At 53.3% G+C, this 114,253-nt stretch carries 113 protein-coding genes (1 of these 113 cut by a window edge); 59 read left to right on the top strand and 54 right to left on the bottom strand.

Going from position 1 to position 114,253, the window contains the following annotated elements; translation table 11 throughout:
• From AAC599_RS12790 to coxB, 8 genes are all read right to left on the bottom strand, one after another.
• On the bottom strand, positions 1 to 1,087 hold the 5' portion of the coding sequence (locus AAC599_RS12790; protein ID WP_340150795.1) for a carboxypeptidase M32. The gene continues 416 nt to the left of window position 1, outside the view; the window shows 1,087 of its 1,503 coding nt (coding positions 1–1,087); the start codon lies at positions 1,085 to 1,087; the stop codon falls past the left edge of the window.
• A complete protein-coding gene (locus AAC599_RS12785) occupies positions 1,080 to 1,805 on the bottom strand; it encodes an SURF1 family protein (RefSeq protein ID WP_340150794.1) in 726 nt (241 codons plus the stop codon). The genes AAC599_RS12790 and AAC599_RS12785 overlap by 8 nt, the downstream gene beginning before the upstream one ends.
• Positions 1,806 to 2,192: 387 nt before the next feature.
• Positions 2,193 to 3,002: a cytochrome c oxidase subunit 3 gene (locus AAC599_RS12780; protein ID WP_340150793.1), complete on the bottom strand. Its 810-nt coding sequence runs from the start codon at positions 3,000 to 3,002 to the stop codon at positions 2,193 to 2,195.
• Positions 3,003 to 3,067: 65 nt separating this feature from the next.
• A complete protein-coding gene (locus AAC599_RS12775) occupies positions 3,068 to 3,655 on the bottom strand; it encodes a cytochrome c oxidase assembly protein (RefSeq protein WP_340150792.1) in 588 nt (195 codons plus the stop codon).
• On the bottom strand, positions 3,655 to 3,786 hold the full coding sequence (locus AAC599_RS12770; RefSeq protein WP_340150791.1) for a hypothetical protein: 132 nt from the start codon (positions 3,784 to 3,786) through the stop codon (positions 3,655 to 3,657). The genes AAC599_RS12775 and AAC599_RS12770 overlap by 1 nt, the downstream gene beginning before the upstream one ends.
• A gap of 1 nt (position 3,787) precedes the next feature.
• Positions 3,788 to 4,708 carry a heme o synthase gene (cyoE, locus tag AAC599_RS12765; protein WP_340150790.1) on the bottom strand — a complete coding sequence of 307 codons (921 nt, stop codon included), beginning with the start codon at positions 4,706 to 4,708 and terminating at the stop codon, positions 3,788 to 3,790.
• An 18-nt stretch (positions 4,709 to 4,726) separates the two neighbouring features.
• Entirely contained in the window at positions 4,727 to 6,331 is a 1,605-nt protein-coding gene (gene ctaD / locus AAC599_RS12760; protein WP_340150789.1) for a cytochrome c oxidase subunit I, read from the bottom strand.
• 24 nt (positions 6,332 to 6,355) lie between these two features.
• On the bottom strand, positions 6,356 to 7,207 hold the full coding sequence (coxB, locus tag AAC599_RS12755) for a cytochrome c oxidase subunit II (RefSeq protein WP_340150788.1): 852 nt from the start codon (positions 7,205 to 7,207) through the stop codon (positions 6,356 to 6,358).
• Between the two features lie 478 nt (positions 7,208 to 7,685).
• Between coxB and tldD the strand changes: the two genes are divergently transcribed.
• Entirely contained in the window at positions 7,686 to 9,116 is a 1,431-nt protein-coding gene (tldD, locus tag AAC599_RS12750) for a metalloprotease TldD (protein ID WP_340150787.1), read from the top strand.
• Positions 9,100 to 9,960, top strand: coding sequence for a hypothetical protein (locus AAC599_RS12745; protein WP_340150786.1), 861 nt, complete (start codon positions 9,100 to 9,102; stop codon positions 9,958 to 9,960). Before tldD ends, AAC599_RS12745 begins: the two co-directional genes overlap by 17 nt.
• On the opposite strand, the gene AAC599_RS12740 is transcribed toward AAC599_RS12745, so the two are convergent.
• Positions 9,954 to 11,321, bottom strand: a complete 1,368-nt coding sequence (locus AAC599_RS12740) for a glutamate--cysteine ligase (RefSeq protein WP_340150785.1) — start codon at positions 11,319 to 11,321, stop codon at positions 9,954 to 9,956. The two genes, AAC599_RS12745 and AAC599_RS12740, sit on opposite strands and share 7 nt — an antisense overlap.
• A 143-nt stretch (positions 11,322 to 11,464) precedes the next feature.
• Positions 11,465 to 12,205, bottom strand: a complete 741-nt coding sequence (locus AAC599_RS12735; protein WP_340150784.1) for a 16S rRNA (uracil(1498)-N(3))-methyltransferase — start codon at positions 12,203 to 12,205, stop codon at positions 11,465 to 11,467.
• 100 nt (positions 12,206 to 12,305) lie between these two features.
• Between AAC599_RS12735 and ubiA the strand changes: the two genes are divergently transcribed.
• From ubiA to AAC599_RS12705, 6 genes are all read left to right on the top strand, one after another.
• The gene (gene ubiA, locus AAC599_RS12730; protein WP_340150783.1) at positions 12,306 to 13,235 is read left to right on the top strand and encodes a 4-hydroxybenzoate octaprenyltransferase; all 930 of its coding nucleotides are present in this window, start codon (positions 12,306 to 12,308) and stop codon (positions 13,233 to 13,235) included.
• Between the two features lie 76 nt (positions 13,236 to 13,311).
• Positions 13,312 to 14,820: a UbiD family decarboxylase gene (locus AAC599_RS12725; RefSeq protein ID WP_340150782.1), complete on the top strand. Its 1,509-nt coding sequence runs from the start codon at positions 13,312 to 13,314 to the stop codon at positions 14,818 to 14,820.
• 44 nt (positions 14,821 to 14,864) lie between these two features.
• Complete coding sequence (locus AAC599_RS12720; RefSeq protein WP_340150781.1) at positions 14,865 to 15,635, top strand: sulfite exporter TauE/SafE family protein; 771 nt, start codon at positions 14,865 to 14,867, stop codon at positions 15,633 to 15,635.
• Between the two features lie 61 nt (positions 15,636 to 15,696).
• On the top strand, positions 15,697 to 17,052 hold the full coding sequence (locus AAC599_RS12715) for a TldD/PmbA family protein (RefSeq protein ID WP_340150780.1): 1,356 nt from the start codon (positions 15,697 to 15,699) through the stop codon (positions 17,050 to 17,052).
• Positions 17,049 to 17,852 carry a 3'(2'),5'-bisphosphate nucleotidase CysQ gene (locus AAC599_RS12710; RefSeq protein WP_340150779.1) on the top strand — a complete coding sequence of 268 codons (804 nt, stop codon included), beginning with the start codon at positions 17,049 to 17,051 and terminating at the stop codon, positions 17,850 to 17,852. The genes AAC599_RS12715 and AAC599_RS12710 overlap by 4 nt, the downstream gene beginning before the upstream one ends.
• A gap of 102 nt (positions 17,853 to 17,954) precedes the next feature.
• Positions 17,955 to 18,122, top strand: a complete 168-nt coding sequence (locus AAC599_RS12705; RefSeq protein WP_340150778.1) for a hypothetical protein — start codon at positions 17,955 to 17,957, stop codon at positions 18,120 to 18,122.
• An 844-nt stretch (positions 18,123 to 18,966) separates the two neighbouring features.
• On the opposite strand, the gene AAC599_RS12700 is transcribed toward AAC599_RS12705, so the two are convergent.
• Complete coding sequence (locus tag AAC599_RS12700) at positions 18,967 to 19,779, bottom strand: M23 family metallopeptidase (protein ID WP_340150777.1); 813 nt, start codon at positions 19,777 to 19,779, stop codon at positions 18,967 to 18,969.
• Complete coding sequence (xseA, locus tag AAC599_RS12695; RefSeq protein ID WP_340150776.1) at positions 19,776 to 21,212, bottom strand: exodeoxyribonuclease VII large subunit; 1,437 nt, start codon at positions 21,210 to 21,212, stop codon at positions 19,776 to 19,778. The genes AAC599_RS12700 and xseA overlap by 4 nt, the downstream gene beginning before the upstream one ends.
• A gap of 85 nt (positions 21,213 to 21,297) precedes the next feature.
• On the opposite strand from xseA, the gene purD reads away from it, so the two are divergent.
• Genes purD through AAC599_RS12680 form a run of 3 tightly spaced genes read left to right on the top strand, consistent with a single transcriptional unit; the run spans position 21,298 to position 24,758 of the window.
• The gene (gene purD / locus AAC599_RS12690; protein WP_340150775.1) at positions 21,298 to 22,578 is read left to right on the top strand and encodes a phosphoribosylamine--glycine ligase; all 1,281 of its coding nucleotides are present in this window, start codon (positions 21,298 to 21,300) and stop codon (positions 22,576 to 22,578) included.
• A 22-nt stretch (positions 22,579 to 22,600) separates the two neighbouring features.
• On the top strand, positions 22,601 to 23,671 hold the full coding sequence (locus tag AAC599_RS12685; protein WP_340150774.1) for a phosphotransferase family protein: 1,071 nt from the start codon (positions 22,601 to 22,603) through the stop codon (positions 23,669 to 23,671).
• A 40-nt stretch (positions 23,672 to 23,711) separates the two neighbouring features.
• Positions 23,712 to 24,758 (top strand): phosphotransferase, encoded by a 1,047-nt coding sequence (locus tag AAC599_RS12680; protein ID WP_340150773.1) that lies wholly within the window; start codon positions 23,712 to 23,714, stop codon positions 24,756 to 24,758.
• Between the two features lie 18 nt (positions 24,759 to 24,776).
• On the opposite strand, the gene AAC599_RS12675 is transcribed toward AAC599_RS12680, so the two are convergent.
• The 3 genes from AAC599_RS12675 to AAC599_RS12665 all read right to left on the bottom strand — a co-directional run bounded on the left by AAC599_RS12675 (position 24,777) and on the right by AAC599_RS12665 (position 26,885).
• A complete protein-coding gene (locus AAC599_RS12675) occupies positions 24,777 to 25,007 on the bottom strand; it encodes a hypothetical protein (RefSeq protein ID WP_340150772.1) in 231 nt (76 codons plus the stop codon).
• A gap of 152 nt (positions 25,008 to 25,159) precedes the next feature.
• Positions 25,160 to 26,362, bottom strand: a complete 1,203-nt coding sequence (locus AAC599_RS12670) for an acyl-CoA dehydrogenase family protein (protein WP_340150771.1) — start codon at positions 26,360 to 26,362, stop codon at positions 25,160 to 25,162.
• A gap of 64 nt (positions 26,363 to 26,426) precedes the next feature.
• The gene (locus tag AAC599_RS12665; RefSeq protein ID WP_340150770.1) at positions 26,427 to 26,885 is read right to left on the bottom strand and encodes a nucleoside deaminase; all 459 of its coding nucleotides are present in this window, start codon (positions 26,883 to 26,885) and stop codon (positions 26,427 to 26,429) included.
• Positions 26,886 to 27,001: 116 nt separating this feature from the next.
• Between AAC599_RS12665 and AAC599_RS12660 the strand changes: the two genes are divergently transcribed.
• Genes AAC599_RS12660 through rsmD form a run of 3 tightly spaced genes read left to right on the top strand, consistent with a single transcriptional unit; the run spans position 27,002 to position 29,199 of the window.
• On the top strand, positions 27,002 to 27,715 hold the full coding sequence (locus tag AAC599_RS12660; RefSeq protein WP_340150769.1) for a gamma-glutamyl-gamma-aminobutyrate hydrolase family protein: 714 nt from the start codon (positions 27,002 to 27,004) through the stop codon (positions 27,713 to 27,715).
• Between the two features lie 3 nt (positions 27,716 to 27,718).
• Positions 27,719 to 28,609, top strand: coding sequence for a pseudouridine synthase (locus AAC599_RS12655; RefSeq protein WP_340150768.1), 891 nt, complete (start codon positions 27,719 to 27,721; stop codon positions 28,607 to 28,609).
• Positions 28,609 to 29,199 carry a 16S rRNA (guanine(966)-N(2))-methyltransferase RsmD gene (gene rsmD / locus AAC599_RS12650; RefSeq protein WP_340150767.1) on the top strand — a complete coding sequence of 197 codons (591 nt, stop codon included), beginning with the start codon at positions 28,609 to 28,611 and terminating at the stop codon, positions 29,197 to 29,199. The genes AAC599_RS12655 and rsmD overlap by 1 nt, the downstream gene beginning before the upstream one ends.
• On the opposite strand, the gene AAC599_RS12645 is transcribed toward rsmD, so the two are convergent.
• From AAC599_RS12645 to AAC599_RS12595, 11 genes are all read right to left on the bottom strand, one after another.
• A complete protein-coding gene (locus AAC599_RS12645; protein WP_340150766.1) occupies positions 29,153 to 29,971 on the bottom strand; it encodes a phytanoyl-CoA dioxygenase family protein in 819 nt (272 codons plus the stop codon). The genes rsmD and AAC599_RS12645 overlap by 47 nt on opposite strands.
• Positions 29,964 to 31,157: an NAD(P)/FAD-dependent oxidoreductase gene (locus AAC599_RS12640; protein WP_340150765.1), complete on the bottom strand. Its 1,194-nt coding sequence runs from the start codon at positions 31,155 to 31,157 to the stop codon at positions 29,964 to 29,966. The genes AAC599_RS12645 and AAC599_RS12640 overlap by 8 nt, the downstream gene beginning before the upstream one ends.
• Before the next feature lie 35 nt (positions 31,158 to 31,192).
• Positions 31,193 to 33,028 (bottom strand): DNA mismatch repair endonuclease MutL, encoded by a 1,836-nt coding sequence (gene mutL / locus AAC599_RS12635; protein ID WP_340150764.1) that lies wholly within the window; start codon positions 33,026 to 33,028, stop codon positions 31,193 to 31,195.
• A gap of 70 nt (positions 33,029 to 33,098) precedes the next feature.
• A complete protein-coding gene (locus tag AAC599_RS12630; RefSeq protein ID WP_340150763.1) occupies positions 33,099 to 34,448 on the bottom strand; it encodes a pitrilysin family protein in 1,350 nt (449 codons plus the stop codon).
• A 10-nt stretch (positions 34,449 to 34,458) separates the two neighbouring features.
• A complete protein-coding gene (locus AAC599_RS12625) occupies positions 34,459 to 35,826 on the bottom strand; it encodes a pitrilysin family protein (RefSeq protein WP_340150762.1) in 1,368 nt (455 codons plus the stop codon).
• A 140-nt stretch (positions 35,827 to 35,966) separates the two neighbouring features.
• Complete coding sequence (locus AAC599_RS12620; RefSeq protein WP_340150761.1) at positions 35,967 to 36,551, bottom strand: DUF3035 domain-containing protein; 585 nt, start codon at positions 36,549 to 36,551, stop codon at positions 35,967 to 35,969.
• A 17-nt stretch (positions 36,552 to 36,568) separates the two neighbouring features.
• Positions 36,569 to 37,042: a signal peptidase II gene (gene lspA / locus AAC599_RS12615; RefSeq protein ID WP_340151007.1), complete on the bottom strand. Its 474-nt coding sequence runs from the start codon at positions 37,040 to 37,042 to the stop codon at positions 36,569 to 36,571.
• 5 nt (positions 37,043 to 37,047) lie between these two features.
• The gene (ileS, locus tag AAC599_RS12610) at positions 37,048 to 39,867 is read right to left on the bottom strand and encodes an isoleucine--tRNA ligase (RefSeq protein WP_340150760.1); all 2,820 of its coding nucleotides are present in this window, start codon (positions 39,865 to 39,867) and stop codon (positions 37,048 to 37,050) included.
• Positions 39,868 to 40,158: 291 nt separating this feature from the next.
• Positions 40,159 to 41,070 (bottom strand): dienelactone hydrolase family protein, encoded by a 912-nt coding sequence (locus AAC599_RS12605; RefSeq protein WP_340150759.1) that lies wholly within the window; start codon positions 41,068 to 41,070, stop codon positions 40,159 to 40,161.
• The gene (locus AAC599_RS12600; protein ID WP_340150758.1) at positions 41,045 to 42,025 is read right to left on the bottom strand and encodes a bifunctional riboflavin kinase/FAD synthetase; all 981 of its coding nucleotides are present in this window, start codon (positions 42,023 to 42,025) and stop codon (positions 41,045 to 41,047) included. Before AAC599_RS12600 ends, AAC599_RS12605 begins: the two co-directional genes overlap by 26 nt.
• Positions 42,026 to 42,052: 27 nt before the next feature.
• Positions 42,053 to 42,484, bottom strand: coding sequence for a MaoC family dehydratase (locus AAC599_RS12595; protein WP_340150757.1), 432 nt, complete (start codon positions 42,482 to 42,484; stop codon positions 42,053 to 42,055).
• A 246-nt stretch (positions 42,485 to 42,730) separates the two neighbouring features.
• Between AAC599_RS12595 and AAC599_RS12590 the strand changes: the two genes are divergently transcribed.
• On the top strand, positions 42,731 to 43,117 hold the full coding sequence (locus tag AAC599_RS12590; protein ID WP_340150756.1) for a response regulator: 387 nt from the start codon (positions 42,731 to 42,733) through the stop codon (positions 43,115 to 43,117).
• Positions 43,117 to 43,734: a protein phosphatase CheZ gene (locus AAC599_RS12585; protein WP_340150755.1), complete on the top strand. Its 618-nt coding sequence runs from the start codon at positions 43,117 to 43,119 to the stop codon at positions 43,732 to 43,734. Before AAC599_RS12590 ends, AAC599_RS12585 begins: the two co-directional genes overlap by 1 nt.
• A 21-nt stretch (positions 43,735 to 43,755) precedes the next feature.
• Here AAC599_RS12585 and AAC599_RS12580 read toward each other — a convergent pair whose 3' ends face one another.
• Positions 43,756 to 44,628 (bottom strand): TIGR01459 family HAD-type hydrolase, encoded by an 873-nt coding sequence (locus AAC599_RS12580; protein WP_340150754.1) that lies wholly within the window; start codon positions 44,626 to 44,628, stop codon positions 43,756 to 43,758.
• Positions 44,629 to 44,642: 14 nt separating this feature from the next.
• Positions 44,643 to 45,854, bottom strand: a complete 1,212-nt coding sequence (locus AAC599_RS12575; protein ID WP_340150753.1) for an EAL domain-containing protein — start codon at positions 45,852 to 45,854, stop codon at positions 44,643 to 44,645.
• Positions 45,855 to 46,017: 163 nt separating this feature from the next.
• On the opposite strand from AAC599_RS12575, the gene AAC599_RS12570 reads away from it, so the two are divergent.
• On the top strand, positions 46,018 to 46,854 hold the full coding sequence (locus tag AAC599_RS12570) for an SDR family oxidoreductase (RefSeq protein WP_340150752.1): 837 nt from the start codon (positions 46,018 to 46,020) through the stop codon (positions 46,852 to 46,854).
• 7 nt (positions 46,855 to 46,861) lie between these two features.
• On the opposite strand, the gene AAC599_RS12565 is transcribed toward AAC599_RS12570, so the two are convergent.
• The 4 genes from AAC599_RS12565 to AAC599_RS12550 form a co-directional block, all read right to left on the bottom strand.
• On the bottom strand, positions 46,862 to 47,818 hold the full coding sequence (locus AAC599_RS12565; RefSeq protein ID WP_340150751.1) for an acetyl-CoA carboxylase carboxyltransferase subunit alpha: 957 nt from the start codon (positions 47,816 to 47,818) through the stop codon (positions 46,862 to 46,864).
• Between the two features lie 111 nt (positions 47,819 to 47,929).
• Positions 47,930 to 48,916 carry a CoA ester lyase gene (locus AAC599_RS12560; protein WP_340150750.1) on the bottom strand — a complete coding sequence of 329 codons (987 nt, stop codon included), beginning with the start codon at positions 48,914 to 48,916 and terminating at the stop codon, positions 47,930 to 47,932.
• A 97-nt stretch (positions 48,917 to 49,013) separates the two neighbouring features.
• A complete protein-coding gene (gene xerD, locus AAC599_RS12555) occupies positions 49,014 to 49,907 on the bottom strand; it encodes a site-specific tyrosine recombinase XerD (protein ID WP_340150749.1) in 894 nt (297 codons plus the stop codon).
• Position 49,908: 1 nt separating this feature from the next.
• Positions 49,909 to 51,708 carry a hypothetical protein gene (locus tag AAC599_RS12550; protein ID WP_340150748.1) on the bottom strand — a complete coding sequence of 600 codons (1,800 nt, stop codon included), beginning with the start codon at positions 51,706 to 51,708 and terminating at the stop codon, positions 49,909 to 49,911.
• A gap of 329 nt (positions 51,709 to 52,037) precedes the next feature.
• Between AAC599_RS12550 and AAC599_RS12545 the strand changes: the two genes are divergently transcribed.
• From AAC599_RS12545 to AAC599_RS12525, 5 genes are all read left to right on the top strand, one after another.
• Positions 52,038 to 52,640 (top strand): shikimate kinase, encoded by a 603-nt coding sequence (locus AAC599_RS12545; protein WP_340150747.1) that lies wholly within the window; start codon positions 52,038 to 52,040, stop codon positions 52,638 to 52,640.
• The gene (gene aroB, locus AAC599_RS12540) at positions 52,637 to 53,776 is read left to right on the top strand and encodes a 3-dehydroquinate synthase (RefSeq protein WP_340150746.1); all 1,140 of its coding nucleotides are present in this window, start codon (positions 52,637 to 52,639) and stop codon (positions 53,774 to 53,776) included. Before AAC599_RS12545 ends, aroB begins: the two co-directional genes overlap by 4 nt.
• Before the next feature lie 9 nt (positions 53,777 to 53,785).
• Positions 53,786 to 55,078, top strand: coding sequence for an HlyC/CorC family transporter (locus AAC599_RS12535; protein ID WP_340150744.1), 1,293 nt, complete (start codon positions 53,786 to 53,788; stop codon positions 55,076 to 55,078).
• Positions 55,079 to 55,116: 38 nt separating this feature from the next.
• The gene (locus AAC599_RS12530) at positions 55,117 to 55,992 is read left to right on the top strand and encodes an AEC family transporter (RefSeq protein ID WP_340150743.1); all 876 of its coding nucleotides are present in this window, start codon (positions 55,117 to 55,119) and stop codon (positions 55,990 to 55,992) included.
• An 83-nt stretch (positions 55,993 to 56,075) separates the two neighbouring features.
• Positions 56,076 to 56,261 (top strand): hypothetical protein, encoded by a 186-nt coding sequence (locus AAC599_RS12525; protein WP_340150742.1) that lies wholly within the window; start codon positions 56,076 to 56,078, stop codon positions 56,259 to 56,261.
• Positions 56,262 to 56,402: 141 nt separating this feature from the next.
• Here the strand turns inward: AAC599_RS12525 and AAC599_RS12520 are convergent, their stop codons facing one another.
• On the bottom strand, positions 56,403 to 56,660 hold the full coding sequence (locus tag AAC599_RS12520) for a BolA family protein (protein ID WP_340150741.1): 258 nt from the start codon (positions 56,658 to 56,660) through the stop codon (positions 56,403 to 56,405).
• A 260-nt stretch (positions 56,661 to 56,920) separates the two neighbouring features.
• Here AAC599_RS12520 and AAC599_RS12515 point away from each other — a divergent pair, with 260 nt between their 5' ends.
• Genes AAC599_RS12515 through cobT form a run of 3 tightly spaced genes read left to right on the top strand, consistent with a single transcriptional unit; the run spans position 56,921 to position 60,394 of the window.
• On the top strand, positions 56,921 to 57,466 hold the full coding sequence (locus AAC599_RS12515; RefSeq protein ID WP_340150740.1) for a J domain-containing protein: 546 nt from the start codon (positions 56,921 to 56,923) through the stop codon (positions 57,464 to 57,466).
• Positions 57,467 to 57,515: 49 nt separating this feature from the next.
• Positions 57,516 to 58,517, top strand: coding sequence for a cobaltochelatase subunit CobS (gene cobS, locus AAC599_RS12510; protein WP_340150739.1), 1,002 nt, complete (start codon positions 57,516 to 57,518; stop codon positions 58,515 to 58,517).
• 8 nt (positions 58,518 to 58,525) lie between these two features.
• Positions 58,526 to 60,394 carry a cobaltochelatase subunit CobT gene (cobT, locus tag AAC599_RS12505; protein ID WP_340150738.1) on the top strand — a complete coding sequence of 623 codons (1,869 nt, stop codon included), beginning with the start codon at positions 58,526 to 58,528 and terminating at the stop codon, positions 60,392 to 60,394.
• A 6-nt stretch (positions 60,395 to 60,400) separates the two neighbouring features.
• On the opposite strand, the gene AAC599_RS12500 is transcribed toward cobT, so the two are convergent.
• The 3 genes from AAC599_RS12500 to meaB form a co-directional block, all read right to left on the bottom strand.
• Entirely contained in the window at positions 60,401 to 61,168 is a 768-nt protein-coding gene (locus AAC599_RS12500) for a dienelactone hydrolase family protein (RefSeq protein WP_340150737.1), read from the bottom strand.
• 140 nt (positions 61,169 to 61,308) lie between these two features.
• Entirely contained in the window at positions 61,309 to 61,596 is a 288-nt protein-coding gene (gene rpmB / locus AAC599_RS12495) for a 50S ribosomal protein L28 (RefSeq protein ID WP_293962581.1), read from the bottom strand.
• A gap of 110 nt (positions 61,597 to 61,706) precedes the next feature.
• Complete coding sequence (gene meaB / locus AAC599_RS12490; RefSeq protein ID WP_340150736.1) at positions 61,707 to 62,708, bottom strand: methylmalonyl Co-A mutase-associated GTPase MeaB; 1,002 nt, start codon at positions 62,706 to 62,708, stop codon at positions 61,707 to 61,709.
• Between the two features lie 102 nt (positions 62,709 to 62,810).
• Between meaB and AAC599_RS12485 the strand changes: the two genes are divergently transcribed.
• Entirely contained in the window at positions 62,811 to 63,815 is a 1,005-nt protein-coding gene (locus AAC599_RS12485; RefSeq protein WP_340150735.1) for a proline racemase family protein, read from the top strand.
• Between the two features lie 22 nt (positions 63,816 to 63,837).
• The gene (locus AAC599_RS12480; RefSeq protein ID WP_340150734.1) at positions 63,838 to 64,236 is read left to right on the top strand and encodes a cytidine deaminase; all 399 of its coding nucleotides are present in this window, start codon (positions 63,838 to 63,840) and stop codon (positions 64,234 to 64,236) included.
• A gap of 2 nt (positions 64,237 to 64,238) precedes the next feature.
• Here the strand turns inward: AAC599_RS12480 and queF are convergent, their stop codons facing one another.
• The gene (gene queF / locus AAC599_RS12475) at positions 64,239 to 64,703 is read right to left on the bottom strand and encodes a preQ(1) synthase (protein WP_340150733.1); all 465 of its coding nucleotides are present in this window, start codon (positions 64,701 to 64,703) and stop codon (positions 64,239 to 64,241) included.
• On the bottom strand, positions 64,704 to 65,738 hold the full coding sequence (locus AAC599_RS12470) for a histone deacetylase family protein (RefSeq protein ID WP_340150732.1): 1,035 nt from the start codon (positions 65,736 to 65,738) through the stop codon (positions 64,704 to 64,706).
• 104 nt (positions 65,739 to 65,842) lie between these two features.
• Here AAC599_RS12470 and AAC599_RS12465 point away from each other — a divergent pair, with 104 nt between their 5' ends.
• Positions 65,843 to 66,997: a hypothetical protein gene (locus AAC599_RS12465; protein WP_340150731.1), complete on the top strand. Its 1,155-nt coding sequence runs from the start codon at positions 65,843 to 65,845 to the stop codon at positions 66,995 to 66,997.
• 26 nt (positions 66,998 to 67,023) lie between these two features.
• Here AAC599_RS12465 and scpA read toward each other — a convergent pair whose 3' ends face one another.
• Positions 67,024 to 69,174: a methylmalonyl-CoA mutase gene (gene scpA / locus AAC599_RS12460; protein WP_340150730.1), complete on the bottom strand. Its 2,151-nt coding sequence runs from the start codon at positions 69,172 to 69,174 to the stop codon at positions 67,024 to 67,026.
• A gap of 331 nt (positions 69,175 to 69,505) precedes the next feature.
• Here scpA and AAC599_RS12455 point away from each other — a divergent pair, with 331 nt between their 5' ends.
• The 9 genes from AAC599_RS12455 to AAC599_RS12415 all read left to right on the top strand — a co-directional run bounded on the left by AAC599_RS12455 (position 69,506) and on the right by AAC599_RS12415 (position 77,435).
• Complete coding sequence (locus AAC599_RS12455) at positions 69,506 to 72,418, top strand: helicase-related protein (RefSeq protein WP_340150729.1); 2,913 nt, start codon at positions 69,506 to 69,508, stop codon at positions 72,416 to 72,418.
• A 3-nt stretch (positions 72,419 to 72,421) separates the two neighbouring features.
• The gene (locus AAC599_RS12450) at positions 72,422 to 72,832 is read left to right on the top strand and encodes an RNA-binding S4 domain-containing protein (RefSeq protein WP_340150728.1); all 411 of its coding nucleotides are present in this window, start codon (positions 72,422 to 72,424) and stop codon (positions 72,830 to 72,832) included.
• Between the two features lie 28 nt (positions 72,833 to 72,860).
• On the top strand, positions 72,861 to 73,352 hold the full coding sequence (locus AAC599_RS12445; protein WP_340150727.1) for a hypothetical protein: 492 nt from the start codon (positions 72,861 to 72,863) through the stop codon (positions 73,350 to 73,352).
• Positions 73,353 to 73,370: 18 nt separating this feature from the next.
• Positions 73,371 to 74,060, top strand: a complete 690-nt coding sequence (locus AAC599_RS12440; protein ID WP_340150726.1) for a fumarylacetoacetate hydrolase family protein — start codon at positions 73,371 to 73,373, stop codon at positions 74,058 to 74,060.
• A 120-nt stretch (positions 74,061 to 74,180) separates the two neighbouring features.
• Complete coding sequence (locus tag AAC599_RS12435; protein WP_340150725.1) at positions 74,181 to 74,540, top strand: hypothetical protein; 360 nt, start codon at positions 74,181 to 74,183, stop codon at positions 74,538 to 74,540.
• A gap of 323 nt (positions 74,541 to 74,863) precedes the next feature.
• Complete coding sequence (locus tag AAC599_RS12430) at positions 74,864 to 75,592, top strand: hypothetical protein (protein ID WP_340150724.1); 729 nt, start codon at positions 74,864 to 74,866, stop codon at positions 75,590 to 75,592.
• 74 nt (positions 75,593 to 75,666) lie between these two features.
• Positions 75,667 to 76,356 (top strand): glutathione S-transferase, encoded by a 690-nt coding sequence (locus AAC599_RS12425; RefSeq protein ID WP_340150723.1) that lies wholly within the window; start codon positions 75,667 to 75,669, stop codon positions 76,354 to 76,356.
• Positions 76,346 to 76,843 carry a DUF1643 domain-containing protein gene (locus AAC599_RS12420; protein WP_340150722.1) on the top strand — a complete coding sequence of 166 codons (498 nt, stop codon included), beginning with the start codon at positions 76,346 to 76,348 and terminating at the stop codon, positions 76,841 to 76,843. The genes AAC599_RS12425 and AAC599_RS12420 overlap by 11 nt, the downstream gene beginning before the upstream one ends.
• 13 nt (positions 76,844 to 76,856) lie before the next feature.
• A complete protein-coding gene (locus AAC599_RS12415) occupies positions 76,857 to 77,435 on the top strand; it encodes a thymidine kinase (RefSeq protein WP_340150721.1) in 579 nt (192 codons plus the stop codon).
• Positions 77,436 to 77,497: 62 nt separating this feature from the next.
• On the opposite strand, the gene AAC599_RS12410 is transcribed toward AAC599_RS12415, so the two are convergent.
• The 4 genes from AAC599_RS12410 to AAC599_RS12395 all read right to left on the bottom strand — a co-directional run bounded on the left by AAC599_RS12410 (position 77,498) and on the right by AAC599_RS12395 (position 82,193).
• Positions 77,498 to 78,634 carry an acyl-CoA dehydrogenase family protein gene (locus AAC599_RS12410; RefSeq protein WP_340150720.1) on the bottom strand — a complete coding sequence of 379 codons (1,137 nt, stop codon included), beginning with the start codon at positions 78,632 to 78,634 and terminating at the stop codon, positions 77,498 to 77,500.
• 13 nt (positions 78,635 to 78,647) lie between these two features.
• Complete coding sequence (locus AAC599_RS12405; RefSeq protein WP_340150719.1) at positions 78,648 to 79,844, bottom strand: acyl-CoA dehydrogenase family protein; 1,197 nt, start codon at positions 79,842 to 79,844, stop codon at positions 78,648 to 78,650.
• A 172-nt stretch (positions 79,845 to 80,016) separates the two neighbouring features.
• Positions 80,017 to 81,615: a rhodanese-like domain-containing protein gene (locus AAC599_RS12400; RefSeq protein WP_340150718.1), complete on the bottom strand. Its 1,599-nt coding sequence runs from the start codon at positions 81,613 to 81,615 to the stop codon at positions 80,017 to 80,019.
• The gene (locus tag AAC599_RS12395) at positions 81,612 to 82,193 is read right to left on the bottom strand and encodes a hypothetical protein (RefSeq protein WP_340150717.1); all 582 of its coding nucleotides are present in this window, start codon (positions 82,191 to 82,193) and stop codon (positions 81,612 to 81,614) included. The genes AAC599_RS12400 and AAC599_RS12395 overlap by 4 nt, the downstream gene beginning before the upstream one ends.
• On the opposite strand from AAC599_RS12395, the gene AAC599_RS12390 reads away from it, so the two are divergent.
• Complete coding sequence (locus tag AAC599_RS12390; RefSeq protein ID WP_340150716.1) at positions 82,163 to 83,749, top strand: M20 family peptidase; 1,587 nt, start codon at positions 82,163 to 82,165, stop codon at positions 83,747 to 83,749. The genes AAC599_RS12395 and AAC599_RS12390 overlap by 31 nt on opposite strands.
• Positions 83,750 to 83,755: 6 nt before the next feature.
• Here the strand turns inward: AAC599_RS12390 and AAC599_RS12385 are convergent, their stop codons facing one another.
• Positions 83,756 to 84,001, bottom strand: a complete 246-nt coding sequence (locus AAC599_RS12385) for a ParB N-terminal domain-containing protein (protein ID WP_340150715.1) — start codon at positions 83,999 to 84,001, stop codon at positions 83,756 to 83,758.
• Positions 84,002 to 84,107: 106 nt separating this feature from the next.
• Between AAC599_RS12385 and AAC599_RS12380 the strand changes: the two genes are divergently transcribed.
• Complete coding sequence (locus AAC599_RS12380) at positions 84,108 to 84,296, top strand: DUF1508 domain-containing protein (protein ID WP_340150714.1); 189 nt, start codon at positions 84,108 to 84,110, stop codon at positions 84,294 to 84,296.
• Positions 84,297 to 84,305: 9 nt separating this feature from the next.
• On the opposite strand, the gene AAC599_RS12375 is transcribed toward AAC599_RS12380, so the two are convergent.
• Complete coding sequence (locus AAC599_RS12375; RefSeq protein ID WP_340150713.1) at positions 84,306 to 85,016, bottom strand: cation transporter; 711 nt, start codon at positions 85,014 to 85,016, stop codon at positions 84,306 to 84,308.
• A gap of 114 nt (positions 85,017 to 85,130) precedes the next feature.
• On the opposite strand from AAC599_RS12375, the gene AAC599_RS12370 reads away from it, so the two are divergent.
• From AAC599_RS12370 to AAC599_RS12355, 4 genes are all read left to right on the top strand, one after another.
• A complete protein-coding gene (locus AAC599_RS12370; RefSeq protein ID WP_340150712.1) occupies positions 85,131 to 85,541 on the top strand; it encodes a PaaI family thioesterase in 411 nt (136 codons plus the stop codon).
• Positions 85,542 to 85,547: 6 nt separating this feature from the next.
• Positions 85,548 to 86,486 carry a threonine/serine dehydratase gene (locus AAC599_RS12365; RefSeq protein WP_340150711.1) on the top strand — a complete coding sequence of 313 codons (939 nt, stop codon included), beginning with the start codon at positions 85,548 to 85,550 and terminating at the stop codon, positions 86,484 to 86,486.
• Between the two features lie 98 nt (positions 86,487 to 86,584).
• On the top strand, positions 86,585 to 88,297 hold the full coding sequence (locus AAC599_RS12360; RefSeq protein WP_340150710.1) for a long-chain fatty acid--CoA ligase: 1,713 nt from the start codon (positions 86,585 to 86,587) through the stop codon (positions 88,295 to 88,297).
• Between the two features lie 36 nt (positions 88,298 to 88,333).
• The gene (locus AAC599_RS12355) at positions 88,334 to 88,885 is read left to right on the top strand and encodes a 3'-5' exonuclease (RefSeq protein ID WP_340150709.1); all 552 of its coding nucleotides are present in this window, start codon (positions 88,334 to 88,336) and stop codon (positions 88,883 to 88,885) included.
• Positions 88,886 to 89,196: 311 nt separating this feature from the next.
• On the opposite strand, the gene AAC599_RS12350 is transcribed toward AAC599_RS12355, so the two are convergent.
• Together AAC599_RS12350 and AAC599_RS12345 are read right to left on the bottom strand one after the other, a co-directional pair.
• On the bottom strand, positions 89,197 to 89,403 hold the full coding sequence (locus tag AAC599_RS12350; RefSeq protein WP_340150708.1) for a hypothetical protein: 207 nt from the start codon (positions 89,401 to 89,403) through the stop codon (positions 89,197 to 89,199).
• Positions 89,404 to 89,512: 109 nt separating this feature from the next.
• Positions 89,513 to 89,815, bottom strand: coding sequence for an SCP2 sterol-binding domain-containing protein (locus tag AAC599_RS12345; protein ID WP_340150707.1), 303 nt, complete (start codon positions 89,813 to 89,815; stop codon positions 89,513 to 89,515).
• 194 nt (positions 89,816 to 90,009) lie between these two features.
• On the opposite strand from AAC599_RS12345, the gene AAC599_RS12340 reads away from it, so the two are divergent.
• Positions 90,010 to 90,882: an SDR family oxidoreductase gene (locus tag AAC599_RS12340; protein WP_340150706.1), complete on the top strand. Its 873-nt coding sequence runs from the start codon at positions 90,010 to 90,012 to the stop codon at positions 90,880 to 90,882.
• Entirely contained in the window at positions 90,879 to 92,039 is a 1,161-nt protein-coding gene (locus tag AAC599_RS12335) for an acyl-CoA dehydrogenase family protein (RefSeq protein WP_340150705.1), read from the top strand. The genes AAC599_RS12340 and AAC599_RS12335 overlap by 4 nt, the downstream gene beginning before the upstream one ends.
• Positions 92,040 to 92,139: 100 nt before the next feature.
• On the opposite strand, the gene AAC599_RS12330 is transcribed toward AAC599_RS12335, so the two are convergent.
• On the bottom strand, positions 92,140 to 92,664 hold the full coding sequence (locus tag AAC599_RS12330; protein ID WP_340150704.1) for an EF-hand domain-containing protein: 525 nt from the start codon (positions 92,662 to 92,664) through the stop codon (positions 92,140 to 92,142).
• 155 nt (positions 92,665 to 92,819) lie between these two features.
• Here AAC599_RS12330 and AAC599_RS12325 point away from each other — a divergent pair, with 155 nt between their 5' ends.
• From AAC599_RS12325 to AAC599_RS12315, 3 genes are read left to right on the top strand one after another with little or no spacing between them, the layout of a single operon-like run.
• Positions 92,820 to 93,455: a helix-turn-helix domain-containing protein gene (locus tag AAC599_RS12325; RefSeq protein ID WP_340150703.1), complete on the top strand. Its 636-nt coding sequence runs from the start codon at positions 92,820 to 92,822 to the stop codon at positions 93,453 to 93,455.
• Positions 93,456 to 93,489: 34 nt separating this feature from the next.
• Positions 93,490 to 93,924 (top strand): thioesterase family protein, encoded by a 435-nt coding sequence (locus AAC599_RS12320; protein WP_340150702.1) that lies wholly within the window; start codon positions 93,490 to 93,492, stop codon positions 93,922 to 93,924.
• Entirely contained in the window at positions 93,921 to 94,823 is a 903-nt protein-coding gene (locus AAC599_RS12315; protein ID WP_340150701.1) for a thioesterase family protein, read from the top strand. The genes AAC599_RS12320 and AAC599_RS12315 overlap by 4 nt, the downstream gene beginning before the upstream one ends.
• Before the next feature lie 9 nt (positions 94,824 to 94,832).
• On the opposite strand, the gene AAC599_RS12310 is transcribed toward AAC599_RS12315, so the two are convergent.
• A complete protein-coding gene (locus AAC599_RS12310) occupies positions 94,833 to 95,450 on the bottom strand; it encodes a TetR/AcrR family transcriptional regulator (RefSeq protein ID WP_340150700.1) in 618 nt (205 codons plus the stop codon).
• A 217-nt stretch (positions 95,451 to 95,667) separates the two neighbouring features.
• Between AAC599_RS12310 and AAC599_RS12305 the strand changes: the two genes are divergently transcribed.
• Positions 95,668 to 96,612 carry a homocysteine S-methyltransferase family protein gene (locus tag AAC599_RS12305; protein ID WP_340150699.1) on the top strand — a complete coding sequence of 315 codons (945 nt, stop codon included), beginning with the start codon at positions 95,668 to 95,670 and terminating at the stop codon, positions 96,610 to 96,612.
• Between the two features lie 206 nt (positions 96,613 to 96,818).
• On the opposite strand, the gene AAC599_RS12300 is transcribed toward AAC599_RS12305, so the two are convergent.
• From AAC599_RS12300 to AAC599_RS12280, 5 genes are all read right to left on the bottom strand, one after another.
• A complete protein-coding gene (locus AAC599_RS12300; protein ID WP_340150698.1) occupies positions 96,819 to 97,955 on the bottom strand; it encodes an acyl-CoA dehydrogenase family protein in 1,137 nt (378 codons plus the stop codon).
• A gap of 146 nt (positions 97,956 to 98,101) precedes the next feature.
• Positions 98,102 to 99,892: an acyl-CoA dehydrogenase C-terminal domain-containing protein gene (locus AAC599_RS12295; RefSeq protein ID WP_340150697.1), complete on the bottom strand. Its 1,791-nt coding sequence runs from the start codon at positions 99,890 to 99,892 to the stop codon at positions 98,102 to 98,104.
• A 14-nt stretch (positions 99,893 to 99,906) separates the two neighbouring features.
• Positions 99,907 to 102,240: a 3-hydroxyacyl-CoA dehydrogenase/enoyl-CoA hydratase family protein gene (locus AAC599_RS12290; RefSeq protein ID WP_340150696.1), complete on the bottom strand. Its 2,334-nt coding sequence runs from the start codon at positions 102,238 to 102,240 to the stop codon at positions 99,907 to 99,909.
• Between the two features lie 2 nt (positions 102,241 to 102,242).
• Positions 102,243 to 103,379 (bottom strand): thiolase family protein, encoded by a 1,137-nt coding sequence (locus AAC599_RS12285; protein WP_340150695.1) that lies wholly within the window; start codon positions 103,377 to 103,379, stop codon positions 102,243 to 102,245.
• Positions 103,380 to 103,502: 123 nt separating this feature from the next.
• Positions 103,503 to 103,958 (bottom strand): MerR family DNA-binding transcriptional regulator, encoded by a 456-nt coding sequence (locus AAC599_RS12280; protein WP_340150694.1) that lies wholly within the window; start codon positions 103,956 to 103,958, stop codon positions 103,503 to 103,505.
• Between the two features lie 128 nt (positions 103,959 to 104,086).
• Between AAC599_RS12280 and AAC599_RS12275 the strand changes: the two genes are divergently transcribed.
• The 10 genes from AAC599_RS12275 to AAC599_RS12230 all read left to right on the top strand — a co-directional run bounded on the left by AAC599_RS12275 (position 104,087) and on the right by AAC599_RS12230 (position 114,061).
• Positions 104,087 to 104,413, top strand: a complete 327-nt coding sequence (locus tag AAC599_RS12275) for a DUF962 domain-containing protein (protein ID WP_340150693.1) — start codon at positions 104,087 to 104,089, stop codon at positions 104,411 to 104,413.
• Between the two features lie 275 nt (positions 104,414 to 104,688).
• Complete coding sequence (locus AAC599_RS12270; protein ID WP_340150692.1) at positions 104,689 to 105,606, top strand: sulfite exporter TauE/SafE family protein; 918 nt, start codon at positions 104,689 to 104,691, stop codon at positions 105,604 to 105,606.
• A 6-nt stretch (positions 105,607 to 105,612) separates the two neighbouring features.
• Positions 105,613 to 106,392 (top strand): TIGR02186 family protein, encoded by a 780-nt coding sequence (locus AAC599_RS12265; protein WP_340150691.1) that lies wholly within the window; start codon positions 105,613 to 105,615, stop codon positions 106,390 to 106,392.
• 109 nt (positions 106,393 to 106,501) lie between these two features.
• Positions 106,502 to 107,740, top strand: coding sequence for an MFS transporter (locus tag AAC599_RS12260; protein ID WP_340150690.1), 1,239 nt, complete (start codon positions 106,502 to 106,504; stop codon positions 107,738 to 107,740).
• A gap of 27 nt (positions 107,741 to 107,767) precedes the next feature.
• The gene (locus tag AAC599_RS12255; protein ID WP_340150689.1) at positions 107,768 to 108,598 is read left to right on the top strand and encodes a CoA transferase; all 831 of its coding nucleotides are present in this window, start codon (positions 107,768 to 107,770) and stop codon (positions 108,596 to 108,598) included.
• On the top strand, positions 108,595 to 109,347 hold the full coding sequence (locus AAC599_RS12250) for a CoA-transferase (protein ID WP_340150688.1): 753 nt from the start codon (positions 108,595 to 108,597) through the stop codon (positions 109,345 to 109,347). Before AAC599_RS12255 ends, AAC599_RS12250 begins: the two co-directional genes overlap by 4 nt.
• A 38-nt stretch (positions 109,348 to 109,385) precedes the next feature.
• On the top strand, positions 109,386 to 110,582 hold the full coding sequence (locus tag AAC599_RS12245) for a CaiB/BaiF CoA-transferase family protein (protein ID WP_340150686.1): 1,197 nt from the start codon (positions 109,386 to 109,388) through the stop codon (positions 110,580 to 110,582).
• Positions 110,583 to 110,701: 119 nt separating this feature from the next.
• Positions 110,702 to 113,032 carry a xanthine dehydrogenase family protein molybdopterin-binding subunit gene (locus AAC599_RS12240; RefSeq protein WP_340150685.1) on the top strand — a complete coding sequence of 777 codons (2,331 nt, stop codon included), beginning with the start codon at positions 110,702 to 110,704 and terminating at the stop codon, positions 113,030 to 113,032.
• Between the two features lie 12 nt (positions 113,033 to 113,044).
• Positions 113,045 to 113,491, top strand: coding sequence for a YaiI/YqxD family protein (locus AAC599_RS12235; RefSeq protein WP_340150684.1), 447 nt, complete (start codon positions 113,045 to 113,047; stop codon positions 113,489 to 113,491).
• 135 nt (positions 113,492 to 113,626) lie between these two features.
• On the top strand, positions 113,627 to 114,061 hold the full coding sequence (locus AAC599_RS12230; protein ID WP_340150683.1) for an SET domain-containing protein-lysine N-methyltransferase: 435 nt from the start codon (positions 113,627 to 113,629) through the stop codon (positions 114,059 to 114,061).
• The last annotated feature ends 192 nt before the right edge of the window (positions 114,062 to 114,253 follow it).

Here is a 114,253-nt window from a genome sequence, read left to right as displayed (position 1 = left end):
CATGCAGTGGATAAGTCACCTCATCGGCATCCACCCGGATAAATCCCGGTTCGACCGCCAGATATAACCGCTCCAGATTTTCCTGCTCCCAGGCGACACCGCTACCATTAAATGCGACCTTGACCCGCGGCAAGGCAAACGCGAGGAAATCAGGACCCCGGGAAAGCTGCATTTCAACGAGGAGCGACTGGCTTTCATGCAATGCCATTCCGCGCGCAGCGCCGACTGGCTGCGACCGCCATTTCTCAGGCAACCCCTGCTCATAGAGGGCGTGTCCTGTTTCATGGAGTGTCCCCATCAGGCTTTGGGTGAAATCATCTTCCTCGTAACGGGTTGTCAGCCGAACGTCATCCGGGATACCGCCGGTAAACGGATGGTGACTGATATCAAGCCGACCATGATTGAAATCAAAGCCGAGCGCTCTCATGAATTCCTGCCCTAGCTGCTTCTGAATGTCCTCGTCAAACGGACCTTTCGGTTTGACGACGGCAGGCGCACTTTTCTGCCGTTCCAGTACCGCCCCCAGGAAATCGGGCAAAAATCCCTCCAGATCCGCAAACAACGGATCGATCACGGAAGCTGAGCATCCGGGCTCATACTCATCCAGAAGGGCATCATAGGGCAAAAGAGAGAAAGCGGCTGATTTTGCTTCCGCGATGTGTTGCGTCAAACGAACCACTTCTGTCAACGAGGGAACCAGGCTGGCAAAGTCATTGTTCAGGCGCGCATCACGCCAAAGCATCTCACAGTGCGATGTTGCATGGGAATGTGCCTCAACCAGATCTGGCTCGACCGCCGTCGCATGCCGCCAGCGATTCCGCATTTCTGCCAAATTAGCTTTCTGCCAGACATCGAGCGCATGACTCCCGGCTTCGGCCTCGTCAAGCAGCTCTCCGATATTTTTCTGAGCGAGCATGTCATGGGATATCAGGCTTAAGGCCGCCAGCTGCTCTGCGCGGGCCTTACTCCCGCCCGCAGGCATTATCGTTGCGCTATCCCAATGCAGCATTGCCGTCGCACCGGAGATGGCGGAGAGGCGCGTAAAGACTTTCTCCAACCGGGAGTAAGCGGCTGACGTCTCAGACATCGGGATTTTGCGTCGCCTTGCCCCGTTTGAGGCCATACACAACGTAAATAACAATCATCGCCGCAGCCAGCCCGAGCCAGGTAAATGCATACTGAATATGATTATTCGGAAGGGAAATGCGGGTTTGTCCCCCAATCGGCAATCCGCCGGGAATGTCATTTACATCCAGTTCGACAAATACCGGGGCAGTTTCTATCCCGAGATGGTCTGCCATTGCGGTTAGCTCACCATAGAGCCAGACATTATCCTCCGCGTTGCTTTTCGGCAAGAACGACCATGATTTCCCCCAAGGCTTCCGGGCAACACCTGTAACCGTAGTCTCTCCCTCAATTAATCCTTCGGCACGTGTTTCCGGGGCTTTCTTGGATTCCGGCACCCAACCCCTGTTTACAAGGATGATATCCCCTTCCGCGCTTCGTTTAAATGGCGTGATGATATGGAACCCCGCGCGACCGGCTTCCGCATGCGCAAACAGATGAATTTCATGACTATGATCAAATTCCCCGGTCAGGCTGACCCTGCGGTAGTGCCATAGTTCAGGATCGATGTCGCCAGAGGGCAGAGCTTCCGGTGCGGCCGAAAGCTGAGTTTCGATCGTATCAAGGAGATCAACTTTCCAGCTGTAACGGTTGATCTGCCATACTGTCAGCGCGAGCAGGATCAGCACACAGGGAATGGTGATTAATGTCGGTAAAAGTCCGGGCGAAAAATTTTTCATCAGTTAATAACGCTCAATCTCGGAGCTGGCCTTATGCTTGAATTGCAAGGCAATCAAATACGCCTTGAAGGGCCGTAGAAGCCCAAGACTTAATATCAGAATTACCGGCAACCAGATTGTCAGTTGGACCCAATAGGGCGGATGATAAACCAGCTCTGTAGCGACCGCGAGGCCAGCAACAATAAATCCAACTATAAAGATGATAAATACCGCCGGTCCGTCACCGCTGTTTACGGCACTGAAATCCTGCCCGCAGTTATCGCAACTTTCTGCTACATCCAGAAAGCCAGAAAAGAGTTTCCCCTTTCCACATGCCGGGCATTTGCAGGTAAGCCCGGCGCGAAAAGGGGAAACTGACATGCCATAGGAATAGGGCATTTAGTTAGATCAGGTCCACTCCGGTCCTGCACCCCACCAGTAAACGGCGAAGAAAAGGAAGAGCCATACGACGTCAACGAAGTGCCAGTACCATGCAGCAGCCTCCAGACCAAAATGATGGGACGGCGTAAAATGACCTTTTGTCGCCCGAATCAGACAGACCAGCAGGAAAACCGTTCCGATAAAGACATGGGCACCATGGAACCCTGTCGCCATATAGAAGGTCGACGGATAAATCCCGTCCGAAAAGCCAAACGCGGCGTGAGAATATTCATATATCTGAACCGCGGTAAAGCAGGCGCCAAGGATAACGGTCAACAACAAACCCTGAACCAGTCCCTTGCGATCGTCATGCTGCAGTGCGTGATGGGCCCATGTCACAGTTGTCCCGGACAACAGCAGGATAACGGTATTCAACAGCGGAATATGCCACGGATTGAAGGTCATAATGCCTTCTGGCGGCCAAATTCCGCCGCCCACTTCACTCGGAAACAGGCCGGCATCAAAATAAGCCCAGAACCAGGCAACAAAAAACATCACTTCGGACGCAATGAACATGATCATGCCATATCGCAGGCCCAGCTGCACAACGGGCGTATGATGCCCCTCATGCTCGCCTTCCTTGACAACATCGCGCCACCAGACGAATGCCGAATAACAAAGAGCAATAAACCCGATTACGAAGACAGCGTAGCCTTTGTCATGCATCCACATGACAGCGCCAATAGCCGTGACAAATGCCGCAATTGATGAAAGTGCTGGCCAGGGCGACGGGTCGACCAAATGATAGTCATGTTGTTTGGCGTGAGAATCTGCCATTTCTAAACTCCTGCAAATCACCCGGAAAGACTCCGGACCTGAAAGTTACAAATTCACTCTATTGGTCAATTGACATCAACCGATTTCTTCTCGGCTTTTGCCGAAACTTCCGTTCCGTCATCATCTTCGCTGACGAAGAAGGTATAGGAAAGCGTTATAACCTTAACTTCTCTCGCGTTCGGATCGTTATCAATCTCGGGATCGACAAAGAAAGTAACCGGCATATCAACGCGCTCACCCGGCTGCAAAACCTGTTCCGTAAAGCAGAAGCAATCAATCTTGGTGAAATATTGACCTACCTTTTGCGGCGTCACATTAAAAGTAGCTGTTCCCTTAATCTTGCGGTCCGTCGGATTATAGGCTTCATAAAAAGCAAGACCGGTCTCTCCGACCTTCATGGTCATTTTATGTTCAACCGGTTTGAAGTCCCAAGGCATTTCCCGGCTAGTATTCGCATCAAACTCAATCGTCATTTCACGATCAAGGATCACATCCGGCGCAATCTCCGCCTGCTGCGTGGTGCCACCATAGCCCGTCACACGGCAGAAAAGGTCATACAGCGGCACTGAAGCGTATGACAGACCTACCATCCCGACCACCACGGATACCAAGATAGCCGCAAGACGCACCGATTTGTTACTCTGCTTTTTCATCAGGCTCCCGTTCCGCCGGACATTTTCACGACAGTGATCAGGTAAAATAAAACCACAAGCGCGACGAGCACTCCGCCGACCACCAGATTGCGGGTTCGCTGACGTTTCTGATGTTCATCATTACGCGTCATATCACATCACCGTCAGAACAAGATTTTCGCCAAGCAATGTGGCAAAAATCAAGAAAAGATAAAGCAAGGAAAAAGCAAACATCTGCTTCGCACTTTCCTCATCCTTCTTCCGCCACACCTTAAGCGACATCACCAGGAACAATCCGCTCAGAACCGCTGCAGCGGCACCATAGAAAACGCCGGCATATCCAAGGACATAGGGCATCACGGCGATAGGAAAAAGAAGAGCGCTATATAACACGATCTGCCGCCGCGTAACGTCGCGACCGGCAACGACCGGCAGCATCGGCACACCTGCTTTCGCATAGTCAATGTCACGCCAGAGGGACAGCGCCCAGAAATGCGGGGGCGTCCACATAAAAATGATCGCAAACAGAATGAGCGATTCCGCGCTTACATCACCGGTAACAGCCGCCCAGCCAATCATCGGTGGAAAAGCGCCTGCCGCACCGCCGATAACAATATTCTGCGGCGTCCGCCGCTTCAGCCACATGGTATATACGAAAACATAAAAGGCGATTGTAAGCGCCAGCAAAGCCGCCGCCACGTAATTTACAGCAAGCCCCATCAGCACGACAGAGGCGACGGAAAGAACGGTACCGAAGGCAAGAGCCTCATTCGCACTGACCCGTCCAGCCGGGATCGGCCGTTCCTGCGTCCGCTCCATGACAGCATCAATATCAGCATCAAACCACATGTTGATCGCCCCTGACGCACCGGCGCCAATGGCGATACACAGAAGGGCCGTAATGGCGAGGACAGGATGCAGAGTTCCAGGTGCGACAACAAGCCCGACCACACCCGTAAACACAACGAGCGACATCACGCGCGGTTTCAACAGCGCGAAATAATCACTGACCCGCGTCAGATCTGTATTGACGCGGGTCTCGATTGCTTCTTTTCCAAGGCTTGTGTCGGACAAGGATGTCTCCTCTGGCCTTTACTTGATAACCGGCAGTTCGTTGAACTGATGGAAAGGCGGCGGTGACGGCAATGTCCATTCCAGTGTCGTTGCACCTTCACCCCATGGGTTACCGGCAGCCTGCTCCTTGCGGACGAAGGCATGAATAACCGTGATCAGGAAGATCAGAACACCCACGGCCGATACATAGGATCCGTAGGAGGAAATGGCGTTGTAACCAGCGAACGCATCGGGATAGTCCGGAATACGACGCGGCATGCCCGCCAACCCGAGAAAATGCATCGGGAAAAAGATCATGTTCACGCCGATGAAGGTTACCCAGAAGTGCAGATGAGCTAGCTTCTCCGAATAGTTATAGCCCGTAATCTTGCCGAACCAGTAGTAGAAGCCCGCAAAAATCGCAAACACCGCACCCAGGCTTAGAACGTAATGAAAATGAGCCACCACATAGTAAGTGTCATGAAGCGCCACATCGAGGCCGGCATTGGCCAGCACGACGCCCGTAACACCGCCAACTGTGAAAAGGAAGATAAAGCCCAACGCCCAGACCATCGGCGCCTTGAACTCGATCGAACCGCCCCACATCGTGGCAATCCAGGAGAAAATCTTTACACCCGTCGGAACCGCGATCACCAATGTTGCCACGAGGAAATAAGCCCGCGTATCAACATTCATGCCGACCGTGTACATATGATGCGCCCAAACGACGAACCCGATACCACCGATCGCAACCATCGCATAGGCCATGCCCAGATAGCCGAAAACCGGCTTACGGCTGAAAGTTGCAACGATCTGGCTGATGATGCCAAAGCCCGGCAAAATCAGGATGTAAACTTCCGGATGGCCGAAAAACCAGAACAGATGCTGGAACAGGATGGGGTCGCCGCCGCCCTGCGGTGCAAAGAAGGTGGAACCAAAGTTCCGGTCCGTCAACAGCATTGTAATGCCCCCGGCCAGAACCGGCAGAGACAGCAGCAACAGGAACGCCGTCACCAGAACCGACCATACAAAGAGCGGCATCTTGTGCATGGTCATACCAGGCGCCCGCATGTTGAAGATGGTGGTGATAAAGTTGATGGCGCCGAGAATAGACGAGGCACCTGCGATATGGAGACTAAGGATCGCGAAATCGACAGCCATGCCAGGATGACCGATCGACGACGAGAGCGGCGGATACATGGTCCAGCCACCGCCAACACCATTCGCCCCGGCCGGGCCTTCAACGAAAATCGAGATCAGCAGTAGACCGAACGCAGGCGGCAACAACCAGAATGACACGTTGTTCATACGCGGAAACGCCATGTCCGGCGCCCCGATCATGAGCGGCACGATCCAGTTACCGAAGCCACCGATCATCGCGGGCATCACCATGAAGAAGATCATGATCAAGCCATGGCCTGTCACCAGAACATTGAAGAAATGAAAATTGCCGTTCAAAAGCTGATCACCGGGCATCTGAAGCTCAGCACGAATGAAAACAGACATTGAACCGCCGACAATACCGGCGATAATCGCAAAGATAAGATACATCGTTCCGATATCTTTGTGGTTGGTCGAATAGACCCACCGCTTCCAACCGGACGGGGTATGTTCGTCGTGAGCGGCTGCTGAACCGTAAGCCATAATCTCTTGCCTCTCTCTAGCCTGTTACTCTGCGTTTGCAGGGGTGACCTGCGCAAATTTTATTGCCGGCGTTTCGCCACTTGCGAATTCTTGTTTGGCCTCAACAAGCCACTTGTCGTAGTCTTCCTTGCTGACAGCCCGGATCATGATCGGCATAAAACCGTGGCGGGCTCCGCAAAGCTCGGAACACTGACCGTAATACATACCTTCTTTCTCGATCCGCATCCAAGTCTCATTCAGACGGCCCGGCACGGCATCCATTTTTACACCGAAAGCTGGCATAGCCCATGAATGAAGCACGTCTTCAGCCGTCACCAAAACACGGATATTTGTATCAATTGGCAGGACGATAGCATTATCTGTCGTCAGTAACCGCGGCTGTCCGGGCTTCAACTCATCCTCTTCAAGCATAATTGCTTCAAAGGCCAGGCCTTCTTCGTCCATATATTCATAGCCCCAGTACCACTGATACCCGATCGCTTTTAGCGTCATATCCGGTGTTTCAATCCTATCACCGTAATACAGCAGTTTCAGAGAAGGGATCATGATAACGATCAGGATCATGACCGGGACAACAGTCCAGATAATTTCGATAAACGTATTATGCGATGTTTTGGACGGAGTTGGATTGGCCCGCTTGTTGAAGCGGATAATCACGAAGATCAACAAGGCCAGAACGAAAAGCGAGATGGCGCTGATAATCCAGAGCAACAAGTCATGGAAGGAGTGCTGTTCAATCGCAACCGGCGAGAATGCCTCCTGAAATGTCGTCTGCCATGGCGCGGGTTGTCCCGGCTCTGCCGCTGCAACTCCCATCGTCAAAAAGCTGCCCGCAGTTGCGGCCATAAATGCGACAAGATTCTTAAACCTACCCATCATCAATTCCCGTCTGTGATCACGTGACTATTTAACTCGACCAGCTGTATGAGCCAGTATACGCTTACCCGGTCAAATTTTGGACAGTTTTTTGACTTATACTCACCTGATTGTAGCAAATCAAAATGCTTTCCGCCCAGTTGCGCCGGAAACTACACCACGGATAAGGCAGATAACAAGCCTAAGACTGCACATAATCGTCATTTTGAGCGAAATATTTTTATGTAGTTATACTCTTGCATCAAAATAAATACTTTTACTTCAATATGTTATAATCATAAATCCAAAATCAGGCGCAATTTGGGACAACAAACTTTTTGAGGGGAAATTGTGACAATTTGTCACACCAATTTGCGGCTTGAAGATTAAAGCTGATTAGAATCTTTCAAATCACTTTTTGCCCCCCCTCGACATTCGCGATCAAAAGACACATATTCATGCAAATAAAACCAGTAAAAGAGCGGACCGGAGCGCCTTTATGACCGACATATCAACAGCCGATGAGCTTTTCTTCCTGCCCACAGGTATGGATCGCGATGTGGTGGAGAAACAGGTTTCCGAGGCGTTAGTGGATGCCGATGATGGCGAGTTGTTCATGGAGTACCGACAGTCGGAAGGCTTCTCTTTCGATGATGGTCGGCTGAAAAGCGCCAGCTTTGATACGACTCAAGGGTTCGGTCTTCGCGCCGTCGTTGGCGAAGCGACGGGGTTTGCCCATGCATCGGACCTCAGCGAGCAGGCAATCCGCAATGCATCCAAGACCGTCCAGGCGGTACAGACCGGAAAAAGTGGTTCCATGGCGCTTCCGCCCGCGGGTTCAAATCAGTCGCTTTACCTGGATGACAATCCTTTGAGCGAAATTCCTTTCGATGCCAAGGTGAAGACATTGTCGGAAATTGACGCCTATGCCCGCGCAAAGGACAGCAAGGTTGTTCAGGTTTCCGTCTCTCTTGCCGGATCATGGCAGGGGATCGAGATCATCCGCGCTGGCGGTGAGCGGGCGGGAGATATTCGGCCACTCGTCCGGCTTAATGTCTCTGTTGTTGTCGAGAAGGATGGCAGACGGGAATCAGGTTCTCACGGCACAGGCGGCCGTACCGGATATGATTTTTATCTTCAGGAATCGACCTGGCAGGGCGCCGTCGATGAAGCCTATCGTCAGGCTATGGTCAATCTTGACTCAGTTGCCGCCCCGGCCGGAGAGATGGATGTGGTCCTTGGGCCAGGCTGGCCCGGCATCATTCTGCATGAAGCTGTCGGTCATGGTCTCGAAGGCGATTTCAACCGCAAAAAAACATCGGTTTTCTCCAACCTGATGGGTCAGCGGGTTGCCGCGCCTGGTGTAACCGTCGTGGATGATGGGACAATCGCCGATCGCCGTGGTTCTCTCAGTATCGATGATGAAGGTACCGCAAGCAGCTCAACGACACTGATTGAGGATGGCATTCTGGTCGGCTATATGCAGGACAGGCAGAATGCTCGTCTGATGGGAGTGGAGCCGACGGGAAATGGCCGACGCGAGAGTTATGCGCATATGCCGATGCCACGAATGACCAATACCTATATGCTGGGCGGTGACAAGGATCCGTCCGAAATCGTGAAATCGGTCAAAAAAGGGATATTCACAGCCAACTTCGGCGGCGGTCAGGTCGACATTACTTCTGGGAAATTTGTCTTCTCCTGCACGGAGGCCTACCTGATAGAAGACGGCAAGATTACAGCTCCTGTCAAAGGGGCGACACTGATCGGTACCGGAAGCGAAGCGCTCAAAAAAGTAACGGCGATCGGCAATGATATGGCACTCGATAGCGGGATCGGTACCTGCGGGAAAGCTGGACAAAGCGTTCCTGTCGGTGTCGGGCAACCAACGATGCTGATTGAAGGACTGACCGTTGGCGGCACGGCATAAAAAAGCCCTGCACCTGAGGCTTCCGGTCTTCGGCCTCTATATCGCCCTGTTCTCATTGGCACTGAATATATTTACGCCCCCTGCTCTGGCGGAGGCTGAAAACTGGCTGCCTCCAGGCAGTGCAACCGAAATGCTGGATAGCCCACCGCCGGAACTGATCAAGCCGGGCGCAGAAAAAGACCGGGAATGGCTTTACGGTCGTTTGTTGTTCCGCAGCCCCTCCCTGCTGGGTGAGAAAGCGGTCCGCATCGGATTGTCCTGCAACAGCTGCCATACCAATGGACATGTCAATACAAACTTCTACATCAATGGTCTCTCCGACCGGCCAGGGCGGATAGATGTGACAAATCGTTTCTGGCAGGCCGGTTTCGAAGACGGCATTGCCAACCCGCTTGATATTCCATCACTGCGCGGTTCAGCAGACAACACTTCTTTTGGGACAGTCAATATCTTCCCTGATCTACATGCCTTTACAAGTCATGTCATCACGACTGAATTTGCCGGTCCGGAGCCGGATGAGGAAACTATAAAGTCGTTGATATCATATATAAATTCTTTGGATATCAATGAGTTGGAAGAATCAGCAGCGATTGTAGAGACAAGTTCGGACATGTCCTACATTTCACTCCTGCAACGTCCATTGGAAAACAGAGACATGCCAGAGCTGAATATACTGATCGACCTGATCAGAAGTGACTATGGCAGACGTGCGAAACTGCCCGCGGCCCAAGCAGACACTCTTCACCTCATCGTATTAAATCTGCGGGAGTTGCGAGAAAAAGCCGCCAAAGATGACTACGAGGCGGCTTTCGCAATTTATCGGAAATTGAGCGGCGCTCAGTAAGCGTATTCGGTGAAGACTGGCTCGATATCCTCTTTCCATGCGCCGTGATATCGCGCCAGCATTTCCTCGGCCGGCGTCTGGCCGGATTTAACAATGGTTTTAAGCGCGTTCAGAAAATGACTTTCGTCTTCCCCGAAACTGTCGAGACTTTTACGTGCCTTCAAACCGTATGTCGCAATTTCCAGCACTTCCGAGGCCAGCACTTGCATGTCGCGACCATCCGGCATTTTCGTTTTGAGCGCCTGCGTGATGACGTCATTGCGAACTCGCTGGCGATCCTCCGCTGTCCAGCTCTTGACCAGATCCCAGGCATTATCCAGCGCCGTGTCATCGTATAACAGACCAACCCACAACGCCGGTAGCGCACACAGCCGTCGCCACGGCCCGCCATCTGCGCCGCGCATCTCGAGAAACCGCTTCATGCGGACTTCCGGAAACAGAGTTGTCAGGTGATTGTCCCAATCCGCGAGGTTCGGCTTTTCACCCGGAAGGCCTGGTAATTTTCCGTCGAGAAAATCCCGGAAAGACTGCCCGCTCACATCAAGATAAGTACCATCTCGATAGACGAAGTACATCGGCACATCCAAGGCATAGTCGACATATCTCTCGAAGGAAAAGCCGTCTTCGAACACAAACGGGATCATGCCCGTCCGATCCGGGTCCGTATCCGTCCAGATAAAGCTCCGGTGGCTGAGATGCCCATTCGGACGGCCTTCCGTAAAGGGGGAATTCGCGAAAAGCGCCGTAGCCAGCGGCTGCAATGCCAGACTGGTCCGGAACTTCTTGATCATGTCCGCTTCTGAGGCGTAATCGAGATTAACCTGAACGGTGCAGGAGCGGAACATCATATCCAGACCATGCTGCCCCCGCTTGGGCATGTAGCTTTTCATAATCTGATAGCGCCCCTTGGGCATGATCGGTGTTTCCTTGCGGGTCCATTTGGGACTGAACCCAAGCCCGAGGAAACCAACCCCCATTTCATCGCCCACCTCGCGCACCTGCGCCAGATGCGTATGCACCTCGCTGCATGTTTCGTGGAGATTTTCAACAGCGGCGCCGGACAGTTCCAGCTGGCCGCCGGGCTCAAGACTTATGGAACAGCCCTCTTTCGAAAGCGCAATGACATTATCGCCCTCAAAGTCCGGGTGCCAGCCAAAGCGCTGAAGCCCTTCCAGCATGGCCTTAATGCCCTTGGGACCCTCATATGTGAGCGGTTCATGCGTATCAAGCGTGAACCCGAATTTTTCATGCTCAGTGCCAATACGCCATTTATCGCGTGGTTTGCAGCCACTCGCCGCAAAGTCGACAAGTTGTGCCTTGTCGGCAATTTCGACGGCTTCGCCCTTGGAAGGTCCGGACATGTATTCCCCTAACATTTTATTTCGGCCGGGCAAAGCGCCCCAGGTCCGGCCTTTTGATTTGAATTAAAGAATTGCGAAGGCGGCTTCAAGCCTAAAGTTTCATTTTTGTCCAACGGTCACATTTTCGCTGCGGACACATATGCTCAGCCCCAATCTCCATGAAAGGCCTGAAGCAGGCTGAGGCTGGCGATAACCGCTGTTTCAGCGCGCAGTATCCGCGGTCCTAATGATATCGGGTATGTATTTGGCCGCGAGCTGATAAGGTCGATTTCTTCGTCGGAAAACCCCCCTTCCGGCCCCGTTATAATCCCCCATTTTTCAGTCTTTTCCAGACCCGAAAGCGTTTTAACCGCATTTTCTCCCGTCAATCTTTCGTTGCAGAAAATCAGGGTTCGTTCAGGATATACGGTACTCAATGCCTGTTCGAGCTTGATCAGGCCATGGACGATTGGAACGTTCAATCGCTCGCATTGTTCCGCTGCTTCCAACGCCTGTAACGCCAACTTGTCGGCGCGCAATCGCTCTGAATTGGTCCGGCTCGTCTGAATGGGTTGAAGGCTGGCAACGCCAAGTTCTGTTGCCTTCTGAATAATCATAGCCGTTTGAGCTTTCTTGACCGGAGCGAACAGAAGCTCGATATCTGGTTCGTCGATTTGTGGCCTAAGTTGTTCAGTGACATGGACAAGGCAGTGATTCTTGTGCACCTCCTGCAAATGCCCGAGCCACTCTCCGTCCCGTCCGTTGAACAGACCGATTTTATCCCCCTCCTCTCGTCGCATGACGGTCGCCACGTAATGCGACTGGTTTTTGTCGAGCACGACACCCAGGTCCTTGCCAAGATCACTGGGAACATACAGGCGGAGCGAATATTGCTTTGGTAACATTTGTCGGTAAACTCGTTGATCGGTGATATATAAATTATTGCGATTCATAGCAATTAATGCCATCCACGTCACCTTTGGAGCGACAGGAGCGATTTTAAAGATGTTACGACTAGATCGGATCATAGCCGATGCCAGTCAAAGAAACTGGGTTGACCGACACGCGCCGGAGGGGTGGCAGCCCTATATGAAACTGTCCCGGCTTGACAGGCCGATTGGAACCTGGCTCCTGCTGCTTCCCTGCCTTTGGTCAATTGCCCTTGCCGCCCCAAAGGGTGAAGGACCAGACTTCACATTATTCATACTTTTTGCGATTGGCGCCCTGGTGATGCGCGGCGCGGGCTGCACTCTCAATGATATTGCCGACAGGAATTTCGATGGAAGAGTGGAGCGCACAAAAAAGCGACCTATCCCCAGTGGTCAGGTTACGCTGTTTCAGGCCATCTTTTGGTTGGGCGTCCAATGCCTCATCGGCCTTCTGATACTGATTCAGTTTAACGTCTTCGCCATCCTGCTGGGAATTGCAAGTCTTGCGCTCGTCGCCATTTATCCATTCGCCAAGCGGTTCACATACTGGCCACAGTTTTTCCTTGGCCTCGCCTTCAACTACGGCGCTTTGCTGGGCTGGGCCGCCGTTCAGGGCAATCTCGGTGTTGCGCCGGTCATAATGTATTTTGGCGGCATCGCCTGGACCATCGGCTATGACACGATCTATGCCCATCAGGATAAAGAGGACGATGCACTGATCGGCGTAAAATCAACAGCACTGAAATTCGGCGAGACGACAAGATACTGGCTGATGGGGTTTTACACGGTAACGATTATATCGTTGCTGTTTGCAGGCGCTGTTGTCGGATTGAGTGTCCTGTTTTACCTCCTCATGTTCGGCGCAGCATTGCATTTGGTCTGGCAGATCAGGACACTCGACATAGATAATGGCAATCGGTGTCTGATGCTTTTCAAATCCAACAGGAACTTCGGCCTGATCGTTCTTATCGCAATTATACTTGGAAAACTCCCCCTTCCTTTATAGGAAACGCTTTTTCTTTACGCCGACGCGCAAACTCGGGCATAGTCGCGGCACCAACGCGTAATATCGGGACAGGAAAATGGCGTACGGATCACTTCGGGATTTCATCGGACAACTCGAAAAGAATAAAAAACTCGTCCGGGTGAGCGAGCCGGTTTCAACCTATCTGGAGATGACGGAAATCCAGACCCGGCTTCTCGCAGAAGGCGGCCCCGCCGTTCTGTTTGAAAATCCGGTCAACGAAGCGGGAGAACGAAGCAATACCCCGGTTCTGGTCAATCTGTTCGGCACGGTCGACCGGGTTGCCATGGGCATGAACCGCACACCGGATAAACTGCGCGAAGTAGGGGAAACGCTTGCTTTCTTGCGCCAGCCCGAGCCCCCGGAAGGCATTCGCGAGGCCATGGGGATGCTGCCGGTCCTCAAAACCGTTATGACCATGCGACCGAAAACCGTCAAAAAAGCCCCCTGTCAGGAAGTTGTCCTGACTGGCGATGAAATCGATCTTGACGCCTTACCCATTCAGACCTGCTGGCCGGGTGAGCCTGCCCCCTTGATCACCTGGCCCCTGGTCGTGACGAAGGGCCCAGGCAGCGGCAAGACGGATGACTTTAATCTTGGCATTTACCGCATGCAGAAGCTGTCCCGGAACAGGACCCTGATGCGCTGGCTGAAACATCGTGGCGGCGCGCAACATCATGCACGCTGGGGCAAGGAAAAAAGCGAACCGCTTCCCGTGGCCGTCGTGATTGGTGCCGACCCGGGAACAATTCTGGCCGCGGTTACACCGATCCCGGACACTCTTTCAGAATATCAGTTTGCCGGATTGCTGAAGGGTGAGAAGGTGGAGCTGGTCGATTGCAAGACGGTGCCCCTTAAAGTGCCCGCGACCGCCGAAATTATCCTGGAGGGGCATGTTTCTCTTGATGAATACGGGGATGAAGGGCCGTATGGGGATCATACCGGATACTATAATTCCGTTGAAAGCTTTCCTGTCTTCACATTGTCCGCAATTACCATGCGGAAAGATCCCATCTATCTATCCACTTTCACCGGTCGGCCACCGGATGAGCCCAGCGTCCTTGGCGAAGCCCTGAACGAACTTTTCATCCCTTTGATCCAGCAACAATTTCCGGAAATCACGGATTTCTGGCTCCCGCCGGAAGGATGCAGTTACCGGATAGCCGTCATCTCCATGAAAAAAGCCTATGCGGGTCACGCCAAGCGGGTCATGATGGGAGCCTGGTCATACCTTCGACAGTTCATGTATACGAAGTTCCTGATCATTGTTGATGATGATATTGATGCGCGCGACTGGAAAGACGTGATGTGGGCGGTTTCAACCCGCATGGATCCCGTGCGCGACATTACCACGATTGAAAATACACCCATTGACTATCTGGACTTTGCCTCGCCGCAATCGGGCCTTGGCGGTAAGATCGGGCTCGACGCGACGAACAAAGTGCCACCGGAAACAAACCGCGAATGGGGTCAGGAAATTCGTATGGATGACGCGGTCATTGAAAAAGTCAACGATCTCTGGGAATCTCTCGGCCTGCCCGGCACCGGCAAGCCGATCTGGAAATAACCTGTTATAAGAACCGTTTGAAAGACGGCTTCGGAAAGTCCTCAATGACACTGATCAGTGACCCGTATTTTTATCTGCTCGCCATTCCTGTCTGCCTGCTGATCGGTATCTCGAAAGGTGGCTTTGCGGGCTCACTTGGTATTTTGAGTGTCCCGCTCCTCTCTCTCCTGATTTCGCCGGTACAGGCCGCCGCGATAGTATTACCAATTCTCTGCGTCATGGATATCTTTGGTTTGATTGCCTATCGGCGCACCGCTGACTGGCGAAACCTTGGATACCTATTGCCAGGCGCCCTGTTGGGAATACTGATAGGCTATCTTCTCTTCAATTACCTGAGCGCGGAATTCATCAAAGTTCTTCTGGGTGTAATCTGCGTTATTTTTACGCTCAATCATTATATTCGAAAAAGTCCCGCAGATCATGCGGCGAAGGCGAACCTCACGCGTGGATCCTTCTGGGGCACGATCGCAGGCTTTACAAGCTTCGTCGCGCACGCTGGCGGACCCCCGGTTCAATTTTACATGTTGCCTCAGAAAATCAACAAGACCCTGTATGTTGGGACCTCTGTCTGGTTTTTCTTCGTCATTAATTATGTAAAGCTCATTCCCTATGGCATGCTCGGCCAGTTCTCGATACAAAATATCGGAACTTCCCTCGTCCTGTTACCGCTTGCGCCAATCGGTATCTGGCTTGGCGTCAAAGCGCACAAGCTGATCTCGGAAGGCGTATTCTATCGCATAGCCTACATCCTCCTCCTTACTGTTGGCGGGAAACTGCTTTGGGATGGTTTGTCGGGAATGAATCTGCTTTTCTGATTCCCTTTTCGCTCTTCCATCCCTATGTATGGAGAGTTGTTAAATTTCAGTCTGGGTTTTCATGTCAGAACAAACTATCGATGCACAAAATTCCCTGAATATCCTCGATGACCTGATTGCCATCGCCCTTCGCAAAGGCGCGGAGGCGGCTGATGCGGTCCGCATCCAGGGAACCTCAATCAGTGTGTCCGTCCGGCAAGGGGAAACGGAGGAGATAGAACGATCCGAGGCTCATGATCTCGGCCTTCGTGTCCTGATCGGCAAACAGCAGGCCTTTGTTTCCTCCAACGATGCCAAACCGGAAGTTCTGGAAGAACTAGTGGATCGGGCTCTGGCAATGGCGCAAAACATGCCGGAAGAAAAATTCTGCGGCCTTGCGGACCCGGTCGATCTCGCAACTGAATTTGCGAACCTTGATCTTTATGACAAGACCACCCTGTCGCCAGAAGATCTTACTCGGATTGCCAAGACGACGGAACAGGCGGCCTTGGAAGTTGACGGCGTTACTAATTCGGAAGGAGGTGGGGCCTCCTCAGGCCGCGCATCTATTGCCCTCGTCACCTCCGATGGCTTCAAGGGCGCTTACAGCTCCAGCAGTTTCTCCATCAGCGCCTCCGTCATTGCGGGAGAAGGCCAACGGATGGAACGAGATTATGACTATGACAGCCACCATCACTTCTCTGACCTTCGCTCACCAGAAGAGATAGGCCGAAAGGCGGGTGAGCGGGCCGTAAAACTCCTCAATCCTCGCAAAATGCCGAGCGGGCAGGTTCCGGTCGTCTTCAGCAACCGTGTGTCGGCCAGCATTCTCGGGCATTTTTCCGGGGCAATCTCCGGCGCGGCGATCGCGCGGGGAACCAGCTTTCTGAAAGATCGGATGGGAGAACAGGTATTTCCGAATAACATCCGGATCATCGATGATCCGCACAGGCCCCGCGGGGCCGCCTCCAAACCGTTCGATGGCGAAGGGGTGGTAAATAATCAGCTTGATCTGGTTGAGGACGGCAAATTGCAATCATGGATTCTCAATACATCCTCTGCGAAGCAGCTTGGCCTTAGAACGAACGGTCGGGCAACCCGTGGTACTGCGTCACCACCGGGTTCAGGAACGACAAATCTTTATATGGAAGCAGGCAATCTCCCTCTTGAAGGATTGATCAGTGATATCAGGTCAGGCCTTTATATCACCAGCCTGATCGGCTTTGGTGTCAATGCCATCACAGGTGATTACAGTCGCGGAGCTTCCGGATTCTGGATTGAAAATGGCGAGATAGCCTTCCCGGTATCCGAACTGACAATCGCCGGAAATCTGAACGACATGTTCCTGAAGCTGACACCAGCAAATGATCTGGAATTCCGTCAGGGAACGAACGCGCCCAGCCTGCGGATTGATGGGATGATGGTCGCCGGCACATGACACAACGCTTTGTCAAAGATCATGCGTTACTCACCAACGCGATGAAAGAGGCCGGTGATATCGCCCGGCGATATTTCAAAAGCACGCTGAAAAGCTGGGAAAAGAAACCCGGCGATCCGGTCAGTGAAGCAGATCTCGCTCTGGATACACATTTCAAGAACAGACTCCTAACGGCGCGGCCCGATTATGGCTGGCTGTCCGAAGAAACAGCCGACAATGCCGCCCGGCTTCATAAATCGCGAGTATGGATCATTGATCCGATCGACGGCACCCGTTCTTTCATTGCCGGGAAGCCCGAATTCACCATTTGTGCGGCCCTTGTGGAGGATGGGAAACCAGTACTCGGCATTGTCTATAATCCGATACTTGAAGAATATTATGAAGCCGTCGTTGGTGGCGGCGCAAAACTCAACGGAGAAGCGATCACCTGCTCCCGAAAGGCGGATCTTTCCGATGCAAAACTTATCGCCAGCCGGAAATCATTCGAATGGCATGGCTGGCTGGATGATGTGAAGAATGCAACTTTCAGCCATGTTAACTCAATTGCCTACCGCATTGTAAAAGTCGCATCCCGCCACGCGGATGCTTCCCTATCGCTTACCCAAAAGAGTGATTGGGATATAGCCGCCGCAGATATTATTCTGTCAGAAGCTGGTGGCGTCACGACCACCACCCTAGGCGAGCGATTGGTCTACAACAGAAAATCCGTCAATCAACGGAATGTCATCTCTTGTGGAAAGTCTATCCACCCGGAGCTGATGAAAATGCTGGAAACATTCGGCACCGCCAAATCCAAATAAAAATCGGCATTCCGTTTCAATTTGGTATTACGGAAACAGTTGCAAAAACGTGCAACGCTCACTAATTTCAGGATAACTCATGTCAGACTGGAGATTTACGTGATGAAAAGAATTTCACGCACAGTTGTAACGGCAACCATTTTGTCCGTCGCCCTTCTCGCAAGCGGATGCAGTGATACCTGGCAAGGTGTCAAAGAAGATACGAGCAAAAATCTGGATAAAGCGGGCGATGTCGTTATCAAGGCTGGTGAAAAGCTGAAATCTGAATAACATCTGTCGAAATACCAAACCGGAACTCCCCTTGTTTAGTTGATATTTCGGACCAGGCATATCCCGTGATCCGTTTCTCCCAGCGAAAAGCGGCCATGACTTACTTTCTGAAATATTCGCGATTCGGCATATTCAGGTCTTTTTGTCCGCACAACACAATATTTGAGCGTTTTATTATAATATTAACCATATTTATTAACCATACCCCTTTAAAAATTGTGAAATTTACTTCCGGTTTTTTTAAGAGATTGAACATTGTGCAATTGTTAAAATTCTCGCAACTTTCTGTTTTTAAAATATATTTCTCAATTTCCCCCATATAGCCACTTCATTTGACGTAATAACAATAGTTCCGGTAAAATATCGCCGTCGCTGAAATGAGGGGCGATATCTTTCTCAAACAGTATTGATTTCAAAATCCCCGAGAGGAAATGAACTCGGATTGAAGACAATATGAAATCATTTTGGATCACTGCTTCCTGTGCGCTGTTACTCGGCATCTCCACATCAATGGCGAAGGCCGCATCACTGCATGGACCGTATGAATCGGAAAATCAGATTAGCCGCATTGAGTGGGTTGTTGATCTTTACTATCAGCGGAATAGCAGAACAGCCTCTTTGTTTACCGTAGAGAAATTCAGCAGCATATCCCAAGACAGAACAAGCTCTCTGTCATTCGACCATGAAAAGAGTGATCCCTTAAATCTGTTTTTTGCTCCGGCCGAGCATAATTCTGAAGCCTTCCATGAGAAATGGATAAGTCTTCTCCTAGGTGTCCGGACATGGGATATCGAGACGGAGAATAGTTTTTATTCACCATCAGATTATTAGATTTCGATGGTTTTTATTCCGGCATCGGGCCTAACAACAGTTCCGGATCAAGCCGTTCCTCAAGCCAGTTGAGACGCCAGTCAAGATGTGGTCCCGTTGCCCGCCCTGTCGCACCGATTTCACCGATCTTTTCGCCCTGTCGGACCATTTGACCGACCCTCACCTCAATTTGACTAAGATGGGAATAAACGGAAACAAGGCCATAGCCATGATCAATCATCACCGTGCCGCCCGTGTAGAAAAGATCTGCCTCCGCCATTCTCACTTTTCCGTCTGTCGAGGCAACAACCGGGGTTCCAACGGGAGCCGCAATATCCAGCCCGAAATGTGGTCGCTTGGGATTGCCATTTAACACCCGCTGACTACCATACACGCCGCTTAGCCGACCCTTTGCCGGCCATTGCCAGCCGGAAAGGAACCAATTCTCGGGCGTTTCAATCGCGCGAATGCGAGCGATCTCGGCATTTTCCTTACGTATCCGCGCGAGGAATTCAGGGCTTGGCGTCACCTTGGAAGGAGGCAATCCGTCAACATGTTCGATTTGGTAGTCCCGCTTGGTGATAGCCAGTGTTTGCGTCTCACTTTGACCATCCGGATAGGTGATATCAAGCACTGCATAATCCTTGAAATCCCGGCCAAATCCGAGAAGAAACCGACCTTCCGGCGAAACCGTCACAGGCTTGCCCTCAAGAAGGACTTTGGTGCCAGGCTCCGTCTGTCCAATAACGAGGCCGCCTTGCGTGAAATTTCCGGTCAATGTGACACTATCGGCGAGCGCATTCAGGGAAAAGAGGAAAGCGACAAGAAACAAACCCAACCGGATCATAAGAGGCTTCCCTGCTTTGGAGGCGACTTTGGTTTTGGCGCCTTTTTTGGGGCAGATGCAGTTTTGCCGCCTGCGCCACTCTGGAATATCGCAGCCGCCTTACCGTCAGAAAATTCGACCTCAACCATGCGTCCTGCTGTGGCGTCCCCAACCGAGGAAATAGGCTTGCCCGCTTCATCCCAAACGATACTATACCCCCGTTTCAGCACCCGCCGGAAGGAGAGGCTTTCCAGCAATCTCACTGTCGCCTCCAACCGATCTCCAGCACGATCCTTTTTTACCGTCAGGTTCCGGGTCATTTGCCGATCAAGCTGATTCAACCGGTCTTCATACTGTGCCAATGGTCGTGTCAGCAATTGTGGGCGCAACTTGGCAACGGCGCCAGAAAATTGCTGTTTCTTGAAATTGAGATTGCCGGAAACTGACTGGCGCAATCGGCTCTCCAGATGGTCCAGATGCTGGATTTTTTCCGCAATCAAAGACGCCGGATCACGAAGGCCGCGGGAGAGACCAGCCAGCCTCTCCCGCTTGTCTGATAAGGACCGGTTCAGGCTGCGTTTGATGCGCCGTTCCTGATCATCAATATAGGCGATCAGTTCCGAGCGGACAGGTACCGCAATTTCCGCCGCGGCTGTAGGCGTCGGCGCGCGCTGGTCCGACGCAAAATCGATCAGCGTTGTATCGGTTTCATGACCAACCGCTGAAATCAGCGGGATGACGCTTTCCGCTGCGGCGCGAACCACTTCTTCCTCATTGAACGCCCAGAGATCTTCAAGACTGCCGCCGCCCCGCGCCACGATAAGGAGATCCGGGCGTGGAATATCTCCTTCCTCCGGCAGGGCATTAAAGCCACGTATCGCGCCCGCGATCTGACCCGCCGCGCTCTCTCCCTGCACCAGCACGGGCCAGAGCAGGACATGGGTCGGGAGCCGATCCCGCAGGCGATGCAATATATCCCGGATTACGGCGCCCGTCGGCGACGTAACGACGCCAATAACTCCCGGAAGATAGGGAAGAGCCTTTTTCCGCTCAGACGCGAAAAGTCCCTCTGCGGCAAGCTTCTTCTTTCGCTCTTCCAGCAGCGCCATAAGGGCGCCGACGCCGGCTGGCTCCATCACATCTATGACAATCTGGTATTTGGAACGCCCGGGATAAGTGGTCAGCTTTCCCGTACAGACGACCTCCAGCCCGTCTTCCGGCCGGAACCTGAGCCTGTCGGCCATTCCGCGCCACATGATCGCGTCCAGTACCGCCTTGTCATCCTTGAGCGTCAGATACACATGACCCGATGTGGCTCGCTTCAAACCCGAAATCTCCGCCCTCACCCGGACATGGCCGAAAGCATCTTCAACTGTCCGCTTGAGCGCCCCACTAAGTTCTGAAACCGTATATTCATGGATGTTGGAGGAACCGGAATTCTGATTTTCTGACACAATTTGCCTTCAAGATTGTTTAGCCTGCCGCCACAGTATGCTACAAACTCTCGTCTGTCCTTCATAGGAATTGTTACGAAAAAATATGAAAATTCTTGTTATTGGCTCTGGCGGCCGCGAGCACGCGCTTTGCTGGGCCCTCAAAAAATCCCCCCTGATAAGCAAGCTATACTGTGCGCCCGGAAATGGCGGTATCGAGGATGTGGCGGACTGTATCCCGATAAAGGCCGAGGACATTCCGGCGATTATTGATTTTTGCAAGCAGGAATCTATCGATTTCGTTGTCGTCGGCCCCGAAGGTCCGCTGGTGATGGGGCTGGTGGATGAGCTCGATGATGCGGGTATCAAGAGTTTCGGCCCGCGGGCCGCCGCCGCTCAGCTCGAAGGCTCCAAAGGTTTCATGAAAGACCTCTGCCGAACCTATAATATTCCGACAGCGGCATATCAGCGTTTCGATAACGCGGAAGCCGCAAAGAACTATGTAGAAAGCCAGAGCCTGCCGATTGTCATAAAAGCAGACGGGCTCGCGGCGGGAAAGGGCGTCATTATCGCCATGACGCAAGCCGAGGCGAAAGAGACAATTGACGAGATTTTCGGTGGTCTTTTTGGTGGCGCAGGTGCCGAGATCGTAATTGAGGAATTCATGGAAGGCGAGGAGGCAAGCTTCTTCGCACTGACGGACGGAGAGAATATTCTCCCTCTCGCGACAGCCCAGGATCATAAAGCCGTTGGTGACGGCGATACGGGTCTGAATACCGGCGGCATGGGCGCTTACTCTCCGGCACCGGTCATGACAGATGAAATGATCACCCTCACCATGAGTCGGATCATAGAACCCACCGTCGCCGCAATGAAAGCCCAAGGAACACCTTACACCGGCGTGCTCTATGCCGGACTGATGATCACAAAAGAGGGCCCCAGGCTTATTGAGTATAATGTCCGTTTTGGCGATCCTGAATGCCAGGTACTCTGCGCCCGGATGAAAAGCGACCTTCTACCGGCCCTTATCGCCACTGCGGATAAGTCTCTTGAATCAATTTCCCTGGAATGGGAAACGGATACGGCCTTGCTTGTGGTCATGGCCGCAAATGGATATCCGGGGGCTTATGAGAAGAATACCAAGATTAAGGGCCTTGATAAAGCTGCGACAATTGATGATGTTCTGATCTTTCATGCCGGGACAAAACGGCAGGATGGGAAGATGCTCGCCGTTGGCGGACGTGTGCTCGGAATCACGGGAATGGGAAAAACCGTTAAACAAGCACAGAAAAAAGCGTATAGTGGCGTGAACGCGATCAGCTGGCCGGACGGTTTCTGCCGATCCGATATAGGATGGCGGGCAGTTGATCGCAATGTAGCAGGGTAAATAACAACAAGAAGGGGCAAAAATGTCCGACGATTCAGCCCAGTTTTCGGGAACTATGGAAGTCCGCGAGCGTCTAAAGTTCGACGTTGCATCACTGGAGGCCTACCTTAAGCAGAATGTTGACGGGTTCAAAGGCCCGCTGGAAGTTGCACAATTCAAGGGCGGACAATCCAACCCGAGTTATATGCTGACCACACCAAACCGGAAATATGTTCTGCGGCGCAAACCTCCGGGGAAACTGCTTCCATCGGCTCACGCGGTAGATCGGGAATATCGTGTAATGACCGCGCTTGCAAATACCGAAGTCCCGGTTCCAGAAACTTTCTGCCTTTGCGAAGACGAAGACATCATCGGCACCATGTTCTATGTCATGGAATTTTTGGACGGTGATATCGAGTGGGATCCATCTCTTCCGAATTATTCCAAGGCCAATCGCGTCGCCGTATTCGACAGTATGAATGCCGCCATGGCATCGCTTCATATGGTTGACTATAAAGCAGTAGGACTGGAGAGCTTCGGCAAGCCGACGGAGTATCTTGCCCGCCAGATCAGCCGCTGGACCAAGCAGTATAAAGCATCGGAAACCGAAACGATCGAGGCCATGGATAATCTGATGGCATGGCTGCCCGACAACATTCCCCCGGGCGATGAGACGGCCATTGTCCATGGTGACTACCGGTTGGACAACACCGTCCTTAACAAGGATACGCATCGTGTCATGGGTATCCTTGATTGGGAGCTGGCTACTCTCGGGCATCCGCTTGCCGATTTTTCTTATCATTGTATGACATGGCGGCTGGAACCGGAGCTGTTCCGTGGCCTGAACGGACTTGACCTTCCGGCGCTCGGCATCCCGACAGAAGAACAATATGTTGCCTCCTATTGCGAACGCACAGGACGTGACGGTATCGAGAACTGGGATTTCTATGCCGCCTATAACATGTTCCGCCTTGCCGCCATTTTGCAGGGCATTGTCGGCCGGGTAAAGGATGGCACAGCATCCAACAAGAACGCCGCCGACGTTGCCGTCCGTGTGAAACCGCTCGCAATACGTGGCTGGGAACAGGCGGAAAAAATCATCAAGGGCGCTTAAACGCCATCATCCTGAAGGCACAAAACAAGCAGGGATTATCATGACGGACGGAGTAGAGCTCATCCCGGTCCGGGAAATGCACCAGTTTAACGAAGGGGCCCTTTTTGATTATCTGACTGAAAATATTGACAGTTTCAAGGGACCACTTCAGATCAGCCAGTTTCAGGGCGGTCAGTCCAATCCGACCTTTCTGCTCAAGACGCCGGAGCGCGAGTATGTGATGCGCAAAAAGCCGCCGGGAAATCTTCTTCCGTCTGCGCATGCGGTCGATCGCGAGTATAAAGTCATCTCCGCCCTTAAAGACACGGATGTGCCCGTTCCGCAGACCTTTTGCCTGTGCGAAGATGACAGCATTATTGGCACAGCCTTTTATATCATGGAAAAGGTGGAAGGACGGGTTCTCACAGCGCCGGCGCTTCCGGGTATAGACCCTGAGATGCGCACCGCCATCTATGATTCAATGAATGATGCGCTCGCTAAACTTCACAATGTAGACATTGACTCAGTCGGGCTTTCCGATTTTGGCAGAAAAGGGGGCTATCTTGCCCGACAGGTTGATCGTTGGAGCAAGCAATATCGCGCATCCCAGACCCATAATCTGGAAAGCATGGACAATCTCATCAAATGGCTGCCCGAAAATATCCCTGACAATGATGAAAGCGGAATTGTCCATGGCGACTATCGCCTTGGAAATCTGATTCTACATCCAACCGAACCCAGAGTGCTCGCCGTTCTTGACTGGGAGCTCGCGACCATTGGGCACCCCCTTTCTGATCTCGCCTACAACTGTATGGCCTACCATTTCATTCATCCAATCAATGGTGGGCTCGTCGGGGTTGACCTTGAGAAATCCGGCATTCCGACTGAGGAGGCTTATATCGACGCTTACTGCAAGCGGACAGGGCGCGATGGCATCGATAACTGGGAGTTTTATGTCGCCTTCTCCCTGTTCCGTATTACCGCGATCGTTCAGGGTGTCTACAAACGCGGCCTGGATGGGAATTCAAGCTCTGTGGTGGGTGAGGAATATGCGCAATATGCAAAAATGGTCGCTGATCTGGCCTGGAGCCAATGCGAGAAACAATAGGCGTGCAGACGAGCCAGGCTAGTTTTTCTCTGCATCCTCGATGCGAAGATTGGCCCACCGTCGGACACATTCCGTCGGCTCCATAACCAGTCCTGCCGCATCACCAAGTCCCGAGACAGGCTGCAATCCCGTATGCGCGATCAAATCCTGGGTCAACCACTCACAGGGATCAAGGCTTTCATACCGATATAGAAAGCCGGCGACAATCACAATCACGCCCAGCATTACCCAACCCAGAAATTTAATCATTCTTCATAAAACCCGAACACGCGCCACTATAAACAAGGACAAGCCTGTATATAGGTAAACCCCTGCCGCATCCTAACGAAAAAATTCGAAGGGAAAAAGAAAAGCTCCCCTGACGGAGAGCTTTTCTGGAAATCTACGTCTGTGGTTTCAGATCAATCGTATTTTTTAAGTTCCAGTCGACCAATCTGGTTGCGATGCACCTCATCTGGCCCGTCAGCGAGGCGCAGGGTCCGTGAATGTGCATAGGCAAAAGCAAGACCAAAATCATCACTGACACCGCCTGCACCATGTGCCTGAATTGCCCAGTCAATGATCTTGCCGGTAATATTCGGCGCGATCACCTTAATCATGGCAATTTCCGCCTTGGCTTCCTTGTTGCCGACTGTGTCCATCATATAAGCGGCCTTAAGGGTGAGTAGCCGGGCCTGTTCGATCATGCCGCGAGATTCAGCGATGCGCTCCAGAGTGACCGTCTGTTCCGCAATCGGCTTGCCAAAAGCGACGCGGGATTTTACCCGCTTGCACATTTTCTCAAGTGCCCGCTCGGCCACACCAATCTGCCGCATGCAATGATGGATACGGCCCGGGCCAAGACGCCCTTGCGCAATCTCAAATCCGCGCCCTTCGCCCAGCAACATGTGATCCGCAGGGACCCTCACGTCCTTGAACTCCACTTCCGCATGACCGTGCGGCGCATCGTCATAGCCGAATACCGGGAGAAAGCGCTTCACATTGATACCAGGCGTATCCATGGGGACAATAATCATCGACTGCTGCTTGTAGCGCGATGCTGACTTGTCAGTTTTTCCCATAAATATCAGAACCTTGCAACGTGGGTCATAGGCGCCCGAAGTCCACCATTTAGTGCCATTGATGACATATTCGTCACCGTCCCGATTGATTTCGGATTCAATGTTTGTCGCGTCAGACGAGGCCACTGCCGGTTCCGTCATGGCAAAGGCCGAGCGAATTTCACCTTCAAGCAAAGGCTTCAACCAACGTTCCTTCAACTCTTCACTGGCATACCGTTCGAACACTTCCATGTTCCCGGTATCCGGAGCAGAACAGTTAAAAACCTCCGGCGCGAAACTGACGCGCCCCATGATTTCGCACAGTGGCGCATATTCGAGATTTGTAAGGCCGGCACCCCGGTCGCTTTCTGGTAGAAACAGATTCCACAAACCCGCTGCCTTCGCCTTGGCCTTCAGTTCTTCAACGATTGCCGTTGGCTGCCATCGATCTCCCTCGTCAACCTGATCGTAAAACACTTGCTCATTAGGATAGACGTGTTCGTCCATGAATGCCTGCAACCGCCCTTGCAGTTCCTTCACCTTATCTGAATATTCGAAGTTCATCCGCTGTTCCTTTTTGTTATTTTGGCTTTTTGTTATTATTTTTGTCGTTTCTATCTTTAATTATTTAGCGGCGCGTTTCAAAGAAATTCTTTAAAAGGGCCGCAGATTCACTCTCCCGTAAACCGCCATAGATTTCCGGGCGGTGGTGGCAACCCGCCTGATCGAAAATTCGCGCACCATGCTCCACTCCGCCACCCTTCGGATCATACGCGCCAAAATAGAGCCGCCTGATCCGGGCCAGTGAAATTGCCGCTGCACACATCGGGCAGGGCTCAAGCGTAACATATAGGTCGCAGTCTACAAGCCTCTGGCTTCCGACCATATTCCCGGCCGCCCGGATAGCCAGCATTTCGGCATGCGCTGTCGGATCATGACGACCAACCATCTGGTTTCCAACATTCGCGATGACGCGCCCGGATATCGTATCAACAATCACCGCACCGACCGGCACCTCTCCCCGCTTGCCGGCAATCTCCGCCGTGCGATAAGCCAGATCCATATAATCGGCAAGTTCGTTATCCATGATTGAAACCTCGCAATTTGACCGCTATCCGTCAAGCAATAGTAATTTAGGGAATTTATTGAAATATTCCTGAAGAGGCCAGTTGAGTTGTGGACAAGAGAGGACTAAAAGAAAGCATGAATGTTCCTGTTATCGGCATAACCCTCGATTCTGAGGATCCCGGCGGCTATTCCAACATGCCTTGGTACGCGCTTCGGCAGAACTATGCAGATGTCGTTGTCGAAAGCGGTGGCCTGCCCCTCGCCCTCCCTCATGAGCCTGACCAGGTTGCTGCCTATGTCGAAAAGCTTGATGGTCTGGTAGTTACAGGCGGGGCGTTCGATGTCGACCCTGCCATGTTCGGCGCCACAACTCGCCATGATACCGTCGTGACAAAAGACAGGCGTACCCTGTTTGAGAAGAATATTACGGAAGCCATGCTCGCCGCAGACAAACCGGTTCTTGGCATTTGTGGCGGACAGCAACTTCTGCATGTCATCCTTGGCGGCACCCTTATCCAGCATATTCCGGACGAGGTGGAAAATGCGCTCGCGCATGAACAGCCCAATCCCCGAACAGAGGCCGGACATAGCGTCAACGTCATAAACGGCACTTTTCTGCATCGCATTGTCGGAACCGACACCCTTGCCGTCAACAGCGCCCATCATCAGGCGGCGAAAGAGGTCAGTTCGAATATTACGGTCAACGCGGTCGCCGAGGATGGAGTCATCGAAGGAATTGAGGATAACCGCTATCGGTTCTGCCTAGGCGTTCAATGGCACCCTGAATATCTCATTTCGGAGGGAGACCGGCGGATAATTGATGCGTTCATCAAAGCCTCGGCCCAGTAAAAAATGGTATCAGACAGTTCACAGAAAGAACGGATTGCCAAACGCATGGCCCGCGCCGGGCTATGTTCACGGCGGGAAGCTGAGCGCTGGATTGAGGCTGGCCGCGTCTCTGTCAACGGCAGAAAGCTCGAAACGGCTGCTTTTACCGTTGATCAGAACGATAAAATCACTGTCGATGGAAACGATATCCCCACGCTTGAACGGCCGCGTCTCTGGCGTTACCACAAACCGCCGGGACTTGTTACCAGCCACAAGGACGAAAAAGGACGCGATACCGTTTTCGATAAACTGCCGGAAGAATTGCCGCGCGTCATCTCGGTCGGTCGGCTTGACCTGAATTCTGAAGGGTTGCTCCTGCTCACCAATGATGGCGAACTCGCCCGGAGACTTGAACTGCCCGCAACCGGCTGGAAGCGGAAATATAGGGTAAGGGTACATGGTCATCCGAAAGAGGTGGACATGCAACAGCTGGCCAAAGGCCTGACCATTGACGGGGTGCGCTATGGGTCGATTGAAGGCACGATCGATAGCAGTAAAGGCGCGAACAGCTGGCTGACCATTTCTCTCCGTGAAGGAAAGAATCGCGAAATCCGTAAAGTGATGGAACATCTCGGCTACACGGTCTCCCGACTGATCCGCATATCCTATGGCCCGATGTCGCTGGGCGATTTGCGCGCTGGTGCGGTCGAGGAGGTAAAGTCGAAGATCCTGCGCGATCAAATGGGGGTCGAGAAATTCGAGGATGATAAGGAAACACCCAAGAAGGGACAACGCCCGCCACGCGGCAAACGGACGGTAAATTTTAAAAAGCCGCAGTCTTCCCCAAAGCCATCTTCAAGTGGCCAAAACCGGCCAACTTTAAAGGCCCGGTCCGCGGCCAAACGCACTGACTAATGCGCATTGTCGGCGGCAATCTCCGGGGCAAGAAACTGCTTCTCCCAGAAGACAAACGTATCCGTCCAACATCCGACCGCACGAGAGAAGCCCTTTTCAACATACTCGGCCATGACCGGGATATGCGAGGCGAGAGCGGCCCTCTTCCCGCGAGGGCCCGCGCTCTCGATCTATTTGCGGGAACAGGTGCGCTTGGACTGGAAGCGCTCTCCCGTGGCGCGGCGCATGTCACATTTATGGACAATCATCCGGACAGCCTGAAACTCATTGGCGCGAATATCAGACACATGAACCTCTCCCGCCAGGCGGATATATTAAGGCGGGATGTGGCGTCACCCGGAATTGCCAGCGAGCCGTATGACCTCGTATTGATGGACCCGCCTTACGGAGCTGACCTCGCACTGCCGTCCATTCAGGCGCTTAAAATGGGGGGCTGGCTCAGGCCCGGCTCCATCATCGTCATTGAGCTTGGCGCGAAAGAAGAGTTTGCTCTTCCAAATGGCTTCGACTTGCTGAAAGACCGCACCTATGGCGCCGCGCGGCTTATTTTCCTTCGCACAACAGCGGATCAATGTGGCGGTACTTCCTGAACTGTGATCCGATAAGGGCAAGGCGATCTTCAAAGGGAGGAAGCCTTGCGGCATTGATCAAAGGTTCTGCCAACGGATCGAAGCCGCAATTCTGAAATTCAAGGGATAGGCTCAGGCGGGGGTTCCGCGCTCCCGCTGAATAACGACCACCCCAATGATACAGGTCCTGCGGCCAGCCAAGCACGGATCCGGCGCGAGCAGGTAATGCCCGCGCCGAGAGGAGGTCAAGTTTATCCGGTGATGAAGCTTGCTCCTCATTTCTATTGTCGGATCGCGGCAGGACATAAATGCAGCCGTTCGCCTCATCCGTATCGGTGAGGGGCAGCCAAAGAGACAGGCTCATCAATAGGGCATCGGGGCCCGAACCGAAAACCGTGTCCGCATCACAATCCCGGTGCGGCGGCCAGCCGCGCGCGCCCTCTTGTCTGAGATGCCAGGCCCACAGGTTTGGCAGAACGGCAAATTTCTCTCCGAGAAAATGACGTATCACCCGATTCAAGCGCACGAACAGCCACCATGGCTGATCATAGAGAAAGATATAAACCGGCGGGATACCCTCCGAATCCAGCGCATACATGGCATCGCGAACAGGGGCTATTTCTGCTTCATCTAACACCGCCGGAATATTGAAATACCCCTCTTTCCAAAAATGATCTGAAATTTCACTCAGCCTCTCATCGGAAAAAGACAACTCCGTTATCTCACATACCGCCCCGATCGTCAGGTCCGGAGCAAGGGCCTGCCATTCTTCCTGATCCATTCGTTCACGCATATCGACCCGCCACATAACCGGAGGACCAGGCCCATTGGAAATTATATCCGCCGAGGAAGCCCGTAACGTCGACTGCTTCTCCGATAAAGAACAACCCCGCCACCTCCTTTGCTTCCATGGTTTTGGAATTAAGGGCCGCCGTACTGACGCCGCCAATCGTTACTTCTGCCTTGGCATAGCCTTCTGTTCCTATTGGAACAATATTAACCAGTTTAAATACTTTTACCAGATCGTCGATTTGCTTATCCGAACAATTACCGACCTCCGGCAATTCACTGACTTCGTTCATTAATTTTGAAGCCAGCCGCGCCGGAAGAAACTCCTTCATTAAGCTGCTTACCTGAATTTTCGGCTGCGACCGACGCTTTTCTTTGAGCAGTCTCCCCAGATCGACATCCGGTAAAAAGTCAATCATCACAGAATCACCGGGTTCCCAGAATGAGGAAATCTGCAATATGGCCGGACCACTGAGACCGCGATGAGTAAATAACAGATTTTCCCGAAAACTGGTTTTGCGAAGGCGGATTTCCACATCAGCAGACACACCGGTCAAATTCGCAAAGCGCTTCTTGTCCTTCGGTGAAAAAGTAAAGGGCACTAGTCCCGCCCGTCGGTTCGTGAGCGGCAAGCCAAAGCCCTTGGCGATGCGATAGGCAATGTCATTTGCCCCCAGCTTCGGAATAGAGAGCCCTCCTGTTGCAACAACAAGGCTTTGCAGCTGAATGGTTTGACGGCCAGCGAAGACAAGAAATCCATTCTCTTGCTTCTTCGCAACTTCTGCGCCACATTCCCGCCAAATCGTAACACCTGCCTCTTTGCATTCCGTCTCCAGCATATCCACGATCCGGGCAGAGCTGTCATCGCAGAAGAGCTGACCCAGCTTTTTCTCATGATAGGCAATACCGTGCTTTTCGACGACGGTGATAAAATCCGTTTGAGTATACTGACGCAACGCGGATTTGCAGAAATGCGGATTTTCCGAGATAAATTTTTCCGGCCCGGCAAACAGATTGGTGAAATTGCAGCGCCCGCCGCCGGAGATCAGGATTTTCTGGCCGCATTTTCGCGCCTTTTCAAGCAACAGAACCCGACGTCCCCGCTTTCCGGCCTCGATGGCGCACATCATGCCTGCGGCGCCCGCGCCAATGACCGCTACGTCAAAATCATGCGCGTCCGCTTGCGTCATTCTACTACCTTGTTGATGGGTTACCGGGAACGGTTCTAGCGCCGTCCAAACAGTTTTTCAATATCGCCGAGTTGGAGTTCTACGTAAGTCGGGCGACCATGATTGCACTGGCCGCTGTGCGGGGTGACCTCCATTTCGCGTAAAAGTGCATTCATCTCTTCAATACTTAACCGCCGACCGGCGCGTACTGACCCATGACAAGCCATGGTCGCGCAGACATCGTCCAGCCGGTCCTTCAGGGAAAGGGCTGTATCCAGCTCCCCCAGATCATCCGCGAGATCCTGAACCAGACCCTTGATATTGCACTCACCCAGCATGGCGGGGGTTTCCCGCACCACGATTGCCCCAACCCCAAACGGTTCCAGCAGCAACCCCATTTCCGCAAGTTCCTCTGCACGTTCCGCCAGTCGATTGGCCGAAATTTCATCGAGTTCCACCACTTCGGGGAGGAGGAGCATCTGCCGCGCAACCGCCTTTTGCGATAACTGCTTCTTCATACGCTCCATGACCAGCCGTTCATGCGCGGCATGTTGATCCACCAGCACAAGGCCGTTGGCCGTCTGAGCCACGATATATGTCTCATGTAGCTGGCTTCGGGCGGCCCCGAGCGGATAATCCTCGAGAGCACGAGCCGCTTCCTGCTGCATTGGCGTTTCTTCGGCGCGCCTTGCCATTGGCGGACTGGATGTGTCCAGAGGCGCCTGAAATTCGGCGCTGGCTTCGGCGAGACCCGGCGAGGAATGTTGCGGCATAGCCTCGTTCCAGCGCCCCCAATTGCTGGCGGGCCGGCTTGGCGACTGAAGCGGCAAGGGAGTGTTCTGTTGGCGAAACGCCCCCAGCGCCTGTCCGGAAATCGTCGAAGAGGCGCGATGGCCGTTTTCGGCAAGCGCATGCCGGAGCGCGCCGACGATCAGGCCGCGCACACCGCCGGAATCGCGAAACCGCACTTCCGCTTTCGCAGGGTGAACATTCACGTCCACCTGATCCGGCGGCAGCTCCAAAAAAAGAGCCAGAAGCGGATGGCGGTTCCGGGCAAGCAGATCCATATAGGCCCCGCGAACGGCCCCGGTAAATAATTTGTCCCGGACCGGGCGTCCATTCACGAACATGAATTGCATCATCGCATTTCCCCGGTTAAAGGTTGGCACCCCGGCATAGCCCGCGAGCTTGATTCCATCCCGCTCCGCCTCAATCCGGATGGCATTCTCAGCAAAATCCCGCCCCATGATCGCGCCCAGCCGACCGAGCCAGCTATCGAACAGGTCGCCTTCTGCACCGGTTACCCGAAGGGCCGTGCGATTCTCATCAGCCAGTGTGAAGGAAATCGATGGAAAGGCCATGGCCAGTCTTCGCATTACATCCAGTGCCGCGCCAAACTCGGCGCGTTCCGTTTTCAGAAACTTGAGCCGTGCAGGGGTCGCAAAGAATATATCGCGCACTTCAACCCGCGTTCCTTCCGGCCCTCCGTCCGGCGCAATGGGCCCTTTGCGCCCACCTTCAACGCTTAATTTCCATGCGTTCTCGCCCCCCTTTTGACGAGACGTAATCGTCATACGGCTGACAGAGGCAATCGACGGCACCGCCTCCCCCCGAAATCCGAGATTCTGGATAAACAGAAGATCATCATCTGGCAGCTTGGACGTCGCGTGGCGCTCAAAACACAGCTCCAGCTCTTCAGCGCTCATGCCAAAACCGTTATCCGTAACGGTAATCAAGGATCGTCCGCCATCGCGCATCACGACGTCGATTTTCGTCGCACCGGCATCGATCGCATTTTCCACCAGTTCCTTGACAGCGGACGCAGGGCGTTCCACCACCTCGCCAGCGGCGATTTGATTGACAATATTTTCAGGAAGGCGTCTTAGGGGCATTTTGATCCAGCAAGCTAGTTCCAAGCAACGACTTTAACAAAATTGCTGTCCTGGGCCTAGGGCTCTCCTCCTAATTCTTTTGCACTCCCACTCCTGAGGCTTCAAGGTTTTCCGGCTGGCCCGCAACGACAACAATCAGCTTGTCCGGATCGAGCAGTTTCTGCGCCACCCGTATGATATCCTCTTGTGTGACGGCATTAATCAGCTTGGGCCGGTCATTCAGATAATCTGCCGGCAAATTGCTGAACTGCATCGCAACAAGTATGTCGGCAATGCGATCGTTGGAAGAGAGGCTCAACGGGAAGGAGCCGTTCAAATAGGTCTTTGCCGCGGCCAGTTCCTCCGCTGTTACCCCTTCCGCGCGAATGCGTTCCAGCTCCGCTTCCACAAGCTCAAGCGCGGGCTTGACCGTTGCATTGCTGGTGCCGAACCCGCCCATCTGCAAGCCGGCTGATTTCATGGGGTAAAGATAGGTATAAACCGAATATACCAGCCCGCGCTTCTCTCTGATTTCCTCTGTCAGGCGTGACTGGAAGCTGCCTCCGCCGAGGATGTAATTCAGCACATAGGCGGCATAGTAATCCGGATCATCCCGCTTCAGGCCCTGCCCTCCAAAGACAACAACGCTTTGCGGGATTTCCTGCGGAATAATCTTGACGGCAGCTTCTTGGATCGGGGTCGTCTGCGGAACAATTGGAACACCAGCCTTTTCGGGAAGGGTGCCGAATGTCTTATCCAGAAGCGGGCCCAGTTCCGCTGCGCTGATATCACCGACGACGCCAATCACCATATTGTCCTTACCAAGACGCGTTTCGGCAAAAGAAACGAGGTCTTCCCGGGTCACGGCGGCCATGCTTTCAAGCGTTCCCTCCGATGGCAGGCTATAGGGATGGTCGCCAAATGCGAGTTCAAACCAGGCGCGTCCTGCCAGACTGTTGGGATCAGACAGTTTCCGGTTGAGGGAGGACATGATCTGGCCACGAATACGCTCGACAGGCTCGCTGTCAAACCGCGGATCAGTAACGGCAAGCCCGAACAACCGGAATGCCTCTTCCGTATTCTCGGTGAGGGTTTTAAGGCTGCCGGAAAAGCTGTCCTTGCTGGCGTCAAAACCGAGTTGTATCGCCAAGTCCGACAACGTCTCCTGAAACGCCTTGCTGTCATAGTCACCGGACCCTTCATCCATTGTTGAAGAGGCGAGATAAGCCAGGCCTGCCTTGTCGGCCGGATCAAGGCTTGCCCCGCCCCGCCAGGCGACATTCATACTCACGATGGGGATGGATGGCTCTTCAACCAACCAAGCCTTTATCCCGCCGGGGCTCTCGATCTTCTGGATTTCAACCGCTTTTGCCGGGAGGCTGGCAAGAACCACCAGAGCAAAAATCAAGGGTGCGGCAAACGCGCGAAAAGCCTGTTGCATCATGGGTCCTTTAACTTTTTACATCTTCGGGTGTCAGGCGGCCCACGACGGATTGCCGTTCGTCAAATACTTCGCGGGCCGCGTCCTGAACCTGTTTCGCCGTAACTTCGGAAATATGCTGTGGCCAATTGACGATACTCTCGATCGTCTCGCCGCTGGCGAGGGCACCCCCGAAAATGTTAGCGGCCCCACGGATGCTGTCCCGGGCGTAAATTGCATCGGCAAGAAGTTTCCGTTTGGCGCGGTTCAGTTCCTTCTCGGTCACGCCATTCTCGATCACATCCTGAATGATTGCCTGAACGGCGGCCTCTACGTCATCAAGTGAGTGATCCGCTGTCGGGCTTCCGTACACAACGAAGGTTGAGTTATCGTAAGAGCCGGAGTTGTAATAGGCGCCAGCATTTGTTGCGATTTTCTGATCCACGACCAAATCGCCGTATATGCGGCTTGTCACACCACCACCCAGTATTTGGCTTAAGACTTCCAAAGCCCGGAGATTTGCCTGATCTTCACTGCGGCCAGACGGGGCGAGATAACTCTGCCGCCAGGAAGGCTCCCGCACCCGTTTGTCGCTCATCTCGATGGTGCGCTTGGCGAGCTGCGGCGGCTCCTGTACCCGTTCACGCTCGGGAATGTCGCGGGCAGGAATCGGACCGTAGTATTTTTCGGCAAGTTCAAAGACCTCTTCCGCCTTCACATCGCCTGCAACAATCAGGATGGCATTGTTGGGAGTGTAATATGTGTTGTACCAGTCGAGCGCATCCTGCGTTGTCAGATTCTCAATTTCATGTCGCCAGCCAATCACCGGAGTTCCATATGGATGCGCAAGAAATTGCGCGGCCGCAAATTGTTCTCCGAACAGGGCCCCGGGATCGTTATCCGTCCGCTGGGACCGCTCCTCAAGCACCACTTTCAATTCCGGCGCGACAATATCATCGGTGAGAACCAGATTATTCATGCGATCCGCTTCCATCTCCATGAAGAGGGGCAGCTTGTCGACGCTTACATTCTGGTAATAGGCGGTATAGTCCTGCGAGGTGAACGCATTCTCCTGCCCCCCGTTTTCTGCTACGATCGCAGAAAACTCACCGGGTTCCAGATTCTTGGTTCCCTTGAACATCAGATGTTCCAGAAAATGCGCGATACCGGATTTAAGCGGTTGTTCATCCGCCGCGCCAATGCGGTACCAGACCATATGCGTCACAACCGGCGCACGGTGATCTTCCAGCACGACCACCTCCAACCCGTTCACAAGGGTCGTTACCTTGGGATCAAATAGCTTGGGAATGTCTTCTGCGGCTGAGGCCCGAAGCGGGCTATCAACTACAATAACACAAAAAAGGACGGCAAAAACGAAAAGCGGTCGTAACGGGCGCATCTGGCTGCCTCCGGTCGCAAAAAACTGTTGTCCTTGAATAAAGGACTCCTGCATGAGATTTACAAGGCTATACAGCCATTTTTTGTAATGAATTCTTCGCGAGCAACGCCAAAACCGACGCCAATCGGAATCGATCTGCGCTAGTTAAACAAGCCTTCAAGCAATGCCCTTTTGCGCCGCTCAATGATCGGAGTCTCGGCACCTGCAGAAGGATTCTCGCCGAGCGCCGCATTTTCCTGAAGACGTCTCTTCTCTTTTGCGGGGTCGACAACGGTGCCAAAAGGCGGCTGTTCCTGCCAGAACATGATTTTTTCCAAAAAGGTTTTATCATTTTCCGCGAGTACGGCGGTTTCGGTATCAATGATCTGGCGGATGTTCGGGTCTACATTCTCTGCGCCGGCTTGTCTCAGGAGCGCGAGTTCGCCGGTTGAGATTCCCGCCGCGACCGCATCAGCATGCGTTACGGGGGCCGTATTTTGTATTCCCCCCAGAAGTGCTGCTTTCGCACTATTCTCCGCGAGGATATCCTGAGGACCCTTCTGTCCCGGCACGGGTGGCCGGAGCGAGAAATCCGGTGGGATGATCAACGGCGCCTTGGTGATGACCGTGAATTCATCAGGGGCTTTTTTCCCCGAGAGACCAAGGGCCTGTTTGGTGCCTTCGCATCCTGTCAACGCAACAGCGGACAGCAACACCAGCCCGGCGACGAATTTCCCATGTTGCATTTTTTTTAAACCTTCCCTCATGACGGCATTTTATCGGATTTGCGCCCCTGAAACAAGTTCTCCAGCAGAATCACAATGACCCCGCAAACAATTGCCATATCGGCAACATTAAAGGCCGGCCAGCGCATGAAGATCAGGTCGAAATCAAAAAAGTCGGCAACGGCGCCCAATCGGACCCGATCAATGATATTCCCGATTGCCCCGCCCAGAACGAGACCAAGGCCCGCAGCTAACATCCTGTTTGTGGCTTTTCTAAGCCAAAAGAAGACAATCACGGAAATAGCCGCAGTGATTGCAACCAGAATCCAGCGCATATCATCGCCGGCGAACATGCCGAAACTGACGCCCCGGTTCCAGACCATGACCAGATTAAAGAATGAGGTTACTTCTATGCCGCCGGGATGCCGAGCCATCAAGTCGATCAGATACAGCTTGCTGACCTGATCAACGATAATGATGACCGCCGCAATAAAAAGCCCGAAGCGGAACATATGACTCACGCTTCAACCTCTAGCGGAAGTGTATCGACCACATCAGCACAACGGTTACAAAGATCATCGTATTTTTCGTGGCTTCCGACTTCATCTAGGACTTTCCAGCACCGCTGGCATTTCTCTCCCTCGGCAAGGGCCGGTACAACCGCCACGCCCTTGACATCCTCAAGCGTGAAGGCACCTTCCGGCGCAGGATCGGTTGAGAGCGTGATGCCTGACGTAATGCAGATATCCTCCAAGTTAAGCCCGTCGAGCAGTGCTTTATACTCCTCACTCACATGGACGGTCGGCGCAGCCTGCAAGCTGGCTCCGATCCGTTTCTCCCGCCGCTCGACTTCCAGCGCGCCCGTTACCACACGACGGAATGCCCGCACACTGAACCAACGATCAATAAGTGCACCATTTTCCCACTCTGCAGGGATTTCCGGGAAGAGACGAAGATGAACACTGCTATCCTCCCCGGGATAGCGGGTGAGCCAAGTTTCCTCCGCGGTAAAGACCAGCATCGGAGCCAGCCATGCCGTCAGACAATGGAAAAGGTGGTCCAGCACTGTCCGGGCAGCACGGCGGTGTATATCCGCCGCGCCATCGCAATAAAGAACATCTTTGCGGATATCGAAGTAAAAGGCGGATAGTTCCAGTGTGCAGAAATTATGGATCGCCGTGAAGACGCGGCTGAATTCATAAACGTTGCAGTTTGTTCGGATAAGTTTATCCAGCTCGAAAAGCCGATGCAGCACCCACTGCTCAAGCTCCGGCATTTCGCTGACGTCCAGCCGTTCACTCTCCTCCCAACCGTCCAGGTTTCCGAGGATAAAGCGCAGCGTATTGCGAAGACGGCGATAGCTATCGACCTGACCCTTCACGATCTCATTGCCGATACGCATATCTTCGGAATAGTCAGATGCCACCACCCAGAGACGCAGGATATCCGCGCCGTTCTGTTCGATGATCTTCTGCGGCGCAACAACATTGCCAAGAGACTTCGACATCTTCCGTCCCTGCCCGTCCATCACGAAACCATGTGTCAGCACGGCCTCATAGGGCGCGCGGCCTCTGGTCCCGCAGGATTCGAGCAAGGAGGAATGGAACCAGCCACGATGCTGATCAGTTCCTTCAAGATAAAGCGATGCCGGCCATTGCAGTTCCGGCCGCGCTTCCAATGTGAAGGCATGGGTACAGCCGGAATCAAACCAGACATCCAGAATGTCCATCGCCATATCATAGTCTTCGGGGTTGTAGTCATTGCCGAGGAAGCGTTGAGGAGGCGAATCAAACCACGCATCTGCTCCTTCCTCTTCCATGATCTGCTCAATGCGCGCATTGACCTTGTCATCACGCAGCAATTCGCCGGTTTCCTTATGGGTGAAGACCGTGATCGGCACACCCCAAGCACGCTGACGCGAGAGGACCCAGTCTGGCCGCCCGGCGATCATCGAATGAATGCGGTTACGGCCCGAGGCAGGATACCATTTCGTATCATCAATGGCCTTGAGCGCCTTTTCCCGCAGATCATTCGTCTCCATCGAGATGAACCACTGGCTGGTATTACGGAAGATTAGCGGCGCCTTGGACCGCCAGCTATGCGGATAGGAATGAACGAGCTTGCCGCGTTTGAGCAACGCGCCGACCTTTTCAAGCTCGTCCGCCACACCCTCGTTACATTTATAGACATGCTGGCCGGCGAACATCGGCACGTGATCATAGAATGTCCCGTCTTCATCGACCGTATGCGGCACCTCGATGCCGTGGACCATGCCGACCTCATAGTCCTCCTGACCATGGCCCGGGGCCGTATGGACAAATCCCGTACCGGCATCCACAGTCACATGATCGCCATCGATCAACGGCACATCGAAGTCATATCCCTGACCGTTAAACGGATGCAGGCAGATAACGCCTTTGAACGCGTCGCCCTTGCCGCGCCAAATCACATCGGCAGCGGCTATCCCCACTTCCTTCTGAACTTCGTCAAGTAACTCGGTCGCAACGAACAGCTTCTCGCCGACTACGGCAAGCGATCCTTCCGCCACCTCTTTCACTTCGATCCCGACATATTCCATATCCGGACCATAGGAGATGGCTCGGTTACCCGGCATCGTCCAGGGAGTCGTCGTCCAGATAACAATGGACCCGCCCATAAACTCTTCCGGTCCGGATTTCACGGGAAAGCGCACATGGATCGTCGTGGAAGTGTGATCGTGATATTCAAGCTCGGCTTCGGCAAGAGCCGTTTTTTCTACCGGCGACCACATGACCGGCTTCGATCCACGGTACAAACCGCCATTCATTAGAAACTTTAGGAGTTCCCGGGCGATCTGCGCTTCCGCTTCATAGCTCATGGTCAGATAGGGCCGATCCCAATCGCCGATAACTCCAAGGCGCTTGAACTCCTCCTTCTGCACGCCCACCCAATGGGTCGCAAAATCGCGGCACTCTTTGCGGAATTCAACGACAGGAACCTGATCCTTATCTTTTCCGGCCTTGCGGTATTTTTCTTCGATCTTCCATTCGATCGGCAAACCATGGCAGTCCCAGCCGGGCACATAATGGGCGTTCTTTCCCATCATCTGCTGCGACCGGCTGATCACATCCTTCAGGATCTTGTTCATGGCATGGCCGATATGCAGATTGCCGTTCGCATATGGCGGGCCATCGTGAAGAATGAATTTCTCGCGGTCTTTGGATTGCTCCCGCTGACGGGTGAAAAGATCCATTTCCTCCCAGCGTTCCAGCAGGCCCGGCTCCTTTGCAGGCAGACCGGCCTTCATGGGAAAGTCAGTACGGGGTAGAAAAAGCGTCGATTTATAGTCAGTGCTCATGATGGCGAACTGATCCTAACAGTATCTCAATCTGGTGGTGAAAATTGGCGACATCCGCCGCATATCCTTGGGTATGGCCCTGATCATCAGGTGCAAACCTTTGTTACCCGGCCTTACAGAGTAAAGGCCGGGCCCATAATTCGCCCATGAATAGATTCCCGCAAGGGCGCGGCAGCGATGATCGTCCGAAATTCAGTCATGGCAGGTGTTTTATCAACTCCCTCAACCGCTGTCGAGAAATCAAAGACTGTAATCAGCAAAAAACTGCCCTTTTTGCAAATATAGTGCATGTTACTCCTGATTTTCAGGTCCCAGGTGCCTTATCAGGAATTCTGACAAATGCACACGGGCGGCATCGCGCGCTTGCGCGTTGGTGCCGACAATCGGTACTACACCTTGCGCCGTCGTGAATTGAGGCAGCGACCGGATTTTGACATTCTCTGCATCGAACCCGTGATAGGCGCCGTCATATAGAATGATGGAGACGGGATTGCCGCGCTGCTCTGCCCCCTCGATGAACGACAAGCAGGGCTCCGGCCGAGTCCAGTTGTCCGCTGCACCCTGCAGTACGAGCAAAGGAATCTCCGTAGACCAGCTTTGGGGCTCAACCTCGGTAAAGGGTCTGGATTGAATCCGGTCATTGCACAAGGCTGGATAAAACGCGGCGGCGGCGGCAAAATCATGAACCGGCGGAGGTGAGGGCCGGGCGATGCTCAAACTGACAATAGAGAGAAGAACCACGCCGCCTCCTTGTGACCAGCCGACAAGGCCAATCCGTCCGTCAATTACAACATCGAGTGACTGCAGATAGGCGAGCGCCGCGTAGGCATCGAACGGACGCTCCCGATACATTCGGAGACGTTTCTTGACATCCCCACAGGTAACACCCAGACCTCGCGATCCGGCGCTATCAACAACCAGTGATACAAATCCTTGCGCGGTGAAATCCCGTGCCCATCGGGAATAAAAGGAAGACAGCATGCCATTCCGTAAGGCACCTCCGCATCCATGAAGAAGAACAATTGCCGGGAACGGCCCACTCCCTTCCGGTTTAAACAGATACGCATTGATATCCATCTGCCCATCCAGACTTGGAAACCGTACCCGTTCATTCGCCCCTGCAGGGATCGCTATATAATGGGCCGTAAAAAGGCACAAGAACAGCGCGACAGCGTGTCTAACTATGAACCTTCTTGTCTGCATATTTGGTCTGGCTATTGGATTGATCGGAGAGAATTGTGCGTGCTTTTTCAATGTCCCGACTGATCTGTTCCGTCAGTTCGTCTATACCGCCGAATTTCATTTCAGGGCGGATAAAATCGACGAAGGCAACGCGGATACTCTGATCATATAGATCACCGGACCAATCGAGTAGATGAACTTCTAGCAGAACATCCTTCTTATCGAACGTCGGGCGCATGCCGAAATTGGCAACTCCGTCAATCCAGTCGACATGTGTCCCCCGATGCAGCCCGACGCGAACCGCATAAACACCGAGCTTGGGATGATTATATCCGACAAGCGGGATATTGGCGGTGGGAAAGCCCACTGTCCGGCCTCGCTTGTCGCCGTCAACGACCACGCCTTCCACTTCCCACCAATGTCCCAGAAGGGCGGCGGCTTTTCCAGGCTCCCCGGCTTTCAGGCATTCCCGGATTGCCGTAGATGAAAAAATAGTTGTCTCCTCCCCAACCGGCTCGACGACCGTCACACCAAAACCGTATTTCTTGCCGAGCTCCGCCAGGACAACAGTCGTCCCCTGTCTCTTATGGCCGAAAATAAAATCATAACCCACGACGACATGTACCGCCTTATAGCCCTCCACCAGGACTTCCCGGACAAAATCTTCCGCAGACTTCTGAGAGAATGCGAGATCGAACTTGAGCGCCGCCATGACATCCAGCCCCAGCCATTTCAGATGGGCCGCTTTTGTCTCCATAGTGGAAAGGCGGAAAGGGGGCGCATCGGGCGCGAAGAATTCACGTGAATGCGGCTCGAACGTCAGGACCCCGGCAGCGACGCCCAAGCGATCAGCAATCTCCTGCGCTTCCGCTATAACGGCCTGGTGACCGCGATGCACACCGTCGAAATTTCCGATGGCCAGAACCAGCCCCTGACACTCCACCGGCACATTCTGATAATCACGTAAAATACGCATCAACCGCAATCCGTCATTCTTATTGTTCTATGATCGTCGTGATACCATTAAAGTCGCTTCACCATCCAGCACAACTGTCTCCCCTATTGTGCAGACGCAGTCAAACGTGACCTTTTTACCGTTTATCTCCCTCAACGTAACCTTGGCAACGACCGTATCGCCAATGCAGACCGGCGCCTTGAAGTTGAGATTCTGGTTCATGTATATTGCCCCCGGTCCCGGCATCTTTGTTCCGAACACCGTCGACAACAGACCGGCGGACAACATGCCATGCGCAATGCGCTCCTTGAAAATCGTCTTCTCGGCAAACTCCGCATTGAGATGCACCGGGTTCGTATCGCCGGAAACCCCTGCATAGAGAACGATATCTGCTTCAGTGATCGTCTTGGCGTAGAGCGCGGTCATGCCGACTTTCAGATCTTCCAGAAAATAGCCGTGCAAATCTTCAAATACTGACATTGGTTTCCCATTCTTTTTTCGTTCGGATTTCGCGGATTATATAGGAGGAAAATCCGAACTGGCGCAAGAGTTCACAAAGTATTCCGGGTCTGGAATTTGGCGATATCGTCAGTTTTCGCATAATCCGCGTCTAATATTAACCATTTTTTCAGCTTCCCTGCCTAAGCTTCAACCCATAGGTTAGCGGATTTTCGAACGACGACCTGTCTGAATAAAGTGTTTATAGGAAATTAGAAGGAATTTTCCATGGCTGTCGATATGAACATGTCGATCCTCATCGTTGACGATTACAAAACTATGCTGCGTATTATTCGCAACCTTCTCAAGCAACTCGGCTTTAATGCGGTTGATGAAGCAGCAGACGGATCGGCCGCACTTTCAAAAATGCGGACAAAGAATTATGGGCTTGTCATTTCCGACTGGAATATGGAACCGATGACCGGCTACCAACTGTTGAAGGAAGTTCGGGCAGATGACTCGTTGAAAAGCACCCCGTTCATCATGATTACGGCTGAATCGAAAACGGACAACGTGATCGCCGCAAAAAAGGCTGGTGTTAACAACTACATCGTAAAACCCTTCAATGCGGCCACATTGAAAACCAAGATTTCGACGGTTCTGGGTGATTTCTAATGTCCGAAATGGATGAAGTCGCTCAGTTAAGGCGGGAAATTACCTCCCTCCATCAGGATTGTCAGGACCTTGCCAACTTTATTACGGCGGCGCGGTCTGAAATCGCTGAAATTCGGCCGAATGATCTGAAACAGGAAAAACTTCCGCGTGCCGGCAAGGAGCTCGACGCGATCGTTGAAGCAACGGAAACCGCCACGAACCAGATCATGAATGCGACAGAAGCCATCATGTCTGCAAAAGTCACGGATGCAGATGTCGTGAACGATGCCTGCATGGAAATATTCGAGGCCTGCTCTTTTCAGGATATTACCGGCCAGCGAATCAGCAAGGTCGTATCTACCCTCAATTATATCGAGGAATATCTGGCACGGCTTACCAAAGCCTGGGGACACCATATGGATAGTGCCCAGAAAGCAGCAGGCACTTCCGTTGAGGATGAGGACGCAAGTCTTCTGAACGGGCCCGCCCTTGAAGGGGAAGGCGTCAACCAGCAGGATATCGACTCCCTGTTCGACGAAGACGGTGCCTCTGGCGAAGAAAAATCCAAAAAACCTGCTGAACCGTCAAAGGAAGAAAGCAGCAAAGCACAGGCCGAAATCGACGCCCTTTTTGACTAAAGGCGCCGAAGAGGTCTCTCCCTACCAGACCATGTGACCAATCACGTAATTCGGGGCAATTCCATATTGCTCTGTCACCGTGTTCATCTGGTCTTTCGTCGGTATTTGACCGGGTTGCAGCCCCCACTCTTCCGCATGTATGCCGCCAGAGACGAGAACACTGTCAATGCCTGCGGCATGTGCGCCCTTGATGTCCGTCCGCATGCTGTCTCCAACTGCAAGAATTCGTGATGCCTTGACCCCCAGCTTTTTTATTGCTTGGCGGTAAACCTCCGGATAGGGCTTGCCGAAAAGCTCCACACGGCCGCCCATCTCGGCATAGAGCGCCGCTATGGCCCCTGCACAATAATGGGTGGTTGTTCCGCGCATGACCATTAAATCCGGATTGGCACAGAGCATCGGCAGATCCCTCGACAGACCCTCCATCAGAAGGCTGCGATAATCCTCTGGTATCTCCGTTTCATCATCGACAAGTCCCGTACAAATCAAAAAATCTGCGGCGTCAACTGAATGGACGCGGGTGTAGCCAAGACCATCTTCTAGCCCTTTGTCCCGAACTGCCCCAATCTGGTAAAATGCCTCTCCGTTATCTTTCAGGAACGGATGCTCCCGCCATGTCAGAACTTCCCGCGTTATATCCCCGGATGTCAGGATTTGATCGTAGTCAGTCCGCTCCACCCCGATATTACGCAGGAATGCGATAACATGATCGTTTGTCCGGGGCGCATTCGACACCAGAATAAGGGGCTTTCCATTTGCACGCAGTTTCGCCATGCACTCCAGTACGCCAGGATAAGGCATATGGCCGTTATGCACCACTCCCCATAAATCCAGAAGAAAGGCATCATAGTCTGCCGCGATACCGGCGAGCCCGGTCAGAAATTTTGGGGACATTGAATTAAAGCCTGTTAATTGACTGCTTGTGGCGGGCGCGGCACGCCGAAGAGGAAGCCCTGACCGAAGCCGACTTCAACATCGAGCAAACCGATAACCGTATCTTCATCTTCCACCATGCTGGCGATAAGCTCGATATTCTCGCGGTAAAGGGCTTCACGCAGATCATCGGGATGAATATCCATGGGCAATCCGGTTCCACCAGGCAACAAATCGACGGCCGCCACTTTCATGTAACGGAAATTCCGTTTGCCAAGTTCGCCAAAATCAAAATCGAGCCGCTCGACATGATCGACCGAGAAATGGAAACCCATCTTGGCCAGGGTGGACAGTCCCTTCTGGATCGCCTCGGACGCATTGTCGATATCAATTTGTGCAAATTCTAGGATCAGGCTGTCACTTAAATCCTTATTCTGGTCGAGAAAATCGACAAACTGCCGAAAGAACGCCGTATCCCGCAAGGTCCGGGCGGATACATTAACAAAAAAACCAATCTCGGAATTCTTTTGACGCACCCTGCGGATCAACTGCACACAGCGGATGAGCAAAAGGTTATCTATCGTTCCGATCAATCCGGCGGTTTCCGCAATATTCAGATACTGGCCGGGCGTGATAACTTCTCCTCTCGGCCCGCGAATACGTGAGAAGGCTTCATAGAAAAGGGTGCGTCTTTGCGGCAACCGGACAATCGGCTGGAGATAGAGATCAACTTTGTTCTCCTGTAATCCCGCCCGTACAATTTCCAGGATTTCCACATCCCGAGGCATGGTGCTTTCAGGTGACTCGTCGCTGCTTGACGATGCGGTCGTCGTCTCTTCTTGAACTTCCGCATCCGCCGAAAGAACAAACTCCTCTTCCTCTTTCGGCTCCGGCTTTTCATCCGTGGACAGTTGCTTCAGCAATTTACGGAGGATTTGCATTTCGCTGGCGAAACTATCCATATTGCCGTCTTTGCCGGCCAGACGTCCCAGAATATTGTCAAATCGGTCCAGACCGGTTTCCGCCATGTCGAGATCGCTGCGCATTTTTTGCAAGTCCCGCTGGAAGCGCGCTCGCTCCACATGACGCATGGTAAAATCATGCACCAACGCGCAGATCAGGAAGAACACGCCTCCCGCCCAATACCCGACAACCGGATCAAGCCCCTCGACATAAACCGGCGCCTGCACAGCGATAACAACTGCCGTCAAAGCATAGGCAATGATGATTACGCTATGATAAAGCACGCGAAAACGATCCCCCTTGAGTTACAGCCGTCAGTTTAGTCAAAATTTTCGGTTTGGAAAGATAATCTCGGACAGGAACTCACAAAAGGGCTGGCTGCTTCCCCGTCAAGGTTGATATAGTCTGAAGATTCCCATGCAAAAACTCTAATAAAGAAGATGGAAAATGAACAGATTACAGGACAAGGTAGCCATTGTAACCGGTGGCACAAGCGGGATCGGTCTGAGGACAGTCGAAGTCTTTGCTGAAGAAGGCGCAAAGGTTGTATTTTCAGGGCGACGGGAGAAGGAAGGCCAGGAAATTGCGGATCGCCTTGGCGAGAATGTCTCATTTATTCGGGCGGATGCCAGTGTCGAGGCAGACATGCAATCACTTATCACCGGGACAGCGGAAAAGTACGGCAAGCTCGATTGTCTGTTTAATAACGCCGGCGGTCCCGCACCGGTTGGCAGCATAGAAACCGTCGATTTCGATCAGGCAATGTCCGCTGTCACTCTGCTTTTCGGCGGTGTCCTGCTCGGCATCAAGCATGCGGCCCCGATCATGAAAAAACAGGGTTTTGGCAGCATCATCAATAATGGCAGTATCGCCGGTCATCTCGCTGGCTATTCGACGTCTATGGTTTATAGCAGTGCAAAAGCCGCCGTCCTGCAATTAACGCGAAGTGCCGCGATGGAACTTGGCGAAAGCAATGTGCGCGTCAACTCCATCTCACCAGGCGCCATTGCCACCGGAATATTCGGCAAGGCACTTGGCCTTAAGGGGCAAGCGGCGGAAGATACGGCAAAAGTTGCGGGGGAAGTACTGTCCAAAGCCCAACCCATTCGCCGGGCCGGTCTTCCTGATGATATCGCCAAGGCGGCATTATTCCTGGCGTCAGACGATTCCACCTTTGTCAATGCAGCCGACATCCTTGTCGACGGCGGCATGATCGGCGGGCGGCACTGGTCCGCGCATCAGGAAAGTGTCAAAAATCTTGGACAGGCGTTTCGCGGAAACTGACCGAACGTCAGTTGCTTTCCAAACGGCCGATGGCAAGGAACTTGCGGCGACGCTCCTCCCGGAGTTCACCCGGTTCCTTCTTTGAAAGAGCGGCCAGCTCCTCCTCGACAGCATCTCCGAGAGAATTGATGGCGGCGGGAACGTCCCGCTGTGCACCGCCGATAGGTTCCTCGACGATCCGATCAATGACCTTGAGCTTCAACAAATCTTGCGCCGTGATTTTCATAGCGGTGGCCGCATCCTGAGCCCTGTCGCGGGTTTTCCAGAGAATTGCGGCGCAGCCCTCGGGGGAAATGACGGAATAAACCGCATGCGCAAACATCAGAACCTTGTTGGCGCTTGCAAGGGCCACAGCGCCACCTGATCCGCCTTCACCAACAATGGAAGCGATCACCGGCACGCGAACATCCAGGCACACCTCGATCGAACGGGCGATGGCCTCCGCCTGTCCGCGCTCCTCCGCACCGATCCCGGGATAGGCGCCGGACGTATCGATAAAAGTCAGAATGGGAAGCGAGAAATGATCGGCCATCCGCATCAGGCGTTGTGCCTTGCGGTACCCTTCAGGCCGGGCCATGCCGAAGTTATGTCGAAGACGCGTTTCTGTATCCTTGCCCTTCTCAGTACCAATCACCACGACACTGCGCCCGCGAAAGCGGCCCATCCCACCGATAATCGCCTTGTCATCAGCAAAGGCACGATCTCCTGCCAGCGGTGTGAAATCAGTCATCAACTGCGCCGTAATATCGTTCAGCTTCGGGCGATCCACATGCCGGGCGACCTGCGTCTTCTGCCAGGGCGTTAATTTTGTGTAGGTTTGCTCCAGCTGGTAGAGCGCTTTCTGGCGGAGCTTCGCAATGTCTTCTTTGATCTCGATATCACTGCCGTCTTCAAGCCCCTCAAGCTCACGTATTTTACCTTCGAGGTCTGCAATCGGCTTTTCAAAATCAAGAAAGTTATTCATAAAAAGTCCACACTCCACTGTTATCAGTCGTGTGATTATTAAATCGACGGAACGGTTACGTCAATGAACCGTTCCGCCGGACACTAAAATTGTGACTTCCGTATGAACGGATTACTTTTTGGTCCGCGCCTCAATAATATCGGCCTGAGTGACGAGCGCTTCCGCCTGCTTGATGGAGGCAATATCAATCAGTCCGCCATCAAGTGCGACGGCGCCGGCGCCTTCTTTCTGCGCTTTTTCCATGGCTTCAAGGATACGGCGGGCCTTCGCAATTTCCTTCTCCGCCGGTGTGAAGATATCATTGGCCAGCGGGATCTGCTTCGGATGAATGGCCCATTTGCCTTCACAGCCGAGAATGGCCGCCCGGTTACCGTGGGCAACGTAGCCGTCCGGATCGGAGAAGTCACCAAACGGACCATCTATCGGACGCAGACCATTCGCCCGCGCCGCAACAACCATACGGGCAATGGCATAGTGCCACATATCACCCCAATGGAAATCACGGGAACCATCTTCCGCCGGATCGGTCAACACGCCATACAGCGGGTTCGGCCCGCCGATAGAAGTTGTCCGTGCCTTTGTTGACGCTGCATAATCCGCAACACCAAAATGCAGGCTTTCATTGCGCTTACTGGCGGCGGCGATCTCATGAATGTTCTGCATCCCGAGAGCGGTTTCAATAATATGTTCGAACCCGATCTTTTTTTTCCGCCCCGTTGCCGTTTCAATCTGTGTTACCAGCATATCGAGCGCATAAACATCGGACGCCGTCCCGACCTTCGGGATCATGATGAGATCAAGGCGCTCTCCGCCCTTCTCCACCACATCAACAACATCGCGATACATATAATGCGTATCCAGACCATTGATCCGGACAGACATAACCTTATCGCCCCAGTCCACATCGTGGAGCGCTTCGATGATATTCTTGCGGGCCTGCGCCTTGTCATTCGGAGCCACCGCATCCTCAAGATCAAGGAAGATTGCATCCGCATCGGATTTCGCCGCTTTTTCGAACATATGCGGACTGGAACCAGGCACAGCAAGTTCACAACGATTAAGGCGCGAAACGCAGGGTTCCGGAACAGTAAAGCTCATGAGGATCACACTTTCTTATTGTCAGGTTTGTGAAAGAATTGATTGAAAACTGCTTTAGCCGCAGCAGAGAGTCAAGTTTTCCGCGCATATTTTTGATTTAAGCCAATGGATGATGAGTAGAGACAATCTCCATCAATCGTTTTTGAAGCACATGTGTATAGATCTGGGTCGTCGAAATATCCGCATGTCCCAACATCTTCTGCAAGCTCCTGAGATCGGCACCATTCGCGAGCAGATGACTTGCAAAAGCATGGCGCAGAACATGGGGCGAGACTTTCGCCGGATCGATAGCGGCCTCGACCGCCAGTTCCTTCAGGAGCTGCCCAAGACGTTGCCGCGTCAGGAAACCCTGCCCGCCCCGCGACGGATACAGCCATTTCGAATGTTTGCCATCCACGCAAAACCCAGCCCTGACCTCCAGGTACTGGTCCAGGGCGTCCTTCGCCGTTTGGTTTACCGGTACAAGCCGTTCCTTGTTCCCTTTGCCCCGCACGATGAGAAACCGATCCTGTTCACGAATAGCGGGATAAGGCAGGGAGACCAGTTCTGAGACCCGAAGGCCCGTGGCGTATAGAAGCTGTAGCAGGGAATAAAGACGTTTCTTTTCAGGGCTATCCCCCATCGCCGCCGCAAGCAGTTTGTCCACCTCCGCCTCTGTCAGATATTTCGGCAGACGACGACCGGCGCGGGGGCTATCAATATTGAGCGACGGATCGTCGCGGCGGATATCTTCGCCCAGAAGATAGGAGAAAAACTGACGTATCGCGCTAAGCCGCCGCGCCTGCGTTGTCGCCTTAAGGCCTGTATCATCCAGGAATTTTATGTAGGCCTGAATATCAGCGGCCGTCGCCTTTCTGACATTCTGCCCCCGACGCGCAAGGAATCCGGAAAAATCCTCAAGATCCCTGCGATAACTCGCCAATGTGTTTGCCGCCGCCCCTCTCTCGGTCAGCAGCATTTCAAGAAAGCCTTCCAGAATATGGGCAGACATCCTATAGATTCCGCGTAATGGCGGCTTCCAATGCGAGCTGGCGGGCGTCTTCAGTCAGCCCGATTTTCTGAAGCGCCGTCAAAACACTGACAAGCGTTTCGGTTGATGCAAGCCCCGGCCCTTCTTCCCCGAGCGCCGCCAAGGACAGGGCGATCGTCTCCCCTACCAGTCCGGCATCGGCAGCACGACCAAGGTTTCTCTCTATCACCTGGTTTGACAAGCCGAACCGCGGCACCTGACCGAGCGCCAATGCGTCCGCCCAGAGCTTGTCCGGCACAGGTTCAGCGAAGAGTTCAAGAATGTCCAAATACATTCCGACATTTTCCGATTGCGCCGCATCCTCACCATGATTGAAAACAGCAACATCAAAATTCGCCGCATTCCATTTCGCGATTCCGGTCGTGCCGGAAATGATCATATAGGCGTCCGCCCGCGCAATTTGCTTGCGGGCCGCGTCTCGCTCTTCAAAATTTCCCCGCAGTGCTCCACGCCGAACCGCGCGTTCCCAGTTTGTTATCTCAACCTCAGACTTCGACAACAACGAGAGCCGCAGCGCATCCAACTCGAACTTGTCGCCATACTCAGCCGGAGTGAGATTTGTCAGCAGCAGGAGAGAAAGACGCGATGCCGTAAAGTAGGAGCCATCGCGTTCCCCGGCGGCCCATATCTCACCGATAAGTCGTGCCTTTTCCAGATCAGCATCAGTCCCGACCGCTTCCCGATAAAGCGTTGCGATCTGGGCCAACTCTGTCCTCTCATCCGCATTGTTGCGAAAGGCGCCCTGATTGATTAATCGCCGGAGAAGGTCCGGCGCAACGCTTCCCATGGTGAGAGACTCATAGGCCGCTACGTACCGGTCATCGACATTCGCCGCCTCATCCATAGCCAGCGCCCACAGAAAAGCATGGCCCGCGTTCTCTATCGCGGAGAGGGACGGAGACACTCTCGACAGTTTCAGCATCGCAAAATGCAACGGGGTCAGTTCCTGATCAGTCTCGGGAAGCGGCGTGGCACCACCTGCCACTCGGTCAAAGAGCGCAAAAAAGAGGGCATCATCCCCCGCCGTTTCATCGAGCAGGTTCAGGCCCAGTTCCGCCCGCGCAGTGTTTCCGGTAACAAGGTTGCAATATATATCTGCCTTGGCCCAGAAACCGTCGACACTCGTTTGTTGCTGACCCTCAACTGCCCGGCACGCCTGATCATTCTGCCCTTGCAGAAGCATCAATTCAACAGCGATACGGTCAAGGGCAGGCGTCATGCCGGATGCCGGCATACGGCGGACCAGTTCAGACGCATCCGTTACCAGTCCGGCCTCAACGAGTTTTTCGAGGCGCAGCCTGATCAGGTCTGTCGGATTTTCCGTTCCCTGCGGAATAACCGCCGCCGTCAGTAATAACCTGCGGAACAGGCGCTGCATCTCGGGAGATGTTGATGATACCGGCAAATTCTGCAAAAGCGTTATGACGCGCTCTGGTGCGGTGCCGTTCCACATTTCGGGGCCCAGCCCGCCACTTGCGGTCGTCAGTGTCCCGATTGAAGCAGGATCAAGCCCGCCAAGGGATTGTACGATCACCGATCCGTCGATCCGGGTCCCTTCGATAACTTTTTTTTCTGACGGAGGCGCTAATGTCGGATTTGAGGCCGGTGCCGTTTCAGCCTGCTGAGTTGTCGTCGATTGCCCGAGCGGCGGGACGAGGCTGCGCGGTTTATCCTGCGCCTGCACAACAGAGGAAGAGAGGACCAGAGCGGCGAAAAACCCACCGACGATCCAGCGGGGAATGCTAATTCGGGAACTGATCATTTGGGATAACCTTTTCAACTTTCACCGACGGTGCGGGAATATCCCACGCCGAGAGGAAAACGCCACCACCGATTATCACGGCAGCCACCAAAAAAAGCAGAAAAAGGGAAAATTTAGACATCTTCGATCACTATATCCAAAATCCGATCACCATAATTTGGTGTATACGGGGTAAAACTATTGCTATTTAAAGCGCTAAGCTGCGATTATACAGAAAATTTGGCTTTATTGATTAGCACGGTTCGGCGAAATACATCAATAACCTTCGGGAAAGATATTGTCGGCTTCCCAGTAAATGGGAATTCGCCAGACCGTTGAAAAGTGACAGAATGAACAGGATACAAAATACCGGCGCGGAGGAAACCGCTGCGGCTATTGACTTGAAGGCACGACCCATCGTGCTGGTGGGTCTTATGGGAGCGGGCAAAAGTTCGATCGGGCGCCGCCTTGCAAGCCAACTCGGTTTGCCTTTCAAGGATGCCGATGCGGAAATCGAGGCCGCGTCCAATCTGACGGTGGCGGAATTTTTCGAGATGCATGGCGAAGCGGCCTTTCGGGAGGGAGAGCGTAAAGTCATTGCCCGCCTGTTAAGAGAACCGCGCCACGTACTGGCGACAGGCGGTGGCGCCTTCATGGATAGAAAAACGCGTGCGTTAATTGCAAAAAAGGGCTGTTCAATTTGGTTGCGCGCAGAGCTCGATGTCATTTATAAGCGCTGCATGAAACGCAATAATCGGCCGCTTTTAAAAACCGGCAACCCGAAAGCCACATTGAAAAAGCTGATGGACGAACGTTATCCCGTTTATGCGGAGGCGGATATCACGGTTGATAGTGGCGACGGCCCCCATGAAATTGTGGTGGACAAGATTATTGAAGCACTCGCGGCACATGATAAACCGCCGTCAACCCGATATGAAGCACCCAAAAAATGACACTTCCCGCGTCTGATTCCGCTATATCGCCTGTTCGTGTCCCTGTAGCCCTCGGCGCACGTTCATATGAAATATTGGTGGGATCCAATCTGATAGCTGATGGCGGATCTTCGCTGAAAGGCGTTTTGAGGAATCCGCGCGTTGCCATCATTACCGACGAGACGGTTGCCGCACTTCATCTGAAGACCCTGGAAAAAACACTGGATCATGCGGGGATCGAACACAGCGCCCATATCTTCCCCGCAGGAGAAAGCAGTAAAAGTATTGCGACCTATGGCGGCCTGATGAACCGGCTGCTTGATGCCCGCATTCAGCGTGATGAGGCCCTTATTGCCTTTGGTGGCGGAGTTATTGGCGATTTGACAGGATTTGCCGCCGCGACATTGCGCCGCGGTGTTGATTTTATCCAGATTCCCACGACCCTGCTGTCTCAGGTCGATAGTTCTGTGGGTGGCAAGACTGGAATCAATGCGACGCAAGGCAAGAACCTGATCGGTGCCTTCTATCAGCCAAAACTCGTACTCGCAGATATCTCATTGCTCGACAGTCTGCCGCGCCGTGAAATCATTGCAGGCTACGCTGAAGTGGTTAAATACGGACTTCTGGGCGACCGTGATTTCTTTGAATGGCTTGAAGTAAACGGCAAGAAAGTCATTGAAGGAGACGAAGCCGCCCGCATCTACGCGGTGGAGCAAAGCGTAAGAGCCAAGGCCCGCATCGTCGCGCAAGATGAGCGAGAGGGAGGCGTACGTGCCCTACTCAACCTGGGTCATACATTTGGTCATGCGCTGGAAGCAGAAACCGGATATGGTCCGCACCTTAACCATGGCGAAGCCGTTTCGATCGGCATGATCATGGCCGCTGAGCTATCGGCAGAACTCGGATTTCTCAATCGTCAGGAGTTGGGCCGCATTGTTGCACATTTTGAGGATGCTGGCCTTCCGACACATGTTCCGCATATTGACGGCCTCGACTGGAGCGCAGAAAAACTTCTCGCCCATATGCGTCAGGACAAGAAAATCAGCGGCGGCAAAATCATGCTGATCCTGATGAAGGAGATTGGCGTATCTTTCACGACACGGGATATCCAGGAATCCGATATCCTTTCCTTGCTCAAACAGAAAATACAGGAATAGTTCGGAGAAATGGAAACGGTTGATTTTGATATGGAACTGATCATTCTGCCGCTCGCAATTCTTCTACTGTTGCTCCTTTCCGCCTTTTTTTCCGGATCGGAAACGGCACTGACCGGTGCATCCCGTGCCCGCCTGCATCAGATGGAGCAGTCAGGCAATCATCGTGCCGGCATAGTCAACCGCCTGAGGGACAAGCACACCAAGCTGATCAGCGCCATTCTGCTTGGAAACAATCTCGTGAATATTCTGGCGTCTTCTCTCGCAACCAGCATTTTTATCACCTATTTTGGTGATATCGGCGTCGCTTATGCTACCCTTGTCATGACCGTCCTTGTCCTGGTTTTCGCGGAAGTTCTTCCAAAAACAGTTGCCCTTCGCCGGACGATTCCGGTGGCGCTTTTTGTTGCGCCGCTTTTGCAGCCGGCCATTTTCCTGCTGTCGCCCATCGTGATGAGTATAAACTATATTGTCGACACGACCTTGAGCCTGCTGGGTATAAAGGGACATGACGGCGATACGGATACCCTGACCGATGCGGCACAGGATGAACTCCGCGGTGCGATCGAGCTGCATTCCGAAGATGCCGGAGTTATCATGCATGAACGCTACATGCTCGATACCATTCTCGATATGGATGAGGTCGATCTTTCGGAAATCATGGTTCACCGCAAGAATGTCGAAATGGTGGACGGCGCCAAGCCGGTTCGGGAAATCATTGATCAGGTGCTTGGCAGTCCCTATACCCGGCTTCCGCTATGGAAGGATAACCCGGAGAACATTATCGGCGTGGTCCATGCAAAGGACCTCCTGCGCGCCCTGATCCCTCTCGATGGCCAGTATGAAAAGCTCGATTTCGAAGCAATCGCCGTGGAACCATGGTTTGTACCGGAAACCACAACGCTTCGCAGTCAGCTCAACGCATTTCTGGATCGGAAAAGCCATTTTGCGCTTGTCGTCGATGAATATGGCGCGTTGATGGGTCTGGTTACGCTGGAGGATATCCTTGAAGAAATCGTCGGGGACATTGCCGATGAGCATGATCTGGCCGTCAGTGATGTCCGGATGTTGAAAGATGGGCGCGTCATCACCAAGGGAGATGTGACGATCCGAGATTTAAACCGGCAACTGAACTGGTCCCTTCCCGATGAAGAGGCCGCCACAATCGCCGGGCTGGTTATTCATGAAGCCCAGATCATTCCCGATATCGGACAGGCATTTCTTTTTCACGGCTATAAGTTTGAAGTTATGCGGAAGGAACATAACCAGATAACGGAACTTCGGATTACGCCTCTTGAACTATAACTGCTTATCGGGACAGTTTACCGAGAGAACCGTTCCGGATGTATGAAATTCTCCTCAACATAATTGCTCCGGTGGTCGTGACCGCCGGGATAGGGTTTTTCTGGGCCAAGACAGGGCGCGCCTTTCATACGGAAACGATCACCACTCTGGTGACGAATGTCGGCTCCCCTATGCTCATTTTTACCACGCTTGTAAAACTAGACATGGAACTTGGCGCTTTTCTTGAGTTCGCAATGTATGCGCTCTTAAGTGCAGTCTCCTTTTGTCTGGTCGGGCTTGGTATCTTACGTATGTGCCGGCTGGACGTTAGGAATTACCTGCCCGGCCTGATGTTTCCGAATACCGGCAATATGGGCCTGCCGCTCTGCCTTTTTGCCTTTGGTGAGGCCGGCCTGGCACTTGCAATCGCTGTCTTCACCATATTCTCGACCCTGCAGTTCACATTCGGTGTCTGGCTCTCATCCGGAGAGAGCTCGGCACGCCAACTTCTCCGGACACCGCTCTTGTATGCTGTGTCTATTGGACTTGCGGTCAAGGCACTTTCTCTGCCTATTCCCGTCTGGATCATTAACACTACTGATCTCATTGGCAGCCTGACGATACCTTTAATGCTCTTTGCCCTTGGTGTTAGCCTTGCAAGTCTTTCGATCAGCCATATTCGCCTTGCCACGGGCCTTTCGCTTCTTCGACTCGGCATGGGGTTTACTGTGGGTTATGGTCTTGCAGCAGTGTTCGGCCTGACAGGGATTGAGCGCGGCGTTCTTATTCTCGAATGCAGCATGCCTGTGGCGGTCTTCAATTATCTGTTTTCACTGCGGTACGAACGTGCTCACAGTCATGTCGCGGGGATGGTCGTCATTTCAACGCTCGTTTCATTTATTACCCTCCCTGCGCTTTTATTATTCCTATTGTAGGAGCTTCAGGAGTCCAGCCTTTGCACGCCGTTTCGCTTTAGATAATGTTCAAGTATTGCGGATCGGATACGCGAAGTTCTGGAGTGTTCACGACGATTTTTATCCTGATCCACTTTACAGCAGAATTCATTGATCGACATGTTTTCACTCGCACAGATATCTCGGAGCGCCGTCCATTCGATTTCTTCGAGCCGGATACTGGTGCGGTGAGGTTGCCCGGAAACGGGGTCAATGACGGAGATGTTTCGGTTGACGAGGGTCTGATTTAGCTGGTTCACATTCAAGCTCCTGTTGTTGCTCTTATAAGTTGTCGTTTTTTAATCTAAACTCTCAAAAATAGCATATAGGGGCGTGGTGATTTGGATCAACAGTTCAGGGGTAAAGTTTTTTATCAATTCGGCATGTACGAGTTATGATCGGACCGTCAGCGCCAGCGCATGTATATCCGTCTTGAGTTCCTCGCTCAGGACTTCATAGATAGCGCGTTGCTGCGCGACGCGTGACATACCCTGAAAGCTGTCAGCGACGATTTCAACGCGAAAATGGCTCTCCCCTCTCGGACGCGCCCCGGCATGGCCAGCGTGCAAATGTGATTCGTCTAGGACCTTCAATTCAGAGGGGGAGAAAGCCGCGTTAAGCTTATCCTCAATGGTTTTTGCAACCGACATGCCGTATCATTTCCTTTTACAGTCAGCTTTAAACTTTCAAGCCAGTACCTTACCGCATACCGTGGGGCTTCGTCACGGGCGTATACTTTAATCAATGGCAAAAACGATAAGTCTTTTGGCCTGTTGCGCAATTAACGCCCCGCCGCTATCAAAATAGCCGGATTCTTACTCGCGGCCTTGCTATGACCCCTTTCAGCGACCATAATATTTCAATGGCGAAGAATAGAGAAATACCATTAGACGGTGGAACGGCAGACGCAATGCCCCGGCAATGTGCGCATGAGGATTGCTTTGAGCCGGGCGAGTTCCGGGCGCCGAAAGCACGTCTGCTCGACCGTGGCGGGCCGGACGATTACCAATGGTTTTGCCTCGCGCACATTCGGGAATTTAATAAATCCTGGAACTTCTTTGACGGCATGTCCGCGGAAGAGGTTTTACGCTATAAAGATGAAGATATCACCGGGCATCGCCCTACCTGGAAGCTGGGAACCCGCACCGCAAGTCGGCAACGGGAGTGCCGGTTTGACGACCCGTTTGATTTTCGCGATGATATGGGCGCGGATGAAGATAGGTTTTCAGGGAATACCAAGACGAAGACCAGACCGCCAATGGATCAGAAGGAGCGAGAAGCGCTCGCCGTTCTTAACCTTAAGCCCGGCTGCGGGATAGATGAAATCAAGCGTCGACACAAGGAACTTGCGAAAAAATACCACCCTGATGTCCGCGGTGGCGATAAAAAGGCCGAAGAAGTACTGAAAAACATTAATCAGGCCTATACACATTTGCGATCTTGCGGTAACTCGTAAGTTTGCCCGTAAAAAAACATCCACGAATTGTGACACGGAACTATTTTTTATGACGTCCTTAGAACTTGCCGGAGAAACACCGGAATTGAAAATTGATTTGCCCGACACCAAGGTTTCCGTTCGGGAAGTGTTCAAGATCGACAGCGACATGGAGGCCCCTGCTTTCAGCGTGACGACGGACAGGGTGCCGGATCTGGATCCTGCCTATGTGTTCGATCATGACACTACCTTGGCCATTCTGGCAGGTTTCGCCTTCAATCGCCGGGTCATGGTACAAGGGTATCACGGCACCGGTAAGTCAACGCACATTGAACAGGTGGCGGCGCGGCTTAATTGGCCGTGTGTTCGCATTAACCTCGACAGCCATATCTCCCGCATCGATCTGGTCGGCAAAGATGCCATCGTTCTGCGCGACGGTAAGCAGGTGACAGAGTTCCGTGAGGGTATTTTGCCTTGGGCGCTTCAATCACCGACTGCCATCGTTTTCGATGAGTATGACGCCGGCCGCCCCGATGTCATGTTCGTTATCCAGCGCGTTCTCGAGGTTGAGGGCAAGCTGACCCTGCTCGATCAGAACAGGGTGATCCGCCCTCACCCGGCGTTCCGGATGTTTGCAACGACCAACACGGTCGGTCTTGGGGATACCACCGGCCTGTATCACGGCACACAGCAACTAAACCAAGGTCAGATGGACCGCTGGAACATCGTCACGACGCTCAACTATCTGCCCGAAGATGTCGAGAATGAAATCGTCCTTGCGAAGATCCCCGGATATGACGATGAGGAAGGCCGTAAGACGGTTCGGGCGATGATCGCCTGCGCCGAGCTCAGCCGCGCCGGTTTTATTGCCGGAGACATCTCAACCGTCATGAGCCCGCGGACCGTCATTACATGGGCAGAAAACGCCAGAATTTTCGGTGATATCGGTTTCGCCTTCCGCGTGACTTTCCTGAATAAATGCGATGAGATGGAGCGGCCGTTGGTCGCGGAATATTATCAGCGCAGCTTCGGCGAGGAACTACCCGAATCCGCCGCTAATATCGTCGCGTAACATCTCTCGTGGCCTTTATCAAAAATAAAGAGCCCGCAGCCGAGCCTTTCAAGCGCGCGGTGAGCGCTACCTTGCGGGCAATGTCCCGCGAGAAGGAGATGGAAGTCATCTATGGCAATGACGCGCCGGGAATGAGCGGCGATCGCGCGCGCCTTCCCAATCCCGCGAAAGACCTGCCTATTGAAGATGTACGGCTGGTTCGTGGGCTGGCCGACAGCCTTGCTTTACGCAAGCGCTATCACGATGACGGGATGCACGCCCGCTACGCCCCAGAGGGCGGGGACGCGAGGGCCGTTTTTGATGCGATCGAGCAGGCCCGTGTCGAAGCCATTGGCGCCGGACGCATGAAAGGCGTTGCGGAGAATCTGTTCAACCGGCTGGACACGCACTGCAAGGAAAGCGGCTTCGACCGCATATACGACAAAGCGGAGGCTCCGATCGCGGAAGTACTCGGACTTCTCGCAAGAGAGAAGCTTGCCAACATTCCGGTCCCTGAGAGTGCCCGCAATATGGTCGATCTTTGGCGCACCGAGATCGAGGCAAAAAGCGGCGACGATTTTACCGAAATGCTGGAGGCGCTCTCCAGCCAAAAGGAATTCGCGAACGCAGCCCGCAAACTTCTGAAAGACCTCGACCTGATCGATGATGCCGAAGGCGAGTTCTCGGACGATGATGAGAGCGGCGACGGTGAAGAAGGTGAACAGGAACCGGATGCCGAGAGCAGCGGCTCCGAAAGCGATGATGAACCGCAGGAAGCAAGCGCAGCGGAGGATGCTGACACGCAGGAAGGGGCAGGCGAAGACGGCTCGGATACCGAAGCCGGTGAAAGCGCCGATATGGATGCCACCAGCACAGGTGATGAAGCAGGCCGTGACCGCCGCCCTGTCTATCCGGAGGATTTCCGAAACTCACCGGAGGCTGACGCTTACAAAGCCTATACCACCGAATTCGATGAAGTAATCCAGGCGTCCGATCTGTGTGAACCGGCGGAGCTGGCGCGCCTGCGCCAACAGCTCGATCAACAACTGACCAATCTGCAGAGCCTGATTAGTAAACTCGCCAATCGGCTGCAACGGAAATTGCTGGCACAGCAGAACCGCTCCTGGGAGTTTGATCTCGAAGAAGGCATCCTCGATGCCGCCCGCCTCTCCCGGGTTGTTGTTGATCCGCAATTGCCTTTGTCCTTCAAGGTGGAGCAGGATACCAATTTCCGCGATACCGTGGTCACACTCCTGATCGACAACTCGGGCTCCATGCGTGGACGGCCGATTTCTGTTGCCGCCATGTGCGCCGACGTCCTCGCACGCACGTTGGAGCGGTGCTCCGTCAAGGTCGAAATCCTTGGCTTCACAACACGTGCCTGGAAAGGCGGACAATCCAGGGAAAAATGGCTGGAACAGGGGAAAGAGCCAAACCCCGGCAGGCTGAATGACCTCCGTCATATTGTCTACAAATCCGCAGACTATCCCTATCGCCGGGCCCGTCAGTCGCTGGGCCTGATGCTCCGGGAAGGACTGCTGAAAGAGAATATCGACGGGGAAGGCCTGCTATGGGCTCATAACCGGTTGTTGGGCCGACCGGAGCAGCGGCGCATCCTGATGGTGATTTCCGATGGCGCGCCGGTTGATGACAGCACGCTTTCTGTAAACCCCGGTAATTATCTGGACAAGCATCTGCGGGATGTTATTCGCTGGATCGAGACCCGCTCGCCCGTCGAGCTTATCGCCATCGGTATCGGCCATGACGTCACGCGCTATTACCAGCAAGCGGTCACCATCATCGATGCTGAACAGCTGGGTGGCGTGATGATGGAGCAGCTCGCGGATTTATTCGACGAGAAGAAACCAGCGCGCCGCAGCAAGGCGGAACGCTGGTAATCACCCCTAACCTTTCAGGTTCGTGTTAAAGAATTCAAGGCTGCGGGACCAGGCAAGCTGTGCATCCTCCTGGTCATAGCGTGCGCCTGACGGGTTCGCGAAAGCATGGTCTGCGTCATACCAGAAAACTTCCGGCGCAGGCTGCCCGGCGGCCTTCATTTGCTCGACGAAACCATCAACCATTTCCTTGTTGATCCATTTGTCCTTTTCAGCGAAATGCCCCATCACAGGACCCTTCAGCTCCTTAAGTTGAGCCGCATCCCGGGCAACGCTGCCATAATAGACAATCGTTGCCTCTGTCGGCGCTGCGATGGAGGCATTCAGCGCCCAGCCGCCGCCAAAACACCATCCAATGGTACCGAGGTTGTCGGTGGTTTTCTCATTCTCCCGTGTCCAGGAAATCCATTTCTCGAGCGTTGTCGTAGCGGTTTCCGGCTTCACCGCCTTCATATACTGACCCGCTTCATCCCCATTAGAGGCTACTTTGCCTTGATAAAGGTCTACAGCAACCGCGACATACCCTTCCCGCGCAAGCTCAGCCGCGACGGCCTTTATCTGGTCATTCAGGCCCCACCATTCATGAATAAGGAGAACTGCCGGCGCCGGCGTTACTTCGGGATAAATGACAGCCGCGGTGGCGGATTGTCCGTCATCCAGCGTCAAGGTTACATCTTCCGTCATTTCTGCCGCAGCCCGTGCGAGCAACGGATCCGCCAGAATGGCCGCAAGCGGCAGAGTCGCTGCCCCCTTCATGATGTCACGGCGTGCAAACATATTATTCTCCCTTGTTCAATTGGATAGGTCGCTGATCTTTGCATAAGATAGGACACTGAAGAGGCGAGACAACTACAATAAAAAACGGATGGGAATTTCTTCCCATCCGTTTCGAATTTTTCGTTCTCTGATATCTTGTTTCAGGCGGAAGCCGCAGCCTTCTGAATGTCGCGCTTCACGCGGCGGGCTTGCAGGGAAAGAGACGAATCCCGTGACTTCAGCAGGAACTTGTCCAGACCGCCGTTATGCTCGACAGAGCGCAGCGCCGCAGCCGACACTTTCATATTGAAGGAGCGGCCAAGGGATTCAGACATCAAACGAACTTCCTGCACATTCGGCAAAAACCGACGGCGGGTCTTGTTGTTGGCGTGGCTGACATTGTTTCCTGCCTGAACGCCTTTTCCTGTCAATTCGCAACGACGTGCCATCGTGAACCTCTTTAACCAAAAAATAGAGAGCCGGCGCGTGAACGCCGGACGTGAGGACGCTATTTAAGGAATGGCGGCGCATTCGTCAAGCTTATTAGGCGGGAAGGACGCTATTTTCCCAAAAAGATCGCGAGGAGCTGTTCCGCGGCGCTCGCAGGGGCAATTCGCGCAGCTTTGACATCCGCCTCCATAGTCGGGAGTGCCTTTGCAACCCCTTTATGGGACTTGAAACGACTCATCAGGGAATCACCGAGTTCCGACCACATCCATGCGACTGCCTGCTCGCGCCGCTGTTCGGTCAGTTCATCGTCAGTTTCACGGGCCGCGCGATACCGTCCAATAGCCTCCCATAGCGTGTCAATGCCGGTCTTGGTGATTGCGGAGATTTTCAAAACCTCCACCTGCCAGTGCTTGCTCTTGGGTCGCATCAGCCCGGTCGCGCCTTTATACTCGGCCGCAGCCCGGGTGGCGGCGGCTTTCAAGTCGCCGTCCGCTTTATTGATGACGATAAGGTCAGCAAGCTCCATGACCCCGCGCTTGATGCCCTGCAGTTCATCTCCGCCAGCTGGCGCGAGCAGAAGCAGAAATACGTCCACCATTTCCGCAACGGTCGTTTCCGATTGCCCGACCCCGACAGTTTCCACAAGAATGATATCGAAACCGGCCGCTTCTGCGAGCAGCATGGCCTCTCTCGTGCGCCTTGCAACACCGCCAAGTGAGCCTCCTGAAGGGGATGGCCGGATAAAGGCGTTGGGATCACGGACAAGTTCCTCCATGCGGGTCTTGTCGCCAAGAATGGAGCCACCACTTCTTTGCGAAGATGGATCAATGGTCAGAACGGCCACCTTGTGCCCTTTTCCCGTCAACAGCTTGCCAAAGGCCTCAATAAAGGTCGATTTACCAACTCCCGGCGTACCGGAAATCCCGATCCTTATGGACTTTCCGGTTTTCGGGAGAACAAGATTCAAGAGTTGCTGCGCCGTTTCCCGATGATCGGGGCGGAGCGATTCCACTAGAGTGATCGCCCGTGCCAAGGCCCGCCGATCTCCCTGATCCAACTTTTCTGCCAAGCCGTTAGCGTCTGTCGGAATTTTCTGTACCGTTTTTTTCATAGCCTTGGGTATGGAAAAATAGCGCGGATTCGTCAAGTTAATTGAAAGGGCTATCGCAAATATGCGCTTGCCCCTATTCTGTGAACCGGAAACGGAAATAATATGATCAGCAGTATCCAGACAATTGAAATGCATACGGGCGGGGAGCCGCTCAGGATTATTACGGACGGTGTTCCCGTGCCGGAGGGGAGAACCCTGCTTGAGAAGCGCGCCTATATGCGCGACAAGGCCGATCAGTATCGCCGTTTCCTTATGTTTGAACCACGCGGGCACAAGGATATGTATGGCGCCTTGCTGGTGCCGCCAGACCATCCGGAAGCAGACCTCGCCGTCATTTTTATGCATAATGAAGGCTACAGCACCATGTGCGGACATGCGATCATGGCGCTGGGCCGCTATGCCCTTGATTTTGGACTTGTGGTCAAGGAAGCAAACGAGACGACTGTCAGAATACAATGCCCCTGCGGCCTTGTAACGGCCAAGGTTGAGACACGCGAGGGCGTTACGGGACAGGTGCGGTTTGAGAGTGTACCTGCATTCGCTTACAAACTGGGGCAGTTCGTTGAAACGAGGGAGTATGGTCCTGTTGAAGTGGATATCGGCTATGGCGGGGCGTTCTATGGCATCCTGAATGCCGCGAGCTTCGGTCTCAATGTTTTGCAATCAAAAGCCCGGGATCTCGCCGCCGCCGCATCAATTGTCTCAACTGCGATAAAGGAACAAATCGATATCACCCACCCGGAAGAACCGGACCTCGGCTACCTTTACGGCACGATTTTTACGGACGGCAATATCGGTAATGAGGGAAAATCCAGCGCCAATATCTGTGTTTTCGCGGACGAACAGATAGACCGAAGCCCGACAGGATCCGGCGTGACGTCCCGCATGGCAATTGCCGCCGCCCGAAAAGCGATTACGCCCGGTGAAATATGCCAGTTTGAAAGCGTTACCGGCGCGGTTTTTACCGGGGAACTCAAAAACACAGCGAAGGTTGACCCGTTCAATGCGGTGACAGTCGAGATCGCTGGCCATGCCTATTATTCCGGCTCGGCGGAATTTACATTCGAAGACGGGGATCCGCTTGGCGGCGGGTTCCTGCTGAAATAAAGACAAGGAGCAGGTTACCTTCATGACTAAAATCGATCTGCAAAAAGAAGCCGCCAAAGCCATGGAGAAGGCCTATTCGCCCTATTCCCGTTTCAAGGTCGGGGCCGCGATCCTGACCGAGGCGGGAAATATATATGCTGGCTGCAATGTCGAGAATATCTCCTTTGGCCTCACAATCTGCGCGGAACGCAATGCCATTGTTCAGGCCGTAGCCGCAGAAGGGCCGGGAATGAAACTGAAGGAAGTTGTTGTTACCAATCACAACGAAGCAGGAATTTCCGGCGCCTGCTCCCCGTGCGGAGCCTGCCGGCAGTTCATGATCGAGTTTTCAAACAAAGACACCAAGGTCACCTATCCCGGTGAAAACGGCGATATTGTCACAACCGCCGACAACCTTCTCCCGGACAGTTTCCGCTTCTGATCTCACCCGCGGCCGCGATATGTCGCCACACCCTGATCCGGCAACCAGACATCAGCAAGCGGTGCGCCGGTTTGCCAGAAGACATCTATCGGGATACCGCCCCGCGGATACCAGTACCCGCCGATCCGGAGCCAGCGGGGTTTCAGCAGATCGGCGATCCGTTTTCCGATCATGACCGTGCAATCCTCATGAAAGGCGCCGTGATTGCGAAACGAGGTCAGGAAAAGCTTCAACGACTTCGATTCGACCAGCCATTGATCTGGCACATAGTCAATCACAAGATGTGCGAAATCCGGCTGGCCCGTCATCGGACAGAGCGACGTAAATTCCGGTGCGGTAAAGCGGACGAGGTAATTTACATCCGCCTGTCCATTCGAAACCCGTTCCAGGACAGCTTCTTCCGGGCTCTGCGGTTGCTCCACTGCCTTGCCAAGTTGCGTCAGGCCGCTGACATCAGTTCCTGCCATTTACCGCGCTCCTTCAAATCCAGAAATGAAACTCGTGATGTTCGCGCCAAGAAACTCCCGGTTATAGCCGCCTTCCTGCACCAGTACCGTCGGCATTCCGAGGGTCGCGATCCGGCTTGCGATCTGACCGAATCCCTGTGTGGTAACGGAAAGCCCGATCAACGGATCACCCTCAAATGCATCAAGGCCAAGCGCAACAAAGAGAACATCCGGGGCATAGGCACGAAGGGACGCCAGCCCTTCCTCCAACCGCTCCAGAAAAGCCGCATCATCGCTCTGGGTTTTAAGCGGCAGGTTGAGGTTAAACCCTTCTCCCCTTCCATGACCACGCTCATGCGAATAGCCGGAGAAGAAAGGATAAAAATCAATAGGATCGCAATGGGTCGAAACCGTGAAAACATCGTCACGATCATAGAAAATGCCCTGCGTGCCGTTCCCATGATGGACATCGATATCCAGGATCGCAACCCTGTTTACTGTCCGCCGGGCAAACTGCGCCGCAATGGCAATATTATTGAGAAAACAGAACCCGCCTGCCTGATCCTTGAATGCATGATGACCCGGCGGGCGGCAAAGCGCGTAAGCGGATCTGTTGGTAGAAAGATCGTTGATCACATAATCCGTCGCGGTCAGCGCAACATTGTTCGAGGCAATGGCCGCCTCCCATGTCTGCCGCCCGATGGGCGCGGACAAATCGGTCGTGTAATGCCCGACTTCGCCAACGATACCGCCTGGCATGGAGGACATATTGCGGCCGGGATGGATATTCGGCAAGACCTCTTCACTCCCCATTCCGGCGGCATGCCAGCGGTTATGGATCGTTTCCAAAAACTGAAGATATCCCGGAGTGTGAACCGCCGCCCGCGGCGACGGGCCGAAATCATCCGGCGCGACAATTTCATGCCCGGCATCCTTGAGCCCCTTGACCAGTGCTTCCGCCCGGCCCGGGACTTCCTGCGGTTCGTGAAAGGCCCCGGACTTGAAGTATGTCTTCGGATCATGTTTTACATGATCCGGGCTATAGATGATTTTCATTGTTATTCCTTAAATTCCACACTTCCGATCACAAGATTACCTCACTCCCCGTCAATGAAGAAACTGTCTCTTGAACAAGCAACTAGCACAAAGGCCTATAAACTATGGCGCATTCGAATGAATTAAATGTAATGAAGCAAATTGCACATTTGCGAAATTACAGCCCAGATAAGAAAGTATCATCATTTCCACTTATCACATATTGCACCCCTCACGTAACGGAGAATGACGATGAGGTCCTGGATGTTATGGCAACCTCAGTAGACAGAAACCAACATATAAAGGCGACTGCCATTGCAATGAGATGTAACATTCCGGTCAATCTATTTGGCACATATTTGCTGAACTTATGTCAGACTGACGAAGACGGTGATCTGCAAAACCTACGCTCAGATAATGGCGAATGGCTTAAAAACTGGAACGGGATTTGGATACTACAATGTCACGGGGCCATAACCACGGTGACGGTCGATGACAGTATTGATGGCGAGAAATTCTATAAACTCTATGGGGAATATATTATTGAACAAAAAGGTTTTCGCGCTGGCATCCTAAAATCCTGCCATTCAACACAGCAATATAATACCGATTTTTTTTCACGCCTAAGCTTCGCAGAATCACTTCGCTCATGTAGCAAGAAGGAAGAGGTTATCCTCATTGGATCATCTGTCGCAACCAGCATCGTCGACTTCACCAGCGATAAATATTGGGGTCTGCCTACAATTTATCCGGATGCATTTTTCAAATGCACCTTCAAACAACCGGATGACTTTGCTCAGTATTTTAATCAAGACGTGAAAACTATTGAAAAGTATATAAATACGGACCAATTCACGTTGTCATACGCAAATGAGCACAAAGATATGTCGTTGTTTTTGAAAGATGATTTTTCTATCTACAAGTTTGTAACAGAAAAATTCTTCAATATGGCTACTCTCGATCCAAATAATCTTTTCGTCACAAAAGAAGTTCTGACACTCATTAATGATGAGGAGGACAACGATCAAAACGAAGAGAAAAAAAATGAAGATACGGTGTCTGATTTGGGGAAAATACTAGATCCTAAAATTAGAGACATTGATGATCCTGCAAAGTTATTTCCCGATTTTTACTGGTATAAAACCGGGAAATTATTGAATTCGGACACAGAAAAACTCAAAGACATGAAGGTTTTCCAACAACATCTCACTCAACAAATTCAAAATCGGCAAAACATTCCCAGCACAGGAACTGCCAACCCAAACGATGATCCAAAATAACAATCGAATAGAGAGCTATTTCTAAGCTACGCCGCCTTGCGTTTCTTGCGGATAAGCTCAAGCACCTCTGCTGCGGCCTTTGGGATATTGGTTCCGGGGCCGTAGATGGCGGCGACGCCGGCGCTGTAGAGGGCATCGTAATCCTGCGCCGGGATGACGCCGCCACAGACGACAAGGATGTCTTCCGCCCCTTGTTTCTTGAGTTCGTCAATAATCTGCGGGACTAGCGTTTTGTGCCCGGCGGCCTGAGATGAAATGCCGATGACATGAACATCGCTTTCGATGGCATCCTGCGCCGCTTCGGCCGGTGTCTGGAAAAGCGGGCCGACATCGACATCAAAACCAATGTCTGCAAAGGCGGTCGCAATAACCTTGGCGCCGCGGTCATGACCATCCTGACCGAGTTTCACCACCAGCATACGCGGGCGACGCCCCTCTTCGCGGGCGAAAGCATCGATATCATCGCTGATTTTCATAAAGCCCTCATCTCCCTCATAAGCGGCGCCATAGACGCCGGAAATGGACCGAATCTCGGCACGATGGCGGCTGAAAATCTTTTCCATCGCGTAAGAAATTTCACCGACTGTGGCCCGTGCCCGCGCCGCGTTGACACATAGTTCCAGCAAATTGGCATTGCCTTCTGCGCCTTTGGTCAGCGCATCCAGCGCCGCCTCACATACGGCCGCATCACGCGTGCTTCTGATTTTCTCCAGTCTCGCCACCTGTTGACGCAGGACTTCCGTGTTATCGACATCAAGAATTTCGATGTTACTGTCATCCTTGTCGATGCGGTATTTATTAACCCCGACAATAACTTCCTCACCGCGGTCAATCCGGGCCTGGCGCCGGGCAGCGGATTCTTCAATCCGGAGTTTCGGCATCCCGCTCTCTACCGCCTTGGTCATGCCGCCCAGTTCTTCAACTTCCTCGATCAATTTCCAGGCTTCCGCCGCAATCGAATTAGTCAGGCTTTCGACATAATAGCTGCCTCCGAGAGGGTCCACGACATTCGGAACACCCGTTTCCTCCGCAAGAATGAGCTGTGTATTCCGGGCAATCCGGGCGGAGAAATCCGTCGGCAGGGCAATCGCCTCGTCCAGCGCATTGGTATGAAGGCTTTGCGTGCCTCCGAGCACCGCAGCCATGGCTTCATAGGCAGTCCTGATAACATTGTTGTAAGGGTCCTGCTCCGTCAGGCTCACACCGGATGTCTGACAATGGGTCCGCAGCATCAAAGAGCTTTTGTTCTGCGGATTGAACTCGCTGATCATTTTTGCCCAGATCATGCGCGCCGCCCGCAATTTCGCAATCTCCATGAAGAAATTCATGCCGATAGCAAAAAAGAAGCTGAGGCGCGGCGCAAATTCGTCAATTTTAAGACCGCTGGCCAGCGCCGCCCGGGCATACTCCAACCCGTCCGCGAGGGTGAACGCTAGTTCCTGAACCTGCGTCGCGCCAGCTTCCTGCATGTGATAGCCAGAGATGGAAATCGAATTGAAGCGCGGCATGTTGGCGGAGGTATAGCCAATGATATCGCCGATGATCCGCATGCTGGGCTCCGGCGGATAGATATAGGTGTTGCGCACCATGAATTCTTTCAGAATATCATTCTGGATTGTGCCAGAGAGTTGCTCCGGCTTTACGCCCTGCTCTTCCGCCGCAACAATATAGTTTGCCAGAATCGGGAGGACGGCGCCGTTCATGGTCATGGATACGGACATTTCATCAAGCGGAATGCCGTCGAACAGGATTTTCATATCCTCAACACTGTCAATGGCTACACCTGCCTTACCGACATCGCCCACAACCCTTGGGTGATCCGAATCATAACCGCGATGGGTGGCCAGGTCAAAGGCGACGGAAAGGCCCTTCTGCCCGGCGGCAAGGTTTCGGCGATAGAAAGCATTGGATTCTTCAGCCGTGGAAAAGCCCGCGTACTGACGGATAGTCCAGGGGCGGTTGGCATACATGCTGGCGCGCACGCCCCGCTTAAACGGCGCTATGCCCGGCAGGTCTTCAGCTAGTTCCATACCTTCCAGATCAGTTGCGGTATAAAGCGGTTTGACGGTGATGCCTTCAGGGGTCTCCCAGTTCAAGTCTTCAAGCTTGCGCCCGCGAAGTTCCTTCTCCGCCAGCTTTTCCCAGTCCTGAAATGTCTGTTTTGGAAAGTCGCTCATGTTCCTCTATTCCCTTAAATCCCGCAGATAATGCTGCCGTACCATAGACCCTAGCTCGCAATGTCGGGGAGCTATATCACAGAATCCTCAAAACACCAAACGAGCGTTAGCTTTAGGCTCTTTTAAACATTGTCCGTGCTCTTTTCATTATCTCTTTCATTTAATAATGCGAATTTAAGTCTAAATGGCGAGATATTTTTGTCATGCTCCCTACAAATTAGGGTCATAATGCTTTTAAGACGGCCCTGAATTTTTCCTGTCCTTGCAACGTTGCCTGAGTATAGAATAAAGCGGAGGAGTTAAATCCCTCCACGATCAGATTAGGTTAGAGATGCATTCCAGCTCCAGCAATTCCCCCCATAATCGCACCGCTCAGATCACGGCAATTCTCGGCCCCACCAATACAGGGAAGACCCACCTTGCCGTTGAACGAATGATGGGATATGCGGATGGTATCATTGGCCTGCCGCTGCGATTGCTCGCCCGCGAAATATACGAACGGATCGTCTCAGTCAAAGGGGCGGCAAATGTTGCCCTGGTCACGGGGGAAGAGAAAATCATCCCGCCGCAAGCCGCCTATTTTGTCTGTACAGTAGAGGCCATGCCGCTTGACCGCGGGTTTGACTTTCTTGCCATTGACGAGATTCAGCTCGCCGAGGATCAGGAACGCGGTCATATTTTCACGGACCGTCTGCTTTACGCGCGTGGCCGTCAGGAAACGCTGTTTCTGGGCGCCGAGACCATCCGCCCCTGGATCAAGCGCCTAATACCCGAAGCATCCTTCGTCTCCCGTCCCCGATTTTCGAAACTGACCTATAAAGGCCCAAAAAAAATATCACGGCTGCGACCCCGTACGGCCATCGTCGCCTTTTCCTCAAACGATGTGTATGCCATCGCCGAAATGGTGCGGCGTCAACGGGGCGGCGCCGCCGTTGTCATGGGAAACCTATCCCCGCGCACCCGCAACGCCCAGGTGGAACTGTATCAGTCCGGAGATGTAGATTATCTCGTCGCGACAGATGCCATCGGCATGGGACTTAACATGGATATCGACCATGTTGCTTTTGCAGGAACCGTCAAATTCGATGGCGCCATGTCGCGGCGACTGAGGCCGGCGGAGTTTGCACAGATAGCCGGTCGGGCCGGACGCCATATGAACAACGGTAGCTTCGGAACGACCGCAAATGTTGAACCGCTGGAAGATGAGTTGATTGAGAAAATCGAAAATCATGAATTCGAACCAGTCCGACATATCCGGTGGCGCAATCTTGACCTGAATTATACCACTACGCGGGATTTGCTGCGGTCTCTGGAGAAGCAATCTACCATCGAAGGAATGGTATCGCCACGTGATCCGGACGACTACAAGGCATTCAAGATGCTGATCAGAGATGACGAGGTGCGTCATTATTCACAATCCGCCGCCAAGGTACGTCAATTGTGGCAAGTCTGCCAGGTGCCGGATTTCCGTAAAACCATGCATGATGTGCATGTCCGGCTCCTGAGGCAAATCTTTCTGCATCTGCAGGAAAAAGGGGGGAAACTGCCGACTGACTGGATTGCCGGACATCTGAAAAGCCTGGAGAAAACGGACGGCGATATTGATACGCTTGCAACACGTATTGCTCATACGCGGACTTGGACGTATATTTCCCATGTTTCCGATTGGGTGGATGATTACAGATACTGGCAGGAAACCGCGCGCAGCATAGAAGATAAACTGTCAGACGCTCTTCACGAGCGGCTGACTCAACGATTTGTAGACCGACGCACTGCCATGCTGGTGCGGAAACTGAAAGACCGAAGTCAATTGGAAGCACAGATTAACGAGACAGGCGATGTCCATGTTGAAGGCCATTTCCTCGGGACCCTGAAGGGTTTGAAGTTTAACGCCGACACAAGCCTTAACAGCACTGAGGCAAGAACTCTCCGGAATGTAGGGAACAAGGCGGTGGCGGCGGAAATCGCCGCGCGTGCGGCGCGTCTGGCGGCAACGGCGGATACAGATATTTCCTTGGATGAGGAAGGCAGACTGATCTGGCAGGGCACGCCCGTCGCAGCCTTGGCAAAAGGTGAAGCGATCCTGAAGCCACGTGTTCAGCTCCTTGCCAGTGAGCAGTTGAATGGCACATCTCAGGATGCCGTCATTAAACGCCTCGGTGACTGGGTGTCCGCGCAGATCGAGGCCCGGCTCAAACCCCTCGTTCAGCTTGAGACTCTCCCCCTCACGGGCGCGGCGCGCGGTATTGCCTTTCAGGTCAGCGAAAATCTGGGGGCAATGCCCCGCTATAAGCTGAGCGACCAGATACGCCTTCTGGACAAGAAGGATTATGGCCGTCTCAAGTTCGGCGGTATTCGCGTGGGCTACGAACATGCCTTTATGCCGATCCTGCTCAAACCGGACCCGACGTCGCTCAGATGCCTTCTCTGGGCGATATATCAGGAGCGTTCGGAAATTCCGCCCGCTCCGCCAGCGGGCCGGGTCTCATTTGAAATAGATGGAAAGCTGCCCTGGACATATTATCTCGTCGCGGGATATGCGGTGTATGACAAGCTCGCCGTCCGCCTCGATATGCTGGACAGGCTTGCCGGGATGCTAAGACGGGCTTCCCGCGGGCTCCTGGAATCAGCCGAACCGGTAAAACCGGCAGAACAAAATGAAAATACGCCGGAAATGACAGCGGCCGGTGAAACAAAGACGGACGAAGTAGATACCGATAAAACGGACACAGTTGGAACAACGATAGAGACGACGAACGAACCCGAGACCCCGATCGCAGCGCAGAGCCTAACCGAGGCTCCTGCAGCGGAGAGCGAACCGGATACGGCGATACAAACCACACAAGCTGAGACACCTGCAGCACCGGCCTCACCCGAGCGCGAAAAAGTGGATGCCACGCAAAATGCGCCCGCAAAAAAAGACCTGCCGCGAAATCTCCCGTTCAAACCAACCCACGAGATGCTCTCTCTCGTCGGAACGACACGGGAGCAGTTTGCGCTCATCATGGACAGGCTGGGGTACGTCGCCGAGGGTGAAGGCGAGGACCTGACATATCGCAAAAAGTCGTTCAAAAAGAAGCTGCGAAACCAAAAATCCGCGCCGCGTGATGCGTCACCACGCCGGCCGAAAGGCGGACAAAAGCCCAAAAGCACTAAACCACAACCTAATCGCTCACCACCTAAGGAGAGGGAAATCGACCCCGATTCACCTTTTGCCATCCTGAAAACACTTGGTAAAAAGTAGCGAATGACCGACGGGACAAATGCGGCGAGTGCCGGTATTCGTGTCGATAAATGGTTGTGGTATGCGCGCTTCTTCAAAAGCCGTTCTCTTGCCGCGAAACTGGTCCAGTCACGAAAGCTGCGGATAAACAGCGTTGTCACGACAAAAGCCAGCGCGACCGTGAAAGCCGGGGATGTCCTGACGTTTGCCCAAGCTCGCAATATCCGTGTCATCCGGATCGTCAATATCGGCACACGCCGCGGCCCGGCGCCTGAGGCGCAGACGCTATACGAAGATCTCGCCCCGCCGCAGCAAAAAGAAGATAAAGCCGATCCAGCGCCCATGCCCGTCGCAAAGCGGGAGGCTGGTGCGGGACGGCCAACCAAAGCCGAGCGTAGGGCGCTTGACAAACTACACGCAAAGTCAGAGGAATGAGATCCCTCTTTTCTTAAAGGATTATCCGGTGACCGCAGCAAAGCACTTAAAACAATTTATTACCGCGTGGGACGCAGACGGCACAGGATATTTTAAGGTCGGGCGTATCTTTCTGGAAGAAACACGGGATGCCAAAAAGCTTGAAGCCGCCGCGAAAAAGGCCGCGCGCGGAATAGAGGCTGAAGTTATGTATGCCTGGAATCTTGGCTCTCCCAAATCGGATGCCTGGTGGCTCGGGTGGGGCGGTTACGATCTGGAAGAGGACATTCCGTTTTTTGCCACGATGGCCAAAGCGGAAGTGCAGGAGCAAATCAACTCCTTCGACCCAAAAGACAACGAGTTTGAATGCACATCGCTCGACGAATATAAAGAAATGCTGTTTAACGCCTATGATGAAGATCTGACGGCAGCAGAGCTGGTCCGCGGCTTTCAGGATTGGGTTCAATCTCTTGACCCGGCAGCACAGAAAGCCCTTCTCAAGGATTTGCAGAGCTGGCGCGACAATGGAAAAGAAGAATAATCTCGGGAGAAAAATCGCATGACATTTGTCATTGATCCTATAAAAATACCCTCTGTCGCTGTCGTGAATACGGACCATCGCTTTCCGGTTCGGAGAATATTCTGTGTCGGACGAAACTACGCAGAGCATACACGCGAAATGGGCGGAGATCCGGAGCGTGAACCTCCCTTCTTCTTTACAAAGCCCGCAGATGCCGTCGTCGACAGCGATACCGAAATCTCCTATCCAAAACTCACCAAAGACCTTCATCATGAGGTCGAACTGGTGATCGCCATCGGTAAAGGTGGTGAGAATATCCCGAAAGAACAGGCAAACGCGCATATTTTTGGATATGCCGTCGGTATCGATCTGACCCGGCGCGATCTGCAAAAAATTGCCAAGGAGATGGGGCGTCCCTGGGACAGCGGAAAGGCATTCGATCAATCCGCCCCTTGTGCTGCGATAACGCCGGTCGGCGATATTGCGGATATTGAGCAGGCAAGCATCTCGCTCTCTGTAAACGGTGAAACCAGTCAATCCGGGATGATTGCCGATCTGATCTGGTCAATTGACGAAGTTATCTCAATCCTGTCGGAATCATTTTCCTTAGCACCAGGTGATTTAATATATACCGGAACCCCCGCCGGAGTTGGCCCGCTTGTTCCGGGAGATCATGCCGTCGGCAAAATCTCCGGACTGAGACCTATAGACATCCGTTTAACTGACTAAATCGGACTAAGTGCGCACAAAAACCGTTGACTAGCAGATTTAGTACGATACATGAAAATTGAGATTTGGACTTTCATTGAAATGGCCTAAATCAATATCGGTCAATGAGCAGGTGGTAAGATGCAACATATTCAAAAGCTGGCAATTTGCGGCGTGGCCTTTTTTGCTGTCTCATCTTGTGCAGGAGATAAGGACTATCTACCAGCCAACATCGCCGCTTATGGCCCAGAAGACTGCAAACCGGTCGTCGAACAAGCGATAGACAGGGCCGACATCGATCGAAGCAAAATTTCGAAGATCGATTATCTGACCTACTATATTTCAGAGAGTGAAGCCGGTGAACAATATAACTATCAGGGCTGGCTGAGCTTTAAAGACTGCACGGGCAATTATGTCGTCGATATGAACCGATATTGTCAGATTCAAACAGCCTATCCGCGCGGCAATTGCAGAATGCAGGACATTGTTGCCCAGAAATGAATTCGTTATTATTCGATGTCTTGAAGCCCGCCTGATTGATTCGAGTTAACCATAACTCGCTGAAAAGCTTGTATTATTTGATTGAAATTTCAAAATTTCTTTGTATTTAAAGTCATTATCCGAATAATTTTCACCCTTAATTACTAATTATATAAGTTTTTACGAAAAATAACCTGAAATTAACCATAAATCTTTGTTTTTAGGTAGTTTCAGGACCAATTCCCCGTTAAAATGGTTATAGCAGCTGAGAATTGGTCAATATCGGCTTGCCGATATTGAGGCTGCGTCAATCATTCGAAGACAGGACTGAAAAAGCGTATCAGATGAGTTTCGCTCGGCATAACCGTGGAAGACCCCTCTTCAGCCAGACCGATCTTGTCTCGGCCCGGGAACGTGCTTTGCTTGCCGAAAATCAGCAATTGCGGAACAGGAATAAACGCCTGAAAGATGCGATGCTGACATTGGTAGAGCGGGTGGAAACGCAACTTCCATATCTTCAGACCCATACCCCTTTGTTCGAAAAGCCGCAGTCCAAAGGACGGGAATGGCAACACAGACATGAGAAAACACAGTATCGGAGCCGCACTCACAGGCAGGAATTTTCTCCGCCGCCGAAAATGGAAATCTATGAAACCTATCATGAGCCCATAGAATTTGGCGAACCGGCCCCGGCGATGCGTTTTGGCGCCGCAAGTACAAGAAAACCTCAGAAAAAGACGGCAGAGCCACAGCGTAACAGCAAGGCGGCCGCTGCCGACTACAGGATTTCCCCGGAACTTGCGCCGGAGGAAATTGATATCCTGAAATCACCAACACGGGATCGTCCTCACTCGAAGCCACGTGCAAGAAAAACGGTAGATGTCGTCGACCTCCACCCGTCTGATCCGGGCGAACAGGACACAGAGGCATGGTATGAAGCCGGTGATGCCAGCTCCCTCGATATACCCGATTTCGAGTTTCCGGAGGAAGAACCAATTCTGGACATCGACCTAGAACGCAAGGAAACCTTACGGGCAGCAATGCGCCGCCGTGTCAATCGGCTTCGCTGGTAAAAAGCCGCTATAACCTATATGCTGCGGCGCTAGCGCTTGATCCACTGCCGTCTCGCAATATCTGAATTTCTGACATGTTTGCACCATCAAAATATCCTCAAAAATCCCCTTTGTCCGTTCTTTACAGCTTTCGGCGGTGTCCCTATGCCATTCGGGCCAGGATGGCCATCGTTAGCTCCGGCGTTACTGTTGAACTGCGTGATATCCTTCTGAAAGACAAACCCCGGGACATGGTCGAGGCGAGCCCCAAGGCGACGGTACCGGTGTTAAAATGCCCGGATGGCATGGTTATTGAGGAGAGTCTTGATATCATGCTTTGGGCGTTGGCGCATGGCGATCCGGAATGCTGGCTACCTAATAACAGCGAGCTCAAGAAAGATATTTTTTCCCTGATCGCCGAGAACGACGGCCCTTTTAAATCGAATCTCGATCGGTATAAATATCATGTGCGCTTTCCCGAAAAATCTCGGGAGGAATATCGAAAGAGCGGGGAGACATTCCTTGAAACCTTGGAGCAACGCCTGCGTAATCAACCATATCTCGTGACGGATCGGCTCACTCTTGCGGATATGGCGATTTTCCCGTTTATCCGGCAGTTCGCAAATTCCGATATTGGCTGGTTTGAGAAAGCACCGTATCCGAACCTGCACCGCTGGCTTGACGAAAGGCTTAAGTCCCGGCAATTTCGCAATGTGATGAATAAACGCGAAATATGGAAAGAAGGGACAATCGGCATACCCTTTCCCGAGGCCGATGGAAGCTGAGTATTTCGGACAATCGGGCGCGGATTTCAGCCCGTGTGATAAATACCGTTATCGGCTTTGGCGACGATGGGGAGACGGACGCTCCGTGACCTTTATCATGCTGAACCCATCTACTGCAGACGCCACTCACAACGACCCGACCATCGAAAGGTGCCATCGCCGCGCTGTGGACATGGGATTCTCTGCCATTGAAATCGTTAACATCTTCGCCTATCGGGCCACGGACCCGAAGGAGCTGATGAAATATGTCCGTCCTGTCGGACCTGACAACGATGCCATACTGATCGACGCTGCCAGAAATGCGGATCTGGTTATCTGCGCCTGGGGTGGCCATGGAAATCATATGGGCCGGCATGATGCCGTGCGACAGCTTCTCAGAAAACATGCTATAACGCCTCATGTCCTGTCCCTGACCGCGAAGGGGTTGCCCGGCCATCCGCTTTATCTACCCTATTCGCGGAAACCGGTGCCCTGGACGGATTTTTGATTTAGAGAATGTCATGGCCAAGCTTTATTTCAACTACTCCACCATGAATGCCGGAAAATCGACAACATTGCTGCAATCGAGCTTCAACTATCAGGAGCGGGGAATGCGGCCTTTTCTGTTTACGGCGGCGATTGACGATCGATATGGCGTCGGTAAAATTGCCTCCCGCATCGGCCTTCAATCGGAAGCCCAGCTGTTTTCGGCGGACACCAATCTGTATGACATAGTGGAGTCTGAAAACCGCAATCATCCGGTTGATTGCGTCATGATCGACGAAGCCCAGTTCCTCACGAAAGAGCAGGTATTCCAGCTCACCGAAATTACGGACAAGCTCAAAATTCCGGTTCTCGCCTATGGCCTCAGAACTGATTTCCAGGGAAACCTCTTTGAAGGAAGTCAGTATCTTCTCGCCTGGTCCGATGAATTACGGGAGCTCAAGACCATCTGTCACTGTGGCAAGAAGGCGACCATGGTGATCCGTGTGAACGAAGACGGCCAACCCGTCCGCGAAGGAGCGCAAAAGGAAATCGGCGGCAATGACCGCTACGTCGCCCTCTGCCGCCTGCATTTCAAGGAAGCTGTTCATAAATAAAAAAACCAGAAGGCCGACCTGACCTTCCGGTTCAATTATTCGCAAATGACACCCTAAGTTATTCAGGACGCCAGAGCCGCATATTGCTTGAAATGATAATCGGTATTGCCGAACAGCATTTCGATTGTCGTCAGGCGTTTGAAGTAGTGGCCGATTGAATATTCGTCGGTCATTCCCATGCCGCCGTGAAGCTGGATGGACTGCTCCCCGATGAATTTTGAGGCCTGTCCGATTTGCGCCTTTGCCGCCGAGACAGCCTTGCGGCGCTCCCCCTCATCATCGAGTTCCAGTTTCATGGCCAGCATATCGGACATGGATTTGGACTGTTCCGCCTCCATATACATATCGACCATGCGATGCTGCAGCACCTGGAACTTGCCGATGGGTGTGCCGAACTGCTTGCGTTCCTTGATATACTCATTCGTGATGTTGTTTGCCGTACGCATCGCCCCGACGGCCTCCGCACATAACGCGGCTATTGTCCGGTCAACGACATTCTTGATAGCCGGAAGGGCACCGCCTTCCTTGCCCAGCAACGCATCGGAGCCGACTTTGACATCGTCCAGCTTGATGTCCGATGCGCGTTGCCCGTCAATGGTCCGATAATCACGGCGGCTAAGCCCGCTTGTATCGTTATCGACAACAAAAAGGGAGATACCATCTTCATCGCGCGATCCGCCGCCAGTCCTGGCAGAGACGATAATTTTATCCGCCGTTGCGGCATGATAGACAACGGACTTATGGCCATTCAAAACATAGCCATCGCCGGACTTGGTTGCGCTTGTCTCGACATCATTGAGATCAAAACGTGACTGCGGCTCTGCATAAGCAAAGGCGAGCATCATATTGCCTTCAATCACTTCCGGGATGATGGCCTCGATCTGGCTCTGGCTACCCGCTTCCGCAACAAGGCCGCCACCCATGACGACGGTACTCAGGAAGGGCTCCAGCACCAACCCGCTGCCCATATTCTCCATCATGATCGCCGTTTCAACGGCCGTGCCGCCGAAACCACCGACATCTTCCGAAAAGGGCAAGCCAAGCCAGCCGAGCTCCGCCATTTTCTTCCAGTGATCCTTGCTGAAACCCAGTTCCGTATCCGCCAACTTGGCCCGCGATTCTGGTGAATAGTTATCCTTTACGAACCGCTCGACGCTATCCTTGAGCAGGGTCTGTTCGTCTGAAAGTTCAAAATCCATCTTGTTATTATCCTTATAATCCCAGAACCATTTTGGAGACGATATTACGTTGAATTTCATTGCTGCCACCGTAAATAGTGGCAGCGCGAAGGTATAAATGCTCGGCCATCGGGCCATGCGCGTAGTCAGGTCCGACAGGAGCCTCATTTCGGCCCGCATAGGCCCGCTCCGCCTCATACGGTGCACCGTATATCCCAAGGGATTCCACCAGCAGGCTTGTCAGCCGTTGCTGGATTTCAGTGCCCTTGATTTTCAGCAATGACGGTTCCGCCGTCAGCTCCTTGCCGTTGGCAATCATCGAAAGATAACGCAGCTCCGTATACTCAAGAGACATCAGATCAACTTCAATGCGCGTCAGCTTGTTTATGAAGTCCTGATCTTCGGCAAGTGCTCGACCACCGCTCCGCTCCAGACTTGCAATCTCGCGCAACCGCTCAACCTGACGTTTCGACCGGGCGACCCGGGCAATTCCCGTCCGCTCGTTCCCGAGCAGGAATTTGGCATATGTCCAGCCCTTGTTCTCTTCTCCGATGCGGTTCTCGACCGGAACACGCACATCGTCGAAAAAGACTTCGTTCAGGCTGTGCTCCTTGTCCAGCCCGATGATCGGCTTCACCGTGATGCCCGGTGTTTTCATATCAATAAGAAGGAAGGAAATCCCTTCCTGCTGCTTTGCAGTGCTGTCCGTCCGAACAAGGCAGAAAATCATGTCGGCATTTTGAGCAAAAGACGTCCAGATTTTCTGGCCATTGACGACATAATGATCACCGTCCCGCACTGCCTTCGTCTGGAGGGAGGCAAGGTCTGAACCCGACCCCGGCTCGGAATAGCCCTGACACCACCAGTCATCGGAATTGAGGATGCGCGGCAGATATTTATCCTTCTGTTCCTGATTGCCGAAGGTATAGATCACCGGACCAACCATGCTGACGCCAAACGGCAGCGCAATCGGAGCGGCCGCATGCCCGAACTCATGAGCCGCGATATATTTCTGGGTAATGGTCCAGCCCGTGCCGCCATATTCCTTTGGCCAGTTTGGCGCCATCCAGCCTTTTTCATTTAGGATCTTCTGCCACCTGACCTGCCCCTCTTTGGTCGGGTGTAGCCCGCGGTCGCAACGATCCTTCACATCTGCCGGTAATGAGGTCGCAAGAAATTCCCGAACCTCATCACGGAACGCGAGATCTTCTTTGCTAAATGATAAATCCATCCCTGTTCTCCATTATTCTTATGGGTTTCTTAACTGCCCATTTCCAGCCTATGCTAGGACGGGTTTTTCTCTATTGCAAGTTTACCGTTCAATATGGCGTCCCGGTCAGGCTCCGGCAAGTGTTCCCTTGCGTCAACCTCCCGTATTTCCTCAAATATGAGGAGGTACGAACTCAGAAAAGACGGAATCGGGCCAGCCCGTCCCGCTCGACCTGTTGGACAAGGCCAACCTCCCATGTCAGATAGGCTTCCATACGGCGCCGGACAGCCTCTTTGTCATTCGTATCGTACGGCTTGTACCAGACATCTTCGGGCTTGCTTAACAGGCGTGTATCACCGCTTTCCATGGCGAGCGATGCCGCCGCCCAGGCGTCCGTTCCGCCTTCCAGCACACGCACAATCGCATCAGGACGAAGCGCTGCCATTTCGGAGGTGGTCAAATGCGCGAGTTCGCCGTCTGGTGAGGTCAGGATAATCAGACCGGCGGCGGGAATAAAGATGTGGTCTTCCGCGAGCCGCGACCGGATGGCCCAATATGCCCCTGGTACATGCCCTCCTCTATACTCAAGGGATGTCGCCAGATCGATCACGGCAACCGGTTCCCCGGAGGAAAGCACCGCATCCAGTTCATAGGGCGACAGGGTTTGTGCGCGCGGGATGTCAACCGCCGGAGCAGACCCCTGTTCGGTCTTTTCCGCAGTCGGCAAGGTCAATACATAAACTTCGGGCCAGTTCATCTGGACAAGCCAGGACGCCGTCATAATGGCCCTGACCGCGTCATCATCCGCAAGGACAAGCCGACTGTTGCGGACGGCGACATATTCATCCGTCGCCTGTACCAGCTGTCCGCCCGGCGCATGACTGGCCCCCGGTAGATGCCCCGTGCGATATTCATCCTCGCCCCGGACATCCAGAATGTACAGACTGCGGTCTGTCGCTTCATCCTTAAGGGCCTGAAGTTCCTCAAGTCCGATCTGTTTGACGCCAAAACGCTTCGCCACCTCTTGCGCCGCTTTCCGGCTTTTTGCGAGTGCCTCCGGCCCCGGTAGAGGCGCTACGGCATCCTCCCTGTGAGCAAGATCGAGATCAGCAAGATACCAGCCCATTGTGCCGTCTTTAAGCGCTGAAACAGGATTTTTTATGCCTGCATTGATAAGCGACTGCGCCCCGATAATACTGCGTGTCCGACCGGCGCAATTGACAACAATCTGGGTTTTCTCATCCAGGACCGTCTCATATACCCGGTGCACCAGCTCGGCCCCCGGCATATCGATCCCGCTTGGAATCGACATCCGGTGAAACTCCGGAAAGGGGCGGCTATCCAGTATAATAATGTCTTCCCCCGATGCCTGTCGCTTCGCAAGATCACTTGCGGTCACATGAGGCGTTCCGCACGCCTCTTCAACGAATTCCCCGAAAGCCTTGCTTGGAACATTCACACCTGTAAACAACTCCAAGCCCGCATCATGCCAACCGACAACCCCGCCCTCAACCAATGTGATCCTGTCGTATCCAAGCTCTGCAAGTTTTGCGGCTGCTCGTTCCGCCAGCGGAAGCTCCGGACCCTGATCAAGAATATAGATCTGGACGGAACGGCGCGGCAACAATCGCGGCGCTTTAAGTTCCAAATGACTTAACGGCAGAGGAACGGCGAAAAAAGGATGCCCTTCAGAATGAACCCCCTGTTCCCGAACGTCGATCAGGGCGTATTCGCCTTCCTCTTCCTTCATTATCCGGTGCAGGGATGCCGGAGAAATAATTTCAAAACTCAATGCCGTGCCTCGCGGATATCCGTATGGGCCGGAAAAACATCCCATTCGCGCTCGCGCTCATTCCAGAACTTTCTCTCATGAAGCTGTTCGAGGCCCAGTCCATACATGTGGAAATTCATAACCGGCTTTCCGGCATTTATATGGATCGTATGGAACTCACCGGTCATGATGGCGACCCCTTTTCCCGGCTCCACCATTTTGCTGTCTATCTGTTCCACACCGTCCGGTACTTTTTTATAAAAACGGTTTTCCTCCTGCCCCTCGATCCCGACGATGACGGCCCAGGTGGTATGGTCATGCGGCGGCGCATTCACATCGCCGCTTGCAACATTCAGATATAAAGCAAAGCCATGGTCCTCATCCTCGGACAGGCGATAGAGACAGCTCCGGCGCTTTGAGTCCGCCTCCGGCGGCGGAAAATCCTCAAGTGAAAATAAATCCCGACGCGCCGCAAGTCCGATCAGATCATCCTTGATGTCACTCAATATTTCGGGGGTTATTTCCTGATTGGCCGCCCGGTCTCGAATCCTGTCGACGGTCTCTGAAATTGCCCTTCTGCGATCTTCCCCGGCCATCATTCCGCTCCCTTTTTTGTTTGCCTTTATATTTAGCATCCTGCACCTTGCAAGGAAAGGATAACAGCTTAAAAAAATCCGGCGGAGGCGCAAAAGACATGTTCAGGAAAATTATCCTCGGGATCGTCCTTATCCTTGTCATCCTTGTCGGTGTCCTTGCCTATAAAACTTTCACCAACACACCGGATATGATCGCCGTTGACCCCGTTGAGATGTCTTCCTTTGATGTTGACGCCGCTGCGGCGCGTCTTGCGGAAGCTGTCCAGATCAAAACCATTTCCGCAGATCGGGACAGCCCTGTTGCCGCCGCTGAATTCGACAGGCTGCACTTGCTGATCAATGCCTCTTTCCCGCTCGTTCATCAGTCATTGAAGCGTGAGGTCGTCGGGGGCCACAGCCTTCTCTATACATGGGAAGGAAGCGACCCGTCGCTGCCTCCGGCCCTTCTCATGGGACATATGGACGTTGTCCCCGTAGAACCCGGTACAGAATCGGATTGGCAGGAGGAGCCCTTCTCCGGCGTAATCAAGGATGGGGCGATCTGGGGTCGCGGCACTCTCGATGATAAATTATCCGTCTTTGCCATACTGGAAGCGGCGGAACTGCAGCTTGCCGACGGTTTTAAACCGAAGCGCACCCTTTATTTCGCCTTTGGCCATGATGAAGAGGTGGGCGGCGTGAATGGCGCTGCGGAAATAGCCGCGCTTCTGAAAAGCCGGGGGGTCAGACTGGCCTTCACCCTCGATGAAGGCATGGTCATCGTGCAAGGACTAATGCCGGGCATTGACGCACCGATTGCCTTCATCGCCCTTGCGGAGAAAGGGTATCTGACGCTCCAGCTTACGGCAACGACGGAGGGTGGTCATTCTTCCATTCCGCCGCGGACGACTGCGATCGGAAAGCTCGCCCGGGCCATTGCCCGGATCGAGGAAAACCGTCTTCCGGCCGCCCTCAATAGCCCGGCATCGGATATGTTCGACACTTTGGCGCCGCATATGTCGCTACCGCTGAAAGCCATCATATCGAACCGCTGGCTGCTTGATCCGGTTCTGGTTGGAGAGCTTGGCAAAGGCGGCGCAACAAATGCGATGGTACGCACCACAACGGCGGTCACCATCGCCGAAGGCGGCACCAAAGACAATGTATTGCCATCTCAGGCATCCGCGACAGTGAATTTCCGTCTGTTACCGGATACGAGCATTCAGGACGTCATCAACCATGTCACAAATGTCATCGACGATCCGGATATCGACATAACGACAAAGCAGGGCAACGAAGCCTCCCGTATCTCCAGCGAGGACGCCGAAGGATATCAGATGATTGAACGTACGATCCGGGAGACGCTTCCCGATGTCCTGATATCCCCGGGGTTGATGCTGGCCGGGTCCGACAGCAAGCATTATGAGGAGGTTGCCGAGAATAACTATCGCTTTGTCCCGATGCGCTTCGGACCGGAGGATCTGGCGCGCATACATGGCACCAACGAGCGGATCATCATTGAGAATTACGCGGAGATCATTCAGTTCTATCGTCGCCTGATGGAGAATGCCGGCGGCTGATAAGGGTTAGTGCCGCCGCGCCTGAACGATAACCGCATCGATATTCTTCTCTCCCAATGCGCGGATCGCTTCCAGCCTGTGCTGCCCTTCGATGAGGACATACCTATCCTTCCCCAGCCGGACCTGTATCGGAGATTTCTGACCATTCTCTAGGATGTCTTCCGCCAGTTCATCCACACGCGTCTGGTTCAGAAGTTTGCGTGTCTTGCTTGGCACATAGATTTTCTCGATCTCAATGATAACGGTTTTCATCCAGCGCCCCGAATTATTGTTGGAACCGTGCGACACTGACCAGTTTTTTCTCACAACAGGCAATCCCGCAGCGTCTACCTGTCAGTTGTAGACGATGGAGAGCAGGATGACAGAAAAAGGCGATAGAGATAAGTGGGAATTTTATCAGGATCACAATGAGAAGCATCACAAATGGCGATGGCGGCGAACCGCTCCGAATGGCCGGATTGTTGGTGCCTCGACACAGGGCTATGCGGAAAAGGAAGAATGCGTCGAGAATGCCGTTCGAAATGGCTTCGTCCAATCAGCCGACTGAGCGAATTATTTATTGTTTCACAGGGCGGATTTCAGCAGATGGCGGAGAAATCCCGTCATCCGCCTGCCGGATTTCCATCAATGCCTGACGAACAATAACCCAGGCACTTTGTAACGCCAAGCTTGCCATTATTGAAGCTACAATAAAGTCCGGCCAGCCTGTGCCCGTCCCAAACACCCCGACCGCAGCGGCCAGAACGGCAAAATTGCCAATGACGTCGTTACGGGTACAGAGCCAGACGGAGCGCATGTTACTATCGCCGTACCTGTATGCCCAAAGCATGGCGAATATGGCAGCGTTGGCGAAGAGCGCAATCGTACCAACAACGCCCATGGTCACAGCACCCGGCACTGTCCCGAGGAGAGCATTGAAAACTGCAGTCCCCAGAACCCAAACGCCAAACAGGGCCATAACTAGACCTTTAAAAAGGGCGGCTTTGGCGCGAACCCGTAAAGCCATGCTGAAAACAAAGAGGCTTATTCCGTAATTACTTGCATCCCCCAGAAAATCGAGTGCGTCTGCCTGCAACGAAACGGAATCTGCGGCCAACCCAGCGACAACTTCAATCAGAAACATGCCGCCGTTAACAATCAAGGCAATCCAGAGGATCAATCGATATCGCCCAGACAGCGGCGCACCCCGATTATCGAAATTATTTCCGCCGCAGCAATGCTTGCTCATCTCTCCAACAATCCTCTCAAATCGCAGATAGACTAACATTCGGAAGGCCTATCCCGTCAAGAGCCTTGTCAAGTCAAATAGTGCCGCAACATGCTTGCGCAATCTCAGATAATCGCCATACTTGCCGAAACGTACTGAGAAGAGACTTCCTGAATGACTTCCTCCCCCATACCCGAGGGCTTCCGCCCTTTTGAATCACGTGGCCTTTTCACGGAAAAAATTGGTCCCCTGTATACAAAAGCCGATGGCGACAACACGATTTTCGGCTTCCTTGCGGATGAGAGCCATACCAATAGCAACGGTGTTGTCCATGGCGGCATGATGCTCAGTTTTCTCGATGAAGCAATGGGCCAGCTGGTCTGGTATGCCCTGGATAAAAAGCGCTGCGCCACCATTACGCTGAACAGTGACTTCGTAGCCTCCGCCAAGCCGGGCGACTGGATTGAGGCCCATGCGAAAATTAACAAAAAAGGTCTTGCCGTTGTGTTTGTTCGGGGTGAATTGCTGGTTGATGACCAGCGCATTATGACGGCCGACGGTATCTGGAAGATCATAGGAAAATAGCTGATCATGACAACGCAGTTTACATACGCGGAGATCAAAGCGGCGCAGCAGCGCATTTCTCCGTATATTCGCCGGACGCCACAGTTTGAACTTGAACTCGACACCAGCCTTCGGGTCTCCGCCAAGCTGGAAAATCTGCAGCTTTCCGGCTCCTTCAAGATACGTGGCGCATTGAACACAGTCTTAAGCCTCTCGGAGGCGGAATTAAAACGCGGCCTCGTCACGGCGTCAGGCGGCAATCATGGTATGGGCGTTGCGACGGCTGGCGCTCTTACACGCACCCCCACAACGATATATCTGCCGGAAAATACGCCGCAGTCGAAGATCGACAAACTTCGTAAAGTCGCGACGGAAGTTGTGGTGCAGGGGGCTGTCTGGGATGATGCAAACGCTCTTGCGTTAGCTGCGGCCGAAACAGGCCGCTGCTATATACATCCCTTTGCTGATGTCCGTGTCCTCGCGGGTCAGGGAACGCTCGGGATGGAAATCCTTCAGGATGCGCCGGATCTGGATGTTCTTCTGGTCGCCATTGGCGGCGGCGGACTGATTTCAGGCGTTGCGACGGCCGTAAAAACCCTGAAGCCGGATATCAAGGTGATCGGAGTCGAAGCTGTCGGTGCCCCGACATTGAAAGAAAGCATTGATGCCGGAACGCTTGTCACTCTTGAGAAAATAGAGACGAAGGCAGGAACCCTAGCGCCACGCCGGTCTGCCGATATAAATTTCCGCATTATTTCGGAACTCGTCGATGATATCGTTCTGGTGACAGACCCTGAGATGAAAAGCGCCGCCGAATGGCTCTGGGAGAACGTCGGCCTCGGCGTTGAACTTTCCGCCGCCGCTGCAGTTGCCGCCTTGCGCGCCGGTAGCTTCCAGCCTGATCCAGATGCGAATGTTGGGGTGATTATTTGCGGTGCCGGACCGGATGGGTTTCCCGCGACCTGATAAAGAAATTCGTGCATACGGTTTCCATTGACCGCACTCCCCTTTGCAACGTAACCTGAGCCTAATACAGGGAAATATAATGTGTTCTGGGGAATGACATGTCTGATTTTTTGTGGGAGAAATCTTACCCCAAAGGGGTAAAATGGGAAATTGAGATCGAGGAAAAGCCGGTCTATGCCCTTCTTGATGAAGCGGTTGCAAAATGGCCGAATAACTATGCCATCGATTTCATGGACAAGCGCATCACCTATGCGGAACTGGATGACATGGTCGACCGGGCCGCCAAAGGTTTCCGGGAACTTGGGGTGAAAGAAGGCGTACATGTCGGACTTTACCTCCCCAACACGCCCCATTACATCGTCTGCTTTTTCGGTATCCTGAAGGCGGGAGGGACGGTCGTCAATTACTCGCCGCTCGATGCTGAACGCGAACTACGCCATAAGATCGGCGACAGCCATACCGATTTCATGATGACTTTGGATCTGGAAGTTCTTTATCCCAAGATTGCCGGAATGTTGAATGAAACCCGGCTGAAAAAGATCATAGTGGGCTGCCTGAAGGAAGTACTGCCGTTCCCGAAAAACTTCCTGTATCCGATCGTCAAGTCAAAGGAAATCTCGAAGGTTCCCGATGATGAGCACCACATGACCTTCAAGCAGCTCCTGGCCAATGACGGAAAAGGCGAGGCCGCGCCTGTTGCAGATCCGTCTGAAAAAGTCGCTGTTCTGCAATATACCGGCGGAACAACCGGCCTGCCCAAGGGTGCAATGCTTACCCATAAAAACTTGATTGCCGCATGTCAGCAGCTTCGCGCCATGCAGCAGGGCGATGAACCTGTTCTTGTTGACGGAACCGAGAAGGTGCTGGCCGTGCTGCCGCTCTTCCATATCTATGCGCTGACGGTGATCATGAATTTCGGCATTGCCGGCGGTTCGGAAATCATCCTGCATCCGAAGTTCGAACTTGATGCCGTCATGAAGGATCTGAGCAAGAAGAAACCGACGGTTTTTCCCGGCGTTCCGACAATGTATATGGCGATTGCCAATCATCCGGATATTGCAAAATTCGATCTTTCCTCTCTTAAATTCTGTGCATCCGGAGGCGCGCCGCTACCCGTTGATGTTCAGGAACAGTTTCAGCGCGTGACCGGATGCCGTCTGCTGGAGGGTTGGGGCATGACCGAAACCTCTCCGTCCGGTACGTCAACGCCGATGACGGACAAACGGGTCGCGGGGGCCGCGGGCGTTCCCCTGCCCGGCATTGAAATCCGCATCCTTGATGTGGACGACAAGAGTAAGGTCATGGCAACCGGAGAGATCGGGGAGATCGCGATCAAGGGTCCCAATGTCATGAAGGGATACTGGAACAAGCCCGATGTAACGGCGGAAAGCTTTGTCGGCGACTTTTTCCTGACCGGCGATACCGGCTATCTCGATGAAGATGGTTACATGCATATTGTTGACCGGACAAAGGACATGATTACCTCCGGCGGTTTCAACGTCTATCCACGCATCATCGAGGAAGCCATTTTCGAGCATCCTTCCGTGGCGGAAGTTACGGTTGTCGGCATTCCGGACGATTATCGCGGCGAGGCGGCGAAGGCCTTTATCAAACTGTCCCCGAATGGCAAGGAATTTTCGCTCGAAGAACTACGCGAGTTTCTGAGTGACAAGCTGGGCAAGCATGAATTGCCTGCCGCCGTTGAGTTCCGCCCCGAGCTTCCGAAAACTCTTGTTGGCAAGCTTTCCAAGAAGGAGCTTGTGGAAGAGGAACGGCAGAAATATGAGGCCCGGAAAAAAGCGGACGCGTAAAGCGGGCCCGAAAACCAGAGGAGTCTGTAGCGTGGTATGAGTAGTTTTCTCGCGATTGATTTTGAAACCGCCAATAATGCCGCCGACAGCGCCTGTGCTGTTGGTCTGGTACGAGTGGAGGATGGAAAAATTGCGCGCGAGAAAGCGTTTCTTATATGCCCGCCAAGTTCCGAATTTTATTTCACCCATATTCACGGCCTCACATGGGAAGATGTGGCCGGGTCACCTGATTTCGGAGCACTCTGGCCCGAGATCGAAACCTGGCTAGAGGGCGTGGATTTTCTAGCGGCCCATAATTCAGGATTTGATTCGAGGGTCCTGAAGAATTGCTGCGAACGCTATGCGCTTAATACCCCGCAAACCGAATTTATCTGCACAGTGCAACTTGCCCGCCGGATGTGGGAGGTGCGCCCTACCAGACTTCCAAATGTCGCGCATTTTCTGGGGCTCGAGCTCAATCACCACAATGCCCTGTCCGACAGCCGCGCCTGTGCCAATATTGTTATTGCCGCAGAACGCGACGGCTGGTCCTTCGAAAACGGGTTCGACAACGTCGGCGAGCGGTATATCGCGATCGACCAGCTTTAACCGCAGTTATATTTCAGTTTCCTTTATTGCGAATCATTCTTAAAAATTATTGACGACATTATTGTTACTAATTAATAATGAGAACTATTCTCAATAAATGGAGCGTAGAATGATCCTTATCAGGAATCTGACCCCGGCCAGCCTAGCCTCTCTTATGATAAAATCTGCGGAAGAAGAGCGCGCCGCGCGCTTGCTCTGCAAGCAACCCTGTGAGGTTTATCGCGATCCGCAAATCCTGGTATTTACGGAAACGCGAAAACAAAGGCGGCCCCAGTAAAACCGGAGCCGCCTTGTTTTGTTAGCCTGACGCCTTAAGCTGCCGCGCGGGTTGCCGCCTGCACTTTCTTCAACTGACGACGCGCTGCATGGCGACCATGCGCTTTCATGTTCATTTTGCGGGCGGCGCGTTGCTGATTGGAACGGCTGTTCTTCGTCAGGCCGGTTCCGCTACCGCCACCACCTTTTTTACGGCTTTTGCCGCCTTGGTTGCGGCCATTCCGTGCTGATCTCGCTGTCATGTGACTAGCTCCACTCGCTTGTAACAAAAATTCGAAGCGCCTTACATAATGGTTCAAAGGCAAAAGGTACAGAAAAACTTTACGTCAAAGCGCATTTTTTCAAAGGCGATCAGGAAAAGACGCTCTGTAACTTCATGGCAATGCCCATGTTACCGGCAATCTTCAATTTTCCCATCATAAAGGCCGTCGTCGGATCGAGCTCCCCTTTTGCAAGCGACTCGAAATTTTCTTTCGTGATTGTAATCGTGCAATCGGCTTCCTTGTCTTCGTTGGAAATTTCGTTAGGGATTTTTTCTGCATCCAGAAAAATGACACCATCGTCGCCAAAATCAAATTTCAGCGTTGCGTCCAGCCCGCAGTCCTCGCCAACGCGATCTCGCATGCCATCGGTAATTTCTTCCAGCGTCGCCATCTTTCTTTTCCTTTCGGGATTGAACTACAACCGTCTCTGTCTCTAAAATACGGCTCTGTTTCTGACTACATTTTAAACTTGACGTTAACGTAAAGGTCAAGCCCTAATCTGTCAAATGCTGATCCGGCGTCCGTTCATAAAACCCGGACTTTTTGGAACCGCGATAAAAATAACAAAAGGCGTGGGAGTAATTAATGAACTACCGATCCGTTTTCCGTCCCGGACTGTTTGATGGCCAGACAATCGTTGTCACCGGCGGCGGTAGTGGCATAGGCAGATGCACAGCCCATGAACTGATATCCTTGGGTGCACGCGTTGCCCTGGTCGGCAGATCTTCAGAAAAGCTGGAGGCCGTTCAACGCGAAATTCAAACGGAAGGCGGCACAGCGACTATTCATCCATGTGACATTCGCGATGAGGAAATGGTCAGGCAAACCGTCGCTGATATTATCACCCAGCAGGGCGCCATTCACGGTCTCGTCAATAATGCCGGCGGGCAGTTTCCGGCCTTGCTCGAAGATATCTCGATGAAAGGCTGGGAGGCGGTTATCAGAACGAATCTGACCGGCGGCTTTCTCTTCGCCCGTGAATGTTATGTGCAATGGATGAAGGCGAACGGAGGGGCCATCGTCAATATGATCGCCGATATGTGGAACTCAATGCCCGGAATGGGGCATTCCGGGGCCGCGCGCAAGGGCATGTTGAGCTTTACCGAAACGGCGGCACTGGAATGGGCGCCTTCCGGCGTCAGGGTCAATGCAATTGCCCCCGGCCTCATCATTTCGTCGGGTATGAACACCTATGATGACGCCTGGCAAAGACGCGTGAAGGCACGGATTGCCTCGCACCCCGTCAAGCGGCTCGGGACGGAATCTGAAATTTCTGCCGGTATTGTTTTTCTCTTATCCGAAGCGGCGGCTTTCATGACCGGCAGCTGTCTTCGCATGGATGGCGGCGCGCCGAATATCCGTATGAACTGGGAAATCGCCGATCACACCAAGAACAAGCCATTTAACGGATTTCACCTGACGGAGATACCCGATTTTCTAAGGGAGGAGAGCGAATGATTTACGGTCCGGAACATCAGGAGCTGATCCGCTCCCTTGGTAAATTCATCGATCAGGAAATAAATCCGCATGTGGATGAATGGGAAGCCGCGGGCGCGTTTCCCGCGCATGAGCTGTTCAAGAAAATGGGAGACCAGGGATTTCTCGGCATCTGCAAACCTGAGAAATTTGGCGGGATGGGCCTCGACTATTCCTTCAGCCTGGCGGTATCGGAGACGCTGGGCCGGATTCATTGCGGCGCAGTGCCCATGGCCATTGGCGTTCAGACCGACATGGCGACTCCTGCGCTTGCCCGGTTCGGCTCGGACTATGTGCGGGAGAATTTCCTGCGGCCGGCAATTGCCGGTGACTATGTTGCCTGTATCGGCGTGTCCGAGCCCGGCGCCGGTTCCGATGTTGCCGCCATCAAAAGCAATGCCCGCAAGGACGGTGATGACTATGTCATCAATGGCCAGAAAATGTGGATTACAAACGGGGCCCAGGCTGACTTCATGGTGATGCTGGTCAACACCGGTGACGGTGCCATGCATGAAAGCAAGTCCCTGATTGCGGTTCCCATGGATAGCCCCGGTATTTCCCTCGCCCGGAAACTCGATAAACTCGGGATGCGCGCTTCCGACACCGCGCAGCTTTTCTTTGAAGATGTCCGTGTCCCGCAACGAAATCTTATCGGCGAAGAAGGAAAAGGCTTCACCTATCAGATGCTGCAATTTCAGGAGGAACGGCTTTGGGCGGCCGGTGCCGGATTGAAGCCGCTGGAAAAAGCAATCTCCGATGTGATCGACTATACGCGCGAGCGGCATGCCTTCGGCAAGCCCTTGATTGACAATCAGTATATTCATTTCCGTCTGGCGGAACTCCTGACGGAGGTGGAGCAGCTTCGTTCCCTCACCTATCGGGCTGTCGAAGAATATGTGGCCGGTGAGGATGTGACGATGCTTGCCTCCATGGCAAAACTGAAAGTCGGGCGGCTGACCCGCGAAATTGCCGACGCTTGTCTTCAGTTTTACGGCGGGATGGGCTTCATGAATGAAACCCCCATCACGCGGCTTTACCGCGATGGCCGCCTCACCTCCATCGGTGGCGGGGCGGATGAGGTCATGCTTGGGATCATCTGCAAATATATGGATATCCTGCCGAAACAACGGCGCGGCTAGTGCGTCCCACGGCGGATGACGTTAAAAGGCCCGCCCCTTCGATCATCTGACGAAAGGACGGGCCGGTTTAGTTCAGGGATGTTGTATTCCGGCTCGATAGTCAGCCTTTCTTCATGCCACCTTTCTTGGGCCGCAGGTTCGACAGCTCGTCTGCGGACAGAACGCCATCACCATTACTGTCGGCAGCTTCAAATCGCTTGGCCGAGGCTGCCTCGAATTCATCACTGGAAACCATTCCGTTGCCATCGGCATCCAGTAACTCCAGAAGACGCGCGCTATGGCGTTCTTTTCGGTTTTCATGCATCTTGTGGCGAAACGCCTTAGCTTCTTCCATGCTCATCGAACCGTTACCATCCGTATCAAGCTTGTCGAAGAATACTTTCTTGCGAACGGTCATTTCCTCGATACTGATTGTGCCGTTGCCATCCTCGTCCAGCTTGCTGAAACGCTCGGTCGATTTCGCCGTCATTTCCTCAAAAGTCAGTTCGCCGTCACCATTCGTGTCCAGACGCTCGAACATGCCGCCTTTATGATGAGCTTTTCCATCGCCATCCGTCGCTGCAATTGCAAGAACAGGAACAGTCAGGGCGGCAATCAGGGATCCAACGATAATTTTACGCTTCATGTGATAAGTCTCCTCCATTTTAGTGACTTATCCATTCAACGATGCGGCGCCGACCGTTCCGTCGCAAAAATCTGAAAAAAGTATTTCATGCAAATCGACAAAATATATTGAACATTGTTCATTTTTATGCACATCGTTTCTTCAAAGGAAGCATCATGGCGACAACAGACAAGCAGAAGACACGCGGAGACCGTCTCAGGGCCTTCAAGCGCCAGCATATACTGGGCGCGGCGAAGCGCCTGTTTGATGCCCGCGGGATGGAGGGTCTCAATATGCGGGATATTGCCGAGGAAGCGGGATATTCGCTTGGCGCCGCCTATGCCTATTTCCGCACGAAGGAGGAAATCCAGTATGAGTTACTCTCCGTCATCCTTGGCGATCTGACCCGACAATTACGGAACACCGGTGCCTCCGGCCATTCAAAAAAACTGGCGCAAAGCCCGTTCCTGCTCTTCATCGAGTATTTTCAGGATCATCCGGAGGAAAGGCAGCTCATGCTGCTTGTCCTGTCCGGCCTTGGCAATGAATCCACGCAAATCCCCTCCCAGGCGAGCGCAACACTGAATAGCAGACTGCTTGCACTGATGGGCCTGCTCGCCAACGGCTTGCACCAGTCCGGTGAGACTTCAGCAACAGCGGCGCAGGAAGAAACGATTGACTTTGTCGCCTTCCTGCTGGGGCTGCTTATGCTGGAAAACGGGGGCCGGCTTGCGCTTTTGAACCAGCAACCGCAAGAAATGGTCGACCGATACGGGAAACGGATGCTATTAAGAAATACGAAACAAGAATAACAACAATGATCGTGCAGACAGGAGCTCCCCTTTCATGAGTGGTTATGCTGAGACCTATCGCGGGCAGGTACTCGCGAGCGAATGCAATTTTCTCGGCCATATGAATATCCAGTTTTACGCCGCCCGGGTCAGCCATGCGATCTGGAGCATGAGCTATATGATCGGCATTCCGGCCAAAGATATAAAAGGCGGGAAAAAGGCGCTTGTCTCCGTCCGTCAGGAAATCGACTTCCTGGGCGAACTGATGGCGGGCGATATTCTCCATATGGAAACAGGCATCCTGAAAACGACCAACAAGACCCTGACACTGCATAACAAACTCATCAACAGCGCGACAGGTGAAACCGTCATGACCAATGAAATGACGGCCGCCTATATGGATGTTTCCTTGCGCAAGGCCGTTCCCCTGACATCGGAGATGCGCGCGAATATCGAAAACTTCATGATTTCACAGGAGGCCGCGACATGAGCAAACTGATCGCCTGTTATCGCGGCAATGTAAATGCCTGGGAATGTGATCAGATGAGACATATGAACGTTCAGTTTTATATGTCCCGCGGCACCGAGGCATTTGGCCATTTTCAGAATGCGCTTGGCCTTAGTCCCGTTCGTATCCGGGAAGAAAAGAAAGGTCTGCGTTTCAAGTCCGTGCGTATCCAGTTCAAGGCGGAAGTCCATGCCGGTTCCGCGCTGCACGGCCTGTGCGGTGTACGCGAGGTCGTCGGCGATACCCTTCACGGGTTTATTCATCTCTATGACACGGCCTTCGACAGACTGTCTGCCGTGCTCGAATTCACAGCTGCCTATACCGATTTTATTAGCGATGAAGCGCTTCCCCTGCCGGCTGACCTCCGGGATGCGGCCGAAGCTTTGAGTGACGAGCATCCGGAAATTTACCGGCCTGCACCCTTTTCAGGCTCCCTGATGCCGAGCACGGTCGTTGATCATATGTTTGAAAGCAGTCGCGCCTCCGTCAATGTCTGGGAATGCGATCAGTTTAATCATATAGAGATGCGCCATGTCGTCGGCTATTTTTCCGACGCCGCCACTCATATCATCGGTGCGGTCGGCCTCACGCGCGAGGAAATCAAGCGGCGCAATCTTGGCTCAGCGGCCCTTGATTATTACACGGAATTTCATGCCCCGATGAAGATGTCGGCGCCGATTGTCCTCAAAAGCGGCCTCATATCGGCAGAACGAAAGATATTCCGCTTCGGCCACAACCTTGTCGATCTGAATTCAGGTAACATTGCGGTGACGACAACGGTTGTCGGCTGTTACTTTGACATGAGTTTACGGAAATCCGTTGCCCTGCCTGAAGAGTTCACTAACTACCCGAAAGAAAAATGGCTTTCAGCCCAGTTCTAGCTTGCGGTATCAGGCCAAACGGGGGCTAAACAACAGCTTGATGTAGGACCGGAGCAACATCACCTGCGCCGCGAGTTTTTCCGGCTCCTTCAAGGCCTTTGACATAATGATGCCGCCTTCAACGATTGTGGAAATCAGGTCGGCCACTTCCTCCAGGTTGACGTCATCATTCGGCGGATACATCTCGCTGATTTCCTCCAGCATTGCGACAAATCTCTCACGCCAGGCAAGAGCGCCATTGCGGGTCAACTCGTGAATGTCGCGGTCAAACAATCGTTCCTGATAGCAAATTGTCGCAACGAGGCAGCCCGGATGCCCTTCCGGCAAGTCCGCCATCATTTCCGCCATCAGTTTCAGACCGATCAACAGGGCATGCAACGGGTCTTCATTCAGTTCCCGGGCACGGGTGAACAGATCATTGAGAAGCACCTCATCATGCTCAAGATAGCGAATAACCAGCGCCCGGGCGAGTTCCGTCTTATCTCTGAAATGATAGAAGAACCCGCTCTTGGTAATTTCTGCTTCTGTGATCAGTTCCTCGATTGAAGTCGCACCGAAGCCTTTCGCCAGAATTGCCGATTCAGCGATTGTCAGCAACCGTTCTCTTGTTTCCGCGCCTTTTTTCATCACATACCCGCGTTTTCGGTACCGGAGGTACTGTACCCCCGGTACAGTACGGTGGGGAAGATGATAATTCTAGCACTATTCGAGGTCGATTGAAATACTTCAACCTGTTGAAATAGAAACGATATTTTTTGACAACACCTGCTGTACCACGAGGACACTAGTCTCTAAAGACCTCAAAACATATTTTCCCGTCATCCAAACAGATGGGAGAATAACTATGACACACGCTAAATACAGAGACCACCTCCCGCAAATTGCGGGCAATATATTCCTGACCGATGGCGGTCTGGAGACAACCCTATTGTTTCTGGAAGGGTTTGACCTGCCATACTTCGCCGCCTTCAACCTGATGCGTACCGTTAAAGGAAAGCAGGCGATCGAAGACTACCTTCTGAAATATATCGGTATTGCCAAGGAAAACGGCACAGGGATCGTCCTTGATACACCGACATGGCGCGCGAGCCAGGATTGGGGCCACCTTCTCGGCTACAGTCCGGAAGCCCTCGATGCAGTAAACCGGGGATCCGTTGAACTGCTGCAGGACATCCGTGCCGCCCATGAGACAGAGGCGACGAACTGCGTCATCAATGGCGTCATCGGTCCGCGCGGTGACGGCTATAATCCGGCACATATCATGTCCGCGGAGGAGGCTGCGGCCTACCACCGTGCTCAAATCACCTCATTCGTTGAGGCAGGCGCAGACATGATCACTGCCGTTACCATCAACTATATCAACGAAGCTATTGGTATCGCGCAGGTAGGAGCGGAACTCGGCATCCCGACTGTCATCTCCTTTACTGTCGAAACGGATGGCAAGCTTCCGACCGGTGAAACGCTGGAAGAGGCGATCCGCAAGACAGATGACTCAAGCGGCAACAGCCCCGCCTACTACATGATCAATTGCGCCCATACAACGCATTTCGGGGATGTTTTGAGATCGGGCGGAAGCTGGCGCAGTCGCATTGGCGGTCTGAGGGCCAACGCCTCGGCTCTCAGCCATGCTGAACTCGACGAAGCAGAAGAGCTTGACGATGGCAATCCGGCCGAGTTTGGCGAACATCACGCCGATCTCGCTCAGTATCTGCCGAACCTCTCGGTCGTTGGCGGATGCTGCGGCACAGATCATCGGCATGTCGCAGCAGCGCATCGGCATTTTCACTGACGAGCAAAATAGCACCGGGCGCCTCTCATCAGGGCGCCCGGAACCGAACAGGTATAGAACGATGCATTTCAGATATGACTGGGCACAACCAAATGTTTCACATGAAACACTGATAAACCCGCCTTATGTGCCAGCAAATCACAGCGGACGCCCCAGCTGCAAACGCTCTGCGCGGTATTCTCATTTATGGGCGAGCATCGTCCCGCTTATAATTCTCTGGCGATAAGCTCCTTCATGATCTCGTTCGTGCCGCCATATATGCGCTGAACGCGCGCATCGGCATAAGAACGGGCAACCCGATATTCCCACATAAAGCCATATCCGCCGTGAAGCTGCAGGCATTCGTCAATCACTTTGTTCTCCAGATCGGAGGTCCAGTATTTCGCCATGGCAGCGGTGGCAACATCCAGCTTGCCTTTCAGCAATTCCTCAATGCATTTGTCGACAAACACTCGGGCAATCTGCACCTGGGTCTTCTGCTCCGCGAGCTTAAAGCGGGAATTCTGGAACTGAATGATATTCTGACCAAAAGCACTACGCTCTTTCGTATACTCGATCGTCTCTTCCAGGACCGCCTCCATGGTCGCGGTCGCGCCAATGGCGATCTGCAGCCGCTCCCAGGCGAGTTCCTGCATCAGGCAGAAGAAACCTTTGCCCTCACCGCCTAGCATATTGCTCGCGGGCACGCGCACATCGTCGAAGAACAGCTCAGCCGTATCCTGTGCCTTCAAGCCCAGCTTGTCGAGATTGCGCCCTTTATCAAAGCCCGGGGTCCCTGCCTCAACGAGGAAAAGTGTCGTCCCTTTGGCGCCCGCGGACGGATCCGTCTTTGTCACGACAATGACAAGGTCGCTCATATAACCGTTGGTGATGAAGGTCTTTGACCCATTGATGATATAATCATCGCCGTCCTTGACCGCGCGTGTCTTGACGCCCTGAAGATCCGAGCCCGCGCCCGGCTCCGTCATGGCGATGGCACCGATCATCTCGCCGCGCGCCATTTTGGGAAGATACTTCTTTTTCTGCTCTTCGGTTCCGTAGTGCAGTATATAAGGGCCGACGATTTCCGAATGCAGGCCGAATCCCGGCCCGGTCGTTCCGGCGCGGGCCTGCTCCTCCATCATGATAATGCTATAGAGCTTGTCTGCGCCGAGCCCGCCATACTCCTCCGGTATCGGCATACACAGAAGTCCTTGCTTGCCGGCCTCCAGCCAAGCGTCACGGCTGACCTGACCATCCTTTTCCCACTGGCTGTGATGGGGAATGATATGTTCTTCATAGAAACGGCGGACCGTCTCCCGAAAGATATTATGCTCTTCGTCAAAAATAGATCGTTCAATCATTTCGCCACCCTTGTTTCTTATGATTTGTGCGATTCCCATGAAATTGACAATTTGTCAATTTTGCATGAGTTTAGTCCTTTATGGAGCTTTTCTCCACAAAAAAAGGCGAGCAAAAAAGCCCGCCTTTCATCTTACTCGTGCATTTTCTAGAACGCCTCTGCGTCGAGTGCCATCATGGTTTTCGACCCCGCGCTCATCTTCACAAGGAGGGAGGAAACATCCGGGATCATCCGCTCAAAAAAGAACCGCGCCGTCACCAGCTTGGTCTTGTAGAAGTCGGGATCGTCCGTTCCTTCCGCCAGCTTCGCCTTTGCGATCTTCGCCATCTGCGCCCACATGAAACCAAGCGCGACAAGGCCGAACATCCGAAGATATTCCGTCGAAGCCGCCCCGGCCTCATCCGGGTTTTTCATCCCCTTTTCGCCGAGAAGCGCCGTACCCTGCTGCAGTTTTGCGAAAGCTTTTGCGAGCGGCAGAATGAATTCCTTCTGCTCCGGATCCATCATATTTTCCTGAATGAAGGCATCCACCGGATGGAAGAACTGGCGAAGATTCCGGCCCATATTCTGCGGCAGCTTCCGGCCGACGAGGTCGAGGGCCTGAATGCCATTCGCACCTTCATAGATCTGGGTAATGCGGGCATCGCGAACAAACTGCTCCATACCCCATTCATGGATATAGCCATGGCCGCCATAGCACTGCATGGCGGTCGCGGCGAGCTCGAATCCCATATCGGTGAAATAGGCCTTGATTACCGGTGTGAGGAGAGAGAGTGCCTCATCCGCGGCACGGCGACCGTCTTCTTCGGGATGTTTTTCCACCATGTCAACCTGGAGCCCCGCCCAAAGACCGAGAGCGCGTGCTCCCTCCGTGAAGGCGCGGATCATCAGCAGATTCCGGCGGATATCCGGATGCACGATGATGGGATCAGCGGGTTTGTCCGGCGCCTTGACGCCAGAAATAGACCGGCCCTGCAGCCTGTCTTTTGCGTAGATCACCGCATTCTGATAGGCGACTTCCGCCTGGCTCAACCCCTGAATACCGACGCCAAGACGTGCGGCATTCATCATGGTGAACATGGCGCGCATGCCCTTATGCGCATCGCCCAGTAGCCAGCCAGTCGCATCCTCATAATTCATGACGCAGGTGGAGTTACCGTGAATGCCCATCTTATGCTCAATCGAGCCGCAGGCAACGCCGTTACGTGTCGCCGGGTTACCCTCAGCGTCCAGCAGGAACTTCGGCACGATAAAGAGGGAGACGCCCTTGATCCCCTCCGGTCCACCCGGAATTTTCGCGAGCACCAGATGGACGATATTATCCGCCATGTCATGCTCACCGGCGGAGATAAATATCTTTGTGCCGGTGATTTTATAGCTGCCGTCGTCCTGCGGCACCGCCTTGGTACGCATAAGACCAAGGTCCGTGCCGCAATGCGGTTCGGTCAGGTTCATGGTGCCGGTCCAGTCGCCGGTAACCATTTTCGGAAGCCAAGTCTGCTTCTGCTCATCCGTGCCATGTTTGTGAATGGCCGCATAGGCACCGTGCGTGAGACCCGGATACATGCCGAACGCCATGTTCGCCGCGCTCATCATCTCCGCGAAGGCAATCCCGACGACATGGGGGAGGCCTTGCCCCCCATATTCCGGATCGGCGTCGAGGCCCATCCATCCGGCGCTGCGATACTCATCATAGGCTTCCTTGAAGCCGGTCGGGGTTGTGACTTCCCCGTCCTTCCAGGTGCAGCCTTCCTTGTCACCGACCTGATTGAGTGGCTGGATTACCTCGCTCATTAGCTTGCCGCCCTCTTCGAGGATCGCATCAATCATATCCGGCGTTGCATCCTCGAACCCCGGCATATTGGTCATCTTGTCGAGACCCAGAAGGTCGTTGAGAACAAATTTGAAGTCTTTTACCGGTGCGTTATAAACAGGCATCTCGAAACTCCCTTCTAATTCCTGAGCGGTTTGCCGGTGGTGAGCATATGCTCGATCCGGTCAAGTGTTTTGTGGTTATGGATGAGGGTCATGAACCCTTCCCGTTCTAGTTCTAGCAGTTTCTTTTCCGTGACCGGCTGGGTGATATCCGTATCCCCGCCTGTGAGGACACGAGCAACCTGCTCGCTGACCACGCCGTCATAGGCCGTGGCCTTGCCCATGGTCACAAAACCGGAGACTGCCATATCGAAGGCCGCCGCCGCCGTTGCACCGGGAAGGTTGACTTCCACCGGTTCAGGTGCGGCATAACCCTCAACCATTTCAAGGGCGCGCTTCTTCGCATCGGCAAGAACGCGCCGACGGTTCATGGTCACCCGGTCACCTTCGCGCAGGATCATCATATCTCGTGCTTCCGCCGCGCTGGTCGCAACCTTGGCGGTGGAAATGGCCTCGAACACGCCGGAAAGGGCGGGCATCGCACCGCCCGGGCGCTTCTTGTTCATCATTGCCCGGAGGACCAACTCCTTGCAGCCGCCGAAGCCGGGGATAACGCCGACACCGACCTCCACAAGCCCCATATAGCTCTCCGCATGGGCCTGAACCGCACCGGCAGCAAGAACAATCTCGCAGCCTCCACCGAGGGCCATACCGGCCGGTGCCGCCACCACGGGGAAGGGCGCATATTTTAGCTTCATCAGCGCGTTCTGACCTTCAGAGATCGAATTTTCGATTACCGGCCACATCGCCGCATTGGCGGCAAAAAGCGCAAGACCAACGTTGGCGCCGACGGAGAAATTATCCGAGTCGTTGCCGATAACCAGCGCCTTGAAGCCTTTCCTGTCGATCTTGCCCGCTTCCTGAAGCATGGCGACCACATCCTGATCGATGGAATTCATCTTTGTGTGGAGTTCAAGGCAGGCAACGCCATCACCCAGATCCCAGATACTGGCGCCCTTGTTTGACGCGACTGGCTCATTCCCGCGCTTGATATCGGCGAGCATCCAGGCGCCTTCGGCCATGGGAACGACCGCATACTCGCCGTCAACGGTCATAAAGTAAGCATCCTTGCCCTCTTCCTTGTAGAGCGGGCGATCGCCAACTTTTCTGAGGAATTCCGGTACCGGCAATCCTTCGGCTTCCAGCCGGTCGATGAAGTACTGATTGCCAAGCTGATCAAGCTGTTCAAACGGACCATATTTCCAGGCATAGCCGGTCTTCATCGCCGTATCGATCGCTATGATGTCATCGGCAATTTCGCCCACCAGCGATGCGGCATAGGAAATCGTCTTCGAAAGGATCGCCCAGGCATATTGCCCGCCCTTGTCGTCATACTCGACAAGAGCCCGCAGGCCCTTCTTCGCCGCCTTGACGGAGCCAAGTTGCGGCTTCTGCGCCTTGGCATATTCACCGGTCTTAAGGTTTCGGGCTTCCTTAACGCGTTTGCCACCCTCCTTGTTGATGCGATAAAAGCCACCCTTGCTCTTACGGCCGGTGTAGCCTTCTTCAATCATCTTCGCGGTCATCGCCACCAGTGGATGGTTTTCATCATACTCCTGCGAGAAAACATCGCTCGATGGCAGTTCCTCGAGCATGGAAGCAATCACCTTCGGTCCCAAATCGATACCGGTCAGGTCGCCGAGGCCGAAAATCCCGGTAGAGGGAATCCCCATGGGCTTGCCGCAGACAGCATCGGCCTCCTCAACCGTGAGGCCAAGATCATAGGCGGAACGTGTCGCGACAGAGGACCAGTAAATCCCGATCCGGTTGCCGACAAAACCCGGCGTATCGTAACAATCGACAACTTCCTTGCCGAGCGAGATATCCGCGAAGATGCGCAACTCTTCCAGCGCCTCTTTTCGCGTATGGTTGCCGCCCACCAGCTCAAACAGTCGCATATAGCGCGGCGGGTTGAAGAAATGGGTGATGGCGAAATCCTTTTGCAGGCTTTCCGGCATCCCCTCCATCAGCGTTTTGAGCGGAATGGTGGAGGTGTTGGACGTAACAACCGAGCCTTCTTTCCGCACACCATCAAGACGCTTGTAAAGATCCTGCTTGAGGCCCGTATTCTCGATAATCGCCTCGCAGATCCAGTCGCAATCGGCAACAAGATCGAGGTTGTCTTCAAGATTTCCAGTCGTGACCAGCCGTGCATTCTTTTTATGCATAAAGGGCGCAGGCTTGGCTTTCAGCATGGTCGCAACCGCACCTTCGGCCAGCATATTCCGGTTCTTGGCATCCTTCGGGACGATGTCCAGCAACACGACCGGAACGCCCGCATTGGCAACATGGGCGGCAATCGCCGCGCCCATGACACCGGCGCCGATAACGGCAACTTTTTCAATAGCCATGATTAGCAGGCCTCCAGAACCGTCGCGATGCCCTGACCACCGCCGATACATTGCGTTGCCAGACCCAGCGCCTTACCTTCACGCTGCAGCAGGCTGGCCACCTTGCCGGTGATCCGGGCGCCGGTTGCCCCCATCGGATGACCAAGCGCAATGGCGCCGCCGTCTAGGTTGGTCTTCTTGAAGTCCATACCGGATTCTTTCAGAACCGCAAGAGCCTGAGCGGCAAAGGCCTCATTCAGCTCAATGATATCAATGTCATCAAGGGTGACACCCGCACGTTCCAGCGCTTTCTTGGTGGCGGGAACGGGCCCGATACCCATGAGTTCCGGCGCGCAACCGGCAACGGCAATCGACTTGATCCGTGCAATTTTCTTGAGCCCATTGGCATCCGCATATTCTTCCGAGCAGACCAGCGTTGCCGACGCTCCGTCCGTCAGCGGAGAAGAGGTCGCCGCCGTCACGGTTCCGTTCTCATCAAACGCCGGTTTCAATCCCGCAAGGGTTTCCATCGTTGTTTCGGGACGAATGCATCCATCCTGCTCGACGCGGGTATTGCCATCGACAATCGGAATAATCTCGTCATTGAATTTACCTGCCTCGCGCGCAGCTGCGGCACGGGCATGGCTTTCAACGGCCATTTCCTCCTGCTCCTGACGGGAGATATTATATTTCTTAGCGAGATTTTCCGCTGTGATCCCCATGGAGACATAAGCCTCCGGATAGGATTTATAGAGACCGGGATGCGGCGCTGGATTGAAACCGCCCATGGGTACGCGAGTCATGCTCTCGATGCCGCCACAGATAAAGACCTCACCTGCGCCCATCTGGATGGCTCCTGCCGCCATATGAATTGACTGCATGGAAGAACCGCAAAAGCGGTTGACTGTTGCCGCCGCCGCTGTTTGGGGAAGTCCCGCGAGGAAGCTGACGATACGGGCGACGTTCAGGCCCTGTTCAGCCTCCGGGAATGCACAGCCAATGATCACATCTTCTATGTCTTCCTTATTAACACCCGTCTTTTCAAGAAGGCCCCTAACGACCTGACCCGTCAGTTCATCGGGGCGGATTTTGATCATTTCCCCTTTGTTTGCGAGTGTGAAGGGGGAGCGTGCATAACCGGCAATTACGACGTTCTTCATTGTCTCGATATCCTTTCAGATTAATGCAACTTGACCGGCCCGTTTCCGGTCATTTTTTGTTACTCAGTATATAGCGTCAGAATTTGACGATTGAGAGTCTGCCAAACATACGAACTGATGATTTTACGCGATGGTCTTCTTGCAGCCGTCAGCGGCACTGTCGCTTGATGCCAGATGCTCCCGGAGCTGGGCGATCCCATCTTCGAGCTCGCTAATGGCTTCGTTGATGTCTGTACGCTGCGCGATCAGCTTTTCGAGCTGTTCTTCGCATTTTTGCAGCGTGAAGGTCAGCTGGCCCGTCGGCTCGCCTTTTGGCGAGTACATATCCAGCATTTTCTTGATATCCTGAAGGCTGAAGCCGAGGCGGCGTCCGCGGAGGATTATCTTCAGGCGTCCGCGGTCTTTCCTCGAATATATGCGGGTTGTGCCTTCCCTCTCAGGATTTACAAGGCCCTTATCCTCATAAAAGCGGATCGTCCGGGAGGTTACGCCGAATTCCTCGGCAAGTTCCGTGATAGAGAACTGGACCCGATCGTCCTTGTCGATTTTCGTGTTGGCGTTCATCTGTTTCCCAATCATTATCCCTGCTGTGAATATAGTTGACGTTTACGTAAACGTCAACCCTTGAGAGGGGCGACCTCAAATCTGGGTGGGAAGGAGGATTTTCTGCTATATCTAATACATAAGAATAGTGGGAGGCACAATAAATGGCGGACAAGATTGCAACATATGAAGAGTTTTGGCCCTATTATTTACGGGAACATTCGGAACCTGCCGGACGTCAGCTGCATTATCTGGGAACCACACTCGCCCTCGCCAGCCTGATAGCCGCAATCATATTTCAACAACCATGGCTGATCCTGCTTGCTCTGGTATCCGGATACGGCCCCGCATGGATCGCTCATTTTTTTATTGAGAAGAACCGGCCCGCGACCTTCACCTATCCATTCTGGTCCCTCTATAGTGATTTTAGAATGTATTTTTACTGGCTGTGCGGCAAGCTCCCTGAGGAACTGAAAAAAGCCGGCATTTAGTTCGAAAGAACCGCACATCCCCGTATGTCCACTATGTTATTAGCAGCAACCTTATAACTGTCGTAAAATGCTATTAATGAGAGTATAGAAAATATATTAATCAAGCATTTGAAGATCACGAGCAAATGCCTTAAAATATGGCTGGAAAATTATTAAAAATGCCCGGAACTTTTCCGCCCTTCCCCTTCCATTCCCCCGCCTTTTCATGTATAGCCTGAGCAATCGGTGTCACTCCCCGTTCGAATTACATAAATATAGAAGGCCAAAGCTGTCGAATGACTGTTTATCTGCCCATTGCCGAAATTTCAGTCAATCTGTTTTTGATTTTGGGCATGGGCGGTTTGGTGGGTTTTTTGTCAGGTATGTTTGGCGTCGGTGGAGGTTTCTTAATGACCCCACTATTGATATTTGTCGGCATCCCTCCCGCTGTTTCCGTTGCTTCTGTGGCCAATCAGATTACAGCGACCAGCGTTTCAGGTGTTCTTGCCCATTGGAGACGCGGAAATGTCGATTTTAAGATGGGTACGATCATGCTTGTCGGCGGCATTGTCGGAACGCTGATCGGCACCTGGATATTTACATTGCTTACGTCGATCGGCCAGGTCGACCTGATGATTTCTTTGTCTTACGTGATCTTTCTCGGAACAATTGGAGCGTTGATGTTTGCTGAAAGCGCGAAGGCGATGATCAATACCCGAAAAGGAAACGTTCGGCGGAAAAAGCTGCATCAGCACTACTGGATCCACGGCCTGCCGTTTAAAATGCGGTTCCGCAAATCCAAACTCTATATCAGCGCACTTATGCCGCTCGGTCTTGGGGCTCTTGTTGGCATTCTCTCGAGCATCATGGGCGTTGGGGGCGGATTTGTGGTGGTTCCCGCCATGATTTATCTTCTAGGGATGCCGACGTCCGTTGTGATCGGCACGTCATTGTTCCAGATTATTTTTGTCACCATGAATGTGACGCTGCTTCATTCCATCACCACGCAGACGGTCGACATCATGCTCGCCCTCCTGCTTATGAGTAGCTCGGTTGTTGGCGCCCAAATCGGCACTAGAATGGTAACCAAACTCCGCGGTGAGCAGCTTCGTATACTGTTGGCCCTGATTGTCCTAATTGTGTGCCTCAAACTGGCGTTCGATTTGGTGATTACGCCCGATGATTTATATTCCCTCGGCTACGGAGGGAAATAGGAAGCGATGACGCTTGCCCTTCGCAACCTGGCCCTTTCCATTACAGCAATCTGTAGCGCCTGTTTAATGGCAAATGAGCCAGCCCGGGCGCAGTCTTCGCTTGTGACCGACATTTCATCGCACTTGATTTCCGTCACCTCTGATTTCACCGGCACGGAACTGCTTCTCTTCGGCGCCATCAAATATGATGATGACGATATCGGGCAAGGTCAGGGGGATGTTCTGGTCGTTGTGCGGGGTCCGGAAAAAAATATCATCGTGCGACGGAAGGACAGAGTGGCCGGGATATGGATTAATACAGATGCAGTCGAGTTTTCACGCGTCCCCAGCTTTTATGCCCTCGCAAGCAATCGGCCCGTTGAGGAAATTGCACCGCCGGACGTGCTCAGCCGCTTGCGCCTGGGTCCATCCCGATTGCGGTTCCGTGCGAATGAGCCAGCGAATGTCAGCCTTCCTTTTGAGGAAGCCATCGTCCGTCAGAAATCTCGTGAAGACCTTTATTCAGATCAAACGGCAGCCGTCTATTTTCTCGGCGATACATTATTTAGAACAACAATAGCAATTCCTGCCAATGTTCCCGTTGGTGATTACATCGCGGAATTCTATCTTTTTAAGGATGGTGAGCTGATGAGCGCGCAATCCTCTCCCCTCTTTATCAAGAAATCGGGGCTTGGCCGGACAATATTCGATTTTGCCTATGACTATCCCGCGCTATACGGTATTGCCGCGATCATTGTCGCGCTATTTGCTGGTTGGCTGGCGTCGGCGGTTTTCCGAAAAGACTAACCGCGCACGATAAAAGAGCGTTTAATTTTTACGCTAGGTGGTCTACCATCAGGAAAACGGGCGTTCGCCTTTTCTTTTCCGGCAAAATAATAAGAACGGAGCGGGGTATTTGACCCAGGCCAGAAAAACAGAGTTTGTCCCGGTTGCATTAGGCGTGCTTGTCCTGTGCTTTATTATGGGAATGGTTGGAAAGTTCGCATTCGAGAATTTTCCGAACCTTGTGTCTCCTTTCAGTGACGAGTTTAACTGGCCGCGAGGTACTATTGCATCGATCTATTCGGCGGGCGGGGTGATAACCGGCCTGACAGGTCCCATCGTTGGTATTCTTTTTGACCGCCTGGGACCCCGAAATGTTTATGGGCTTGGAATTGTCTCTGCCGGTATTGGTCTGGTTCTGGCAAGTTTCGCCACCAACATCTGGCATTTTTACTTCAGCATCAGCCTGCTCATTGGCTTTTCCGCCTCCTGTTGCGGGAATGTAACGAATGCAGCCCTCGCCAGCCGCTGGTTCAGGGCGCAAATCCCCCTGGCACTCGCCATTATCTACTCCTCAATGGGGGCTGGAACATTGCTCGGCCTCTCTCTTTCGCAGATATTCATAGAAAGTTATGGCTGGCGGCAGGCGGAACTTTTACTGGGCTTTTGCGTCTTTGGCGTTCTGGTTTTAATTGTCTTCCTGCCGTGGCGGTTCATCTCTGCGGGCAGCAAGGAACTCTCCCGCCCCAAGGCCAGCAAGGATATGGAGGCGCCCGAAATTGACTGGACCGTCTCCAAAGCAGTACGCACTGCTTCTTTCTGGGGTCTGGGGTCAGTCTTCTTTTTCACAGGGAACGGAATGTTCGCTGTGGTAATACAGGCCGTCACGTATCTGATTGAGATAGGATTCACCCCGATCGAGGCCTCGGTTAATTTCGGTCTGACAGGCCTCCTGATACCTGTCGGGATGTTGGGAGCCGGATATCTCGCTCTCAAGATCGGCCTCTTCAAGACGGCCATGCTTAGCTACGTCATTACCATATCGGCTGTCATTTTCATCTGGTTGCTGGATCGCTCAGATCACATCCTGCCTTTGTACGGTTTCATTATCTGCTTCGGGCTTTCCATGGGATCCCGCGGACCGATGATCGGCTCTATTGCATCGCGGCTTTTTGGTGGCCGCAGTTTCGGCGCCATTTACGGCAGCATCTCGGTCGGGGGCGGTCTCGGCATGGCGAGCGGATCGTTCTTCTCCGGCCTACTTTATGACCTGACCGGAAGCTATGACGTGATTTTCTCTTATTCAATTATTTGCCTTCTTCTAGGATCAAGCCCATTTTTCCTTGTACGAGGGATACGATCACAAACATAATGGGGACGGAAGGTAAGGAACAAGAACATGCCCGCCGAATATAGCGATCTTTCAATTGATGACTTCGCAAGCGCCATCCCGGATGGCGCCAAGCTTGCCATTCCAGCGGATTATGCAGGCGTCTCTATGGCGGCGACACGGGCGTTAATACGCCGCAAGGCAAAGAACCTGCATCTGGTCGGCGTCCCTACAAGTGGTTTGCAGGCCGAGCTTCTGATTGGGGCCAGATGTGTTGCTACCCTGGAAAGCTCCGCGCTGACATTGGGAGAATATGGCCCTGCCCCGCGCTTTACCAAAGCCGTACGGGAGGGAACTATCCGCCTGATTGACGCGACATGTCCCGCGATTCACGCCGGGCTACAGGCATCACAAAAAGGTATCCCTTTCATGCCGCTCCGCGGAATATTGGGAAGCGATGTGCTGAAACATCATCCGGGCTGGAAAGTCATCCAGAACCCGTTCTCCGAGAGCGAAGACCCGATCGTCGCCATACCGGCCATACAGCCCGACATCGCGCTTTTTCATGCACCACTTGCCGATCGGGATGGAAATGTCTGGCTTGGCCGGAAACGTGAACTCGTGAATATGTCCCATGCCTCAAAAGCCGCCTTCGTTACAGTAGATGAAATACGCGAAACAAGCCTTTTCGAAACTGAGGAAATGGCCGCAGGTGTCCTGCCCGCGCTTTATGTCGGGAAGATTTGCTATGCGCCAAACGGAAGCTGGCCCCTCCCTTTCTGGAACGGCGCGAAGGTAGACGATGCGCATATAGACGAATATATGAAAATGGCCGCAAGTGATGCCGGATTTAAAGAATATCTGGAGCGTTATATCTTTGGTGAAAGTGTGATGGCATGACCGTCGCGGATGAAAAAAAGGCGTTGATATGCCTGATCGCCGGTCTCCTGCGCGATTGCAACCATGTGGCCGTCGGTGCGGCCTCTCCTATCCCGGGCGCCGCGGCGCTTCTCGCTAAAGCTGCCTGGGGATCGCCGCGTCATGTCAATATTCTGGGATCTGTCGCAAATAACTTTTTCACGGGCGGCGGTGGCGAGCTGTTCGATTGTGCCGCGCAAGGACGGATTGATGCCTTTTTCCTGGGCGGCGGACAAATTGATGGGGAAGCAAACATCAATCTGATGGGCCGCGGGCCCTATCCGACGTCCACTCCGAGATGGCCCGGAACCTTCGGTTCCGCCTATCTTTATTTCCTGATCCCGAAGGTCATTCTCTTCCGTGAGGAACACACACGGCGTACATTGGTTGAGAAGGTGGACTTTATCAGTGCGCCCGGCGTCTCCGACGAGAAAACATACCGCAAAGGCGGCCCCTATGGCCTGATCACCAGTAAGGCCTTTTTCAGGTTCAACCAGGAGAAAAGAAGGTTTTCGCTGCAATCGATCCATTCCGGCAGTTCATTGGAAGACATCCTTGATAACACCGGATTCGCATTTGATTATGAGGAGGCAACGCCCGTAACGCCACCGCCGGATCCGCAGCTGTTAAAACGGCTGGAAATGGATGTCAGCCGGACCGTTGCTGAAGTTTATCCGAATTTCTCCGCGTCCATATTTCCAGTGACTTCGAAGCCGGAACCCGTAAAATAGCTAATCAAAAACGTAACAAGAAATAATCAGGGACAACCATGTCAAGCAAAGGCGCCCTTTCGGGCTTGAAAGTAATCGATCTATCCCGTGTCCTGGGCGGTCCCTTCTGCACGCAGATGCTGGGCGATCATGGGGCAGATGTCATCAAGATCGAACCGCCGCAAGGTGACGAGACAAGGGGTTGGGGCCCGCCTTACAACGAAGACGGGCTGGCCGCCTATTTTTCCGGAACGAACCGGAACAAACGCTCCATCGCGCTCGATATCCGGTCAGAGGAAGGAAAGAAAATCCTGCTCAAGCTGCTGGAAGATGCGGATGTTCTGATCGAAAATTTCAAGACGGGCAGCCTTGAAAAATGGGGCCTCGGGTATGAAGAGGTTCTGTCAAAGAAGTTTCCACGCCTGATCCATTGCCGTGTGACGGGCTTCGGGGCAGACGGACCCTTTGGCGGGTATCCCGGCTATGACGCCGTTATTCAGGCCTGGGCGGGGCTTATCAGCGTTAATGGATCGCCGGAATCAGGCCAGGTTCGCATCGGCATACCGCTGGTCGATCTCGGCACCGGCATGAATGCCACCATCGGTATCCTGATGGCAGTGAACGAGCGGCATGTCTCCGGGAAAGGACAGTCGGTTGAGGCTTCTCTCTACGATACCGGCATCCAGCTTCAGCATCCGCATGCGCCCAATTACCTTATGTCCGGCAATGCCCCAAAGCTGACGGGAAATTCCCATCCCAACATCGCGCCCTATGATCTTTATCCGACGCGGACAACACCGGTATTTCTCGGGGTTGGTAATCATGGTCAGTTCACGAAGCTCTGTGCCGCTCTCGGCGAACCGGAACTTGCCAATGATCCGCGCTTCGCGGACAATTCCCTTAGAGTAGCCAACCGCCTGGATTTGAATGAGGCGCTTTTAAAGCTCTTTGCCGATACAGATGGTGTCGAGGTTGCAACGAGGCTTCTGGCTGCCGGTGTGCCCGCAGGCGCCGCCATGTCCGTGCCGGAGGCTCTCAACCATCCGCATACCCGTCACCGCAACATGGTGGTCGAGATGGACGGATACTCAGGAACCGGCGTTGCCGTAAAACTGAGTCGCACACCGGGATCCGCAAAAACCGCCCCGCCGGCCTTTGGTGCACAGGGACGCCAGATCCTCAAGGAACATGGCTTTGACGATGGCGAGATCGAGAGCTTTATCCGCGATAAGGTCATGTGGGAGCAACCGAAATAGCGGCGTCATAATCCCTAGATTCAAAATCAGGACTTGAAGTCACCCACTGTCCTTCTGATAGTATGTTCATAGAAACTGCGGCCGACCCTGCCGCCTCAATAAAAAGAGGAACGAATATAATGGTCAAATTCGGTGTAAATCAGTCGGTTGAACGCAAGGAAGATTTTCGTCTCATTACCGGATCAGGCGAGTACACGGACGATATCACGCTGGAAGGCCAGCTGTACGGATATATGCTGCGCTCCCCCGTGGCCCATGCAAAGATTTTGTCGATTGACGTTGATGATGCCCGCGCGGCCCCCGGAGTGGTCGATATTATCCTTGGCACCGAACTGGAAGCGGACAAGGCGAACCAGCTTCCCTGCATGATCCCGCTCAAGAACCGGGACGGCAGTGACCGCCCTGATCCCGGGCATCCTGTTCTCGCGACCGATAAGGTCCGATATGCGGGAGACAATATTGCCTATATCGTTGCCGAGAGCCTCGCAGAAGCCAAGAATGCATCAGAGCTGATCATGTTCGATTTCGAAGAGCTGGATGTCGTTGTTGATACGAAAACCGCAAATGAAGACGGACAGCCGCTGGTTCATGACGGCGTTGCGAATAACGTGGCATTCGATTGGGCGCAGGGAGACGAGAAGAATATCAACGATGTCATGAGCAATGCAGCCCATGTTACCGAAATCGACTTGATCAACAATCGGGTTGTCGTGAATTCGATGGAACCGCGCGGTCTGATCGCGGATTGGGACGCCGCGGACGAGAAAATGACGATCCGTATGGGCACACAGGGCGGCTGGGTCCTCCGCTCCCTGCTCGCCAATTCCATACTGCACGTGCCCGAGGAAAAAATTCGTGTGATTACCCCGGATGTCGGCGGAGCCTTCGGAATGAAGCTCTTCTTTTATTCTGAATGTGCCGCGACAGTCTGGGCATCACGCAAGCTTAGGCGTCCGATTAAATGGATGGGCGAGAGAAGCGACGCGTTCCTCTCCGATACGCAAGGGCGCGATCATGTGACCCACGCCAAACTTGCGTTTGATGCCGACCATAAAATTACCGGCATGATGGTGGAAACAAACGCCAATCTGGGCGCCTATTTCTCGACATTCGGGCCGATGATTCCGACCATGGCCGCCGTAAAGGTCATGCCGGGCGTTTATGACATCCCCGATTTCTACTACCATTGCACAGGTGTTTTCACCAACACAGTGCCGGTTGATGCCTACCGCGGCGCCGGACGGCCGGAAGCAATCTATATTATCGAACGGCTGATGGACAAGGCCGCACGGGAATTCGGCATCGGACAGGATGAAATCCGCCGCAAGAATTTTATCCCCGTGGCCGCCATCCCCTATAAGACAGCAACCGGCTGCGTCTATGACAGCGGCGAGTTCGAGCGGGTCATGAACCGCGCGCTTGAAACCTCCGGCTGGGCCGATTTTTCAGCCCGTAAGGCAAAATCGGCAGAGAACGGCAAGCGCCGCGGGATCGGCATGTGCTACTTTATCGAGGCGACAGCAGGCAATCCGACCGAGAATGCCACCATCCGTTTCGTCGAAGACAATCGGGTCACGCTCGCCGTCGGCACCCAATCGACGGGACAGGGACATTCCACAGCTTATGCCCAGATCGTGGCCGAGCGGCTTGGCGTTCCGTTTGAGAATGTCGATGTAATTCAGGGGGATACGGACAAGATCAAGACTGGCGGTGGCACGGGCGGTTCCCGTTCCCTGACGACACAGGGACCGGCCATTCATGCCGCAAGCGACGAAGTAATTAATAAAGGCAAGGAACTTGCCGGTCATTTTCTGGAGACGGCAGCAGTGGACATCGAATTTTCCGCCGAGCATGGAGAATTTGCGATTGCCGGGACAGACCGCAAAATTGGGATACTGGAACTCGCCCACCGCGCGCGCGGCCTTGGCCAGCTGCCAGAAAACCTCGCAGAGGGCCTCGATTCCGAAGCCAGCTTCACCGTAGAGGCCTTTACCTATCCCAACGGCTGCCATATTGCCGAAGTCGAGGTTGACGAACTGACCGGCGAAACCGATGTCGTCCGCTATGTCATCGTCGATGACTTCGGAACTATCGTAAACCCGGCGCTGGTCCGCAACCAGGTGATCGGTGGCGTGGGCCAGGGCATTGGCCAGGCCCTCACGGAACATACAGTCTATAGTGATGACGGACAGCTTCTGACCGGTTCCTTCATGGACTATGGCATGCCGCGTGCCGATCATGTCCCGGTCGATCTCCTTTATGAAACAATCGAGGTTCCCTGCACCATGAACCCCATGGGCGTAAAAGGCTGCGGAGAGGCAGGCTGTATTGCCGCACCGCCGGCGATCATCAACGGGATCATCGATGCGCTTCAGGAAATCGGGGTCCGGCATATCGATATGCCGGCGACGCCGCAGAAGGTCTGGGATGCCATCCGGATGGCAAGCTAGAAACCCGAGAGTTTGACAAGAATCTTCATTGATGCGGATGCCTGCCCGGTAAAGGAAGAAGTTTATCGCGTTGCCGGGCGGCACCGGCTGATGACCTTCGTCGTCAGCAACAGCTGGATGCGTATTCCGCAGAGCCCTCTCATTGAGCAGATCGTTGTCGATGACGGCTTCGATGCGGCGGATAACTGGATTGCCGAAAATTTGGCTTGCGATGATGTGGTCATAACCTCGGATATTCCGCTGGCGGACAGAGCCCTCAAGAAATCCGCTGTTGTGCTTGGCCCTTCCGGCAAGGCCTTTACCGGGCAATCGATCGGCATGTCCCTCGCAATGCGCGATCTGAATGCCCATCTTCGGGAAACTGGCGACATTACTGGCGGCGCCCCGCCCTTCAGTAAAAAAGACCGCAGCCGGTTCCTGAATGTACTGGAAAACACGCTGCAAAAATTGCGGAAGTAAACGGTTTCTGCTCCCTACCCCCAAAACATATTTTCCACTTGTATATTCGCGCATTCTCGCTACTTAATTTGATTGCCGACGAGCCGTTCGTTGAGCGGGGCTACCGTCCCCCAGTCCGGTTGGAGATCATTCATAATGATGTTAGTTCGCACTTATGCGGCGCCCAGCGCCGTTGAAGGAGTTGGTGTATTCGCGGCGGAAAAAATCAGGAAAGGCACCCTGATCTGGCAGTATCAGCCCAGCTTCGACCGGCTTGTCCCGGCGGAAATGCTGTCAACAGCCTCTCCGGTAATTCAGGAGTTCCTTCGAAAATATGCCTATCCGGCCCATGACGAGCCGGGCATGCTGGTTATCGAGGTCGATAACGGCCGGCTGATGAACCATTCTGAGGAGCCGAACACGAATTTCACCAAGATTACGGAGGGGTATGCCACACGCGATATCTCGGAAGGCGAAGAACTGCTTTGCGATTATCGTGAGTTTGATCCGGAGTTTGAACTTCTCCCCTCCCTCGTCGCCGAATTCGCCGCCCGGAGCCTTAACAACGGGAATGCACACGGCGCCAATTAAACAACACATGCCGCAGCCGCCAAGATATATGCTTGGCGGCAACAGCTTTGAGCATCAAATTTTTTGGGGAAATGGCGCACCTAAGCGAAGAAAGTTCGAACGCTTTGTTCGAAATTCTTATGCAATGGAATCAGGTGCTTACAGCCCTCTTCAACCCTGCAAATGATCCCGATATGGGCATTTGCGGGGTGG

It is taken from the genome of uncultured Sneathiella sp. (assembly GCF_963976355.1).
Taxonomy (GTDB): Bacteria; Pseudomonadota; Alphaproteobacteria; order Sneathiellales; family Sneathiellaceae; genus Sneathiella.
The sequence above is the reverse complement of the archived record's forward strand: the minus strand, read 5'-3'. Positions and strand labels throughout refer to the sequence as shown.

Excerpts from the sequence above, each read along its gene's own strand:
- AAC599_RS12590 (WP_340150756.1), top strand. The coding sequence starts at position 42,731 with ATGGCTGTCGATATGAACATGTCGATCCTCATCGTTGACGATTACAAA.
- AAC599_RS12550 (WP_340150748.1), bottom strand. The coding sequence starts at position 51,708 with ATGATCAGTTCCCGAATTAGCATTCCCCGCTGGATCGTCGGTGGGTTT.
- AAC599_RS12335 (WP_340150705.1), top strand. The coding sequence starts at position 90,879 with ATGATTTACGGTCCGGAACATCAGGAGCTGATCCGCTCCCTTGGTAAA.
- AAC599_RS12385 (WP_340150715.1), bottom strand. The coding sequence starts at position 84,001 with ATGAAAACCGTTATCATTGAGATCGAGAAAATCTATGTGCCAAGCAAG.
- AAC599_RS12595 (WP_340150757.1), bottom strand. The coding sequence starts at position 42,484 with ATGTCAGTATTTGAAGATTTGCACGGCTATTTTCTGGAAGATCTGAAA.
- xerD (WP_340150749.1), bottom strand. The coding sequence starts at position 49,907 with ATGTCTGCCCATATTCTGGAAGGCTTTCTTGAAATGCTGCTGACCGAG.
- AAC599_RS12345 (WP_340150707.1), bottom strand. The coding sequence starts at position 89,815 with ATGGCGACGCTGGAAGAAATTACCGATGGCATGCGAGATCGCGTTGGC.
- AAC599_RS12640 (WP_340150765.1), bottom strand. The coding sequence starts at position 31,157 with ATGACGCAAGCGGACGCGCATGATTTTGACGTAGCGGTCATTGGCGCG.
- AAC599_RS12740 (WP_340150785.1), bottom strand. The coding sequence starts at position 11,321 with ATGTCCGGACCTTCCAAGGGCGAAGCCGTCGAAATTGCCGACAAGGCA.
- AAC599_RS12500 (WP_340150737.1), bottom strand. The coding sequence starts at position 61,168 with ATGTTTGCACGCCGTGACATCATGAAGGGGGCAGCGACTCTGCCGCTT.
- scpA (WP_340150730.1), bottom strand. The coding sequence starts at position 69,174 with ATGAGCGACTTTCCAAAACAGACATTTCAGGACTGGGAAAAGCTGGCG.
- tldD (WP_340150787.1), top strand. The coding sequence starts at position 7,686 with ATGACCGACATATCAACAGCCGATGAGCTTTTCTTCCTGCCCACAGGT.
- AAC599_RS12705 (WP_340150778.1), top strand. The coding sequence starts at position 17,955 with ATGAAAAGAATTTCACGCACAGTTGTAACGGCAACCATTTTGTCCGTC.
- AAC599_RS12480 (WP_340150734.1), top strand. The coding sequence starts at position 63,838 with ATGACTAAAATCGATCTGCAAAAAGAAGCCGCCAAAGCCATGGAGAAG.
- AAC599_RS12665 (WP_340150770.1), bottom strand. The coding sequence starts at position 26,885 with ATGGATAACGAACTTGCCGATTATATGGATCTGGCTTATCGCACGGCG.
- AAC599_RS12295 (WP_340150697.1), bottom strand. The coding sequence starts at position 99,892 with ATGCCTGTTTATAACGCACCGGTAAAAGACTTCAAATTTGTTCTCAAC.
- AAC599_RS12395 (WP_340150717.1), bottom strand. The coding sequence starts at position 82,193 with ATGATGGCCGGGGAAGATCGCAGAAGGGCAATTTCAGAGACCGTCGAC.
- AAC599_RS12770 (WP_340150791.1), bottom strand. The coding sequence starts at position 3,786 with ATGACGCGTAATGATGAACATCAGAAACGTCAGCGAACCCGCAATCTG.
- AAC599_RS12275 (WP_340150693.1), top strand. The coding sequence starts at position 104,087 with ATGGCGGACAAGATTGCAACATATGAAGAGTTTTGGCCCTATTATTTA.
- AAC599_RS12300 (WP_340150698.1), bottom strand. The coding sequence starts at position 97,955 with ATGATTGAACGATCTATTTTTGACGAAGAGCATAATATCTTTCGGGAG.
- AAC599_RS12565 (WP_340150751.1), bottom strand. The coding sequence starts at position 47,818 with ATGAATAACTTTCTTGATTTTGAAAAGCCGATTGCAGACCTCGAAGGT.
- AAC599_RS12545 (WP_340150747.1), top strand. The coding sequence starts at position 52,038 with ATGAACAGGATACAAAATACCGGCGCGGAGGAAACCGCTGCGGCTATT.
- purD (WP_340150775.1), top strand. The coding sequence starts at position 21,298 with ATGAAAATTCTTGTTATTGGCTCTGGCGGCCGCGAGCACGCGCTTTGC.
- AAC599_RS12470 (WP_340150732.1), bottom strand. The coding sequence starts at position 65,738 with ATGAAAATCATCTATAGCCCGGATCATGTAAAACATGATCCGAAGACA.
- AAC599_RS12410 (WP_340150720.1), bottom strand. The coding sequence starts at position 78,634 with ATGGATTTTGAACTTTCAGACGAACAGACCCTGCTCAAGGATAGCGTC.
- AAC599_RS12440 (WP_340150726.1), top strand. The coding sequence starts at position 73,371 with ATGACATTTGTCATTGATCCTATAAAAATACCCTCTGTCGCTGTCGTG.
- AAC599_RS12365 (WP_340150711.1), top strand. The coding sequence starts at position 85,548 with ATGACAACGCAGTTTACATACGCGGAGATCAAAGCGGCGCAGCAGCGC.
- AAC599_RS12405 (WP_340150719.1), bottom strand. The coding sequence starts at position 79,844 with ATGGATTTATCATTTAGCAAAGAAGATCTCGCGTTCCGTGATGAGGTT.
- AAC599_RS12380 (WP_340150714.1), top strand. The coding sequence starts at position 84,108 with ATGACAGAAAAAGGCGATAGAGATAAGTGGGAATTTTATCAGGATCAC.
- AAC599_RS12420 (WP_340150722.1), top strand. The coding sequence starts at position 76,346 with ATGGAAGCTGAGTATTTCGGACAATCGGGCGCGGATTTCAGCCCGTGT.
- rsmD (WP_340150767.1), top strand. The coding sequence starts at position 28,609 with ATGCGCATTGTCGGCGGCAATCTCCGGGGCAAGAAACTGCTTCTCCCA.
- AAC599_RS12315 (WP_340150701.1), top strand. The coding sequence starts at position 93,921 with ATGAGCAAACTGATCGCCTGTTATCGCGGCAATGTAAATGCCTGGGAA.
- AAC599_RS12290 (WP_340150696.1), bottom strand. The coding sequence starts at position 102,240 with ATGGCTATTGAAAAAGTTGCCGTTATCGGCGCCGGTGTCATGGGCGCG.
- queF (WP_340150733.1), bottom strand. The coding sequence starts at position 64,703 with ATGGCAGGAACTGATGTCAGCGGCCTGACGCAACTTGGCAAGGCAGTG.
- meaB (WP_340150736.1), bottom strand. The coding sequence starts at position 62,708 with ATGAAAAAAACGGTACAGAAAATTCCGACAGACGCTAACGGCTTGGCA.
- lspA (WP_340151007.1), bottom strand. The coding sequence starts at position 37,042 with ATGTTCCGCTTCGGGCTTTTTATTGCGGCGGTCATCATTATCGTTGAT.
- AAC599_RS12780 (WP_340150793.1), bottom strand. The coding sequence starts at position 3,002 with ATGGCAGATTCTCACGCCAAACAACATGACTATCATTTGGTCGACCCG.
- AAC599_RS12775 (WP_340150792.1), bottom strand. The coding sequence starts at position 3,655 with ATGAAAAAGCAGAGTAACAAATCGGTGCGTCTTGCGGCTATCTTGGTA.
- AAC599_RS12570 (WP_340150752.1), top strand. The coding sequence starts at position 46,018 with ATGAACAGATTACAGGACAAGGTAGCCATTGTAACCGGTGGCACAAGC.
- AAC599_RS12465 (WP_340150731.1), top strand. The coding sequence starts at position 65,843 with ATGGCGCATTCGAATGAATTAAATGTAATGAAGCAAATTGCACATTTG.
- AAC599_RS12485 (WP_340150735.1), top strand. The coding sequence starts at position 62,811 with ATGATCAGCAGTATCCAGACAATTGAAATGCATACGGGCGGGGAGCCG.
- AAC599_RS12250 (WP_340150688.1), top strand. The coding sequence starts at position 108,595 with ATGACCGTCGCGGATGAAAAAAAGGCGTTGATATGCCTGATCGCCGGT.
- AAC599_RS12710 (WP_340150779.1), top strand. The coding sequence starts at position 17,049 with ATGACACAACGCTTTGTCAAAGATCATGCGTTACTCACCAACGCGATG.
- ctaD (WP_340150789.1), bottom strand. The coding sequence starts at position 6,331 with ATGGCTTACGGTTCAGCAGCCGCTCACGACGAACATACCCCGTCCGGT.
- AAC599_RS12530 (WP_340150743.1), top strand. The coding sequence starts at position 55,117 with ATGTATGAAATTCTCCTCAACATAATTGCTCCGGTGGTCGTGACCGCC.
- coxB (WP_340150788.1), bottom strand. The coding sequence starts at position 7,207 with ATGGGTAGGTTTAAGAATCTTGTCGCATTTATGGCCGCAACTGCGGGC.
- AAC599_RS12430 (WP_340150724.1), top strand. The coding sequence starts at position 74,864 with ATGAGTTTCGCTCGGCATAACCGTGGAAGACCCCTCTTCAGCCAGACC.
- AAC599_RS12580 (WP_340150754.1), bottom strand. The coding sequence starts at position 44,628 with ATGTCCCCAAAATTTCTGACCGGGCTCGCCGGTATCGCGGCAGACTAT.
- AAC599_RS12370 (WP_340150712.1), top strand. The coding sequence starts at position 85,131 with ATGACTTCCTCCCCCATACCCGAGGGCTTCCGCCCTTTTGAATCACGT.
- AAC599_RS12670 (WP_340150771.1), bottom strand. The coding sequence starts at position 26,362 with ATGAACTTCGAATATTCAGATAAGGTGAAGGAACTGCAAGGGCGGTTG.
- AAC599_RS12715 (WP_340150780.1), top strand. The coding sequence starts at position 15,697 with ATGTCAGAACAAACTATCGATGCACAAAATTCCCTGAATATCCTCGAT.
- AAC599_RS12325 (WP_340150703.1), top strand. The coding sequence starts at position 92,820 with ATGGCGACAACAGACAAGCAGAAGACACGCGGAGACCGTCTCAGGGCC.
- AAC599_RS12680 (WP_340150773.1), top strand. The coding sequence starts at position 23,712 with ATGACGGACGGAGTAGAGCTCATCCCGGTCCGGGAAATGCACCAGTTT.
- AAC599_RS12645 (WP_340150766.1), bottom strand. The coding sequence starts at position 29,971 with ATGCGTGAACGAATGGATCAGGAAGAATGGCAGGCCCTTGCTCCGGAC.
- AAC599_RS12255 (WP_340150689.1), top strand. The coding sequence starts at position 107,768 with ATGCCCGCCGAATATAGCGATCTTTCAATTGATGACTTCGCAAGCGCC.
- AAC599_RS12350 (WP_340150708.1), bottom strand. The coding sequence starts at position 89,403 with ATGACAGCGAGATCAGCACGGAATGGCCGCAACCAAGGCGGCAAAAGC.
- AAC599_RS12605 (WP_340150759.1), bottom strand. The coding sequence starts at position 41,070 with ATGCAGACAAGAAGGTTCATAGTTAGACACGCTGTCGCGCTGTTCTTG.
- AAC599_RS12660 (WP_340150769.1), top strand. The coding sequence starts at position 27,002 with ATGAATGTTCCTGTTATCGGCATAACCCTCGATTCTGAGGATCCCGGC.
- AAC599_RS12600 (WP_340150758.1), bottom strand. The coding sequence starts at position 42,025 with ATGCGTATTTTACGTGATTATCAGAATGTGCCGGTGGAGTGTCAGGGG.
- ileS (WP_340150760.1), bottom strand. The coding sequence starts at position 39,867 with ATGAGCACTGACTATAAATCGACGCTTTTTCTACCCCGTACTGACTTT.
- AAC599_RS12270 (WP_340150692.1), top strand. The coding sequence starts at position 104,689 with ATGACTGTTTATCTGCCCATTGCCGAAATTTCAGTCAATCTGTTTTTG.
- AAC599_RS12425 (WP_340150723.1), top strand. The coding sequence starts at position 75,667 with ATGTTTGCACCATCAAAATATCCTCAAAAATCCCCTTTGTCCGTTCTT.
- AAC599_RS12330 (WP_340150704.1), bottom strand. The coding sequence starts at position 92,664 with ATGAAGCGTAAAATTATCGTTGGATCCCTGATTGCCGCCCTGACTGTT.
- AAC599_RS12585 (WP_340150755.1), top strand. The coding sequence starts at position 43,117 with ATGTCCGAAATGGATGAAGTCGCTCAGTTAAGGCGGGAAATTACCTCC.
- AAC599_RS12280 (WP_340150694.1), bottom strand. The coding sequence starts at position 103,958 with ATGATTGGGAAACAGATGAACGCCAACACGAAAATCGACAAGGACGAT.
- cobS (WP_340150739.1), top strand. The coding sequence starts at position 57,516 with ATGACGTCCTTAGAACTTGCCGGAGAAACACCGGAATTGAAAATTGAT.
- AAC599_RS12415 (WP_340150721.1), top strand. The coding sequence starts at position 76,857 with ATGGCCAAGCTTTATTTCAACTACTCCACCATGAATGCCGGAAAATCG.
- AAC599_RS12240 (WP_340150685.1), top strand. The coding sequence starts at position 110,702 with ATGGTCAAATTCGGTGTAAATCAGTCGGTTGAACGCAAGGAAGATTTT.
- AAC599_RS12265 (WP_340150691.1), top strand. The coding sequence starts at position 105,613 with ATGACGCTTGCCCTTCGCAACCTGGCCCTTTCCATTACAGCAATCTGT.
- AAC599_RS12720 (WP_340150781.1), top strand. The coding sequence starts at position 14,865 with ATGACACTGATCAGTGACCCGTATTTTTATCTGCTCGCCATTCCTGTC.
- AAC599_RS12450 (WP_340150728.1), top strand. The coding sequence starts at position 72,422 with ATGACCGACGGGACAAATGCGGCGAGTGCCGGTATTCGTGTCGATAAA.
- AAC599_RS12435 (WP_340150725.1), top strand. The coding sequence starts at position 74,181 with ATGCAACATATTCAAAAGCTGGCAATTTGCGGCGTGGCCTTTTTTGCT.
- AAC599_RS12360 (WP_340150710.1), top strand. The coding sequence starts at position 86,585 with ATGTCTGATTTTTTGTGGGAGAAATCTTACCCCAAAGGGGTAAAATGG.
- AAC599_RS12285 (WP_340150695.1), bottom strand. The coding sequence starts at position 103,379 with ATGAAGAACGTCGTAATTGCCGGTTATGCACGCTCCCCCTTCACACTC.
- AAC599_RS12230 (WP_340150683.1), top strand. The coding sequence starts at position 113,627 with ATGATGTTAGTTCGCACTTATGCGGCGCCCAGCGCCGTTGAAGGAGTT.
- aroB (WP_340150746.1), top strand. The coding sequence starts at position 52,637 with ATGACACTTCCCGCGTCTGATTCCGCTATATCGCCTGTTCGTGTCCCT.
- AAC599_RS12700 (WP_340150777.1), bottom strand. The coding sequence starts at position 19,779 with ATGATCCGGTTGGGTTTGTTTCTTGTCGCTTTCCTCTTTTCCCTGAAT.
- AAC599_RS12340 (WP_340150706.1), top strand. The coding sequence starts at position 90,010 with ATGAACTACCGATCCGTTTTCCGTCCCGGACTGTTTGATGGCCAGACA.
- mutL (WP_340150764.1), bottom strand. The coding sequence starts at position 33,028 with ATGCCCCTAAGACGCCTTCCTGAAAATATTGTCAATCAAATCGCCGCT.
- rpmB (WP_293962581.1), bottom strand. The coding sequence starts at position 61,596 with ATGGCACGTCGTTGCGAATTGACAGGAAAAGGCGTTCAGGCAGGAAAC.
- AAC599_RS12515 (WP_340150740.1), top strand. The coding sequence starts at position 56,921 with ATGCCCCGGCAATGTGCGCATGAGGATTGCTTTGAGCCGGGCGAGTTC.
- AAC599_RS12735 (WP_340150784.1), bottom strand. The coding sequence starts at position 12,205 with ATGTTACCAAAGCAATATTCGCTCCGCCTGTATGTTCCCAGTGATCTT.
- AAC599_RS12245 (WP_340150686.1), top strand. The coding sequence starts at position 109,386 with ATGTCAAGCAAAGGCGCCCTTTCGGGCTTGAAAGTAATCGATCTATCC.
- AAC599_RS12320 (WP_340150702.1), top strand. The coding sequence starts at position 93,490 with ATGAGTGGTTATGCTGAGACCTATCGCGGGCAGGTACTCGCGAGCGAA.
- AAC599_RS12620 (WP_340150761.1), bottom strand. The coding sequence starts at position 36,551 with ATGCAACATGGGAAATTCGTCGCCGGGCTGGTGTTGCTGTCCGCTGTT.
- AAC599_RS12305 (WP_340150699.1), top strand. The coding sequence starts at position 95,668 with ATGACACACGCTAAATACAGAGACCACCTCCCGCAAATTGCGGGCAAT.
- AAC599_RS12455 (WP_340150729.1), top strand. The coding sequence starts at position 69,506 with ATGCATTCCAGCTCCAGCAATTCCCCCCATAATCGCACCGCTCAGATC.
- AAC599_RS12535 (WP_340150744.1), top strand. The coding sequence starts at position 53,786 with ATGGAAACGGTTGATTTTGATATGGAACTGATCATTCTGCCGCTCGCA.
- AAC599_RS12725 (WP_340150782.1), top strand. The coding sequence starts at position 13,312 with ATGGCGTACGGATCACTTCGGGATTTCATCGGACAACTCGAAAAGAAT.
- AAC599_RS12310 (WP_340150700.1), bottom strand. The coding sequence starts at position 95,450 with ATGAAAAAAGGCGCGGAAACAAGAGAACGGTTGCTGACAATCGCTGAA.
- AAC599_RS12675 (WP_340150772.1), bottom strand. The coding sequence starts at position 25,007 with ATGATTAAATTTCTGGGTTGGGTAATGCTGGGCGTGATTGTGATTGTC.
- AAC599_RS12560 (WP_340150750.1), bottom strand. The coding sequence starts at position 48,916 with ATGAGCTTTACTGTTCCGGAACCCTGCGTTTCGCGCCTTAATCGTTGT.
- AAC599_RS12655 (WP_340150768.1), top strand. The coding sequence starts at position 27,719 with ATGGTATCAGACAGTTCACAGAAAGAACGGATTGCCAAACGCATGGCC.
- AAC599_RS12630 (WP_340150763.1), bottom strand. The coding sequence starts at position 34,448 with ATGCAACAGGCTTTTCGCGCGTTTGCCGCACCCTTGATTTTTGCTCTG.
- AAC599_RS12785 (WP_340150794.1), bottom strand. The coding sequence starts at position 1,805 with ATGAAAAATTTTTCGCCCGGACTTTTACCGACATTAATCACCATTCCC.
- AAC599_RS12520 (WP_340150741.1), bottom strand. The coding sequence starts at position 56,660 with ATGTCGGTTGCAAAAACCATTGAGGATAAGCTTAACGCGGCTTTCTCC.
- AAC599_RS12685 (WP_340150774.1), top strand. The coding sequence starts at position 22,601 with ATGTCCGACGATTCAGCCCAGTTTTCGGGAACTATGGAAGTCCGCGAG.
- AAC599_RS12355 (WP_340150709.1), top strand. The coding sequence starts at position 88,334 with ATGAGTAGTTTTCTCGCGATTGATTTTGAAACCGCCAATAATGCCGCC.
- ubiA (WP_340150783.1), top strand. The coding sequence starts at position 12,306 with ATGTTACGACTAGATCGGATCATAGCCGATGCCAGTCAAAGAAACTGG.
- AAC599_RS12375 (WP_340150713.1), bottom strand. The coding sequence starts at position 85,016 with ATGTTAGTCTATCTGCGATTTGAGAGGATTGTTGGAGAGATGAGCAAG.
- AAC599_RS12625 (WP_340150762.1), bottom strand. The coding sequence starts at position 35,826 with ATGCGCCCGTTACGACCGCTTTTCGTTTTTGCCGTCCTTTTTTGTGTT.